Origin of the sequence: Tepidiforma flava (assembly GCF_027594505.1) — a bacterium.
GTDB lineage: Bacteria > Chloroflexota > Dehalococcoidia > Tepidiformales > Tepidiformaceae > Tepidiforma > Tepidiforma flava.
In genome coordinates this window covers 1,270,824-1,384,363 of record NZ_CP115149.1, presented here as the reverse complement: position 1 = coordinate 1,384,363, position 113,540 = coordinate 1,270,824, and the positions used below count along the sequence as shown (strand labels likewise).

The window sequence follows — 113,540 nt, the reverse complement described above, 5'->3', positions numbered from 1 at the left end:
CCACGCGCCGGAGGCGGAGGCGCCGCTCGTCGCGTCTGGCGACCTGGTCGAAGGCCGGCGCGTGATGCACAACGATTTCGTGCTCGTGGGGCCGCCCTCGGACCCGGCGGGCGTGCGGGGCGCGGGGAGCATCGAGGACGCCATGCGGCGCATCGCGGCGGCCGGCACGTTCGTTTCGCGGGGCGACAACTCGGGCACGCACGCGAAGGAGCTGGCGCTCTGGCGGGCGGCGGGCCTCGACCCGGCGGCAGTCCGCCGGGAGGAGACGGGGCAGGGGATGGGCGCAACGCTGAATATCGCCGACCAGCGGCGGGCGTACACGCTCACGGACCGCGCGACCTACCTCGCGCTGCGCAGCCGGCTGGAGCTGACGGTGCTGTTCGCGGGCGACGCGGCGCTCCAGAACGTCTACCACGTCTACGTGGTGAATCCGGAGAAGCACCCGGGCGTGAAGGCCGCGCAGGCGCGGGCGTGGGCAGCCTTCCTCGTCTCGGACGAGGCGCAGCAGGTCATCGCGGCGTTTGGGCGGGACCGGTACGGCGAACCGCTCTTCTTCGCCGACGCCGCCGCGGGGGCCGCGGAGGGCAGCCGGTGAGCGACCTCTGGGCCGGGGTGCTCGAGGCGCTGCGGCTGGTCGCCGCGGGCGACCGCGAAGTGCGGGAGATCGCGCTCCGCACGATCTACGTCTCCGGGACTGCGACGCTGCTGGCGATGCTCGCGGGGGTGCCGGCGGGGTACGCGCTCGCGCGCCTGCGGTTCCCGGGCCGCACGCTCGTGCTGGGAGCGGTGAACACGGGGATGGGGATGCCGCCGGTGGTGGTGGGACTCGTCGTGTGGCTGCTCCTGGTGCGGTCCGGGCCGCTGGGCGGGCTGGAGCTGATCTACACGCGCGAGGCGATGATCCTCGCCCAGTTCCTGATTGCGACGCCGCTAGTCATCGGTTTCACGGCGGCGGCGGTGCAGGCGCTGCCGCCGGAGCTGCCGGAGCTGCTGCAGGTGCTGGGCGCCGGGCGCGCGCGGCGGCTCTGGCTCCTCGCGCGCGAGGCGCGGCTGGGGCTGCTCGCGGCCGTGATGGCCGGCTTCGGCGGCGTCGTTTCGGAAGTCGGGGCATCGATGGCCGTCGGCGGCAACCTGCAGGGGCAGACGCGCGTGCTGACGACCGCCATCGTGACCGAGACGAGCCGGGGGAACACCGAGCGGGCGCTGGCGCTCGGCATCATCCTGCTGGCGCTGGCGTTCGCGGTGAACCTCATCCTGACGCGCCGCAGCAGCGGTCCGGCTGATGGAGGTCCGTTTCGAGGACGTCGAGGTCCGCAAGGGCGGGCGGACGGTGCTGGAGGTGCCGGGGCTGACGCTCGGGCGGGCGGCCGTGACGGCGCTGCTCGGCCCGAACGGGTCGGGGAAGACGACGGCGCTGCGGCTCATGGCGGGGCTCGAACGGCCGGCGCGGGGCCGGGTGCTGCTCGATGGCGAGCCGGCGGAGCGGGCCGCAAGGAAGGCGGCCGCCTACGCCTTCCAGCGCGCGGTCTTCCTGCGGGGGACGGTGCGCGCGAACCTCGATCTGGCGCTCCGCCTGCGCGGGGTGCCGGCGGCCGAGCGGGCGAGGCGCATCGCGCGGGCAGCGGAGGCATGCGGCATCGGCCACCTGCTCGAACGGGACGCGCTGCGGCTTTCGGGCGGCGAGGCGCAGCGGGCGAACCTCGCGCGGGCGCTCGCGCTGGAGGCGGAGCTCGTCCTGCTGGATGAGCCGCTGAGCGGGCTCGACGGCCCCGGCCGGGCGGCGCTGCTGGCCGACCTCCCGGGGATGCTCGCTGCGGCGCGGGCGACGGTCGTCCTCGTCACCCACGACCGCGACGAAGCGCTGCTGCTTGCGCAGGAGCTCGTGCTGCTCATCGGCGGCCGGCCGGCGGCCCACGGCCCCGCCGGCGAGGTGTTCCGGCGGCCGCCGACACGGGAGGCGGCGGCCTTCCTCGGCTATACGCTCCTCGGGAGCGAGGCGATTCGGCCGGGCGCGCCACCGTCGGCCCGGGGAGCGGGAGTTCGCGCTCGCGGTCGAGCGGGTGGTCGACCTCGGGACGCACCTTGCGGCGGAAGGGCGAATCGCTGGCGCCCCGGCGCGGGCGGCGGTCCCGGGTGGGACGCCGGCACCCTCGCCGGGCAGCGAAGCGGCGGTCAGCGCGCCGGCGGCGGCGGTGGTGCGCTACCGCGACGACGGGCGGCTGGCGGAGTAGGCTGGAGCCGGATGTGCACGCAGCTCGTAGTCGATGGGGAGGAGATCCCGACCTCGCCCGGGTCGAAGGTGCCGGTGATGCTGCCGTTCAGCGAGCGGGCGCCGGCGCGCATCCCGCTTTCGAAGACGGCTTTCGCGCGCGAACTGCACCTCTGGCGGATGAAGGGAAGCTTCCGTGCGCGAGCGAGGCGGAGGCGTTCGAGGCCGCGAAGCAGAAGGTGACGACGAAGTACGGCGCGGCGCAGGTGATGTGGTTCCATTCAGGGTTCGCGAAGGGGTACATCGCCGGGGTGTCGCGGTTCGCGGAGCGAAACCCGGATTTCGACCCCTCGCGGAAGGCAAACGAGGAGACGAACCCGTTCTTCCTCTGGTTCGACGCGCCGGAGGGGCTCATCGTGCCGGTCGTGCTGAGCGTGGATACGTACCGGTGGAACCCGAAGAAGCAGGAAGGGCTGCGGGTGGTGGCGAACATCGTGACGCGGGACGCGGGCGTCATCGTTCCGCCGGAGATCCACGGGCGGGAGCCGTACTTCATGCGGGCGGAGGACTGGCTGGGGGATGCGCCGCTGCCGAAGCCGGCTGCGCGGGGCGAAGTGTGAAAATTCGTTGACAGGCGGATCTGCGAACGCGTAGGGTGCGGGCGTATGGATGTTCTCGCGGGCATCCACCGACCGTAACGGCGGCGCCGAAAGGTGCCGCCGTTTGTGCTTCTCGAAGGAGGGGTGAACCATGCAGTCGAGCCTCATCGGCAAGATCGAGAAGGCGAAGGTCTATGCGCAGGAGCGGCACCGGATGCAGGTGGACAACCTGCACGTGGCGTTCCACGGGGAGAACAGCGACCACGAGGTGTCGCTGGTCGACGGGCGGTGGCACTGCAATTGCGACTTCTTCGCGCAGTGGTCGGTGTGCAGCCACACGATGGCGCTGGAGCGGATCCTGGAGGGGATGGTGCCGCGGCAGGAGCTGCCGGAGCTGGCGGGGGCGTAGCCGGCCGGCGGCGCCTCAGGGGAGGCCGAGCCCCTCGAGGTGGGAGGTGTCGTTGACAGCGCCGAGGGTGACGCGGCCGCTGCGCCCGAAGGTGAGCCGCGTGACGCTGGTGTTGGCGACGGCGAACGCCCAGGTGCGGTCGACGGGCATGCCGAGCAGCTCGGCGAGGAGGGCTGCGATGGCGTTGCCGTGGGAGACGACGACGAGCCGGCCGCCCTGGTAGCGGTCGACGAGGTCGCGGAGGGCGGCGGCGGTGCGCTCGCGGAGCTGCTGGACGGTTTCGCCGCCGGGCGCGGCCTGGCGCCGGCCGGTGAAGAATTCGCGCAGGAGGTCGGCCTGCGTCTTCGCGATGTCGCTCGCGGGGAGGCCTTCCCATTCGCCGTAGTGCATCTCGCGGAGGCGGGGTCGGGGACGGGGTCGAGCGGCGAGGGGTGGTGCTCGAGGGCGTGGCGGGCGGTGAGGAGCGCGCGGGTGAGGTCGGAGGCGGCCGCCGCATCGAACTGCTGCCCGCGGAGGCGGAGGCCGAGCGCGCGCGCCGGGCGATGCCGCGCGGCGTCAGGTCAGTCTCGGAGTGGCCGCAGAAGCGGCCTTCGATGTTGCCGTAGGTCTCGGCGTGGCGGATGAGGAGGACGTCGGTGGGCACGAAGGTAAGGATAGGGCGCGCGCGGCTTGCGGGCGTCAGCGGGCGGCGGCGGCCCGCCACTCGGCGGCGGAGGGGACGGCCTTCGTGCCGCGCGCGAGGTCGACGGCGCGGAGGACGGCGGCTTCGACGGCCGCGGCAGTGAGCGCGCCGAGGAGGAGGAGGTCGTCCGGCCGGGCGGGAAGGTCGCCGGCGGAAAGCGCGAACGCGATGTCGCCGTCGCCGCGGGTGTGGGCGGGGACGACGCAGCGGGCGAACCCGTCGTGGGCGTGGACGGCGAGCCGCTGGAGTTCGTGCGGTTCGAGGCGGGCGTTCGTGGCGACGCAGAGGAGCGTGGTGTTCTCGAGGTCGCCCGGGGCCGCGGCGGCGCCGGCGGCCGCGGCAGGCTGGAGGGCGTCCATGGCGGCAGTGCGGCGCTCGAGGGCGGCGGGGATGGAGAGGATTTCGCCGGGTTCGTCGCCGCGCGGGCCGGCGCGGCATTCGCCGGTGGCCGGGTCGCAGATGCTGCCGACGGCGTTGACGACGGCGAGGGCGCCGACCATGAGGCCGCCGGGGGCGGCGAGGCTGGCGGTGCCGAGGCCGCCCTTGAGGGCGCGCCGGGGCCGAGCAGCTTCGCGACCGTGGCGCCGGTGCCGGCCCCGACGGAGCCCTCGGCGACGGCCCCGCGGCGGGCGCGGACGGCGGCGAGGTAGCCTTCCTGCGGGCCGGGGAAGGCGAGCGGGTCGCCGAGGGCGAGGTCGTAGATAACGGCGGCGGAGACGATCGGCACCTTCCGCTTCGCGGTCGGAACGCCGATGTCGTGCTCGGCGCACCAGCGCATCACGCCGTCGGCGGCGGCGAGGCCGAAGGCGCTGCCGCCGGCGAAGAGGACGGCGTGGCAGGTGCGGACGAGGTTGGCGAGGCCGAGGACGTCGGTTTCGCGGGTGCCGGGAGCGCCGCCGCGGGCGTCGACGGCGGCGGCGTGGGCGCCGGGGCAGAGGATGACGGTGCAGCCGGTGGCGGCGCGGCGGTCGGTGTAGTGGCCGACGCGGATGCCGGGGATATCGGTGATGGCGTTGCGGGGGCCGGGGCGCCAGGCGCTCATGCTCAGGAGGGGCCTCCCGGCGGTGCGGCGGCCGGCGACGTAGGAGAGGAGGAAGCCGCGGGCGACGCCGGCGAGGTCGGCGGTGAGGTCGGCGAGGGTGGTGGCGCTCGCCTCATCGGCGCCGAAGGAGGAGGCGAGCGGCTCGCCATCGGCGCTCACGCCGGCGAACCAGATGGTCTCGGCGACTTTGCGTCGGGCGAGGTCGGGGATGAGGAGCATGGGGTTGCCGGTCTCGGCGGCGGCGACGAGCCCGGTCAGGTCGGCGAGGTCCGGCCGGCCGCGGAGGAGGCGCGCCCACTCGAGGGCGTCGTCGCCGATGCTGAGGTGGCGGATGACCTGCTCGGGCGAGAGGACGGCGACATCCTGGACGAACTGCTTCCACTCGGCGGCGCCGGGCAGCGGCTCAAGCAGGCGCCGGGCGACGGGATGGGTGCGGTCGGCGAGGGCGCGGTAGACGGCGACGAGGCGGCGGCAGGCCTCGGCGAGCTCCTGGGCGATGAGGCCGGCGAGGATGGCGCGGTCGCCGGCCTCGGCGAAGACGAGCCGGCTGAGCGCGGCATCGGCCGCGGCTTCGGGCTTCTTCAGGGCGGAGCGGGCGTAGGCCTCGACGAAATCGAGCTCGGCGAGGCCCCCGGGGTAGGCGGCAGCGCGGGGTGCGGTGGACATGGCGGCATCGTAGGACATCGGCCGGGCGGGCGGGAGCGGCGGGCTCACGCCCCGGGGCCGCGGGCGCACATCCGGAGCGTGACTTCCCAGAGCATCCGGCAGTTGAGGGTGAACGCTTCGATGCTGACGCGCTCGTTGTGGCCGTGGACGCCGCGGGCGACCTCGGGCGTGGTGAGGCCGCCGGAGAAGCCGTAGGAGATGATGCCGCGGTTGCGGGTCTCGGCGCTGTCGGTGAAGCCGAGGGTCATGCCGGGGACCACGACGGCGTCTTCGGTGAAGTCGCGGATGACCTCTTCGATGCAGCGGAAGAGTTCGGTGTCGAAGGGGCTGGTATCGGAGGCGCGGACGTGGACGGGTTCGACCCGGACGCGGGGGTCGTCGATGACGCGCTCGAGTTCGGCCTGGAACTCGGCAGGGTCGACGCCGGGGAGGAGGCGGATATCGAGGGTCGCCTCGGCGCGGGCGGGGATGACGTTGTGCTTGATGCCGGCGCGCGCGGTGGTGGTGCTGATGGTGTTGGTGAGCATGGCGCGGATGCGCGGGTCCTCGGCGGCGCGGGCGGCGAGGCCCTCGGGGGTGGGGTCGCCGCGGTAGATGCCGGCGCGGGCGAGGCGGCGGAAGTACTCTTCGAGGACGGGCGCGACGGTGAGCGGCCGCTCCCACTGCTGGATGCGCCAGAGCGCGCGGACGAGCCGGTCGAGCGCGTTGTCGTCGTGGGGGACGGAGCCGTGGCCGGGCATGCCTTCGGCGACGAGGCGGAGCCAGAGGGGGCCTTTTTCGGCGACGGCGATGGAGTAGACGGGCCGTTCGACGCCGAACAGTTCGGTGGTGCCGCCGCCGCCTTCGTTGATGATGTACTCGGCGTCCATGGTTTCCGGGTGTTCGCGGAGGATGAAGCGCATGCCGTATTCGCTGCCGGCCTCCTCATCGGCCTGGGCGAAGAAGACGACGTCGCGGGCGAGCGGGATGCCGAGGCGGCGGAGCGTGAGGAAGGTCATGAGCTGGGCGATGCCGAGGCCCTTCATATCGAGGGCGCCGCGGCCCCAGATGTAGCCGTCGCGGACGATGCCGGCGAAGGGGTCGACATCCCAGAATTCGCGCTCGACTGGGACGACGTCGGTGTGGTTGAGGAGCATGAAGGGCCGCTTCGAGCCGTCGCCGGGGAGGACGGCGCGGAGGGAGACGCGGCCGCCGCCGGCGTCGTAGGTGTCGAAGGGGATGCCTTCGGCCTGGAGGAGGCCGCCGAGGAAGGCGCAGGCGAGGTATTCGTTGCCGGGCGGGTTCGAGGTGTCGATGCGGATGAAGCGGCAGAGGAGGTCGATCGCTTCATCGGCGAAGGCGTCCCAGTCGATCGGCGGGGCGGCTTGTGGCGGCATGGGCGGATGGTAGAGGATCGCGGCACGCGCCGCAGGGCGCGGAGACAGCAGCGAACGAACGAAGGATGGCCCCTGTGGAACGGTATGACGTGATCATCGTCGGCGGCGGCATCGCCGGGAGCGGGCTGGCGACGGTGCTTGCCCGGGCCGGGCGCTCGGTGCTCGTGCTGGAGCGGACGGAGCAGTTCCGGGACGTGGTGCGCGGGGAGTGGATTGCGCCGTGGGGCGTGGTCGAAGCGCGGCGGACGGGCCTGTACGACGTGCTGGCCGGGGTGAGCCAGCATCACCTGCCGTACCACGTGGAGTACGGCGAAGGGATCGACCCGGGGAGGCGGACGCGCAGAAGCTGGACCTCCGGGCGTTCCTGCCGGGGGTGCCGGGGCCGCTCGCAATCGGGCACCCGAACGCCTGCCAGGCGCTGTTCGATGCGGCCGTCGCGGCGGGCGCGACGGCCATCCGCGGGGTGACGCGGTTCGAGGTGCGCACGGGCGCCGCGCCGTCGGTGGCGTGGGAGGCCGGCGGGCAGGCGTTCGAAGCGGCGGCGCGGCTGGTGGTGGGGGCCGACGGTCGGAATTCGCAGGTGCGGAAGCAGCTGGGCATCGAGCTCCACGAGGACGAGCCGCACCACCTCTTCGCGGGCCTGCTGGTGGAGGATGTGCCGGACTGGCCGGCGGAGGTGCAGAGCATGGGGACGGAGGCGAACGTGCAGTACTTCGTCTTCCCGCAGGGGGCGGCCGGCACCGGCTCTACCTGAGCTACGGCTACGACCAGAAGGGGCGGTTCAGCGGTGAAGGAGCGGCGGCGCGGTTCCTCGAGGCGTTCCGGCTGCCCTCGGTGCCGGGCAGCGCGGCGATTGCGGCGGGCACGATCGCGGGGCCGTGCCATTCGGTGCCGAACCAGAGCACGTGGGTCGATTCGCCGGTGCGCGACGGGGCCGTGCTCATCGGCGACGCGGCGGGGTTCAACGACCCGATCGTGGGGCAGGGGCTGAGCATCTCGCTCCGCGACGTGCGCATCGTGGGCGAGCTGCTGCTGGGGAGCGACGACTGGGGGCCGGCGCTGTTCGCGCCGTACGCGGAGGAGCGGGCCGAGCGGATGCGGCGGCTCCGGTTCGCCGCCCGGCTCGATGCAGTGATCCACGCGGAGTTCGGGCCGGAGGCGACGGCGCGGAAGCTGCGGTTCCGCGAGGCGCGGGCGAAGAACCCGCTGCTCGGGCTGGCGGCGGCGGCGGTGATGGTCGGGCCGGAGCTGGTGCCGGCAGAGGCCTTCACGGACGAGGCGTGGGCGGAGCTGATGGCGGTGTAAGCACCGCAGTTGATGAGAAGATTGGAAGGTTGCATGATGCGCGGGTCATGGGCGACCTCCGAATGGCGGCGTGGCGCGCGTTCCTCGAGGCGCACGCCCGGGTGACGACGCTGCTCGAGGAGGACCTGCAGCGCGAGCGGGGCTTTCGCTCGCGTGGTACGACGTGCTGGTGCAGCTGGAGGAGGCGGAGGGGAACCGGCTGCGGATGACCGAGCTGGCGCGGCGGGTGGTGATCAGCAAGAGCGGGCTGACGCGGCTGGTGGACCGCATGGTCGAGGCGGGGCTCGTGACCCGCTGCCCGGACGACGCCGACCGGCGTGGCCGGTGGGTGGAGATGACGCCGGCGGGGTTCGAGCGCCTGCGGGACGCGGCGCCGCGCCACCTGCGCGGGGTGCGCCAGTACTTCACGAGCGAGCTGGACGAGCCGAGCGCCGGGGTGCTCGCCCACGTGCTGGGGCGGATCGCGGCGAAGGCCGCGGCCGAGCTGGCGGCGCGGGAGAGCCGGCGGGGGCGGTAGGCGCATCGCCCGTTGGCGCGGCGGGCCGTACGCTCGTGGCGATGCGGCTGACGGTGGAGGCCGAGGGCGCGCCGGCGCAGCGGTTCGTGCCGCCGGGCAATGGGGCGGCGCTGGCCGCGTTCTGCTCCTTCGCGGCGATGCGGGGCTTCGGCGCCGTCCACCCGCTCATCGTGCTCGCCGAACGGCTGCAGGAATCCGGGGTGCGCATGGGACCGCTGACGATGTTCTACGACGAAGCCGCAGAGGACGCGGAGGACCTGGAGAAGCTGGAGCTCGCCTGGCAGGACCGGGCGGGGCGCGGATGGTGTACCGGCTATGATGCGGCGCCGGCGGGCCGTCATCGCGGCGCGGGAGCGCTGGCCCGGCGTGACCGGGCGGTGGCGCTGGCTCGCCTGGCAGGCGGCCGGCTCCCAGGCCGGGCAGGCGCTGCTGACGCCGGCGCGCGGGCCGGGTGCTCGAGCTGCTGGAGCTCCGGCGCGGGCAGGCGCTACCTCGATATCGGNAGCGCTGGCTGACCGGGCGGTGGCGCTGGCTCGCGCAGGCGGCCGGCTCCCAGGCCGGGCAGGCGCTGCTGACGCCGCGCGCGGGCCGGGTGCTCGAGCTGCTGGAGCTCCGGCCGGGCAGGCGCTACCTCGATATCGGCTGCGGGACGGCCGCCTATGCCCACCTGCTCGCGGCGCGCGCGGGCTGCGACGAGCCGCCGGTCTGCATGGACATCGCGCACGGGCCGGGGCCGGTGGACCTCATCGGCTGGCCGGAGAAGCTCCCCTTCCCGGACGCGGCGTTCGACTGCATCACGAGCTTCTACTTCCTGCGGCGGTTCGACGACGACGTGGTGCACGCCTTTGCGCGGGAGCTGGCGCGGGTGCTGGCGCCGGGCGGGCGGGCGCTCGTGCTGGAGATTGCGCCGGTGGTGAATCCGCTGCTCAACCGGCTGCATGCGAAGCTCGTCTCCGGCGGCTGCCCGGCGGTAGACCTCCGGGGCTGGGGCCGGCTGGCGGCGACCTTCAGCGAGGCGGGGTACGACGCCATCGACCTCGTGAACGCGGGCCCCTTCCTCGTGCCGCCCATCCCCCGGGTCGGGCTGCTGCTGCGGAAGGCGCCGGCCGAAGCGGGCTGAGGCGCCGGGCTACCACCAGAGGATATCGTCGAGGGGGTCATCGTCGGCGCCGTTGGGGGCAGGGTCGCCGTCGGCCGACCAGAGGTCGGTGCCGAGGTACTTCCAGCCGCCGTCGGCGAAGATGACGAGGATGTTGCCGCGCTGGAGCCGGGAGGCGGCGCGCATGGCGGCGTGGAGGACGGCGCCGGAGGAGATGCCGCCGAAGAGGCCCTCGGCGAGCATGGCGCGGCGGGCGTGGGAGAACGCGTGGCGGTTGCCGACGAGGATGCGGCCATCGAGGACGGATTCGTCGAGGATCGGGGGGATGAAACCGTCGTCGAGTGATTTGAGGCCCTGGACGTGGACGCCGAGGCGGGGTTCGACGCCGAGGACCTTGCAGGCGGGGTTCGCCTCCTTGAGGCGGCGGCCGACGCCGGTGATGGTGCCGCCGGTGCCGATGCCGGCGACGAAGACATCGACGCCGCCGACGGCGGCCATGTCGGCGAGGATCTCCGCGGCAGTCCATTCTTCGTGGGCGCGGACGTTCTCGTCGCTGTCGAACTGGCCGAAGTAGTGGGCGCCGGTTTCGGCGGCGATGGCGCGGGCGGCTTCGCGGGCGGACTTGATGCCGGCCTGGCGGGGGACGCGGCGGACGCGCGCGCCGTAGACGGCAAGGAGCTGTTCGATTTCGGGGTAGACGGATTCGGGGACGCAGACTTCGACCGGGTGGCCGAGGAGGCGGCCCCAGAGGGCGAGGGCGACGCCGGTGTTGCCGGTGGAGGCTTCGATGATCGGCTGGCCGGGCGTCAGCTGGCCCGCCGCGCGGGCGGCCTCGAGGATGCGGATGACGATGCGGTCTTTGATGGAGCCGGTCGGGTTCTGGCCTTCGAGCTTGGCGAAGATGCGGACGCCGGGGCGCGGCGCGAGGGATCGGAGCTCGACGATGGGGGTATCGCCGGCGAGGGCGCGGACGGAGTCGTAGCGGGGCACGGTTCGATTATGCAGCGAACGGCCCCGGCGGGCTGGCCGGGACCGCTGCGGTGCGGGCAGGAGCGCGGCGGGCGCTACTCCTCTTCGTAGTATTCGAGGCCGAGGTGGGTGATCTGCTCTTCGCCCATGAGCCAGCGGAGGGTGTTCTTCAGCTTGGTCTGCTGGATGAAGAGGTCGTGCTCGGGGTAGACGCTGGGCGCGTGCTGGGGGCTCTTGAAGTAGAAGCTGAGCCACTCCTGGATGCCCTTCATGCCGGCGCGCTGGGCGAGGTCGAAGAAGAGGGCGAGGTCGAGCACGAGGGGCGCGGCGAGGATGGAATCGCGGCAGAGGAAGTCGATCTTGATCTGCATCGGGTAGCCGAGCCACCCGAAGATGTCGATGTTGTCCCAGCCTTCTTTGTTGTCGCCGCGGGGCGGGTAGTAGTTGATGCGGACCTTGTGGTAGATGTTGCCGTAGAGCTGGGGGTAGAGGTCGGGCTGGAGGATGTATTCGAGGACGCCGAGCTTCGATTCTTCCTTGGTCTTGAAGCTTTCGGGGTCATCGAGGACTTCGCCGTCGCGGTTGCCGAGGATGTTGGTGGAGTACCAGCCGGCGACGCCGAGCATGCGGGCTTTGAGCATGGGGGCGATGACCGTCTTGACGAGGGTCTGGCCGGTCTTGAAGTCCTTGCCGCCGATGGGGACGCCGCGGTCGTTTGCGAGTTTGACGAGGGCGGGGATGTCGACGGTGAGGTTGGGGGCGCCGTTGGCGAAGGGGACGCCCTCCATGAGGGCGGCGTAGCCGTAGATCATGGAGGGGGCGATGGCGTCGGAGTTGGCTTCGAGAGCGGCTTCGAAGGCTTCGAGGTTGGCGTGCTCGGCCGACTGCTCCATGAAGACTTCGGTGGAGGCGCACCAGATCATGACGAGGCGGTCGCAGCCGTTGCGGGCCTTGAAGTCGCGGATGTCCTGGCGGATGGCTTCAGCGAGGGCCATCTTGGTGGGGGCGGATTTGACGTTGGTGCCGTGGAGGCGCTTGACGTAGCGCTGGTCGAAGACGGCAGGCATCGGTTCGATGCCGCGGAGGAAATCGGCGATGGGGTCGAGGTGCTCGTGGCGGTCGAGGACGCCGGCCTTGAGGGCGGCGTCGTAGGCGTTGTCGGGGATCGGGTCCCAGGCGCCGAAGACGAGGTCGTCGAGGCTGGCGAGGGGGACGAACTCTTTGATGAGCGGGGAGCGCTTTTCGGTGCGCTTGCCGAGGCGGATGGTGCCCATCTGGGTGAGGGAGCCGATGGGGAGGGCGCCGCGGGAGCGGGCGTTTTCGACGCCGGCGATGAAGGTGGTGGCGACGGCGCCGAGGCCGACGAGGAGGACGCCGAGTTTGCCGGAGGCGGGCTCGATGGTCCGGGGCTGGGGCTGGACGAAATCTTTGGGTTCCAGGATGACACCTCGCTGGCGGGCGAGCGACATGAGGGCGCCGTGCCATTGGGCCGGGATGCGCCCCGTCTTCGCCCAGTGTTGGACGGTGCTCTGGCGCCTGCCGAGGAGGGCGGCGAGGGCGCTCTGGCCGCCGAACCGGCGGATGATCCGTTCGGCGGGGTTGAGCTGGTCGTCCACGGGAGACAGTGTAACGAAAAATTCGTTACCGGTCGAGGAACGAACGGCCCGGCGAGGCTGGCCGGGTCGGACGTCGCGGCCTGATCAGGGGGTGGACAGGATGCGTATGATCGCGGCGGCGGCAGGGAATGCCGCACCGATGGAGGGACAGGATGGCACTCGCACGGTTCATGGCTTCGACGGCGGGGCGGCTGCTCCGCATCGCCCTGGGCATCGCCCTCATCGTCATCGGGCTGCTGGTCGGCGGCCCGGCGGGCTGGGTGATCGCGGTCATCGGGCTGGTGCCGATCGCTGCCGGCGCGGCGAACGTCTGCCTCATCGGGCCGGTCATCGGGGCGCCGTTCAAGGGGTCGGAGCTGCGGCGGTAGGCGGGCTCAGCGGTCGCTGATGCGGGCGAGGAAGGCGAGGTACTCCTCGCGGCGGCCGGCGAGCGCGGCGAGCAGCAGCCCGAGCAGGACGAAGGGCACGCGCAGCAGGAACCCGGCAGCGTACGCGAGCAGCGGGCCGAGGATGACCCATGCCATGGCATAGAGAACGGCGCCGCTGAGGACGAACCAGCCGAGGCCGCCGAGCCAGATGATGACCATCAGGCAGCCGCCGAGGATGTGGGCGATGCCGGCGATCCAGGCGGCGGCCGCGAGGACGGCGTCGCGCATGCGCTTCCCCCCGGATGACGGGCCGGGCGGCCCGGGATGCGGGCGCAGCATGGCAGGAGGGCGCGACAGCTGACGTCGCGGCGCGCCGGGGCGCAGGTCAGAGGCCGAGCGGTTCGCGGAGGTCGGCGAGGTGGGCGAGGACGCGGTCGGGGAGGGCGGGGGCATCCTCGCCGAGTTCGAGCCGGTCGCGGTGGATCCAGGCGGCGTGGATGCCGGCGCGGCGGGCGCCGCCGATATCGGCGTAGAGGTTGTCGCCGATGTGCCAGGCTTCTTCCGGCCGCGCGCCGGTGCGCTCGAGGGCGTGGGCGAAGACTGCCGGGTCGGGCTTGCCGCGGCCGAATTCGCCTTCGATGACGATGACATCGAAGTGCGCTTCGATGGGGAAGCGGCTGAGCTTCCAGCGCTGCATCTCGGCGGGGCCGTTGGTGAGGAGGCCGAGCCGGAAGCCGGCGTCCCGGAGGCGCTGGAGGGTTTCGAGGCTGTCGTCGAAGAGGCGCATGCGGGCGGCCTGCTCGTCCCAGTAGCGGTCGGCGAGGCGGGGCGCGGCGGCCGGGTCGAGGCCGAGCCGTTCGAGGGCGAGCGCGACGTTGTGGCGGCGGGCGTCGTGGAGGCGGGTGCGCCAGTGTTCGACCGCGGCTTCATCCTTCCAGAAGGTCATGAGCTGCTCGCGGATGGCCTGCTGGAGCGGTTCCGGCTCGATGCCGAGCTCGGGGGCGAAGGCGGCGCAGGTCGATTTCCAGGCTTCCTGCACGCCGCCGGAGGTATCGAGCAGGGTGTCGTCGAGGTCGAAGAAGATGGCGCGGGGGGTCACGATCCCATCGTAGGCGCCGCGCGGGCGGGGTGTCGACGCGGGGCGGGTCAGCCGCCGCTGGCGATGACGGCGGCCTCCCACGCTTCGGGGGCGAAGGGCCGGCCGGCCGGCGGTTCGTGGCGGGCGAAGCGGGCCAGGGCGGCATCGTAGACGTCGGCGATGCGGAGGCCGACGGTGCTCCAGCGGAAGCGCTCGACGCTGGCGCGGGCGGCGCGGCCGAAGTTGGCGCGCAGCTCGGGGTTGGCGAGGAGGACGTCGAGCTTCTCGGTGAACGGTTCGGGGCAGCGCCAGGGGATGAGGTAGCCGGTGACGCCGTCGATGACGGTGGACTGGAGGCCGCCGACGCGGGAGGCGACGACCGGGGTGCCGCAGGCCATGGCTTCGACGGCGACGAGGCCGAAGCTTTCGTAGAAGCTGGGCACGACGCAGACATCGGCGGCGCTGTAGTAGCGGGGGAGTTCGGCGTGGTCGACGGCGCCGGTGAAGCGGACGCGGTCGGCAAGGCCGAGGCGGGCAGCCTGTGCTTCGAGTTCGGCGCGGAGGGGCGCGGCGCGGTCGTCGCCGCCGAGGATGAGGAGGAGGGCGTCGCGGCGTTCGAGCCCGGCGACGGCATCGAGGAGGATTTCGAGGCCTTTGAGCTTCTCGAGGCGGCCGACCCAGAGGAGGACGGGGCGGTCGAGCGGGAGGCCGAGGCTGGCGCGGCATGTTTCGCGCGGGAGGGGCTGGAAGAGGTCGAGGTCGATGCCGCAGGGGACGGTGTGCATGCGGGCCGGGTCGGCGCCGTAGTAGCGTTCGAGGAGCTGGCGTTCGTGGCCGCTGGCGGTGACGATGGCGTCGGCGCGCCGGGCGATGGTGCGCTCGTGGCGGATGCGGAGGGTGGGCTCGGCCTCGCCGAAGCGGGCGCGGTTTTTGACTTCGCCGAGGGTGTGGAACATGACGACGTGGGGCAGGCGGAGGCGGCGGGCGAGGATGGTGCCGGCCCAGCCGGACTGCCAGTAGTGGGAGTGGATGAGGTCGTAGCCGGGGGCGTCGCAGGCGAAGGCGTGGAGGTTGCGGACGAACTCGGGGAGGTGGCCGATGATGGCTTCTTTTTCGATGGGGGCGGGCGGGCCGGCGTCGATGCGGACGAGGCGGAGGCGGGGCGCGATGGGTTCGACGGCGGGCAGGAGGCCGTCGCGGCGGGTGAAGATGTCGACCTCGTAGCCGAGGCTGGCGAGTTCGCGGGAGAGTTCGAGGACGTAGACGTTCATGCCCCCGGTTTCGCGGCCGCCGAGGGGCGCGAGGGGGCTGGTGTGGGCGGAGACCATGGCGATGCGCATGCACGGTCCATTGTGCCGGATCGGGGGCGGGGGCGGGTGGTATGCGTTGCGATGCGAACACCTGTGCGCAACAATGCGCGGGCACAGGAGGCCCAGGATGTCGAATGCCACAGTCCGCGCGCGCCTGTCGGACGGCCTGTTCCCCTCGGAGGTGGCGGCGATCATCGAGGATATCGACGGGCAGCAGATCGGCTTCATCGCCTCGGCTGACCTCGTTGTCGACCGTCACAACGGGAGCGGGCGGGTGACGGTCCGCGTGCTCGAGAAGCGGGGCGACCATGCGCTAATCGAAGTCCCTGGCGACGTCTACGGGGCGGTGCGGTACGCGGTCGTGCCGCTAAGCAGCCTCTCCAGTGAGCAGCCAGGGTGATCCTCAGCGACGCCGCGATCATCGAGGCGCTCCGGGACGGCCGGCTGGTCATCGAGCCACGGCCGGCACTCCCCTCTCCCAACAGCGCGGGGGCGTTCGACCCGACATCAGTGAACCTGCGGCTCGGGCGGGTGCTCCGCGTGCCTGCGAAGGATGTCAGCGTGACGTTCGACCCGACCGTCGGCCGCGTTGCCGCCACGCTGGACCGGCTCTACGACCGGGTGGAGATCGCAGACGAGGGGTTCGTGCTCGACCCGGGCCGGTTCGTGCTGGGGATGACAGAAGAGCAGATTCGTCTCCCGCTTCCGCCTGAGCTTTCGGAGGAGGCGGGGGAGCGGGGCTGCCTCGCGGCGCGGGTGGAGGGGAAGAGTTCGCTTGCCCGTCTCGGGCTGCTCATCCACTTCACAGCGCCGACGATCCACGCCGGCTTTCGCGGCACGATTGCGCTCGAGATGATGAATCTCGGGCCGGCAGGCATTCGCCTCAGGGCCGGGATGCCCATCTGCCAGCTCATCCTCGAGCCGGTCGTGGGGCTTCCCCTCGGCGCCGGAGGCCAGTTCCTCGGCCAGGCGGACCCTGCAGGCCGGCCATAATCTCCGCGGGAGGTACCCATGCAGCCGTTCAGGGTTGGGCTTTGCCAGGTGCCGGCGCACCCGCTGGAGCGCGCCGAGGAGAACTGGGCCGCGATCATGGAGGCGCTCGATGAGGCCGGGCGGCAGGGTGCGCAGCTCGTCGGCCTGCCGGAGTGCTCCTACCCCGCCTACTACGTCCGCGACCAGCGGCCGTACGACCGGCCCGGGGTGCGGCCGTTCGCCGAGGTGACAGCGGCGCTGGCCGGGAAATGCCGCCAGTGGGGCTACTGGCTGGCGGCGGGGCTCGCCGTGCCGCACGACGACGGCAGCCTGACAAACAGCGGGCTCGTCTTCGACCCCGCGGGCGAGGTGCGCGGGCGGTACGACAAGAGCTTCCTCTGGCATTTCGATGCGCGCTGGTTCCGGCGCGGTCAGGCGTTCCCGGTGTGGGATGCGGGGTTCGCGCGGTTCGGCATCCTCATCTGCGCGGATGCGCGCCAGCCAGAGGTGGCGCGGGCGCTGGCGGTCAATGGGGCCGAGGTAATCCTCGACCTCACGGCGTGGGTCTCGTGGGGCCGGACGATGGCGGAGCTTTCGACCACGCAGTGCGAGTACCTCGTGCCGGTGCGGGCGTTCGAGAACGGCGTGTGGATCGCCGCCGCGGACAAGTTCGGCCCGGAGGGCAGCTCGCTGGTGTACGCCGGGCGCTCGTCGGTCTACGACCCCGCCGGGGTGACCCGGTTCTGCGCGCCGGCGGACAGCGGCGCGGTGGTGACGTTCGATATCGAGCCGATGGCGGCCGAGCGGCCGCGCCGGCGGCCTGCGCTCTACGGCCGGCTGGTGGAGCCGACGGCGGGGCTGCCGGCGATGCAGGCGCTGGCGGAGCCGGTGGTGCCGGCGCAGCTCAGCCGGCGGGTGGCGGCGGCGCCGTCGCGGCCGGCGTGGGACGCCGACGGGCTGCTCGCGCTCTACCTCGACCAGCGCGAACAGGACGCGGACCTCATCGTGGCCGGCGGCGCCGCGGCGCCCGCGGGCTGGGAGGCGGCGCTGCCGCGGCTCGAGGCGGCGGTGCGGGAGCGCGGCGGGAGCCTGCTCTTCGGCGCGCGCGAGGATGGAGCGCATCCGCGCGAACTGGCGGTCCTGGTCACGCCGTCGGCGACGATCGTCCACGCGGCCTCGCACGGGCGGGGTATCGAAACGGGCGAATCGCTGCCGCCGGTGGTGGAGACGCCGGCGGGCCGGGTCGGCATCCTCTGCGGCGAGGAGGGGTTCGTGCCGGAGGTGGCGCGCATCCTCATGCTCGAAGGAGCCGAGGTGCTGGCGTGGACGGCGTTCGCGGAGGAGCCGATGACGGAGCGGGTCGCGCGGGCGCGGAGCGACGAGAACCGGGTCTACACCGCCGTTGCGGGGCCGGAGACGGCGATCATCACCGCCCCGAACGGTGCGCCGCTGACCATTGCGCCGTACGGGAGCGGGCTGGCGATGGCCGCGCAGGTGAACCCGGCGATGGCGCGCTGGAAGGACATGGCGCCGGGCACGAACGCGCTCCTCGACCGCATCCCGGGGGCGTACGGGGATTTGGTGAGGGAGTAGGGAGGAGGGAGGAGGGAGAAGGGGAGAAGGGGAGAAGGGGAGAAGGGGAGAAGGGGAGAGAGGGAGCGAGGGAGAAAGGGAACGGGGAGGCGGGAGAGGAAGTGACCTTCAACCTCCAACCTTCAACCTTCAACCTCCAACCTCCAACCTTCAACCTCCAACCTTCAACCTCCAACCTCCAACCTCCAACCTCCAACCTCCAACCTCCAACCTCCAACCTTCAACCTTCAACCTTCAACCTTCAACCTCCAACCTCCTAGTCGAAGCCGGCGGCGATGGCGAGGACGTTGGCGATGTACTGTTCGGTCTCGGCGAAGATGCCGAACTGTTCGATGCTCCACCAGCCCTGGTAGTAGAAGGCGAGCGCGGTTTCGACGTCGTAGCCGGCCTGCCAGAGCATGTGGGCGAAGATGGCGGTGCCGAGCCGGATGTTGTCGGCGGGGTCGGTGCGCCAGTTCACGGCACCGGGCGCGAGGTACTCGAGCCCCCATTCGGCGGTTGCGGGCATGATCTGCATGATCCCGACGGCGCCGGCGGGGCTGACCATCGCCTGGTTCCAGCCGCTTTCGAGCCAGGCGAGCCCGAGGAGGAGGGGCGGCCAGATGCCGTACTCCGCCGCGGCCTGCCGGAGCAGGGCTTCGACCGCGGGCCGCGTCCAGCTCGCCGCCGCCGGGGCGCGGTCCGGCACGGGCAGCGTGAGCAGTTGACCGGCGAAGATGCGGTCGCGGTCGTCGATGCCGTTCGCCTCGGCGATGGCGTGGACGGTGGTCCCGTGGGCGAGCGCGATCGAGGAGAGCGTATCGCCGGGCTGGACGAGGTAGAGCCGTTCGCGCGGCGGGGCGACGGCGCCCCCGGGCGGCGGGACGGCGGGCGATGATTCGGCGATGGTGAGCACCTGGCCGGCGAAGATGAGGTCCGGGTTGGCGATGCCGTTGGCGGCGGCGAGCCGGTCGAGGTCGACGCCGTGGCGGAGGGCGATCGCGGAGAGCGTATCGCCGGGCTGGACTTCGTAGGTGAGGGCGTGGGCGAACGCGGCGGGCGCCGCGGCGACCGCCGCCAGCGCGCCGAGGAGGGCGCGGCGGAGGATGCGCGGCCGGTTCGCCGCCGCCTGCGGGGTGAGCGGCAGCATAGGGCGTTGATATTCGCCCAATCGTTATGACGAACGCAAGGGGTGCGCGGCCGGCGCCTTTACCGGAGTGGGCCGGTCGGCACGGGATTCGCGCGGTCGAGGACGCCCTGGAAGCGCTGCTGGACAGCCTGCCAGATGTACTCCTGCATCGGGAAGATGTAGAAGGTGTCGTTCTTGATGGCGTCGACGACCTGGGCGGCGACTTCGGCCGGGGGGAAGCCCTGGCGGAGGAGCTGCTCGACCATCGCGCGGCCCTGCTGCACCTCCGCGGGGAGCTGCGAGCGGTCGCGGGCGGGGCCGAACTCGGCGGGGCGGTTCCGCTCGGCGTCGAGGATGTTCGTGTTCACCCATCCGGGGCAGAGGACGGAGGCGGAGAGCGGCAGGTTCATGAGTTTGAACTGCTTGTAGAGGCCTTCGGTGAGGCAGACGACGGCGTGCTTCGAAATCGAGTAGGCATCGGCGCCGGTGAGCAGGCCGGCGGCGGAAGCGGTGTTCACGATGTGGCCTTCTTCGCCGCCGGCGATCATGCGGGGGACGAAGGCGCGGATGCCGCGGAGGACGCCGTGGAAGTTGACGCCGAAGACCCAGTCGAAGTCCGCCTGCGGGGCTTCCCAGATGGGGAGGCCGGCGCCGCCGGAGACGCCGGCGTTGTTGCAGAGGATGTGGACGGCGCCGAAGGTGCGGTAGGCGGCCTCGGCGAGGGCTTCGACATCGCTGTCGGACAGGACGCTGGCGCGGACCGCGAGGGTGCGGGCGCCTTTGTCGCGGAGGCCGGCCTCGGCGATGGCGAGCGGCTCGGCTTCGATGTCGGCGAGGACGACGGCGGCCCCTTCTTCGGCGAAACGGGTGGCGAGCGCGAGACCGATGCCGCTCGCGGCGCCGGTGACGACGGCGACTTTGCCCTCGAGGCTCTGCATGGGCGAATCTCCTTCGGGTTTGGCGAAGGACTCTACGGGAGGCGTGCGGGGGCGGCAAGGCGGCGGGGAAGGGACGGGGCGGGAAGGGGGAGATATGACGTGGCGGAGAGGGTGGGATTCGAACCCACGGTACCTTGCGGTACACACGCTTTCCAGGCGTGCCTGATCGTCCACTCCAGCACCTCTCCGCGCGGGCAGGCGGTGGACCCGGCCTTTGATGGTAACAGGTTGCGGCGTGTGCGCCTCGCGTGCGGAGCGGCCTGCGGGGTTCGCCGGCGGTTTACGCGGGGGTTACCCGCTGGTCATTTGCGCCGGGAGCAGGCATGATGCGGAGCATGGCAGGAAAAGCCCCGCTCCTGCTGGCCGCGTTCCTGTTCGGGATCGGCGCGAGCGGCCTCTTCCTCCTCACGTTCGGAGAGCGGGCGGCGTGGGGCCCGTTCCAGCCCCGGGTCGCAGCGCCGCCGCCGCAGCGGGTGATCGTCATCGACGCCGGCACGCCGTTCAGCCCGCCCGCACTCGAGGAGCTGTTCACGAGCGGATTCGGCAGCCGGGCCGAGGCGCTGGCCGCGGCTTCGCCAGCTGCGGCGCCCGGGAGCGGGAGCGATGCTTCGGCAGCAGCCCAGCCGACGGCGACGCCGACGCCGATCCCGCCCATCCGCATCCACGGGGTGGCTGCCGATGACGGCGTCTCGGCGGCCGGCGCGACGCCGACGCCTCCGCCGCCGGTGCGCATCATCAACGTGGCTTCGGGCGCGGGCGAGGAGGTGACCCCCGGGCCCGGCGACGGCGGCGAATAACTGCGCCGGCGAGAGCGCCGCCGCGGTACACTGCGCCGCATGGCCCTCGAGAACGTCCGCGCGCTCGTCTTCGATGTCTTCGGGACGGTGGTCGACTGGCGCTCGTCGGTGATGCGCGAGCTCGCAGCCGCCGGCGCCCGCCACGGCGTGGAGGCGGACTGGGGCGCGTTCGCCGACGCGTGGCGGTACGAGGGGTACCTCGGCGGCATCGCGAAGGTGAACCGCGGCGAGTGGCCGTTCATGACGACGGACGAGCTGCACCGGCGGAAACTCGAGGAGCTGCTGCCGCAGTACGGGCTCGGCGGGCTTTCGGCGGAAGAGCGGGAGGACCTGAACCGGGCGTGGCACCGGCTGGACCCGTGGCCGGACAGCGTGCCGGGCCTCTGGCGGCTGAAGCAGCGGTTCGTGATTTCGACGCTCTCGAACGGGAACGTGGCGCTGCTGGTGGCGATGGCGAAGCGCGCCGGCCTGCCGTGGGACTGCGTGCTGGGGGCGGACGTGCTGGGGGCCTTCAAGCCGAAGCCGGAAGCGTACCTCGCGGGGGCGCGGGTGCTCGGGCTCGAACCGGGGCAGGTGATGCTGGTGGCGGCGCACAAGGTGGACCTGCGGGCGGCGCAGGCGGCAGGCCTGCGGGCGGCGTTCATCCCGCGGCCGAAGGAGGCCGGCCCCAACGTGCAGCCGGACCTCGCGCCGGACCCGGCGTTCGATATCAACGCGGCGGACTTCCTCGAGCTCGCGCGGATGCTGGGGGTGTAGGAAGGAGGAGGGAGAAGGGGAGAGAGGGAGAAAGGGAGAAGGGGAGAGGGGGAGAAGGGGAGAGGGGGAGAAGGGGAGAAGGGGAGAGGGGGAGAAGGGGAACGCGGAGGCGGGAACCGGGAAGTGGCGTGACCTCCAACCGTAGTCGCGGGGCTCCGTCCCCGCGGGGCGCCATGCGCCCAACGGATGTCCCGGGGTCCGGGAGGCGGGAGGCGGGAGGCGGGAGGCGGGAGGCGGGAGGCGGGAGGCGGGAGGCGGGAGGGAGTGTGCGCCGGAGCGCGCAGCAGTCAACCTTCAACCTCCAACCTTCAACCTCCAACCGGGGCGGCGAGGCGAGGGGAGGGCCCGGGACGGGCTACGGGAGCCAGCGGGGGACGTCGCCGCCGGCCGGGAGCGGGGTCCGCTGGCCGGTTTCGAGGTCGAGGACGATCGTGGTGAACTGCTGGGCGGTCTGCACCGTGTAGACGATGGCGCGGCCGCCGGGGGCGAGGTCCCAGTGGAGGACGAGGTCGGTGCCGGCGGCGAGGGCGATGGCGCGCACCTGCCGCCCATCGCGGACTGATTCGAACACGAGGTCGGTGCCGGTGCGCTGGGGGCCGATGACGCGGCGGAGAGTGGCGACGACGTCGCTGTCGATGAAGCGGGGCGCGGAGCGGATTTCGCCCTCGCGGCCGAGGGTGAGGTCGACGGCGCCGTCGAGGCTCACGACGCGGACGGGCTGGGGCGGGAGGGCGCCGCTGGCCGAGCGCGGCACGCTTTCGAAGGCGACGATGCGGGAATCGGGCGACCACGCCGCCGCGCCGCCGCGCGGCTGGCCGAGGTCGCGCCGCTCGCCGGTGGCGAGATTGACGACGATGAGCCGGGCATCGCTCGGCGAAACGTAGGCGAGGTGCTGGCCATCGGGCGACCAGCCGGGGTAGAGCGAGGGCAGCCCGTCGGGGTCGAGCGTGGTGACGAATTCGCCGCTGAGGCGGACGAGCCATGCGCGCGGCACGCCTTCGCCCCCGCCGGGCAGCTCATCGCGGCGGACGACGGCGAGGGTGGCGCCATCGGGCGACCAGGCGACGCCGCCGATGTTGATGGCGGGGTCGAAGACGAGCGACCGGCCGGCGCCGTCGCTGACCTGCACGAGCGCGAGGCTGCCGCGGCCGCCGGCATCGGCGGCGACGACAGCGACCTGTGCGCCATCCGGCGAAACGGCGTAGTCGATGATGCGGGGCGCGCGGGCGAGGATGCGCGGCTCCTGGCCATCGCGGAGTTCGACGAGCCGCTCTTCGGCCCGGCCGGGGGCGACCTGGATGACGGCGACGCCGGGTTCGCGGACGGCGAAGCGGTGTTCGAACGGCTCGCGCAGGGGTTCGCCGGCGCGCCCGAGGCTGCCGGGGGCGAGCCGGACGGTGTACTGCCCGGGTTCGAGGACGGCGCCGGGCAGGAAGACGAGCGTCCGGCCGCGCCAGCGGATGGCGCCTTCGAGGGGCGGCTCGAAGCTGAGCGCGGCCTCGACGGCCTCGCGGGAGGGTTCGCGGTCGAAGGTGAGGGTGATTTCGCGCAGGGTGACGGGCGCGGGGACGGCGGCGTCGGGCTGGGCGAGGACGACGGCGATGCGGCGCTGGTCGCCGAGGAGGAATACGGCGGCGAGCGCGCCGAGGACGATGGCCGTCACGGCGCCGAGGGCAGCGAGGGCGGGGCGTTCGTCACGGATAAATGTACGGATTTTGCGGCGCCTCGATGGGAGTTACGCTGGCGGCGAGCACGACCGGCTCGCCATCGGGGTCGATGCCGACGCGGCCTTCGACGCGGACCCACTGGTCGTTCGCGAGCGCGCTGGCCTCCTTCCAGGCGACGGGCAGGGTGAACCCCTGCGCATCGGCGATGCAGCAGGCGACGACGAAGCGGGCGACGCGGAGGCGGTCGGGCGGGTCGCTGTCTTTGCGGAAGACGAAGCCGATGACGTCGACCGGCTGGCCGGCGATGGCGGCCGGGTCGGCGGTTTCGAATTCGTAGGCCCACTGGTAGATGTTGCGGCGGGCCGGGTCGGCGGCGCTGGCGGAGGCGCCGAACTGGCGGGCGGCCGTCGCCGCGAGGTCGAGGTTCGTCGAGGCGAGCGGGCGGGGGGTGTAGACGGCGCCGAGCACGAGCGGGAGACCGATGAAGGCCGCGGCGAGGGCACCGGCGGCGGTGGGACGGGCGCCGTCGCGCCGGCCGCGCCGGAGGGCATCGGCGAGGGTCCACGCCCCGAGCAGGAGGAGGCCGGCGGCGGTGGCCCAGAGCACGGGGACGTACCAGCCCTGGACGAGGTTGCGGACGCTGCCGTCGGCGAGCCGCCAGGCGATGAGGAGGCCGAGGGCCGCCGCCGCGCCGCCGAAGGCGAGCCGCCTCACCATGCCCGCAGCTCCGCGATGGCAGCGCCAGCGAAGGCGACCTGCGCGCAAATGACGACCAGCAGGACGACGGCCGGGCCGGAGAAGAGGCGCAGGTACATCGGGATCGATTTCAGGTTGACGAGCGGGCCGAAGACGAGGAAGCCGAGCGCCGGTCCGAGCCCGATCGCGCCGCCCAGGCCGGCGACCACGAAGGCATCGACGCTCGAGCAGATGCTGAGGAGGAAGGCGAGGAACATCATCGCGGCGATGGAGAGGAAGACGCCGCGGGCGGAGAGGAACTCCTCCTGGTCGGCGAAGACCTGGATGGCGGCGGCGAGGGCGGCGCCGACGACGAGGAACTGGAAGAGCTCGAAAAACTCTTCCAGGATGCGCGGCGCCCAGGTCCCGGGGCCGGACGCCGCATGGCCTTCGCCGCCGGGTTCTCCGGGCGCGGCCTCGAGCGGCAGGGCGATATCGCGCCGCAGTCGGGAGACGACGATGGCGACCGCCACGGCGGCGAGGACCGTCAGCAGCAGGCGGAGGATGACGAGCTCGGCGCTGCGGAAGGCGAGCCAGGTGGTAACGATGACGATCGGGTTGATGACCGGGGCGGCGACGAGGAAGGCGAGGGCGAATTCGCGGCGGCCGGCGAGCGCGAGCCGGTGGGCGAGCGGCCGGTTGCCGCAATCGCACATGGGGAGGACGAGGCCGGCCGAGGCGCCGGCCGCCACAGCGGCGGCGGGGTTGCGGAGCGCGGCCGTCGCGAGGACGCGCTCGACGAGCGGCCCGGCGACGACGGAGATGACGACGCCAGCGAGGAGGAAGGGGGTGGCCTCGAAGAGGAGCGCGAGGAAGATGTTGGCGAAGTCGCTCACGGGGACATGGTAGCGGGAAGCGGGAACCGGGAAGCGGGAGGAGGGAGGAGGGAGGAGGGAGGAGGGAGCAGGGAGGGAGAATAACCTCCAACCTCTAACCTCCAACCTCTAACCTCCAACCTCTAACCTCCAACCTCTAACCTCTAACCTCCAACCTCTAACCTCCAACCTCTAACCTCCAACCTCTAACCTCCAACCTCTAACCTCCAACCTCTAACCTCCAACCTCTAACCTCCAACCTCTAACCTCCAACCTCTAACCTCCAACCTCTAACCTCCAACCTCCAACCTCCAACCTCCAACCTCTAACCTCCAACCTCTAACCTCCAACCTCCAACCTCCCCGCCCCCTTGGCGCGCTTCGCCGCCTGGGCTAGAGTCCGCGGCATGCCGACGGCTGCGGGTTCGCCGGGGGCGGCTGCAACCTACGAGACCGACGTGCTGGTGGTCGGCGGGGGCATCGCGGGCCTCTCGGCGGCGCTCGCCGCGCGGCAGGCGGGCGCGCGGGTGATCCTCATCGAGAAGGCGCCGCGGGAGCACCGCGGCGGCAACACCCGCTTCGCGGATGCGCAGATGCGGTTCCCCCATGAGCCGGACGAGTTCGGACACCGCGGCTACACGGCCGACGAGATGTTCGACGACCTGATGCGGATTTCGCGCGGCCGGGCGAACCCTGAGCTGGTGCGGACGCTCTGCGAGAACGCAGCGGATGCGGCGGAGTGGCTGACGGGCTTCGGGCTGGAGTGGGAGCCGGGCTACCCGCACACGGCGGGCTACCGGCGGAGTCCGAAGGCCGGCGGGCAGGGGCTGATCGACCTGCTCTACCGGCGGCTGGACGGGCTCGGCGGCATCGTCAGCTACGAAACGGCGGCGCTCGACCTGCTGCTGCACCCCTCGGGCGCCGTCGCGGGCGTGCGCGCGCGGGGTCCGGAGGGCGTCATCGACCTGGAAGCGCGGGGCGGGACGGTGCTGGCCTGCGGCGGCTTCCAAGCGAACGTGGAGATGCGGGTGCGGTACCTGGGCCGCTTCGCCGACGGGCTCATCCTCCGCGGGAGCCGGTACAACACGGGCGAAGGGCTGCTGATGGCGATCGCGGCCGGGGCGCGGCCGGCCGGGCAGTGGGGCGATTACCACTCGGCGGTCCTCGATGCGCGCTCGCCCCGCATCGAATGCGGCGTCACGGCGCTCTACAACTACCAGATGGGCATCTTTGTCGACCGCGAGGGCCGGCGGTTCCTCGACGAGGGCGAGGATTTCCGCGACCACACGTACGTGAAGTTTTCGAAACAGATCGTGGAGCAGGCGGGCGGCGAGGCGTGGTGCATCTTCGACCAGAAGGCGTACGGCCGGGAGGAGTTCGCCCGCGCGTGGCGGCCGGTGGGCCCGCCGCTCGAATCGCCGACGCTGGAAGGGCTGGCCCGGCAGATGGGCGTGCCGGCGGAGAACTTCCTCGAGACGGTGGCGGCCTTCAACGCGGCGGTGCAGCCCGGCGAGTACGACCTCGACCGGCTGGACGGGAAGCGGACGGCCGGCATTTGGCCGCCGAAGAGCAATTGGGCGCTGCCGATCGATGCGCCGCCGTACCTCGCCATCCCGGTGACGGGCGGGATCACGTTCACCTTCGGCGGGCTGGCGTGCGACACCTCGGCGCGGGTGCTGGATACGCGGGGCCAGCCGATGCCCGGCCTCTACGCGGCCGGCGAGCCGATGGGCGAGCTCTTCTACTACAACTACCCGGGGGCGTCGTCGGTCATCCGCGGCTGCGTTTTCGGGCGGATTGCGGGCGGGCACGCGGCGGCGCGCGCGGCGGGCAGCTGAGCCGCACCTGTTGCCGCCGGGCAGGCGGCCGATATTCGAAGCATGAAGCACCTGTGGACGTGGGCGTTCTGCGCGCCGGCCCTGCTGCTGGCGGCGGCCTGCCTCGCGGCGGGCTGGCAGGGGGCGTTCGAACCCCCGCTGGCGTGGACGGGCGCGGCGTTCTTCGCCGTCATCGCCGAGGTCGCCTCGCGGCTCGCCCGGCGCGCGCGGCGGCGCGAGCAGAAGAAGCAGGCGGCGATCGAGGCGCTCGCGGCGACGGCCCTCCTGCGCGAACAGCTGCGTTCGGCCCACCAGCACCGCCGCGCGGCCTGAGGAGCGGGGCCGCACCTTTCCTGCGGAGTCCCGGGCGGCTACGCTACGCGGCGATGACGAAGCCGGGGTGGACGTTCCTCACCAACCACGGGCACGTGCTCCTCTGCATCGCGAACGACCCCGGCATCCGGCTGCGCGACGTGGCGGAGCGGGTCGGGATTACGGAGCGGGCGGCGCAGCGGATCGTGGCGGACCTCGTCGAGGCGGGGTACATCACCCGGAAGCGGGTCGGGCGGCGGAACGTCTACGAGATTCACCCGGAGCGGCCGCTGCGCCACCCGGTGGAGCAGGCGCATTCGGTCGGCGAGCTGTTCCGCCTGATCGAGCCCCGGGAGTAGGGGAAGCGGGAGGCGGGAAGCGGGAAGCGGGAGGCGGGAGAAGGGAGGCGGGAGTAGGGAGGGAGAATAACCTCCAACCTCCAACCTCCAACCTCCAACCTTCAACCTCCAACCTCCAACCTCCAACCTCCAACCTCCAACCTTCAACCTTCAACCTCCCCCCGACGGCCGCGCACCGGCTTCTGCTACGGTAGGAGGAGGAGGTGATTGCGATGACGGCAACGGTCGAACAGCTGGCATTCGGGCTGCGGAAGGAGACGGGCCTGCCGTTCCACCAGGCGGTGGAGGCAGTCCGCGAGGCGCTCAAGGCGCAGGGCTTCGGCGTGCTGACGGAGATCGACGTGCAGGCGACGCTGAAGGCGAAGCTSGGSGCGRRSMTGCSGCGSCKRCSYSRYYYYYGGKKYSKSSRRSCSSSCGSKGRCGMWSCGGSSGKKGMCGSCGCMRSSCRGMSGKCSGSSKSCKGSYSCSGKKYMRYRKSSKGSYKCGMRACMSKSGSCGCGGCAKCKYKKYGSMRRSGWYSGMSSCRKYGGSKKCGATGRGCAKCSKRSRGSRMYSGSWKSTKSSMGRGSKRKSSWMGGCSGCGCGSGMGRMGMTCKWGSYSGMRSKGKCSSMGCKSRMRWMGSWGSYKAGKYSGCGGYCGSCSMCKKCKRKSCGCYGSCYMYSSRSSMSSRGSGKSRCCKSSSSCKKSMSGAKGYTGRSYGSSMCKMSKKWGMMKYSGCMGSKGRSSSKGCTKCAGCSCTGSSCGRKCKKSKGSRGCGKYKYYCGCATTTCGCGGTAGACCTTCTTCTTCGTAGCTGAGACAGCAGAGGAGGCGGCCGCAGAGGCCGGAGATCTTCTGGGGATTGAGCGGGAGCTCCTGCTCGCTTGGCCATGCGGATGGAGATGGAGGGGAAGGTCTCGAGCCAGCTGGCGCAGCAGAGTTCGCGGCCGCAGATGCCGTAGCCGCCGGCAAGGCGGGCGCGGTCGCGGGCGCCCATCTGGTGCATTTCGATTTTGACGTGGAACTGCTGAGCGGCGCGGCGGGCGAATTCGCGGTAATCGAGGCGCTCTTCGCTGGTGAAGGAGAACGTCAGCCGCTTTCCGTCGAGGGTGAAGGAGGCGGCGTCGATGCGGGCGGGAAACCCGGTCTCCTCGCCGAGGCGGCGCGCCTCGGGGAGGAGTTCCTGTGCCCTCCGGTGGAGTTCATCGGCCCGGCGGAGGTCGGCCTCGGTCGCGAGGCGGAGGATCGGCTTGAGCTCGTCGCGGGGGAGCTCATCGACGACGACCTGGTCGGGTGCGATGGACGACGCGCGCGACTTCGGGGCCGCGCACGGTTTCGACGACGACGTATTCGCCCGGTTCGAGGCGAAGGCCGGCCGCGTGGAAATAGAAGATCTTGCCGGCGTTTCGGAAGAGCTCCCGCACGCCGGCGACGCGCGGTAATCGTTCAGGCATGGGCCGGGAGTTCTTCCTCGGTGCTGGAAACCAGTGTACCGCGCGGGAAGCGGAGGAGCATGAGGTCGAACGCGGGGCGGGCCTGGACGCTGGCGAGGAGGTGCTCGCGGACGTCGGCGATGGCGCGGAGGGCTTCGAGGGCGCCGGCGATGGCGGGCCGGTCGCCGCGGGCCGCGGCGGCGCGGAGGCCGGCCTCCCAGTAGGCTTCCCAGCATTCGAGTTCGAAGCGGACGGGCGGCCTGGTCGCCGCGCCAGCGCTCGGCGAGCGGAGCGGGCGTAATCGAAGCGGGCGGGCAGGCCGGCAGCAGCGACCTCGGCGCAGCGTTCGAGGATGCGGCCGCGGGCGCCGAGGAGGTCGGGTTCGGCGACGAAGGCGAGGGCGCGGCCCGGGCGGCCGCGGGCAGCGGCGGCAGCCTCGGCCGCGGCGCGCGGGTTCGACCCCGCGCTGGAGGAGCCCTGCTTCGATTTCGCCGCGGGGCACGGGCCGGACGTCGATGCGGCGGCAGCGTGGAGATGATCGTCTCCAGCAGCCGCTCGGTAAGCGCGGCGGTGAGGAGGCAGAAGACGGTGTGGCCCGGGGGCTCTTCGAGCGTCTTCAGGAGGGCGGGCGCGGCGTAGAGCGCCAGCCGGTCCGCCGGGTCGATGATGATGACGCGGGTGCGGGCTTCGAACGGGTAGCGGGCGACGAGGTCGGTGATGCCGCGGACCTGGCAGATGCGGATGTCGGCGGAGTCGGGGTGGGCCGGGTGGGATTCGCCGTCGCGCGGCTTGCAGAGGGCATCGCCGGGCCCGACGGTGATGACATCGGGATGGGCGCCTTCGGCGATGAGGCGGCAGGGCCGGCAGGCGCCGCACGGCTCGCCCGGGGCTGCCGCGGACGCCGCGGGCGGGAGGTCGTCGCCGAAAAGGGAGGCGCCGGCGGGCGGCGCGGGGTGGAGGGCTTCGCAGTTGAGGAGCATGGCGAGGTAGCGCGCCAGCAGCGCTCTGCCGGTGCTTTCGGGGCCGGCGAAGAGGAGGGCGTGCGGCGGCTCGGGGGAGGCGGCGAGGGCCGCGAGCTCGCGGCGGAGGGCGGCGTGGCCGATGAGCGGCTCCACACTGGCAGCGGTACCGCGGCCGGGTGGCGGGCGGAACCGGCCCCCGCGGACGCGGCAGCGGCGGCCGGCGCGGCAGCCGGGGGCAGCCGGCGAGGTTTGCGCAGAAAGTTCACCATAACTTTTTCAGGGATGATGCGTTGTAAACAGCGAACCCCGCCGAATGTCTTATCGGAGGGTTCCTCCCCGGCAGCGTCCCGCAGGGGATGTCCCGCCCGGCGCGGGCGCTGCTCCCCAGGATGTGCGCGCGGGTCAGCCCGGACCTGCGAGGTGATGCGGTGCGCGGGCGCGGCGGAGCGCCCGGAAGATGCTGCGGCGCGAAAGGCCGAACATGGCGGCGGACGTCATCGATGGGCAGGCCGTCGCCGAGCGCACGGCGTCGGCAATGGCGGCGTCCCGGCTGGAGCGGAGCGATGGCGGCGAGGCCGCCGGGTTCGTCGTACCGGCACTTCGGGAGCGGGCAGCTGAGGCACGACGGCGCGAGATCGCACCCGGTATCGCGGTAGTCGGCGTGTGCTCAGGCAGCGCGTCGCAGCGCGGCGGGGCGGGGAAGCGGCTCCAGACATCTCGGGCCCCTCCTGGGCGAAATCTGTGCCGCCGAGCGTAGAACGGATGTTCGCATCTGCCAATGGCGCGCTGGCGCCCGGCCGCAAGTCGTCAACAGGTGCCGCGGAGTGCCAGGCGGGGCTCCGCGGTGGGCCGCGGATGGGCGAGGTTCGACCCGTGACGACGGGAAGCGAGAAGACGAACCGGCGCCGGCCGCGCCGGGGGCCGCGGGAGCGCTGACCCGCTGGCGGCGGCGTGGAACGTGATCGATGCGCTCTGGCGGGAGGAATGCGAGCGCGCCGCGGGCGCAGGCGATCATCGCGGCGCGAAATGCGGCTGGTGGTGGCGGCGGGGGAGGCGCCGCTCGAGGCCGACCGCGCGGCTGCGGGAATGGCGGAGGTGCTGGGCCTCGCGATGCACGGGCTGCGACGCCGCGGGACGCGGAGGAGGCGGCGCTGGCGGAGGAGCTGTTCGGCCGGCGGTACTGGGAGGAGGGGGATGCCGGCGCTGCCGTCGCCGGCGGGGGATGGCGCGCCGCCCGGCGGCGGAGGTGGAGGTTGAAGGTTGAAGGTTGGAGGTGGGAGGTTGGAGGTGGGAGGTTGGAGGTTGTCCCCGGTTCCCGCCTCCCGTCTCCCGGTTCCCGCCTCCCGGTTCCCGCTTCCCGGGGCGTCCGCTACTCCCCGAGGGGGATGCGGCGGCCTTCCTCCCAGGAGCGGTGGGCGGCATCGACGACGCGCATGTAGGCGACGCCGTCGGTGAAGTTCGTGAGCCGCACGGGCGCCGCCGTCGCGGATGGAGGCGATGAAGTCGGCTTCGACCTGCCAGCCGCGGTCCGTGCCGGGGTCGGGTTCGATGGGATGGCCGTGCGGCTGTCCGAAGGGCACGAGTTCGGCGGTATCGCCCGGGTGCCAGCGGAGGACGGCCTTCGTGCCGCTGGATGGCGATGCCGTTCGCCTCGGCGCCGGCGGCCATCGTGCTCAGGTGGTAGACGATGCGGGCGCCGCGGGCGAGTTCGCCGCTGACGACGTAGGTATCGGGGACGGTGACGGGCGCTGCAGCTGCCCGGTTTCGGGGTCGCGCCGTTCGGCGGGATGAGGATGGCGCCGTCGGCGGTGACGCTGCCGGCGTGGCGGCCGAGCCACCGTTCGATGATTTCGACGTAGATGCCGAACGTCTGCACGTTGCGCCCGGAGTAATCGCGCCGCTTGCCGCCAGTGGAGGGGCGCGTGCGGATCGAGCCCCTGCCCGTTGAGGACGCGGACGGTGACTTCGCGGACTTCGCCGACGGCGCCCTCGGCGATGAGCCGGGTGATGGTCGGCCCGAGCCGGAAATCGAAGGGCGCGGGCACCAGCTGGGCGACGAGTTCGGGATGGCGCTGGCTGGCGGCGAGCATGTCGAGCGCCTCGGGCAGGTCCATCGCCATGCGGGCTTCGCAGAGGACGTGCTTGCCGGCGTCGAGCGCCATGATGGTGTAGTCGCGGATGGCGGTAGGGCCAGGTGCCGATGCAGACGGCGTCGATTTCGGGGTCGCCGCAGAGGGCTTCGGGGGATTCGAAGACGCGCGGGATGCCGAACTGGTCGGCGACGGCGGCGGGAGCTCTCGGGCGTGCGGTTGACGACGCCCACGATCTCCACGCCGGGGATGGCGCCGGAAGCCGGGGATGTGCTGGGCGGCGGTGTTCGCGCCACGCGCCGATGAGGCCGATGTCGGATGGTCATGGGGGGAGTATAGGAGGTGGGAGTTGGGAGTTGGGAGTTGGGAGTTGGGAGTTGGGAGTTGGGAGGTGGGAGGTGGGAGGGAAGCGGACGAGGAGGGAGGAGGGAGACGGGAGACGAGAGACGGGAGACGGGAGACGGGAGAAGGGAGGCNGGAAGCGGGAGGAGGGAGGAGGGAGACGGGAGACGAGAGACGGGAGACGGGAGACGGGAGAAGGGAGGCGGGAGGGAGAATAACCTCCAACCTATAACCTCCAACCTCCAACCTCCAACCTCCAACCTCCAACCTCCAACCTCCAACCTCCAACCTCCAACCTCCAACCTCCAACCTCCAACCTCCAACCTCCAACCTCCAACCTCCAACCTCCAACCTCCAACCTCCAACCTCCAACCTCCAACCTCCAACCTCCAACCTCCAACCTCCAACCTCCAACCTCCAACCTCCAACCTCCAACCTCCAACCTCCAACCTCCAACCTCCAACCTCCAACCTCCAACCTCCAACCTCCAACCTCCAACCTCCAACCTCCAACCTCCAACCTCCAACCTCCAACCTCCAACCTCCAACCTCCAACCTCCAACCTCCAACCTCCAACCTCCAACCTCCAACCTCCAACCTCCAACCTCCAACCTCCAACCTCCAACCTCCAACCTCCAACCTCCAACCTCCAACCTCCAACCTCCAACCTCCAACCTCCAACCTCCAACCTCCAACCTCCAACCTCCAACCTCCAACCTCCAACCTCCAACCTCCAACCTCCGACCTCCAACCTCCAACCTTCAACCTCCAACCTCCAACCTCCAACCTCCAACCTCCCCCCAACGGCCGCGGCCCCGGGACGGGTGCCCGGGGCCGCGGGGTGGGTGGTGCTGGCGCCGGCCTCAGCCGGCAGGAGCGTTACCGGTTGGTGCGCCGGCCGAGGGCGAGGAACCCGAGACCGAGGCTGAGGCTGACCAGGCCGGCGAGCACGAGCAGCAGGCTCATGCCGCCTTCGCCCTGCCCGAACCCGAAGCCCGTCGCCGGGGCCAGCGGCGTCGGCGACTGGCCCGGACCCGGCGTCCGCTCACCCGCCACCTGCGTCACCGGCGTGTTCGTCGGCGTCGGGGTGGGGGTATTCGTCGGCGTCGCCGTCGGCGTCGGCGTGTTCGTCGGCGTGGCCGTCGGCGTCGTCGGCGTGGCCGTCGGCGGGGTCGGCGTCACCGTGGGCGGCGGCGGCACGCAGCGCGGGTCGTTCGGGTCCACGCACGGCGGGTTGAAGTCCCGGATGTTCAGGAACGTCAGCGTCACCACCTGCCCGCCCTGCGTCGGCTGCGCCGTCTGCGAGACGAACTGCGGCGTCCAACCGGACTGCACCGTCTCCGTCACCGTGTAGCTGCACCCGATCGCCGGCGGCAGGTCGGTGAATTCGACGACGCCCTGCTGGTTCGTCGTGCCCTGCTGCTGCGTGATCCCGCAGCCCGTCAGCGTGAACTGCCAGCCCGCGCCGGGCGAAGTGAAGCCGATGACGCTCAGCGTCTTCTGGACGCGGATGGTCACGCGCGGCTGGTTGTAGAAGTTGACCGTCGCGGTCTCATTCAGGTTGACCGTGATGCCCGTGCGGCAGAGGCCCGCCTGGTTGATGGTGTTGTACTTCGAGCCGACGTTCTGCCAGCCCGGCTGGAGCGTCTCGCAGACGGTGTAGGTGCCGTCCGGGATGCCGAGGAAGAAGGCCTGGCCGGCGCCGTCGGTCGTCGCCGTGAAGGTCTGACCGTTCGCCGTCCCGGCCGTGCCGGTGATGGTGATCGTCCACCCGCTGAGCGGCGTGGTGCCGGAGAAGTTCGCGAACGGGTCGCTGAACTTGTTGACGACGAGGTTCGCCGCCGAGAGGACCGACCCGCAGCCGATGTTGCCGAAGACCACGTAGGTCGTCTGGCCGGCCTGGACCGGGACGCTGAGCGAACCGTTGGAGACGATCGGGGCCGCGTTCACGGCGCCAGCGCCGGGCAGCGAGCCGCCGACCTGGACGAGGCCGCGGGTCTCCCAGTCGCTGGAGGTGGTGCCGGCGGTGCACGCGCGCCGGCCCTCGGTCTCAGCGATGGAGTAGGTGCCGACAGGCACGTTCAGGATGGTCGTGCTCGCCGTGCCGACGGAATTCGTCGTCCCGGTCGTCGAGAGCGAGACCGGCAGCGAAGGCACCGTGCCGGTGAAGTTCCACGACTGGGCCGTCGCCGGCGGGACGTTCTCGTACTTGACGATGACGACGGTGCCCATCGGCCGGTTGCAGACGTAAACGTCCTTCGTTTCACCTGGCCCGACATTTACGTAGAAGCCGGGGACGTCGTCGACCGACAGGGCAGTCACAGCACTATCGGGGTTGCAGGCGGCCTGCGCCGAGAAGCCGATGCCCACGAGCTCATAACCGACCTCCGATTCTTCGGTGACGGTATAGCCACCTGCGGGCACTTCAATGGCCTGCTGGCCCCCGACGGCGAGCGGGCCCCAGGTGACGTCTTCGGCCTGGCTCGTCAGCGAGCCCGAGAAGGTCGCGCCGTCGGGCGTGAAGCCCTCGGGGTAGACCTTATGGACGATGATGGTGCCCTTGCGCTGGGCGTTCGTGAACGTGCAGGTCACGTCGCTGGCGGCAGCGGCGACGCCGCCGGTCTGGAGCGTGACCTGGGCGGTGCCGGCCTGGAGGTTGACGGTCGCCTGGACGGGGTTGCCCTGCGCGTCCTGGCAGACCACGGACTGGAGCAGCCAGCTCGCCGGGGCGGTCTCGGTGATGGTGTAGGTCACGCCGCCGGAGGCCGAGCTGGCGGGCAGCGTCACGGCCTGTGTGTCAGTCACCGTGCCCGTGTTCGGGTCGGTGTCGAGCGAGAAGCTCGCCGGGCTGACGCCGGTGTTCGGCTGGACCGTGAAGGAGAACTGGTCGGACGACTGGATGGTCGTGCCGTCGGCGGCCTTCGTCACCTTCTTCACGGTGAGCTTCGGCGGCGTGATCTTGACGTTGTAGGCGATGCAGTGGATTTCGCCCTGCTCCTGGAGCGCGGACGGGTCGATCCACTCCCAGTTGTCGTCGTTCAGGTGATCGGTGTAGCACTTCAGCGCGCCGAAGGCGTAGCCGGCCTGGTAGACCTCCTCGACGTAGACGCCGAGGGTGTTGCCCTGCTGCTGCATGTGCTGGATGACATCGTCGTCCAGCGCGACCGACTGCGAGCCAGTCACGGTGACCGTCTGCAGGAGGGTGCCGCCGAAGCCGTTGGACCGGTTGCTGGTCCAGAGGTTGAAGGTCCACGGGGTGGTGGCGAGGGCGCAGTTGCCGCGGTTGTCGTTGTTCGGCGTGACGGGCGCGCTGTCATTCGACGGGCCCTTGGGGCCGAGGAGGCCGTTGAGGCCGCCGCCGCCGAAGACGTTCTTGCCGGTGTCGTCCTGGCCGCCGGGGCCTTCGTTCCGCGGCACGTCGCCGAAGGTATCGCAGATGTACTTGGAGAAGGTGACGTTCTTCACGACCTTCTCTTTGTTGTAGAAGGTCACCTTGTTCGGGCCGCCCGGGCTGGCAGGGGGCTGCAGCTGGGCGCTGTTGCCCGAGGACTGGCTGCCGTCATTGATGGCGTACTTTGGGTAGCCGGCGGCGTGGTTCCAGCCAGTGGGCGCGCCCGTTTCGATGACGGTGACCGTGGCGTTGGCCGGGACGGTGACCTCCTTGCAGACTTCCCCGTCGCCGCCCTCGTCCACGGTGAGCGTGACGTACTGGGCCTCCGAGCCGTAGCCGTAAGTCACCTCAAAGGTGAACGACTGGTTGGTCTTGCGGATGCCGTCGTTGTTGTTCTCGACGACCTTGCAGACCTTGACCTTGCGGGTGCACAGCTCGGGATTGCCCTGGAGGGTGATGCTGGAGCTGGCCTCGCCGATCTTGCCCACGAGCTCCCCGTTGGACATGTAGAGGTAGGCCGTGTTGGTGAAGACCTGGTTCTCGCAGGTGCGCTGCGGGGCCGGGCTGGGCTTCACGGTGAAGGTGAAGCTGGAGCCGGCGGGCATGGTGCACTGGACGCCGGTCGTTCCGGTGAGCTCCTGCTGGAAGCTGCTGCCGGACGGGATGGTGCAGCTGGCGCCGACGGTGTAGTTCGGGCCGCTGGTGACGGTGACGTTGGCGTCCTTGATCCAGACGGTGCGCGTGGTGCCGTTCGTGCCGTTGGGGTTGGTGACAGTGACGACCCAGGCGACGTTGGCGGGATCCGAGACTTCGTTGTCCTGGAAGCTCTGGCTGGCCTCCTTGCGGATGGACGGGAGGCCGCACTGCGAGGTGTCGGCGGGGATGGTGTACTCGGTGTCGTTGCTGTTGCCGGCGGTGCCGATGAGGACCGGGTTTCCGCCAGTCGGCGGGACCAGGTAGACCGTCGCGGTGTTCCGGATGGTCTGCTCGCGGCAGGTCGTGGTGATCTGCTTCTTGACCTTGACCTCGAGCGTGCTGTTCGCGTTGACCGAGCAGGTGATTTCGTTGTCCGAGAAGTCGCTATCGGAGCAGGTGCCGCCGGTGACGGAGACGAATGTCACGTCGACGTCGTTGATCTTCACCGTCTGGGCGATGTTCTCGGGGTTGTTGACGATGATCTCCCAGTAGGCGTATCCGCCGGTGTAGCCCTCGGTGGCCTTCTGCTTATCGATGGTCGGCACCTGGGCCGTCTTCGTGTTCATCACGCAGACGACCTTCGTCTCATTCGCATTGACCTGGACGTTGGTCAGCGGATTGCCGGCGGTGTAGCTGGTCTTTTCTGCGGGGCAGGTGGGCTGGCCCTGCTGGTTGAGCGAGCCGGCGGCCCAGCCGTACGGCGTCCAGCCGTTCTGGGTGCCGGTTTCGCTGAGGGTGTAGGTGCCGGCCGGGATGTTGCTGATGGTGGAGAAGGCGCCGAAGGTGATGGCGCCCCAGTTGTGGACAGCGGCGTTGCCCTGGTTGGTGGCCGTGCCGGAGAACTGGGAGCCGTCCGCGGCGGGCACCCCGGCGGTGGGATCCTTCACCTTGCCGACGATGAGGGTGCCGGACTGCGGCTTGTTGTAGGCGCAGATGTGGTAGACGCCCGTCTGATCGCCCGGGGTGTCGACAAAATATTCGTACGGAATCTTCAGGTCGACGCTGGTGTAGGCGGTGCCTTCGTTTTGGCCCTGCCCGAACTTGTCACCGTCTTCCCAGGTCGCCGGGAGCTGGTTGCACTGCGGGTTGCCGCTGCTGTGGTTCTCCGGCAGGAACCAGCCGTAGAACTGCAGGCCGCCGGTGTTGGTTTCGGTGATCCAGACGGTCTGAGGCGCGAAGCCGACGCTGGGGGTGAGGTGGCCGAACGAGCCGCTGATGGCCGCGCCCTTCACGCCGTTATTGTCGAGGTAGAGGGTGTACTCGTACGTGCCCTGCCCCTTGCCGACGTTCTGCCAGTCCTGCCCCTGCCCCTGGGACGGGGTGTACTTGTGGACCTGGATCTTGACCGTGCGCGGCGTGTAGGTGTTGAGGAAGCAGACCGTTACCGAGTCGCCGCTATCGAGGTTATTGAGGTCGCCGCCGTCAGCGGTTCGGCCATTCTTCCAGTCGCTGTCCTTGACCTTGCTGCAGTCCACGGACGAACCGCTCTTGATGTAGTGCTTGGTGGCCCAGCCGATTCCGGGGTCGGTTTCTGTAACCCGGAAGTCGTCGTTGTCGCCGCCGCTGCCGCCGTTATCGACGGTGACCTTGACCGACGAGGAGCCGCCGCCGGTGATGCCGGTCACCGTAGCGACGTCCTGTTTGAGGCCGAGGTCTCTCACAGTAAAGTCAAAGGTCGCCCCCGAGGGTGCCCCCTGGCCGGCGACGACCTTCTTGATAATGATCGTCGCGCAGTTCGAGGGCTGAGTTGGCGCCGTAATCGTGCCGCGGTCGTTCGGGTCGGGAGTGATGCTGTCGGCGTGGGAGTAGCTCCACGTGTTGTTGTTGCCCTGGTAGTACAGCAGGATGCGGCCAGAGAAGGAGCCGGCGGGCCAATTGCCGCTGCGGTTAAAAATCACGGCGTAGGGCGAAGTCGAGTCATTCGGGTCTATTCGTTCATTGTCGACGCCGTACCAGTACCACACGTTGGTGAGATTGGTAATGGCGCCCGTGCCGCTGTTCGGAAGCGTGCGGCCGTCGATCTGACCGCCCGAATACTGGAGCACGCCGCCGGACGTCCCGCTGCCGGTGGCGAAGCCGGAGCTCCAGCTGCCCTGGTACGACTGGCCGCCGATCACGACGTTGTCCATCACGACCAGCACTTTGCTGCTGCCGCCAACGTAATTCGCCGTGGCGGTCCAGCCGGAGCACGTGGCGTTGGTGCTGTAGGTGTTGTGGTGCGCGAAGGCGCCGGTGATGATGCTGAGCGCGCCGATGGACGCGATGATGACGGCGAGCAGGGCGGCGGTGATGAGGGCGCCCTGCCGCCTTCGGCTTTTGCCATAGAGTGCGAGAGTCATAGTTCCTCCGTCCTCGCTGAGCCGGCTGTCCCTGGCCGGCGGTCGTGTGGTCGAGCGCTGATTCCTCCCCGGCGCTTCGTGACCCCCACTTCGGATTGCTGCTGGTTCGTTCGGGCCTCCTGGTGATGTTGCGCCGCTCACGCCCCGGGTGAATGCGGACGGGTTCCCTGGCTGTTCCTGCGCCGCCACCGGGCTGCGACGCCGGCGTCACTCTTCCCCACGGTAGGGGAATGGATAGTGAACACCACGGGGAGAATACGGGAAACCCCTGATGCGTGTCAGTAGGAAATTTGTTAGAGGGCGGGGCTTCGCGGTGGCGCTGCGCGGTGGCGCTGCGCGGTGGCGGGCTGCGCGCTGGCGCTTCGCGGTGGCGCTTCGCGGTGGCGGGCTGCGCCCGGTGGCGCTGCGCGGTGGCGCTGCCCGGTAGCGCTTCGCGCGGGATGGTACAGGCCAGCGGGACGCCGAAGGCGGCCTGCCACCAGCGGCGAAGCCGCTGCCATCGCGACAGCGCTTCGCGGTGGCGGGCTGCGCCCGGTGGCGCTGGCGCACGGGCGCTGCGCGGTGGCGGGCTGCGCCCGGTGGCGCTGGCGCACGGGCGCTTCGCGGTGGCGGGCTGCGCCCGGTGGCGCTTCGCGCGGGATGGTACAGGCCAGCGGGACGCCGAAGGCGGCCTGCCACCAGCGGCGAAGCCGCTGCCCTCGGCGGCGAAGCCGCTGCCACCGGCGGCGAAGCCGCAGCCCTTGCACGGCAGCGCCGTCCGGCGGAGGATGCGCGGGTGCCGCTTCCGTACCGGCAGCTGGAGGTGTGGCAGCGGGCCCACCAGATTGCGCAGGATGTGATGGCGCTGGCCGAGCGGCCGGAGCTGCGGCGGCGGCCGGAGCTGCGGAGCCAGCTGCTGCGGGCGGCATGGTCGGTGCCGGCAAATATCGCAGAGGGGCGGGGACGGAGAACACGCCGCGATTTCGCCAGTTTCGTGGGCGTCGCGCGGGGTTCGCTGTTCGAGCTGGACTACTGGCTCCTGGTCTGCCACGAGTGCAACGCCTTCGAGCCGGGCGAATATCCGGAACTGAGTGAACGCGTCGAGCGGTTGAGCGCGAAGCTCGCGGCGCTCATCGAGTCGCTCAAGAGCGAGTAGGGGGCGGTGCGCGGTGGCGCTGGCGCGCGGGCGCTGCGCGGTGGCGGGCTGCGCCCGGTGGCGCTGCGCGGTGGCGCTGTGCGGTGGCGGGCTGCGCCCGGTGGCGCTGGCGCGGTGGTTGGTTTCAGCCAGCGGGACGCCGAAGGCGGCCTGCCACCGGCGGCGAAGCCGCGGCCCTCGGCGGCGTCAGCCGCGGCCACCAGCGGCGTCAGCCGCTGCCCTCGGCGGCGAAGCCGCGGCCAGCGCGCAGCGCGCTATGCGCGGCGCCCGCGGGCGGTGCGGGGCGAGGGGAGGTTCGCGGCGGCGTGGAGGGCGAGGGCGAGGGCGGCGACGCAGTCGTCGTGGCGGCCGGGGGGCGCGGCCCAGTGGAGGATGCCGCCGATGCGGAGGCTCCGCCGGCAGGCGCGGAGTTCGTCCCAGCAGGCGCGGAGGTCCGGGTCGCCGGTGTCGCCGGCGGGCAGGCTGAGCCGGCCGGTCTCGGCGGCGGCGATGAGCTCCCAGCCGAGGGCGCTCTTCGTCTGCACGGTGAAGCTGACGGGGAGGAGGGCGCGGCCGAGGCGGGGTTCGAGCGCGGCGGCGAGCGGCTGGCCGAGGCCGGTGGCATCGATGGCGAGCCGTTCGAGGCCCCAGCGGGCGGCGATGCTGGCGACGCGCGGGGCGAAGCCGGCGAGGTCGCCGGCCTGCCACCGTTCGAGGGCGACAATCTCGAGCCGCTGGCCGGGTTCGATGCGGCCGATGGCGAGGACGGTGGCATCGGCGCCTTCGCCGGCGGGGTCGAGCCCGGCGACGTACCGTTCGCCGTGGCGGGGGCTTTCGAGCAGGGTGTGGCTGCCGCGGAGGCGTTCGAGGGCTTCGGCGCTGAGGAGGCTGGCGCTGGCGCGCGAGGCGAGGAGTTCGTACTGGCTGAGGTAGAGGGGGTTCTGGGCGCCGAGGCGCTGGCGTTCGCGTTCGACGTACTGGCCGTAGATGGGCACTTCGCGGGCGACCTCCTGCCAGGTGACGGTGTAGTGGAGGGGGACGCCGGCGGCGGTGCGGCCGGCGTTGCGGGCGATGGCGCGTTCGAGGAGGGATTCGCCGTCCCACGGGGTGCCGAAGAGGAGGGCGGGGGCGCCGGTGGAGGCGGCCATGGGGCGGAACTGGCGGTCGAACCAGTCGGGGTCGATGTCCTGGGCTTCATCGGCGAAGAGGGCGATGCTGGCGGTGTGGCCGGCGACCTGGGCCTGGCCGGAGGCGGAGAGGAAGACGGCCACGGCGTTGCCGCAGCGGATGCGGTGGTCGTCGAAGCGCGGCTGGAGGCGGGCGCGGCGGGCGAGCGGTTCGAGGACGGCGCGGGTGCGTTCGAGGCTGATGGCGGCCTGGGGGTGGAACGTGGGCGCGCAGAGGACGATGCTGCCGCCGCGGCGGGCGTGGGCGAGGAGGAGCGCGGTGACGAGGGCGGCGGCGAGCTGGTTCTTGCCGGACTGGCGGGGCATGAGGAGGGTGAACTGCTCGTGCCGGGCGTGGAGGAGCCCGCGGCAGAGGGGGTGGAAGACGCGGCGCTGGTAGGCGCGGAGGAGGGGGAGGGGCATGGTCCGAAGGTGCCGCGGATTGCACGCACGGCGGAGCGCGAAATGGCACTCCAGCGGGGCGTTTCCGCACCGATAGTGAAGGAAAGAGGCGGAGCGATCGCTCCGCGGGAGGGGAGCGCGTGCGAACGGGGCTGCTGCAGGCGATGGCGCGCCGGGCCGGGCGGTGGCCGCTGCTGCCGGCAGCGGTGATGGTGCTCGGGCTGGCGGGCACGGCGCTGCTGACGGCGCAGCTCCGGGCGGACGGCGCCCGGGATGACCGCGCGCGGCTGGAGGGCGAAGCGCGGCAGGCCGCCGGGCGGCTGGAGGCGAAGCTGGCGGCGTACGAAGACGTGCTGCTGGCGGGCGCCTCGCTCTTCGGGGCCTCGCGGGAGGTGGATGCGGCGGAGTGGCGGGGCTTCATCGAAGGGATGCGGGTGCAGCAGCGGTACCCGGGCTTCCGGTCGATCGGGTTCGCGGCGGTGGTGCCGGAGCGCGAGCTGGATGCGTTCGCGGCGACGCTGGGGCCCGGGGGCAGCCCGGTGGAGGTCCACCACGTGCCGGGGTTCGCGCCGGCCCCGGGAGGGGCGGCGTGGGTGGTGCAGTTCGTCGAGCCGCTGGAGCCGAACCGGACGTCGCTGGGGCTGCGCTTCGATGGCGCTCCGGCGCAGCGGGAGGCGGCGCTGACGGCCGCGGCCTCGGGCGCGATGCAGATGACGTCGACCGTGAAGCTCGTGCGCGACGGCGCGCCGGGGTTCATCCTCTTCGTGCCGGTGTACGGGGAGCGGCCGGTGCCGCTGGAGCCGGAGCGCCGGGCGGCGGCGACCGTCGGCTGGGTGTTCGCCGTGTTTTCGCAGGACGAGTTCTACCGGGGCGCGCTGGGGTCGCTCGCGCCGGAGGTGGAGATTGCCGTCTTCGATGACGGGACGGCGGGCGGCGGGCCGCTGTTCGCGACGGGCGGCCCGGCGGGCAGGGAATCGGAGGTGCGGCGGGTGGTGCTGGGCGGCCGGGTGATGCGGCTGGAGGTGCGGCCCGGGGCGGCGTTTCCCCGCGCGAATGCGGCGCTGGCGGATGTGACGGCCGGGGCCGGGGTGCTGCTGGCGCTGCTCGGCGCGGCGATTGCGTGGCTGCTGCAGACGTGGAAGCGGCGGGCCGAGGGGCTGGCCGAGCGGCGGACGCAGGAGCTGGCGGAGGCGCTGGCGTTCCAGAACGCGCTGGTCGACGGGACGGGCCTGGCGATTATCGCGACGGACGGCCGGGGGCGGATTACGCGGGTGAACCCGGCGGCGGAGGCGCTGCTGGGCCGGCCGGCGGCGGAGCTGCTCGCCCTGGCGACGATCGAGGAGCTGGAGTCCGAGGGCACCGGCCGCGGCTTCCGGGGGCTCGTCGAACTGCTCCCGCCGGGAGGAAACGTCCAGCGGGAGTGGCGCTACCGGCGGCCGGACGGGCGCTACCTGCAGGTGTGGGTGGCGATCTCGGCGCTGCCCGCAGCCGAAGGAGACCGGCCGGCGGGGTTCGTCTTCATTGGGCGCGATGTGACGGCGGAGCGGGCAGCCGAGCGGGACCGCGACCGGCTGTTCGAGTATTCGCTGGACATGCTGGCGATCGTCACGGCGAAGGGCCGGTTCAAGCGGGTGAGCCCGGCCTGGGAGCGGACGCTGGGCTGGAAGCCGGAGGAGCTGCTCGGCCAGAGCCTCTGGCACTTCGTCCACCCGGAGGAGCGGGGGGCGCAGATCGCGCGGGCGCAGGCGGTGCTGGAGGGCCGCGACGCGCACGACCTGCGGGGGCGGTTCCGGCACGCGGACGGGAGCTGGCGGTGGGTCTCGTTCAATGCCTCGGCAGTGACGGAGGACGAGAGCTACATCGTGGCGCGGGACATCACCGACATCGTGCGGGCCGAGGAAGAGATGGCGGAGGCGATGGAAGTGCTCCGGGCGAACGCGCTGGCGCTGGAGGAGCAGGCGCAGGAGCTGGACCGGCTGCGGGTGGAGGCGGAGTACCTCGCGAACCACGACGCGCTGACGGGGGCGCTCAACCGGCGGGCGTGGTTCCACCAGGCGGCCGTCCACACGCCGACGGCGATCGCCATCTTCGACATCGACTACTTCAAACAGATCAACGACACGTACGGGCACCCGGCGGGCGACGTGGTGCTGCGGGAGGTGGCCCGCCGGCTGGAGGCGGCGGTGGGGGAGGCGGGGGTCGTCGGCCGCATCGGCGGGGAGGAGTTCGCCGTGTTCTTCACCGTGCCGGCAGGGGAAGCGCGGGAGGCGGCCCTGCGCTGCATCGGGGAGGTGTCGCGCGAGCCGGTGGCGGTGAGCCGGGAGCAGCAGCTGCGGGTGACGGTGAGCGGCGGGTTCGCGCCGTGGCAGGAGGCGCCGGAGGACCGGCCGCTGGATGCGCTCTCCGCCACCTACGAGGCGGCCGACCGGGCGCTCTACCGCGCGAAGGAGGCGGGCCGCCACCGGCTTGCAGCCTGAGCGGCGCCGCCTCCCCCGGGGGCCGAAGCGCCGGGCTACGGCCGGACGCCGACCAGCTTCGCGAGCTTGACTGCGTTGAAGAGCGCCAGGCCGGCGTACCACTTCACGCGGATGCGGCTCGCGTCCTTCGTCTCCAGGCTGCCAACCCGTTCGACAGCGAGGCCGCCGGGCGCCGTGAGGCCCGCGAGGCCGCCTTCGCCGAACTGCATGGCGTAGATGGTGCTGCAGTCGTCGCTGGTGCCGACGGACTGGTCGTCGGCGATGTAGTCGCAAATGCCGATGGGGATGCCGTCGTAGTACTGGACCATGCGGCCGAACTCGTCGCGGTCGGCTTCGAGGAAGCCGCCGGAGGCGCGGGCGATCTCGTTGAGCGTGCGGCGGGAGCGCCGGCTCATGAGGAGGAGGTCGGGCTTGCCGCCGCGGACCCGGTCGATGAGCTCGTCGAGCTTCGCGAGGGTGAGGGTGGCGCCGTTCGGGCCCATGGAGACGGCCTGGCCGGGGTCGCAGAGGCGGTCGATGCCGTCGAAGCTGCGCGGGTCGGCGGTCGCGTCGCCGTTGACGAAGGTGTCATCGAAGAGAGCCTGGACGGCCTTCGCCTTGAGCTGGACGATGGCGGCCTCGAGGTCCTGGAGGTTCGAGCGGGTGGCCTTGAGGAAGTTATCGATGTCGGCGTCGCCGCCGAGGATCTTCAGGGTGGCGGTGGCCTGGGTGAAGGTGGGGGTGCTCTCGTCCCAGTCCTCGCCGACGTCGTAGAAGCTGGCGGCGGGCGGGAGGTTTTCGCGGTTGTAGGTGAGGCCGTTGCCGACGATTTCGATGAACGGCAGGCGCTGGAGGACGGGGCTTTCCTGCGCGATCGTCTCGATGACGCCGGCGAGGAGGGTGTCGTTGCTGAGCTTCGAGGCTTCGATGAGGGTGAGCGCCACGGCTGGCTGACCTCCGGTGTATGGATTCCGCGGTCAGCGTGGCGAAGCGGCGCGGCAGCTCCGAGGGGGCCGTGTCACCCGCGGGGGTTCAGCTTGCGGCGGCGAGGCCCGGCGCATCGTGAGCGCCGTGCCCGCGCTCCGGGTGCGGGAGCTCGGGGTGGTCGATGCTCTGGATGGCGCACTTCGTGTGCTCGAAGACGTTTTCGGGGCCGAGGAGGTCGATGATGCCGAACCGCTCGAGGACGGGGCGGACTTCCGGCTGGATGGCGGTGAGGATGATGCGGCCGCCGTGGCGCTTCCGGTGCTCGATGATGCCTTCGAGCGTGAGGAGCCCGGTCGTATCGATGTGGTGGACGTCCTTCATCCGGAGGATGAGCGGGCGGTGGGCGTCGCCCTGCAGCTGGTATTCGAAGGAGGCGGCGCTGTGGAAGGAGAGGAGGCCCTGGGCGGTGAAGAAATCGATGTCGGGACGGGACTTGATGAGGGCGCCGAGCTCGTCGGAGACCTGCGCGATGCGGCCGTTCGCATCGGGCAGCATGGCGGCAGCGGCAGGCACGCTCACGAGGCGGCGGATGAGCAGGATGGTCGAAGCGAAAACGCCGAAGCCGATGGCGTAGGTGAGGTCGAAGAAGAGCGTGATGAGGATGGTGGCGACGAGGACGAGGACGTCCTCGCGCGGGGCGCGGCGGATGATGCGGGCCACCTCGGGCACCTCGGCGATCTTCCATGCCGTGATGAGCAGGACGGCCGCGAGGGTGGCCATCGGGATGTGGCCCGCCAGCGGACCGAGCGCGAGCGTGAGCACGAGGACGGTGACCGAGTGGAAGACCCCGGCGAGGCGGGAGGTGGCGCCGGCGCGGATGCTCGCGGCCGTCCGGGCGATGGCCGCGGTGGCGGGGATGCCGCCGAACAGCGGGCTCACGAGGTTGGCGATGCCCTGCCCGCGCAGCTCGCGGTCCGGGTCGTGGCGGATGCGCTGGCCCGCCATGCCATCCGCGACGACCGCGGACAGGAGCGATTCGACGCCGCCGAGGATGGCGACGGCGATTGCGGGCTGGAGGAGGTCGATGATGAGGCCGGCATCGAAGAAGCCGAGCGACGGCCGCGGGAATTCGCGCGGGAGGTCGCCGTACTTGCTGGCCACGGTCGGGGTATCGATGCCGAGCGCCCACGTCGCGGCAGTCACGGCGACGACGGCGACGAGCGGGGCCGGCAGGCGGCGGTCGACGCGCGGCCAGGCGACCAGGATGGCGAGCGAGACCAGGCCGACGAGCGGCGTGGTGAGGCCGACGGTCGAGAGGTGCCGGATGGTGTCGAGCGTGCGCTCGTGGAAGTGTTCGAGCGCGGGGTCCGTGCCGGTCACGCCGAGAAAGGCGTTGAGCTGGCCGAAAGCGATGGAAAGCGCGATGCCGGCGGTGAAGCCGACGATGACGGTGCCCGGCATGTAGCGGACGAGCCGCCCGAAGCGGAGTGCGCCCATGGCGAGCAGGATGACGCCCGCCATGAGGCCGACCATCGGCAGGGCGCCGGGCCCGTGCACGAGGACGACATGGCTGAGGAGCGGCACGAGCGCAGCGGTGGGCCCGGTGATGTTGTAGCGGGAGCCGCCGAAGATGGCGGCGGCGGCGCCGGCGAAGACGGCGGTGTAGAGCCCGGCCACCGGCGGCACGCCGACCGCGACGGCGAGGGCGATGCTGAGGGGGAGGGCGATGATGCCGGCGACCATCCCGGCGACGAGGTTCGCCCGGAGGTCGGCGGCGGAGGGCAGGGCAGGCAGCGAGGGGCGCTCGAACGGGCGCGCAGTGCGCAGGGACACGCAATCGGCTCCAGCGGGTCGCTTCCGTGGCCTGCGGGGTGAGCTGACGGGTTCGGGCGGAAGCGCCCGTCCTCCCGGCGGGAGGATTCACCCCGGGAACGTGGTTCCCCCGCTCCGCATTCGCGGATTCGGCCCGCTGCCGCTCGCGCGACAGCGTCGTACCGGGAGCTTCGGCCCATTGTCCATTACGGTCTATGGCAGGCCAAATGACGAATACCGTTGCGCACGGTCTGATTCGCGACACCGCCGTCGCATGCCGCGGATGACCGCGGCCGGAACCGGAGCGAAAATGACCGCGAACCGCCCATGAGCAGGACACGGGAAGCGCCGGCGCCCGGCTGGCTGCCGGTCGGCGAAGAGCCGCAGCCGGCCGGCTCGATCACGGATTGCGTCATCCTCCGGAACGAGGGCATCTCGGCCGTCGCGCTGGCGAGCGGCGATATCGACGCCGGGGCCCACGAGGCGACGGGGCTCTACCGGTGCGACATGCGCCATCTCTCCCGGCTGCGGCTCACGCTGGGGGGCGTCCCGCCCATCCTGCTCGATGCGAGCCAGTCGGGGGCCGTCTTCTCGGCGGTGTTCACGAACCCGGCGATGGCGGACCCGGGCGGCCGGGTCGTCCCGGCGCGGGCGCTGCTCATCCGGCGGCGGCGCGTGCTCGGCCGGGGCCTCGCCGAGAGCCTGACCATTTCGAACTACCACCCGGAGCCGCAGACCTTCGACGTGCGGGTGGACCTCGATGCCGATTTCCGGGACATCTTCGAAGTGCGCGGGTTCGAGCGCCGCTCGCCGCGGCCGGCCGTCGAGGTGCAGGCGGCGCGGGGCGCACTCCGCTACCGGTACGCCGGCGCCGACGGCCAGGTGCGGACGACAGCGGTCCGGTTCGACCCGGCGCCGGCGCGGCTGGGCCCGGGCGGCGCCGTCTACCGGCTGACCCTCGCGCCGCGGGAGACCGTCGTCCTCGACCTTCGCGTGAGCGCCGGCGATGCGCCGGCCGAGCGCCAGCCGCTGCCGCAGATCATCGCCCGGGTGCAGCGCGAGGAGCGGCAGTTCCTCGAGCGGGCCACCCGGTTCCAGTCGGATTACGAACCGCTGAACGATGCGGTCGAGCGGGCGCTGCTGGACATCCGGGCGCTGCGGACATCGGTCGACGGGACGGAGTTCATCGCGGCGGGGGTGCCGTGGTTCGATACGCTGTTCGGGCGCGACAGCCTCATCACGGGAATGTTCCTCGCGCCGTGGGCGCCGGAGCTGCTGCGCGGCGCGCTGGAGGTGCTCGCGCGCCACCAGGCGGTGAAGCGCGACCCGGCGAGCGACGCCGCGCCGGGGAAGATTCCCCATGAGCTGCGCTGGGGCGAGCTCGCGAACCTGGGCGAGGTGCCATTCGGGCGGTACTACGGCAGCGTGGACGCGACGCCGCTCTTCCTCGCGGCCGCGGAGGAGTACTTGGCCTGGACCGGCGACCGGGCAGCGCTCGACGGGCTGTGGCCGGCCCTGCGCGCAGCGGCCGGGTGGTGCCTGGCCGAGCTCGAGCGGTACGGCGGCGTCATCGCCTACGCGCGGGAATCGGCCGGCGGGCTCGAAAACCAGGGCTGGAAAGATTCGCACGACGCCATCCGCTGGCCGGACGGCCGGCTCGCCGAGCCGCCGATCGCGCTCGTCGAGGTGCAGGCGTACGCGCTCGCGGGCCTGCGGGCGTTCGCGCGGCTGGCCGCGCTGCGGGGCGAGCCGGCCGCCGAGGCGGAGGCAGCTGCGGAGCGGCTCGCGGGCATCATCGAGGAGCGGTTCGGCGACGACAGCCTCGGCTACGCGCTCTGTCTCGAACGGGCGCGCGTGCCGGTGCCGACGCCGGCTTCGAACGCGGGCCACCTGCTCTGGCTCGGCGAGCCGCGCCCGGCGCGGGCGGCGGCCTTCGCCGACCGGGCGTTCCAGTCGGACCTGTTCAGCGGCTGGGGCGTGCGGACGCTGGCGTCGTCGGTCGCGGGCTACAACCCGCTCGGCTACCACACCGGCTCCGTCTGGCCGCACGACAACGCGATCCTGCTCGCCGGGCTGCGGCGGCAGGGGTTCGACGACCTCGCGCGGGCGCTCGGCGATGACTTCATCGAGGCCGCGCTCGCCTTTCCCGCCTCCCGCATCCCCGAGCTGTACTGCGGCGACCCGCGCGAGCTCCGGCTCGTGCCGACGCCGTACCCGGTGGCCTCCCGTCCGCAGGCGTGGTCGGCGGCGAGCCTTCCGTTCGTGCTCACGACGCTGCTCGGCTTCCGGCCGGCCGGGCCGCGGGCGCTGGCGGTTACGCGGCCGATCCTGCCGGCGATGGTCGAATGGGTGCGGCTCCGGAATCTCCGCTTCGGCCGCGCGGCGATCGACCTCGCCTTCCGGCGCGGCGCCGCCGGCGTGGCCGTCGAAGTCGAAGACATCCGTGGCGAGGCGGCGGTAGTGCTCACGGACCGCTGGCCGGGCTGAGGCCGCGCAAGCGCCCCGGGGGCCGGCCCGGAGGCGATATTGACGTCCCGCAGATACCGTTCGCAGAATGGGCGCAAGGGCCGGCGCGGGAGCGGAGCGCGCGGCGGAGTGCATTCGAACCTCGAGGAGTGCGAGATGGAGACGATGCGGATCGCCATCGTTGCGCCGCCGTGGTTCGCCGTCCCGCCGACGGGTTACGGCGGCATCGAATGGGTCGTGAGCTACCTCGCGGACGGGCTGGCCCGGCGGGGCCACGAGGTGACGCTGTTCGCGGCCGGCGGGTCTCGAACGGAGGCGCGGCTCGTGGCCACCTTCGCGGAGCCGCCTTCAGCGCTGCTCGGCAACCCGGCCGTCGAAGCGCAGCACGTGCTCGCCGCCTACGAGCGCTGGCGGGAGTTCGACATCATCCACGACCACACCTTCCTCGGCCCGATCACCGGCGCGGCGCTGCCGGTGCCGGTGGTGCACACGCTCCACGGGCCGGTGACGCCGGAGAACCGCGGCATGATCGCGCAGCTCGCGCGGCGGCTGCACCTCGTGGCGATCAGCCATCACCAGCGGTCGACGCTGCCGGCCGGGGTGCAGGCGGCCGTCATCCACAACGGCATCGACCCGGCGGCGTTCCCCTTCAGCGACCGGCCGGGGGAGTACCTCCTCTTCTGCGGCCGGATCAACCCGGAGAAGGGGCCCGCGCAGGCGATCGAGATCGCGCGCCGCGCCGGGCTGCCGCTGCTCATGGTGGTGAAGATCAACGAGCAGCTGGAGAAGGAGTACTGGGAGGCCGAGGTGCGGCCCCGCCTCCGCGGGCTGGACGTGGAGGTGAAGCAGCAGCCGCCGACGGAGGAGAAGCTGCGGGCCTACCGCGACGCGCTGGCCACGCTCTTCCCCATCCAGTGGCCGGAGCCGTTCGGCCTCGTGATGATCGAGTCGATGGCGACGGGCACGCCGGTCATCGCCTTCCGGAACGGGTCGGTGCCGGAAGTCATCCAGGACGGGGTGACGGGCATCATCTGCGCGGACATCGACGCGGCGGCGGAGGCGGCCTGGCGGGCGAAGGAGCTCGACCGGCGGGAGTGCCGCCGGCGGGTGGAGCGCCACTTCAGCGCGGCGCTCAACGTCCTCCGGCACGAGCAGCTGTACCGCGCCATCCTCGCCGAGGGCGCCCGGCGGGACGCGGCGGCCCAGCTGCCGCTGGCGCTCGACGGGCTGGCCGGGCAGGCGGACGGGGCCGGCGCAGGCCGGGGCTGAGCCGGCGCGCTAGCCGGCGAGCGGGTCGATCGGGGCGCGGTAGGCAGCCTGCGCGCCCTCGAACGTGCCGCCCTGCGCGAGCAGCCCGGCCGCCCCGCCCTGCCGCTCCAGCAGCTCGAGACCGAACCGCCCGTATTCATCGCGCACCCACTTTTCGAAGAAGTAGCGGTCAGCGCGCCTGCCGGCCTGCGGCATCGCGGACCGAGCGGTGGGCCGCGAGGTCGTCGAGCACGTCATCGAGCCCTTCGCCGGAGATGGCGCTGGTGCGGAAGATGGGCGGGGGCGCGGCTTCGCCCGGCCGGGCGAAATCGATGCTGGCGCGGAGCGCGTGGTAGCTGCGCCGGGCGGCCGCGCCGACGTCGCATTTGTTGAGGATGAAGGCGTGGGGCACCTCCATGATGCCCGCCTTCATGAACTGGACCTGGTCGCCGCCGAGCGGCTGGAGGACGAGGTAGACGCGGTCGGCGAGCCGTTCGATTTCGACTTCGCTCTGCCCGATGCCGACGGTTTCGACGAAGACGTAGTCGAAGAGCCGTTCGAGGAGCCGGACGACGGGGTAGGTGGCGCGCCCCATGCCGCCGAGTTCGCGGTCGGAGGGCTGCGAGCGGAAGAAGAGCCGGCGTTCGCCCACCGGGAAGTGGACGCGGGTGCGGTCGCCGAGGATGGAGCCGCCCGAGCGGTGGGAGGAAGGGTCGATGGCGAGGACGGCGACTGCGGCAGCGGCTTCGCGGGCGGCGAGGCGGGCAGCGAGCTGGCCGACGAGGGTGGATTTGCCGCTGCCGGGGGTGCCGGTGAAGCCGGCGACCATGGCGCGGGGGGCGGCGCCGTGCGCTTCGAGGGCGGCGATGGCCGCCGCCTTCTCGGCGACGGCCCCGGGCCGCGTATCTTCGAACAGCCGGACGAGCCGGGCGAGGGGCCACTTATCGAGGGCGATGGCGCCCTCGACGAGCTGGTCGAGCTCGCTCACCGGGCGCCGGCGCCGGCCTGCGCTTCGACGACGTCCATGATCCGGCTCATCACATCGGCGAGGTCGAAGTCGGCCGGGGTGAAGATCTGGCGGGCGCCGAGGGCGCGGAGCGCCTCGTGGTCGTCCTTCGGGATGATGCCGCCGACGATGACGGGGATGGCGTCGCCGGCGCCGGCCGCGCGGAGCCCTTCGATGACCTGCCGGGTGAGGTCGAGGTGGGAGCCGGAGAGGATGGAGAGGCCGATGACGTCGGCCGCTTCTTCGATGGCGCTCTGGACGATCTCCTCCGGGGTGAGCCGGATGCCGGAGTAGACGACATCGAAGCCGCAGTGGCGGGCCGCGACGGCGATGACCTCGGCGCCGTTCGAATGCCCATCGAGCCCCGGCTTGCCGACGACGATGCGGGGCCGGTGGCCGGTGCGGCGGACGAACTCCTCGGCGCGGCGGCGCACCTCGGCGACGCGGTCGCTGTCGACGTAGAGGCGCTGGCCTTCGACGCCGGTGGGCGGGCGGTATTCGCCGAAGACGCGGCGGAGGGTATCGGCCCATTCGCCGGTGGTGACGCGGGCGAGGGCGCATTCGATGGACGGCTCCATCATGTTCTTGCCGGTGCGGGCCGCCTCTTCGAGGGCCGCGAGGGCCGCCTGCACGCGGGCCGGGTCGCGATTCGCCTTCACGGCGGCGAGGGCCTCGAGCGTGCGGCGCGTCTCGGCTTCGTCGACTTTGAAGATGCCGCCGTCTTCGCCGGTGAGGAGCGGCGACGGCAGGCCCTCCGTCCAGCGGTTGACGCCGACGATGACGAGTTCGCCGGAGTTGATCTTGCTGACGCGCTCGGACATGGAGCGGACGAGCTGGGATTTGAGGTAGCCGGATTCGACGGCGGCGCGGATGCCGCCCATGGCTTCGATGCGGGCGATCTCTTCGCGGGCCTGCCGCTTCAGCTCCTCGGTCTTGGATTCGATGACGACGGAGCCGTCGAAGATGTCGGGGTATTCGAGCAGGTCGGTCTCGTAGGCGAGGATCTGCTGGAGGCGGAGCGACCACTGCTGGTCCCACGGGCGGGGGAGGGAGAGCGCTTCGTTCCAGGCGGGGAGCTGGAGGGCGCGGCAGCGGGCTTTGCGGGAGAGGGTGACGCCGAGCGCTTCGATGAGGATGCGCCAGGCGTTGTTCTCCGGCTGCTGCTCGGTGAGGCCGAGGGAGTTGACCTGGACGCCGTAGCGGAAGAGCCGCTGTTTCGGGTCCTGGACGCCGTAGCGGTCGCGGGTGATCTCGTCCCAGAGCTCGACGAACGCCCGCATCTTGCACATCTCTTCGATGAAGCGGATGCCGGAGTTCACGAAGAACGAGATGCGGCCGACGACATCGGGGAAGCGCTCGGGGGGCACGGCGCCGCGCTCGCGGATGGTATCGAGGACGCCGATGGCGTTGGCGAGGGCGAAGGCGAGCTCCTGCGCGGGGGTGGCGCCGGCCTCCTGCAGGTGGTAGCTGCAGATGTTGGAGGCGTTCCACTTCGGGAGGTTGTCGAGGCAGTACTCGTACATCTCCGCGATGAGGCGGAGGCTGGCCTCGGGCGGGAAGATGTAGGTGCCGCGGGCGAGGTACTCCTTGATGATGTCGTTCTGGGTGGTGCCCTGGAGCTTGCGGACGTCCTCGCCGCGCTCGCGGGCGACGCCGATGTAGAGGGCGAGCAGCCACATCGCCGTCGCGTTGATGGTCATCGACGTGTTCATCTCGGCGAGGGGGATGCCCTCGAAGAGCTGGTGCATGTCGTCGATGGTGTTGATGGGCACGCCGACCTTGCCGACTTCCGGGAGAGCGAGGGGGTGGTCGGAGGAGTAGCCCGTCTGGGTCGGAAGGTCGAAGGCGACGGAGAGGCCGGTCTGGCCGGCGGCGAGGTTCTTCCGGTAGAGCGCGTTGGAGGCGGCGGCGCTGGAGTGGCCGGCGTAGGTGCGGAAGATCCACGGCCGGTCGGTGGTGGGATTGCCGTCGGCATCGTAGAGGCGGTGGGGCAGGCGCTGCGGCGGGGCCTGCCCGGGGTCGGTTGGTGAGGTCACGCCACCCCTCCGGGTTGGGGATTCGGGGCGCCGCCGGCGGCCTGCGGGGGCGGTGCTGCCGGGGCGGATGTGCGATTTATGGTACAGGGTTCGGCGGGAAGGGCCGAACGGCGCGTTTGGCCATCGGAGAATTGCGATAGGCGGGGAGCGCCGGGGAAACTGCGCGGGGCGGGGGAGCGCTCCCCCGCCCCGCGGGCGGCTGCGATGCGGGCGAAGCCGGGGGTTAGCCGAGCTTCTTGATCTCCTCGATGAGCGCCGGGACGACCTTCTTGTAGTCGTCGATGATGGCGTACTTCGCGGCCTTCACCATGTTGGCGTCGGGGTCCTTGTTGATGGCCACGATGTTCTTGGAGCCGGCCATGCCGGCCATGTGCTGGCTGGCGCCGGAGATGGCGACGGCGATGTAGAGGTTCGGGGAGACGACCTTGCCGGTGAGGCCGACCTGCTGGCTGGGCGGATACCAGCCGAGGTCGCAGGCGGCGCGGCTGGCGCCGGTGGCGCCCTTCAGCAGGGCGGCCAGCTCTTCGAGCATCTTGAAGCCGGAGGGGTCGCCCAGGCCGCGGCCGCCGGAGACGACGACCGGGGCATCTTCGAGGCGGATGCCGGTGCTCTCCGCCTTCTGGACGCCGAGGACTTTGACGCGGGCTTCGCCGGCGACGTCGATGGTGCTGACGCTGCCGCTGCGGGAGGCGTCGGGCGCGAGCGCATCGAACGACTTCGCCTTCACGGTGGCGATGGCGGGCGCGTTCTTGAAGGAGACCTCGGCGCGGGCGTTGCCGCCGTAGCAGGCGCGGGTGGCGATGAGCTTGCCGCCGGCGTACTTCAGGTCGACGGTCTCCATGGAGACGGCGGTGCCGAGGGCGAAGGCGAGCATCGGGCCGAGGTCGCGCCCGAGGGCCGTCTGGCCCATGAGGACGATATCGGCGCCGGACTGCTGGAGGGCGGCCTGCACGGCCGGGAGGTAGACCTCAGCGAGCGCGCCCTGGAGCGCGGGGTTGGTATCGACGATGGCGGCATCGGCGCCGAGGGCGATGAGCTCCTTGCCGAGCGCTTCGCTGCCGGCGATGAAGGCGGTGACGCTGCCGGCGCCTTCGCCGGCGAGCTTGCGGGCCGCGCCGAGGAGCTCGCCGGAGATGGGGGCCAGCGCCCCCTCGTTGGCTTCTGCGATGACCAGGATTCCTGCCATGGTGCGGTGCTCCTCCTTAGATCAGCTTCGCGGCCCGGAGCTTCTGGGCGAGGTTGCGGGCCTTCTCTTCGGGCGTATCGCCTTCGATGATCTCGACGTTGCTCTCGACCTTCGGGACGTAGAGCGCTTCGAGGACGAGGGCGCGGTTCTCCTTGCCCATCTCGCCGGCGATGCCGAGGTCGTTCGCGCCCCAGACCTGCACGGTCTTCTTGGCAGCGAGCATGATCTGGCGGAGCTGCGGGTAGCGGGGTTCGCCGAACTCGTTGGAGACGGAGACGACGGCGGGCAGCGGCGTTTCGACCGTCTGGAAGCCGTCTTCGAGGACGCGCTCGACCTTGAGGCCGGCGCCGTTCTTCTCGATCGCCTTGGCGACGGTGACGCAGGGCACGCCGAGGATCTGGGCGATGCCGAGCGGGACGACGCCCATGTCCCAGTCGGCGGCGGCGCGGCCGGTGAGGACGAGGTCGGCGCCGCCGAGCTTCTGGATGGCGGCGGCGAGGGCCTTCGCGGTCTGGAAGTTATCGATGTCCTCGAACTCGGGCCCGGTGATGAGGACGCCCTCATCGGCGCCCATGGCGAGGGCGTGCTTGATGGCGTCGCGGGCGGAATCGGGGCCGAGGCTGATGACGGTGACCTTGCCGCTGCCGGCGGCTTCCTTCAGCCGGAGGGCGGCCTCGGTGGCCTGCGGGTCGTACGGGTTGACGACCGGCGCGATGCCCTGGGCGGGGATCACCTTCTTGGCGGCTTCATCGACTTTGAACGATGCGGCCGGCGTCTCGGGGTCGGGGATTTGCTTGACACAGACGACGATGTTCACGCGGCGTTCCTTGCCTCCTGCGCGTTGCCGGTCCTCGTGCGGGGGTGCGGGCCGGGGCGATTCCTGCAGTGAATTGGGGCAAACCCGCAGCAATGTACCACACCGGGGAAGATTGTGAAATATCGCACCAATGCTGGCCGGGCAGCCAGCTGGCGGGCGGCGGCGGGCGGCCGGGAAACATGAACGTCATGGCCCGGCAATGTGTTCGAAACGCGGATGAAATCGGCGGGAAACTGCCCGTTCCTACCGTTGCGCACATCCGGCGGCTGCGGCCCGCGGGGCCCCGGGCTGCATGCGCCGGCATCTCAGCGGTGCCGCCTGGCACCGGAACGAACGGGGGTTCATCCGCATGGAGAGGCGCACCTGGCTGCGCAGACTGCACCGGCCGCTCGGGATCCTGGGCGGCGCCATCCTCGCCATGGCCGCCATCTCGGCCGCGGCCGCGCAGGAGCCTTCGACGGAAGAGACGGTGGCCGACCTGGTCTCCGCGCTCGATACGACCTGGCTCCTCGTGGCCGGTTTCCTCGTGTTCTTCATGCAGGCCGGCTTCGCGATGCTCACCGGCGGCTTCGTCCGCTCGAAGAACACCGCGAACATCCTCATGAAGAACATGATCGACGCCTGCGTCGGCGGCCTGCTCTTCTGGGCCGTCGGCTACGGCTTCGCCTACGGCACCTCCAGCTCGGCGAACGGGTTCATCGGCTGGGGCGACTTCTTCTTCAACACGTACGAGGGCTTCGCCGGCTGGTTCTTCCAGTTCGCCTTCGCGGCGGCGGCGGCCACCATCGTCGCCGGCTCGCTGGCTGAGCGGCTGAAGTTCAGCGCGTATCTCGTCTACACGGTCGTCATCACCGGCTTCATCTACCCGGTGGTGGTCCACTGGGCGTGGGATGCGAACGGCTGGCTGACGGCCTTCAAGGAAGACCCGGCCGACCTGTTCCTCGCGAACGGCTACATCGACTTCGCCGGCTCCGGCGTGGTCCACATGGTGGGCGGCTGGGCCGGCCTGGTGGGCGCGGCGCTTTTGGGGCCGCGGCTCGGGAAGTACGGCCCGGGCAAGCAGGTGAACGCCATCCCGGGCCACAACATCAGCATCGCCACGCTCGGCATGTTCATCCTCTGGTTCGGCTGGTACGGGTTCAACCCGGGCTCGACGCTGGCGCTCTCCGGCGGCGGCGCGGCCCTGGCGGCGAAGGTGGCGGTCAATACGACGCTGGCAGCCTGCGCCGGCGGCGTGGCGGCGGTCCTCTATTCGAAAATCCTGACTACCCGCTACGACCCGGGCCTGCTCATCAACGGCATCCTCGCCGGCCTCGTCTCGATCACCGCGCCCTGCGCCACGGTCGACCCGTGGGCGGCCGTGATCATCGGCGCTGTCGGTTCGCTCGTGATGTACGGCGCGGTGCTGCTGCTCGATGTGATCCGGATCGATGACCCGGTGGGCGCGTTCCCGGTGCACGGCGCCAGCGGCCTCTGGGGCGTCATCGCGGTCGGCCTCTTCTCGACGCAGGCCGGCATCGAGGGCGCCGGCTATGCTGAGCCGTCGAAGTACGGCCTGCTCGTCGGCGGCGGCTTCGAGCAGCTCGCGGCGCAGCTGGCGGGCGCGGCCTCGATCATCGCCTGGGTGGTGGTGACGGCGTTCATCCTCTTCTTCGGCATCAAGATGACGATCGGCCTCCGCGTCCCGCCGGAGGAGGAAGAGAAGGGGCTCGACCTGCTGGAGCACGGCCTCGATTCGTACCCGGACTTCGGGCCGACGGGCCAGGGCGTCTTCAGCCCGGGCGCCTAGCGAGCTCGCCAACGGGATAGACTCTCCCCGGGGCCGGCCGGCCCGGTCCCGGGGACCACGAGAGAAGGAAGGCAGATGTCATGAAGCGCATCGATGCGATCATCCGCCCCTCGCGCCTGCCCTTCGTGCGCGAGGCGCTCGAGGAGCTCGGCTACGGCGGCATGACCGTGGCCGAGGTGAAGGGCCACGGCAAGCAGCGCGGCATCACCGAGCAGTGGCGCGGCCGCGAGTACAAGGTGGAGTACCTCTCCAAGGCCTGGGTGCTCGTGGTGGTGAACGACCAGGACCTCCAGAAGGTGGTGAACGCCATCGTGGAGAACGCCCGGACCGGCGAAATCGGCGACGGCAAGATCTTCATCTCCGACGTCATCGACGTCATCCGGGTGCGGACGAACGAGCGGGGCTCCGCCGCCGTCTGACCGGGCGAGCCGGAGACAGCTCGAGGGGGCCGCGCAGGCTGCGCGGCCCCCTTTTTTGGCGCCCGCCGGGAAATGCGCCCGTAACATCCGCGCAAATCGGCCGAAACGGCTGACGGCCACAATCGGGCCAATGCAGGCCCAAACGACGCGGATGCGGGGCGGGGAGGTTGCCACGTGCCGGCGCTGACGCTCGAGCCCTTCCGGCGGCGGGTCGAACAGCTGCGGGACGCCTGGGCGGAGCGGCGCGCGCTGCGGGGCATCGCCGGCGCGCACGACCGCGCGTCGCAGGCGGCGCTGCTGCGGACGCTCCACGGCTGGGCGGTCGAGGCGGCGGCCGACATCCGCGCGGTCTACGGCGCCGGGCTGCCCGTGCAGGTGAGCCCGCTGCCGCCGGGCGACGAGGCGGGCGCCTTCACCGTCAGCGTGGCGAGGGATTACACGCTGACCTTCGCGCTGGTCGAGCGGCGGCGGATGGGCGGGCCCCGCTGGCACATCGCGGTGACGCTGAGCACGGCCGGCCCGCGGGGGGCGGCGGTGGCCGCCGGGCCGGAGCGGCGGAACGGGCAGTGGACGCGGGCGCGGCTGGAGGACCTGCTGCTCTCGCTGCTGGGCGCCTACGAACGGGACCGCTCGGAGGGACAGGGGCCGGCGGCCTAGCTGCCCTGCGCGCGGTCGAGGATTTCCGCCACGCAGCGGAGGCCGGATTCGACGGCGCCCTGGATCCAGCCGTGGGCGAGGGAGGCGTGCTCGCCGGCGAAGTGGAGCCGGCCCTCCGGCGCGATGATGTGCCGGTAGAGGTGGGTCTGCTGGCCGGGCTCGAAGAGCGCGTACGCGCCGCCCGCAAACTCGTCCTGGTGCCACACCTTGCTGGCGCCGAGTTCGAACTCCTGCCGGACGGCCGGGTGGATGACTTCGACGTTTTCGATCGCCTGGGCGAGCCGCTCATCGGGCGCGAGCGTGCCCCAGCGGCGGGCGTCTTCGGCCCAGGTGTAGCTGGCGAGGAGGATGCCGCGGCCGCCCGGCGCGCCGCCCGCGGGGTAGTAGATCGTCCGCACCGGCAGGTCGGTCACGGAGCCGCCGCCGGCGATGCCCTCATCCTCCTCCCAGAAGCGGCGGCGGCACTGGAAGAAGATCTTCGTGGCCGCGTCGTAGGAAAGGGTGCGGATGGCGCGCTGCTTGCCGCGGCTGAGCGCGGGCGTGATCTCGATGTGCCGGAGGAGCGAGAACGGGATAGTGATGACGGCGCGGTCGGCGGTGAACGTGTGCTCGCCCGCGACGGTCCGGCAGCGCACCTGCACGCCCGCCTGCGACTGGTGGATGGCGATGACGCGCATGCCGTAGCGGACGGCGTCGCCGAGCGCGGCGAGGAAGGCGCGGGGGAGGCGGTCCATGCCGCCGGGGATGGTGACGACGTCGGTGAACCAGCGGCCGGCCTCTTCGCGCAGCACCTCGAGGAAGGCGCTGTTCATGAACGGCTCCATGTGGGTGAGGAGCCCCCAGAGCTCGATGGCGCCCTGCGACCAGCCGCGCGATTCGAGGAATTCGGCGAGGGAGTACTGGTCGTATTCGCTGGCCACCTCCTCCCAGCCGAGCGCGCCGTGCCGCTCGATGGTGGCGAGCAGGGGGGCGATTTCGCGCTCCCAGCGCTGGCCGATGGGGATGTCGGCCTCGCCGGGCTGGAGTTCGAAATCGCCGGCGTGGCAGGCCGAATCGAACTCGCCCCGGCGGATGCGCTCGCCGCCGAACGCGACGTAGGTTTGCGGGTTCTCCATCACGAAGGGCACGGTTTCGAGGCCGAACCGGTCGACGTAGCGGAGGACGAGGTCGTGCGCGCGGGGGATGCGCATGGCGCCGGCTTCGCCGTAGAGGCCGTCGGAGAAGGGTTCGCGAAGGGTCTGGATGCGGCCGCCGACGCGCGGCTGGGCTTCGAGGATGGTGACGGCGAAGCCGCGGCGGCGGAGTTCGAAGGCGGCGGCGAGCCCGGCCATGCCGGCGCCGAGGACGAGGACGTGCTCGCTGCCGACAGCCGCGGGGGCCGGCTCGCCGGCGAGGTCGCGGAGCCGTTCGGGCGGGATGCTCATGCGGCGCGCAGGCTACCACAGGGGCGGATGGGCGGGGGAGGGGGCAGCTCAGCCGCGGCCCATGAGGCGGCGGGCGATGCGCTCGGCAGCCGCGCGGTCGCCGGGCGGCAGCTCGCCGTCCAGCACCATGGCGCCGAGCTGCCGCTTGATGACGCCGATCCACGGCCCCGGCGGCCGGTCGAACAGCCGCACGAGGTCGTCGCCGCTGAGCGGGCTCTCGGCCCGGATCGCCTCGGCCTCCTCCTGCTCGGCGCGGAGGCAGGCGGCTTCGAGGGCATCGTGGTAGGCGGTGTCGTCGTAGGTGTGGCTGGCGTTGTCGGCGCGCTTCAGGGCGAGGAGGTCGCGCCAGCGGCCGCCAAGCTTCGCCATGAACCGGCGGACGGCGCGGCGGTCGGCCGGGTCGGGCCGCTCCATATGGCGGCGGACGAGGAGGACGACGACGTGGGCATCGGCGCGGCCGAAGCGGAGCCGCTCGAGCAGCGCTTCCGCCAGCTCGGCGCCGACGACCTCGTGGCGGTAGAAGCCCCACTCGCCGTTCGGCTTGGTGTGGCGGACGGCAGGCTTGCCGAGGTCGTGGAGGAGGGCGGCCCAGCGGCGGATGCGCAGGGTCTCCGGGCCGGCGGCGATGGCCTCGACGGTGGCGAGGGTGTGGCCCCAGACGTCGAAGCGGTGGAAGCGGTTCTGTTCGCAGCCGGGCATGCCGGCGAGCTCGGGGAGCGCGAAGGGGAGCGCGCCGGTCTCCCGGAGCGCTTCGAGGCCGGCGGCCGGGGCGCGGCCCTGCAGCAGCTTGTCGAGTTCGGCGGTGATGCGCTCCTGCGAGAGGCTGGCGATGAGGTGGGCCGTCTCGCGCATGCCGGCTGCGGTGGCGGGGTCGAGCCGGAAGCCGAGCTGGCTGACGAAGCGGACGCCGCGGAGGATGCGGAGGGGGTCTTCGCGGAAGCGGGCGGCGGGCTCGCCGACGGCGCGGATGACGCCCGCGCGGAGGTCGGCCTCGCCGCCGAAGAGGTCGAGCCATTCGCCGGTGTGGGCGTTCTCGGCGAAGGCGGTGATGGTGAAATCACGCCGGGCGAGGTCTTCTTCGATGCTGCGGCCGAAGGTGACCTCCGGCCAGCGGCTGCCGGGGGCGTAGCTGTCGCCGCGGAAGGTGGTGATTTCGACCCATTCGCCTTCGAGCAGGACGCCGATGGTGCCGAACCGCTTGCCGACGGTGGTCACACGGGCGCCGAGGCCCCGGGCGATCTCTTCGATTTCGTCGGGGAGGGCGTCGGTGGCGTAATCGATGTCGTGCGATGCGATGCCGAGGAGGCGGTCGCGGAGTGCGCCGCCGACGAGCCAGAGCTGGCGGCCGCGGGCGCGGAAGGCCTCGCGGAGGGCGGCGTGGGTGGGCTCCATGGTTCCGATTGTCTGGCCGCCGTCGCGGGCCTGTCGAACTTCTCTCTGTGACCGGATTCGGGGAGAACCCTGAGTGCCGCCCAGCGGCGGGGCGCGGTACAGTGGGGCAGCTGGCCGCCCCGGGCTCCGGCGCGCCGGCTGAGGGGACGACCCCCGGGAGCCCCGGCAGGTTTCGCGTGGATGAGACGCCGCTCAGCGGCTCGCCCGCCGAGATGACGCGCCGGTACCTGGCGCTCGCGGCGGAATACGAACAGTTCCGCTTCCACATGCCGGATGCGCTGCTGGAGATGGAACTGCCCTCGATGCGCGTCACCTACCTGAACGCCATCGCCCGCGCGCTCCTCGGCTACACCGTCGAGGATATGCTCGGCGGCATCTACGGCTGGCAGCTGCTGGAGCAGGAGAGCCTGGAGCGGGCGATTGCGCTGAGCGAGGAGAGCCTCGCCCGGCAGGTGCGCAAAGGGCTGCCCTACGAGCGCCGGCCCGGCCAGTACATCGGCCGCTACACCGTCATCCGGAAGGACGGCGTCCGCATGCCCGTCGAGGCGCAGGGCGCGTTCATCGTCGACGAGCGCGGCGTGCCCACGGGCGCGCGGTTCATCTTCCGCGACATCACCGAGCGGGTGGTGCGGGAGCGGGAGCGCGCCCGGCTGGCGGCCATCGTCGAATCGGCGGAGGACGCCATCATCAGCCGCGACCTCGAGGGCCGCATCCTCAGCTGGAACCGGGGGGCGGAGCGGCTCTACGGCTGGACCGCCGCGGAGATGGTCGGCCGCACCGCCGACGTGGTCGCACCGCCCGGCGGCGAGTCCGAGGTGGCGGAACTCCTGGAGCGGGTGAAGCAGGGCGAACACCTCCACCTGACCACCCGCCGCCGCCGGCGCGACGGCACCGTCTTCGATGTCGAACTTTCGCTCTTCCCGGTGCGCGACGAGCAGGGCAGGGTGACCGCGATCGGCGGCATCGCGCGGGATATCTCGGAGCCGCTGCGCGTCGCGCAGGAGCTCGAGCGGACGAACCGGCTGCTCGCCGCGCTCACCCGGGCGCAATCGGACTTCATCCGCGAGGGGGAGCCCTCCGGCGTGTTCCAGGCGCTCCTCGACCTCCTGCTGGAGCTGACAGAGAGCGAGTACGGCTTCATCGGCGAGGTGATGCGGAAGCGCGACGGGAGCCCGTACCTGCGGCTGCAGGCGCTCGTCTTCCCCGGGACCGAGCAGGCGCAGGCCTTCATGGCCGACTACATGCCGGGCGATTTCGCCTTCGGCAACCTGGATACGCTCTTCGGCCACACGCTGCGGACGGGCGAACCGGTGGTTGCGAACGACCCGCAGCGCGACCCGCGCGCCGGCGGGACGCCGCCCGGGCACCCCGAGCTGCGCAGCTACCTGGGCGTGCCGATCGCGAGCCGCGGCGAGCTGGTGGGCATGGTCGGCCTCGCGAACCGGCCCGGCGGCTACTCCGAAACCGCAGTCGAGTTCCTCCGGCCGCTGGTGACCACCTGCGCGACGCTCATCGAGGCGCTCCGCTCCGAACGGCAGCGGGAGGAGGAGCGCCGCCGGCTCGAGCTGGCGCTCGAACGCTCCGAGATCACGCTCTGGGAATGGGACGTCGCGGCGGACACCATCACGGCCTTTGCGGGCGACCGGGAGGGACTCCAGCCGTCGAACCCGACGACGGCGGGCTGGCTCGAACGGGTCCACCCGGAGGACCGCGCAGCCGTGGAGCACGCCTTCCGCGCGCACGCCGCCGGCGAGACGGACCACATCGAGGTGGAGCACCGCTACCTGATGCCCGGCGGCGCCTGGACGTGGACGCTCTCGCGCGGGCGCATCGTCGACCGGGGCCCGCGCGGCGAGCCGCTCCGGGCGGTGGGCACCTTCCTGAACATCACGTCGCGGAAAGAGGCGGAGCTGGACCGGGCGCGGCTGGAGCTGCAGATGCGGCAGGCGCAGAAGCTGGAGAGCCTCGGGGTGCTGGCGGGCGGCATCGCGCACGATTTCAACAACCTGCTCACAGCGGTGCTCGGCAACCTCTTCCTGCTGCGGCAGGCGCTGCCGGGCGACCCGGCGCTCCGGGAGCTGGTCGACGATGCCAGCCACGCGGCCGAGCGCGGCGCCGACCTGGTGCGGCGGCTGCTCGCCTTCGGCCGGCCGGACATCGAGCAGCCGGCGGTCGTGGACCTCGATGCGCTGATCGCCGATGCGGCGGCGCTCGCCCGGCCGATGGTGGAGCCGACCGTCCGGCTGGTGGTCCGCCGCTCTCGGGAGCCGGGCCGGGTGAAGGGCTCGGCCTCGGCGCTCGAGCAGGTGCTGGTCAACCTGTTCGTGAACGCGCGGGATGCGATGCCGGGGGGCGGCACGATTACCGTCACGCGGAGCGTGACCGAACTCGGCAGCCGACGCCGGTGGGCGCCGCCGGAGCTGCCGCGCGGCCGCTACCACGTCATCGCCGTGCGGGATACGGGCACGGGCATCCCGGCGGACCTCCTCGAGAAGATCTTCGACCCGTTCTTCACGACGAAGCCGATGGGGAAGGGTTCGGGGCTCGGGCTGCCGACGGCGCTGGCGATCGCGCGGGCGCACGGCGGTTGGCTCTCGGCGGAGAGTTCGCCGGGCCGGGGGAGCACGTTCCGGCTCCTGCTGCCGGCGCTCGAAGGCCGGGCCGCGGGCTGAACCTGCCGCCGCCGGCTGCTACAGTTCGGCCATGCGCGTCGGCCTCATCTCCGATACCCACATCCCGGAGGCGCGGTACGAGCTCTGGCCGCAGGTGTTCGACGCCTTCCGCGGCGTCGACTGCATCCTCCACGCGGGCGACATCCACGACCTCGTGGTGATCGACCAGCTGCACGACATCGCGCCGACGTGGGCGGCCCGCGGCAACGGCGAGGACGGCTCGGGCGGCCGGCCGATCCAGCCGGACCACCCCCGGCTGCGCGAATCGTGGCTGCTGGACCTCGACGGGCTGAAAGTCGGCCTCGTGCACGATGTCCCCATCCCGGAATACCCGCCTCACCTGACGCTGGAGCGCGCGCTGAAGCGGTACTTCGGCACGACGGACCTCGACGTGCTGGTGTACGGCGATACGCACGTGGAGGCGATCAACACCATCAACGGCATCCTCTGCGTGAACCCCGGGTCGCCGACGTACCCGCACAACCTCGAGACGCAGTACGGCACGATCGGCTTCCTCGAAATCAGCGGCGGGAAGGCCGAGGCGACGATCTGGCAGATTACGGACGACGGCATCGCGCCGTTCGACTGGAACCGCTGGAAGCGGCCGTGGTAGCCGCAGCGGTCATTCGACCGGGGCGCTCTTCGCGAGGATGACGGGCACCGGCGAGAGGCGCGCGACGCCGAGGGCAGTGCTGCCGGCGATGAGGTGACGGCGGGCGCTGTGGCCGTGGGTGGCGCTTGCGACGGCGTCGGCGCCGAGCTCGCGCGCGGCCTCGATGATGGCCGTATCGATGCCCGCCCCGGGCGGCACGACGGGGATGTGGTAGGCGGTCTCGAGGCCGGCGGGGAGCCGCGGCCGGAGCGCTTCGAGGGCGGGCAGGGTGCGCAGCTTCGCCTCGGCCTCCGTTTCGAGCGCGCGCATCACGGCGACCTCGAGCAGGGTGACCCGAACCCTGCCGGGCTGGAGGAGCGGCGCGAGCGCGGGGAAGATGCTGCGGGCATCGGGCGAGCCGTCGCTGGTGATGAGGAGGTGGTAGGGGCCTTCGCGGGCCGGCGCCGGCGGGCAGCCCGTGAGCGTCATCACCGGCACGCCGGCGGAGCCGACGACGCCCATGGCGACGCTCCCGAAGACGGCGTGGCGGATGGCGCCGGTCCCGCGCGAGGCCATCGCGATGAGCGAGGCGCCGAGGTCGGCGGCCGCCCGGCGGATCGCCTTCGGGACGTCTTCGCCCCAGCGCCGTTCAACGACGAGCGGCTCGCCGGGAACGCCGTGCGCGGCGAGGGCGGCGCGCAGCTCCTCCTCCCAGCGGGCGCGGACCTCGGCGACGGCCGCTCCGAGCCGCTCGGCGACGACGCCCGCGGCGTCGGAGCGGGGGTCGAGGACGCGGGCGAGGCGGAGGTCGGCGCCGACGGCGGCGGCCAGCCGCGCGGCGTGGGGCAGGATGCAGAGCGACCGCTCGGAGCCGTCGGTGGTGACGAGGATGTTCATGGTCCGCCCATTGTAGATGGCGGCCGGGAGTTGGGAGGTGGCGGGATGCCGCGGGCTGTCCGCCCGCGGCGGGGGATGGCTCGCCGCCTTCGGCGGCATCGCCGCGGGATGCCGGCGCTCCGCGCCGGCGGCGGGAGGCGGGGGAGTTGGGAGTTGGGAGTTGGGAGTTGGGAGTTGGGAGTTGGGAGTTGGGAGTTGGGAAGGAGCGTACGCGGGGTCGTGGAGCCGTCAACCTCCAACCTCCAACCTCCAACCTCCAACCCGGGACGGCGCGGCGCGAGAAAGGGCACGACCCGTCGTCGCGGTACGCCATGCGCCCAGGGGATGTTTCGGGAACCGGGAGGGCGCTTGAAGTCGATGGTCCGGGTGGGCCTCACCGGCCCTCCGCGGGGACGGAGCCCCGCGGCTACGGAGTCGGGAGCGTGGAGTTGGGAGTGAGCAGATGGCGGGTGCCGGGCCGGACAACCTCCAGCCTTCAGCCCCCAATCTTCAGCCTCCAACCTCCAACCCGGGACGNGTGGAGTTGGGAGTGAGCAGATGGCGGGTGCGCGGGCCGGACAACCTCCAGCCTTCAGCCCCCAATCTTCAGCCTCCAACCTCCAACCCGGGACGGCGAGGCGGGGGGAAGGGCACAACCCGTCCCCGCGGGGCGCCATGCGCCCAACGGATGCCGCGGGAAGCGGGAGGGCGCTTGATGTCGATGGTCCGGGTGGGCCTCGCCGGCCCTCCACGGGGACGGAGCCCCGCGGCTACGGAGTTGGGAGCGTGGCGTTGGGAGTGAGCATATGGCAGGTGCCGGGCCGGACAACCTCCAGCCTCCCCCCTCTCTCCCTCTCTCCCTCTCTCCCTCTCTCCCTACCTCCCGACGCGGACGGGTTCGCGCGGCAGCTCGCCGCGGAGGAGCGGAGCGAAGAGAGGCGGCGAACTCGGCGGGCACGAGGCGCTCGGGCCAGCCGAGCAGCTCCTCGAGCGTGAACCAGCGGTAGCGCTGCAGAAACGACCGCTCCTCCTCGAGGTGGCGGGAGGTGTCGACCTCGAACGCGGGGCAGCGGACGAGGTAGTAGCTTTCGCGCTGGCGGATGAGCCGGTCGCCCCAGCGGAACGACTGGTCGCGCACCCAGACGCAGGGGCCGACGTCGGCAGCGGCGAGGCCCGTCTCCTCGAACAGCTCCCGGCGGAGGGCGATCGAGCTCGGTCTCGCCCGGTTCGAGGCGGCGCCGCCCGGCGTGATCCAGAAGACGCGGGCGGGGTCGCCGGGCGCGTGGATGCGGAAGAGGAGCGTGCGGCCGCGGTCGTCGAGGATGACGGCGCGGGCCGCCAGCCGCGGGGGGAGGTCGTCCATGCCACCAGCGTAGCGGCGAACGGGGAACGGGGAACGGGCGGAAGCCGCGGGCTGGCGGGAAACGGGAGGCGGGAAGCGGGAAGCGGGAAGCGGGAGGCGGGAGGCGGGAACCGGGAACCGGGAAGCGGGAGGCGGGAACCGGGAGGGAGAACAACCTCCAACCTCCAACCTCCAACCTCCAACCTCCAACCTCCAACCTCTAACCTCTTCTCCCTCTTCCCTCCTCTCTCCCCACCTACCCCGTGGCGGCGCGAGGCCGCAGAATGGGCGCCATGACCCGGGGCCGGCTCGTCGCGATCCTTGCGCTCTTGCTGGTGGCGCTCGGCGTTTCGCTCAGCGCGTGCGGCGGCGATTCGGCCGGGACGGCGGCGACGCCGACGCCAGCAGCGGCAGCGACCGAACCTCCTGCGGCGAGCCCGACCCCGACGCCGGCGGCTGCCCCGTCACCGGCCGCCCGGGGCACACCGGGCTGCGGCCGGGCGCTCCCGGCCGACCTGAAGCCGGGCGAAACGACTAGCCGCGTCCTCCAGTCGGCAAACCGCACGCGCACCTACCTCGTCTACACACCGCCGGCAGCCGGCCCGGCGAGCGCGCCGATGGCGCTCGTCCTGAACTTCCACGGGCTCGGCAGCACCGGCGCCCAGCAGCACGTCTACGGCGGCTGGGTGCCTATCGCCCAGCGCGAAGGCTTCGTCGTCGTCAGCCCGAACGGCGTCGACAACTCGTGGCTCATCGCCGCGGGGCTCGACGACCTCCAGTTCGTGCGCGACCTCGTCGCGGCGCTCGGCAACGAGCTCTGCCTCGACCCGGCGCGCGTCTACGCGACGGGGATGTCGAACGGGGGCTTCATGTCGACGACGCTGGCCTGCCGGGCCAGCGACCTCATCGCCGCGATCGCGCCGGTGGCCGGGCAATCGCCGCCGGGGCCGGGCTGCAGCGATCGCCCGGTGCCGATGATCTCGTTCCACGGCACGGCGGACGGCGTGGTGCCATACGAAGCGGGCACGATCAACGCGGGGGCAGTTTCCGGCAGCCCGTTCCCGGGCGTCCCGGCCGTGCAGGCGGAGTGGGCGAAGCACAACGGCTGCGACGGCAGCGCGCCGGCGGAAACGAAGGTCGCCGACGACGTGACGAAGGTGGAGTACCGGGGCTGCGCGGCGCCGGTCGTCCACTACCGGGTCGAAGGCGGCGGCCACACGTGGCCGGGCGCGCCGGCGGTGCCGCGGCTCGGGCCGACGGCGACGTCGATCAGCGCGAGCGAGCTGGCGTGGGCGTTCTTCCAGGCGCACCCGCTGCGGTAGCAGCCCTCACCCGTAGACTGCGCGGCCGCCGGCCCCGGCATCCCCGCGGGCCTGGCGGAGGTCCTCCGCGGCGCGGGCGGCGAGCGCGACGGCATCGCCCGAGACGGTGATCATCCGGTAGCCTGCGGCGGCGTGCTTCGCCGCGAGAGCTGCGTTCGCGTGGATGCCGGCGGTGATGCCGCGCTCCCGGCAGGCCGCGGCGATGCGCAGGCGGGCTTCTTCGAACGCGCCGTCGTTGTCCATCCGCGGCGGCAGGCCGAGCGTGATGCTCAGGTCGGCCGGGCCGACGTAGACGGCGTCGATGCCGGGCACGGCGAGGATCTCATCGAGCCGGTCGAGCGCCTGCCGGGTTTCGATCATCGGGATGCAGGCGATTTCGCGGTTCGCCCCGGCGAAGTAGTCGGCGCCGGCGTAGTAGGCGGCGCGCGTCGGGCCGTAGCTGCGGAAGCCTTCGGGGTAGTAGCGGCAGGCGCCGACGGCGGCGCGCGCCTCCTCCGGCGAGTTGACCATCGGGATGATGACGCCCATCGCGCCGGCATCGAGCACCTTGCCGATGATGCCCGGTTCGTTCCAGGGCACGCGCACGAAGGGGATGGTCGGCGTGCCGCCGATGACCTGGAGCATGGCGACCGCGGCCGGGTAGTCGATGACGCCGTGCTGCATATCGATGCAGAGCCAATCGAAACCCTGGTGGGCCATCACCTCGGCGGTGAAGGTGTTGGCGATGGAGAGCCAGCCGCCGAAGGTGACCTCGCCGGCTGCCCACCGCTGCTTCACGGTGTTGATGCGCACGGTTCCGAGCCTCCCGGGGTTCAGGGCCGCGCCTGGAGCACGGCGGGGTTGACGCAGGCGGGCGGCGTGCGCCCGGTGAGCACGGCGACGAGGTTGCGCACGGCGAGGTCGCGCATGGCGGCCCGCGTCTCGACCGTCGCCGAGCCGATGTGCGGCAGGACGATGACGTTCTCCATCGCGAGCAGCGGCTCATCGGCGGCGGGCGGCTCGGGGTCGAGGACGTCGAGGGCCGCGCCGGCGATCTGCCGGCTGGCGAGCGCCTCGCGAAGGGCGGCCTGGTCGACCACCGGGCCGCGCGCGGTGTTGATGAGCCACGCGGTCGGCTTCATGCGCGCGAGCTCGGCGGCGCCGATGAGGTGGTGCGTCGAGGGGTCGAGGTTGACGTGGAGCGAGACGACATCGGCCAGTTCGAGCAGCTCGGCCAGCGGGACGGGCCGGCAGTCTTCGAGCCCCTCGACGGGGGCCGTGACGAGGTCGTGGTAGATGACTTCCATGCCGAAGGCGCGGGCGCGGAGGGCGACGGCCTGCCCGATGCGGCCGAAGCCGACGATGCCGAGCGTCTTGCCGGCCGGGTCCCAGCCGAGCGCGGGCGGCGGTTCGCGCCGCGCCCAGCCCCCGCCGCGGGCGTAGGCGGCGTTTTCGAACAGGCGGCGGGCGATGGCGAGGATGAGCGCCATCGTCAGGTCGGCCACGGCCCCGCTGAGGACACCGGGGGTGGTGCAGACGGCGATGCCGCGCGCGGTGGCCGCCTCGAGGTCGACGTTGTTGTAGCCGACCCCGAAGTTGGCGATGACGCGGAGGTTGGGCGCGAGGGCGAGCCGGGCTCCATCCATCGGGAAGAGGGCGCTGCAGAGGATGCCCTCGGCGCGCGGCAGGGCGGCATCGACGGCGGCCGGGTCCGGCCCGGTCACGATCGGCGTGACGGAGCGGCGCAGGTCTTCGAGGAGCCCGGCGGGCAGGTCGATGGCGATGACGGCAGCCGGCTTCGACATCGGCGAGAAGGCTACTCCGCCGCCGTGAACGCCGCCAGCCTGCGGTTACTTGCGGGTCAGGTCGAGGACGAGCGTTTCGGGCCGGGGGAAGTCGAGGTCGGCGTAGAGGGCGACGAGTTTCGCATCCTGCGGCACTTCGAAGGTGACCCAGCCCCGGACCTGCCGGCCCTGTGCGAGGTCGGTCATCTTCAGGGCGGGCTCGCGCCCGGCGATGGCGTAGTCGTAGACGAACCCATCCTCGTCCTGCACGGTGAAATCGAAGCCGGAGACGGAGACCTTGCCGCGGGCGGCTTCGATGGTGATGTCGAAGGCGACGTACCGCTTGCCGTCGCCGGGGGCGAAGACGGTGTCGCGCACCGGGTCCTCGACAGCGCGGACGGTGACGCGGGCGCTGCCGGCGTCGACGGTCTCGCCGAGCTTCGGGCCGGAGCCGGGCGGCGGGACGGTGGGGGCCGCGGAGCTGCCGCCGTCTGCGTCACCATCGAAGAGGCCGCCGCCCCCGCCGAGGCCGCTGCAGTCGGCCACGACCCATTTGCCGTCCTCCCATTTCCACGGCTCGAATTCGCCGGCGCCCTCGCCGAAGCCTTCGAGGGCCTTCGGCGGCTTCATGGTGATGCTGACTTCGCCGCCGTCCTCGGTGAAGTTGCGGACTTCGACCTTCGTGATTTCGAAGTCTTTGAACTTCACGCCGGCGAAGGCTTCGAGGAACATCACGCCGAGCTTCGTGGTGGATTCGAACTCGCTGAAGGGCACCTGCTCGCGGCACTCCTTCGAGAAGGCGTCGTAGGCCTTGCGGTAGTCGCCCTTGATCATCGCCTCGGCGGCCTGGCGGGCTGCCGTTTCGAGGCCATTTTCGGTGCGGGGCTGGCTGCCGCCCCCGCCGCAGGCGACGGCGAGGATGACGGCGAGCGCGCCGAGCAGCGCGAGGAGGACGGGGCGGGGTCGGGTCACAGGAGGGCTCCGGCGGGCGGGATTGGGGCGCAGCATAGCACCCATCGCCAGTTTCGGCCGGGACGGCGAACGCCGGACGCTGCCTGCGCAGGCAGCGGCAAGGGGGGAGAAAGGAGTGGTCGGGGTGACAGGATTTGAACCTGTGGCCTCTGCGACCCGAACGCAGCGCTCTTCCAGGCTGAGCTACACCCCGCGCTCTCGAGTGAGCATAGCAGCGATGGGGGGAACGGGGAACGGGGGAGTCGGGAGGCGGGAGTTGGGAGTTGGGAGTTGGGAGTTGGGAGGGAGCATGCGGCGGAACTCGGCGCCGTCAATCTTTTCCCGTAGCCGCGGGGCTCCGTCCCCGCGGGGCGCCATGCGCCCAACGGGAGTGGCGGGAGACGGGAAGCGGGTGAAAGTCGGAAGTTCGGGTGGGCCTCGCCGGCCCTCCGCGGGGACGGAGCCCCGCGGCTACGGGGTTGGGAGGCGGGAGACGGGAGGCGGGAACCGGGAAGCGGGAGACGGGAGGCCGGAGGGAAACATCAACCTCCAACCTCCAACCTCAACCTCAACCTCAACCTCCAACCTCCAACCTCCAACCTCTGCTCCCTCCTCCCTACTCCCTCCTCCCTACTCCCTTCTCCCCGTTCCCGCTTCCCGCCTCCCGGTGTACCTTGCGGGGCACGAGATTCGAGGGGCGTTCGGCCCCGTGGAGGTTGGACCCGTGAAATTCGAGGACGTGAAGAAGGTCGGCTGCCTCGGCGGCGGCATCATGGGCGGCGGCATCGCGCAGGTGGTGGCGCAGGCGGGCTACGAGGTGGTGGTCCGCGATATCAGCGACGAGGCGATCGCGAAGACGCGCTACGCCATCGAGGACGGCAAATGGGGGATGAAGCGCGCCGTGGAGCGCGGCAAGCTCGGCTTCGACGACGCGCTGGCGGCGATGGCCCGCATCAGCTACAGCACGGACCTGGCCGCCCTCGCCGACTGCGACGTCATCATCGAGGCGATCCCGGAGAAGCTGGACCTGAAGCAGCAGGTCTTCGCCGAGCTCGACCGGCTGGCGAAGCCGGAAGCGATCTTCGCGACGAACACGAGCGGCTTCTGCATCCAGGACGTGGCGCGGGATGTTTCGGACGCCCGGAAGGAGCGGTTCATCGGCATGCACTTTTCGAACCCGGTCACCGTCATGCGGATGTGCGAAGTGGTCTGGACGCCGCAGAACAGCGAGGAGGTCATCGCGACCGCGCGGAAGCTGGCCGAGGCTGCCGGCAAGGAGGTCTCGATGGTGAAGGACACGCCGGGAACGTACGGGTTCATCCTCAACCGGGTGTTCGCCGCGGCCTACCGGGAGGCGCGCGCCATCGTCGAGGCCGGCATCGCCACGCCGGAGGATGTCGACAGGGCGATGATCACGGGGCGCAACTGGCCCTCCGGCTTCTTCGGCGGCCGGGGCGGCATCGGCAAGGAATGGTGACGCGCCTCACCTGACGGCGGGGACGCCGAGCTCTGCGAGCAGCGTCCGGACCCGGCCTTCGATGTCGGCGACGATCCCTTCGACGACGTCGCGCGGCTGGCCGGCCGGGTCCGGCACGTCCCAGTCGAGGTACCGCTTGCCGGGGTAGATAGGGCAGGCATCGCCGCAGCCCATCGTGATGACGACGTCCGCGGCGCGCACAAGTTCGTCGGCGAGCGGTTTCGGGAACTCCTGCGAGAGGTCGATGCCGCGCTCGGCGAGGACGGCGACGACCGCCGGGTTGATCTCGTCGGCCGGGTCGGAGCCGGCGGAGCGGACGGCGACGGCGCCGCCGCTGAGCTGCGCCGTGAGCGCGGCCGCGATCTGCGAGCGGCCGGCGTTATGGACGCAGACGTAGAGGACTTCGGGCCGGTCCTTGGCGACGAGGCCCTCCGCCTGGGCGAGGGCGCGGAGCCGTTCGCGGGTGTACCGGTGCACGAAGACGGGCACGAAGTCGAGCAGCCGGGCGCGGCCGCGGATGGCATCGAACGATTCGTTGACGTACCGCTCGATGGTCTCGACGGAGAAGATGCCGGCGAATTCGCGGGCGAGCGACTCGGATTCGCGGCGGATGCGGAGGCGGAGTTCGCCTTCCTCGGCGGGGGTGAGCGAGAGGGCAGCCATAGGTCAGCTCCTTTCGGGTGGTGGCGGCGGCGCGCCGGGGCGGAGAAGTTCGTACGCGAAGGCGGCGAGCACGGCCCCGAGGCCGGGCCCGAGCCAGTAGACCCAGTGCGCATCCCACGCGCCGGAGGCGACGGCCGGCCCGAAGCTGCGCGCCGGGTTCATCGAGGCGTTGGCGACAGGGCCCCAGCCGGTGGCGGCCATGGCGACATAGCCGCCGATGGCAATCGCGGCGAACGCGCCCTGCGCCCGCGCGTCGGTGGCGACGGAGAAGACGATCAGCGCGAGGAAGAAGGTGAGGACGATTTCGGAGGCGAGCGCGGCATCGGCGCCGCCGAGGCGGGGGAGGCTGGCGCCGGCATCGGCGTAGTCGCCGACGATGGCCACGACGGCGAGGCCGGCGAGCGCCGCGCCGGCGAGCTGGGCGGCGATGTAGCCCGCCGCGCGGGCGGGGCGGATGCGGCGCGTGGCGGCGAAGGCGGCCGTGATGGCCGGGTTGATGTGGCAGCCGGAGACGTGGCCGAGCGCGAAGATCATCGCCATCACGATGAACCCAAAGCTCAGGCCGATGCCGACGCCGCCAACCGCGCCGCCGGACGCGGCATCGACGGCCATGGAGCCCGGCCCGGCGAACACGAGCGCGAACGTGCCGAGGAACTCTGCCAGGTAGGGCGCAGCCTGTTCGCGGGACACGCGGAGGAACTCTCCACCGGGGCGGTTAACGGGAGATTAGCAGCAGACCGCTGAGCGGCGCCTGCCGTAGCATGGGCGGGGTGATCGGGCGCGACGACCTCATCAAGTACGTCGTGAACGTGCAGGCGCGCACGTTCGAGGCGTTCGAGCGGCTGCGCGACGAGCAGCTCGGGTGGCGGCCCGCGCCGGGCGAGTTCTCGGTCGCGGAGCTGGCGCTGCACATCGTCGCGGCGCGGCGGATGAACCTGCTGGCCATCGAAACGGGCGCGCCGCGCTACCCGGGGCACGAACCGCCGGCCGGGCTCACGGCGGACCGGCTGCGGGAGCTCTGCCTCCGGTCGGGGAAGAAGACGGTGGCCGTGCTGGCCCGGGCGGACCTGGAGCGGACGATCGGCAACCTCGCGGGCGACCCGTTCCCGGCGTGGAAGCGGGTGCTCGGCGGGCTGGTGGAGCACGAGGTGCACCACCGGAGCCAGCTCTGTTCGTACCTCGCGGCGCTGGGGGCGGAGCCCCCGGCGCTCTTCGGCCTGCGGGTGGAGGAGCTGCCGCGGTAGAGGCAGGAGGCTGTCGTCAGCCGCCGGTGTGGCGCGCGATGAACGCGCCGGCGGCCTTCACCGCCGCGTGCGCCTCGGGCAGCATCCCGAAGATTTGGAAGACGTGGAACATCTCCAGGTACGGCTCGAAGGCGGTCGGCACGCCGGCTTCGACCGCCCGGACGGCGAGGCGGACGGCATCGTCGTAGAGCGATTCTTCGGTGCCGACCTGGATGAGGAGGGGCGGGAGGCCGCGGAGATCGCCGTGGATGGGCGAGGCGAGCGGCTGGCGCGCATCCTGCCCGGCGAGGTACCAGTCGGCCATCTGCTGCAGGCCGGGCCGGTGGACCATCGGGTCGCGGGCGTCGCGCTCGTCCATCGAGCGGCCTTCGAGGGCGAGGTCCGTCCACGGCGAGAAGGTGACGGCGCAGGCGGGCAGCGGCGCGCCGGCATCGCGCAGGGCGAGGAGGGTGGCGATGGTCAGCCCGCCGCCGGCCGAATCGCCGGCGATGGCGATGCGCCCGGGTTCGATCCCCTGCCCGAGCAGCCAGCGGTAGGCTGCCACCGCGTCGTCGACGGCCGCCGGGAAGGGGTGCTCGGGCGCGAGCCGGTAGTCGATAGCGAACCCGGCGGCGCCGGAGGCGGCCGAGAGCCGGGAGACGAGCCCGCGGTGGGTGGCGATGGAGCCGATGACGTAGCCGCCGCCGTGGAGGTAGAGGATGGCGCGGGTGCGGGAGGCGCCGGGCGCGACCGACCACTCGGCCGGCACGCCGCCGGCATCGGCGGATTCGAGCGCGGTGCCGGGTTCGGCGCCGCCGAGCGCGGCCATCCCCTCCATGTTCGCCCGCATCTGGGCGACGTCGGGGGTTTCGAGGGGCGGGGGCGCCGCGCGGAACATCGCGGCGAGCTGCTGGGCTTCGGCGCTGGGCATCGGAATTCCTCCGCAGGGAAAGCGTGCCGGCGCCGCGCCCGGGCCGCGGCTTAGCGGCGGAGCTTCGGCGTCAGCCAGCCGGCAGCATACCCGAGGACGGCCGCGACGATCAGGGCCCAGGCAAGCCGCGTCTCCGTCTTGGCGAAGAGGAACCGGACCTGCACGGTCAGCCAGTTCTCGGCGATGAAGACCACGAGAGCGAGCAGGACGACGGCGAAGATGATGAGGCGCATGCGCCACTTGGCTTCGGTGCGCTGGGCCTGGGTCACGGCGAACCTCCTGGTGAGACTGAAAACGGCCGGGCCGTATTGTAGGGGCACGCCGCGCACCAAATCGCAACCGTTCAGGAGCGTCGAACGGGGCTGCGGGTGCCGGTGGCGCCCGCGGTGCGGCGGGCGTAGGCCAGCGTCAGGGCAGCAGCGGCCGCGGCCAGCGCGGCGGAGACGGTGAACGCCGCGGGCGCGCCCCAGCGGCCGACGACGAAGCCGCCCAGCGCCGGGCCGAGCGCGAGCGCCAGCCCGCTGAGCGCGACGGAAAGGCCGATGAGCGTGCCCCGGTGGCTTTCGGGGGCGAGGTCCATCACCGCCGCGTTCCACGCGGGAACGGTGAGGACGTTGCCCGCGACGACGAGGGTGGCGGCGGCCATGGCGACGGGGAGGCTGGCCGTGGCGGCGAGGACGAGCAGCCCGGCGACGAGGCAGAGCTGCCCGGCGGCGAAGGGCTTCCAGCGCCCGAACCGGTCGGCGAGGTCGCCGGCCGGGATGTAGAGCAGCGCGCCGACGGCCACGGCGGGAATTAGCGCGATGGTGAGCCGGGAGAACGAGATGCCGATCACGCGTTCGCCATAGGGGCGGATGGCGGGCACGAGCATGGCAAGAGCGATGCTCGCGAGCAGGATGAGGGCCGCGAGCGCGGCGACTCTGCGGTCGAGCACGCTCCGGAGGGAGGGCCGGCCGGGGGCATCGACCCGGCGGAAGAGGGAGCCGCCGCGGTAACTGGGGATGCCGAGCAGCACCGCCGCGAAGGCGAGCGCCACCGCCCCGGCCGCGCTGCCGAAGAGCGCGCCGGCGGGCGCGTGGTCGACGAGGAAGGCGCCGCCGAGCGCGCCGAGGCCGAAGCCGCCGAGCTGGGCGAGGTTGAGGAAGCCGATGACCTTGCCGCGTCGGTCGATGGGGTAGAGGTCGGCCGCGATGGCGTAGGTCGCGGGCCAGAGGAAGGCGGTCGCTGCGCCGAGCAGGGCGGCGAAGACGAGGTAGGCGTGCTCCTGCCGGACGGCGGCCATGAGGCCAATCGACGGGAACATGAGGAGGAAGCCGAGGAGGAGCCCGGCGCGGCGCTCGAGGCGGTCGGCGATGGCGCCGGTCGGCGTTTCGAGGAGGAAGCGGGCGGCGCCGTAGCTGGCGAGGAGGTAGCCGCCCCAGGCGTCGGACGCGCCGAGCCGGCGCGGCACCCATTCCTGGAACGTGGCGAACAGGAGGATGCCGAGGGCCGCCTGCACGAGCAGGATGGCCAGCGCCAGCGGCAGCGGGTAGCGCCCGAAGCCGGGCGGGAGGCCGCCATCCATCTTCTCGAGGGTACGGCCCGCGGCGGGAATGGACGACCGCCGCGCCGCTCAGGGGATGCCGGCTTCGGCCTTGAGCGCGGACAGGATGGTCCGCGCCGCCCGCTCGCCGCCGTCGCGGACGAGGTGCACGCCGTCCGGGTGCCGCATCTCCTTCACCTGGCCGTCGTCGTCGCGGAGGTAGGCGTCGTAGCCGCCGCCGGGCGCCTGGAAGAGCGGCCAGAGGTCGATGAACTGGACCCACGGGCGCTTCGCGGCCTCTTCGCGGTAGATGGCGTTCAGCTCGGCCATCCGCTGGGAGAACTCGGCGCTGCGCATGATTGGCTGGCCGACCCAGAGGACGAGGCGGTTGCCGCCGCCGAGGAGGTCCATGACGCCGGCGACGCGGCGGCGGTATTCGGCGGTCCAGCCGGGGTCGCCGGGCTGGAAGATCTGGCCGTCGGGCGTTTTGATGCCCTGCGAATCGTTGGCGCCGAACATCACGATGAAGACGTCGTAGCGGCCGGACTGGACGAGCTGGTTGAAGTGGCCGGGCCAGTCGAAGAAATCGGGCCGCGTGAGGCCGCTGGAGAGCTGGGGGTCGTGGGTGGCGGCGATGACGCCGGTCTCGGCGGCCTGCCGCACGAACGCTTCGCCGAGCACTTTGACCATCGAATCGCCGCCGATCCAGACGCGGAGGGGGTCGGCGGCGGTCGGGGTGCGGAGCTTCGGGCGAGGGTCGGGCGTCGGCGTCGGGGAGGCGGCGGGGGTGCCGCGGCCGGGCGTCGGCGTCCGCCCGGGGAGGGCCGTCGCATCGCCGCCGGGCTGCCCGGGTTCGTCCCCGGGCGCGGCCGGCAGTTCGAACAGGCCGCGCTGCTCGCGGCCGAGGGCGCGGTCGAGCAGGTTGCGCGGCTCATCGAGGAAGAAGAGGCGGCTGACCGTCGCAAACGGCTTCCAGACGGCGAGCCAGAAGTCGCGCTCCCGGCCGTAGGGCATCGATTCGGCGCCCTGTTCGAGGGCGGGGGCGTTGAGCAGGACGGCGAGGAGGAGGCCGCCGACCATGACGCCGAAGACGCGGCGGGGCCGGGCGCCGAGCCGCTGGCGGGGGCCGGGTCGGGTCGCGTCAGCCATCGGGCGGGGTCACCTCCGGGGCTCAGAACTGGAAGTAGATGAACGGCGCGACGCCCTCCGGCCCGAGGGCATCGATGAGCACGAGCGCCACGGCCAGCATAGCCGCCTGCGCGGCAGGGGCGAGTTCAGAGTAGGTCACCTCGAACCGCCGGAAGAGGTCGCGCGGGAGGAACTGAGCGGCAATAGCGCCGGCGATGACGGCGATGAGGAGCGGCGTGGCGGCGGGCGAGGGCTCGCCCCAGGCGGTGGCGATGCGGGTGATGACATGCCAGGCGGCCCCGAACGTCTCGGCGCGGAAGAAGATCCAGGCGAAGCAGACGACGTGGAAGGTGATGAACCAGCCGGCCGCCTTCGCCGCCGTCCCGCGGAGCCAGCGGTTTCGCGCCCGGACTTCCCGCTCGATGACGAGGCCGGCGCCGTGGATGGCGCCCCAGGCGACGAACGTCCAGGCCGCGCCGTGCCAGAGGCCGCCGAGGAGCATCGTGAGGAAGAGGTTCCGGTAGGTGAACCATTTGCTGCCCCGGCTGCCGCCGAGCGGGATGTAGAGGTAATCGCGCAGCCAGCGGCTGAGCGTCATGTGCCAGCGCCGCCAGAAATCCTGCAGCGACCACGCGCGGTACGGCTGGTCGAAGTTCTGGGGGAACTGGATGCCGAGGAGGAGCGCGCAGCCGATGGCGATATCGGTGTAGCCGCTGAAGTCGGCGAAGATTTGGACGGCGTAGGCGTAGACGCCGAGCAGGTTTTCGAGCGCGCTGTGGGTGCCCGGGCTGGCGAAGACGGGGTCGGCGATTTCACCGGCGAGATAGGTGGAGATGACGACCTTCTTGAAGAGGCCGGCGACGATGAGCGTGAACGCCGGCGCGGCGTCGATCACGCGGTCGCGGAAGGGCGCGCGAATCTGCGGGGCGAATTCGGTCACGCGGACGATGGGGCCGGCGACGAGGTGGGGGAAGAACGACAGGTAGAGCGCGAAATCGAGCGGCGAAAGGGGCTCGCACTGCCCGCGGGCGATATCGACGAGGTAGCTGATGGCGTGGAAGGTGAAGAACGAGATGGCGACCGGGAGCGTGATCTGCAGGAGCGGCAGCGGGAGGTCGACGCCGAAGCGCTCGATGAGGCCGGCGACGTCCTTCACGAAGAAGCCGTAGTACTTGAACCAGCCGAGGGTGGCGAGGTTGGCGGCGATGCCGAAGCCGAGGAACCAGCGGCCGAAGCGGTCGAGCCCCTCCGGGCCGCGCATCCGGGCGAGATCGCGGCCGACAGCCCAGTTGAAGGCCGTGGAGCCGATGAGGAGGAGGACGAACTTCGGCTCCCAAAAGCCGTAGAAGAACCAGCTGGCGAGGACGAGGAAGACGCGCCACCAGAGGTGCCACGGCCGAATCAGCCAGGCGACGGCGAAGACGGCGACGAAGAAGATGGCGAAATCGACGGTCGGGAAGAGCATGGTCGCGGCCGGCGGGGGCGCCGCCCCCCGCCCCGCATTGTCGCGGGCTGGCGCGAAGCGGGCGACTGCGGGAACTTTACCCCGGGTCCGCGCGTTGCCGGATTCGAAGCCCCTGCGAGGTCGCGGAGTTGGAAGAGCTGCCCGGCGCCGACGCGGCACCCGAACCGGAGGAGCGGGCGGGGCGGCGGTGGCGCGCGCGCCGCTGGCACGGGGCGCTGCTCGTGCTCGCAGGGGTGCTCGGCGGCTGCGCCGGGATCGTCTTTTCGCTCGCCGATGACCCGGCGGCGGAGGCCCCGGCCGGCGCTGCTGCTGCCGAAGCCCCCGTGCGGTACGTCTTCGTCGCCGGGCTGGCGTACGACGGCACGCCCGAGCCGCCGCCGACGCCCACCCCGACCCCGACCCCGACCCCGGCGCGGCTCCGCACGGCGGAGGGCGTCCGGCTCTGGTCCGACGGCGACTCGACCTCCTACTTCATGACGGTCGCGCTCTTCGCCGAGTGGTCGGCGCTGGGCGGCATCCCCGTCCGCGGGGCGGACTACAAGATCAGCTCGGGATTGATGCGGCCGGATTTCTTCGACTGGCCGGCATACCTCGCGGCGGAGATGGCGCGGTACGACCCGGACGTGGTGGTCTTCATGGTCGGCGCCAACGACGCGAACCAGGTGCGCTCGGCGGAGGAGTACGGCGCGCGGGTCGGCGCGGTCATGGACCTGCTCTACCGGCCGGGGCGGACGGTGGTGTGGGTGGGGCAGCCGAACATGGGCCGGGCCGACCTCGCGGCGAGCGTGCCGCGCATCAACGCCGTGTTCGAAGCGCAGGCGGCGGCCCGGCCGTGGGTGCTGTATCTCGATACCTGGACGCTGACCTCGGCGGCGGACGGCAGCTACGCCGCGGCGCTGCCGGACGAGCAGGGGACGCTGCAGGTCATCCGGGTGAGCGACGGGGTGCACTTCACGCCGGCCGGCGGGCGGCGGCTGGCGCTGGCCGTCATCGCGGCCCTGTTCGAACCCGGCCGCTGAGCGCCGGGAGCCCGCCCGCCCGGGGGTATAATCGAAGGCATGAGCCTGCTGCCATCTCCCGGGACGCACGTCATCGACGAGACCGACCAGCAGCTCGAACCGCCGTACCACCTCGTGCTGCTGGACGACGACGAGCACACGTACGCGTACGTCATCCGGATGTGCGCGGAGATCTTCGGCTACGGGCCGGAGAAGGGGTACGCCATCGCCTGCGTGGTGGACAGCCAGGGCCGGGCCGTGCTGATGACGGGCAGCCACGATGAGGTCCGCGCGAAGCAGGAGCTGGTGCACGCCTACGGGCCGGACCCGCTGATGCCGAATTCGCGCGGGAGCATGTCGGCCGTCATCGAGCCGGCGTACCAGGGCACGGGAAGTTAACGTTCGGCGCCGCGCAGGCGCCCTGCGGGTGCGGTACACTGGAAGCAGGTTGCGCAGGGTTTTCGCACTGCCGTTGCCATCGAGCATTCGCATCATCACGTGCCCCTCGGTTGCCGTCCGTGAGCCGCGCCCTGCGCCGGGGGCTGGTTCCGCATGACGGTTTCGCCGCGTTCGTCCGCGCCCCGCACCGTCGGGGTGCTCGCGCTGCAGGGGGATTTCCGGGAGCACCGGGAGATGCTGGAAGGGATGGGCCACCGGGCGATCGAAGTCCGGAAGCCGGCCCAGCTCGAGGGGCTCGATGCGCTCATCATCCCGGGCGGGGAGAGCACGACGATCGCCCGGCTGATCCTCTCGAACGGGTTCCAGGAGCCGCTGCGGGCCTTCTGCGCGAGCGGCCGGCCGACGTGGGGCACCTGCGCCGGCGCCATCCTGCTCGCGAAGGAGGTGGACCGGCTCGACCGGCCCGGCATCGAAACGATGCACATCCGCGTGCGGCGGAACGCCTTCGGCCGGCAGGTCGACAGCTTCGAAGAGGACCTCGCCATCGAAGGGCTGGAAGGCGGGCCGTTCCGGGCTGTCTTCATCCGCGCGCCGGTCATCGAGCGGGTCGACCCGCCAGCGCGGGCGATCGCGCGGCTGGCCGACGGCACGGTGGTCGCCGCCCGGCAGGGCAACCTGCTGGCCACGAGCTTCCACCCGGAGCTGACGCACGACACGCGGCTGCACGCCTACTTCCTCACCATCGGCGCGCCGCCGGGGGCTGCCAAATGAGCGACCATTTCGCCGAGGCCCTGAGCCCGATCGATGCGGCGACGCTCTGGCCGCAGCTCCACCGGCTGGATACGGAGGTGGTGGCGCTGCGCGGCGGGCAGAACCTGCTCGTCTCCAGCGGGCTGGCGGCGACGGGCATCACGCGGCTGCCGAAAGTGCCGCGGACGGCGGTCGTCGGGCTGCGGCGCGGCCTCAGCTACCGCGGGGTGGCGGTGGCCCGCCAGCTGGCGGGCGGCGCCGGCTGGGATGTCGCCTCCCTCCGCATCGGCCGGCCGAAGGACGACGACGCAGTGACGGCCCTTTTGCAGGGGCTGGCGCGGGAGGTGGCCCTGCGCGGCGGGCGGGTGCTCTATCTCCGGTACGCGGAGGGGTCGCCCCACGCGGGCGCCCTGCGGCGGGCCGGCTTCTACGCCTACCGGCTGGAGCGGCTGTACGCGCTGCGGAGCAGCCGGGCAGCGCCGGGGCCGGAGAACCCGTTCCGGCCGGCCGTGCGGGCCGACCGCGCGGGCATCTTCCGGCTGTACTGCCGGGCCGTGCCGGAGCCGGTCCGGCGGAACGAAGCGCCCGGCCAGCAGGAGTTCCGGGCCGTGCTCGATTCGTTCGATTGCGAGCAGGAGTTCGTGGCCGATGGAGAGGGCGGGCTCATCGGCTGGGCCGGGATCGGCGAGCGGGAGGCGCACCTCCTGCTCGCGGAAGGGGGCGCGCTCGTGGATGCGGCGCTCGACACGGTCGAAGCGCACGCGCCGCGCCACGGCGCGCTCGTGGTGGCCGAACACCAGCCCGGCATCGAAGCGGCCGCGCAGGAGCGCGGCTACCCGGCCCTCGGAGTGCGGCTCATGTGCGCGCGCCGCCTCGCGCGGGCCGAGACCCTCAAGGAGGTCGTGGCGGTCCCGGCGGAATCCTTCCCCGTGCCGCAATGAGTCGTGAGCCAGTCATCTTCTGCATCCGCACCGCTGCCCCCTGAGCAGATCGTCACCGACGACCTCGACCTGCTGCTCGATGCGCTCCCGCCGCACATCTCCGGCCCGCTGCGCGAGGCGGAGCGCCGCGCCGACCTGCTCGAAGTCGTGATGGACCTCGGCCGGCTGCCGGAAGCCCGCTACCCGGGCCGCGAAATCGTCCTCAGCCGCGAAGAGGTCACCGAGGCCGACCTCCAGTGGGTCATCGCCCGCATCGGCGACTTCGGCGACGACAACCGCGCCGGCATCGAACGGACGCTCCACCGGATCAGCTGCATCCGCAACCGGCGCGGCAAAGTCATCGGCCTCACCTGCCGCGTCGGCCGCGCCGTCTACGGCACGATCCGCGTCATCGAAGACCTCGTGCTGAGCGGGAAGAACATCCTCCTCCTCGGCCGGCCGGGCGTCGGCAAGACGACGATGCTGCGCGAAGTCGCGCGCGTGCTCGCCGACGATGCGAACAAGCGCGTCATCATCGTCGACACGTCGAACGAAATCGGCGGCGACGGCGATGTGCCCCACCCGGCGATCGGCGGCTCCCGGCGGATGCAGGTCGCCACGCCGTCGATGCAGCACGCGGTGATGATCGAGGCGGTGGAGAACCACATGCCGGAAGTCATCGTCATCGACGAGATCGGCACGGAGCTGGAAGCGCAGGCGGCGCGCACCATCGCCGAGCGCGGCGTGCAGCTCGTCGGCACCGCCCACGGCACCTCGCTCGAAAACCTGATGCTGAACCCGACGCTCGCCGACCTCATCGGCGGCATCCAGTCGGTGACGCTGGGCGACGAAGAGGCGCGCCGGCGCGGCACGCAGAAGTCGATCCTCGAACGGAAAGCGCCGCCGACGTTCGACATCGTGGTCGAAATCGAGAGCTGGCGGCGGGTGGCCATCCACAAGAACGTCGCCGAGACGGTCGACGCCATCCTCCGGGGCTACCGGGCGAAGCCGGAGACGCGGCAGCTCGGCCCCGGCGGCCGGATCGAAATCGTGGACGACGCGGAGCGCGAAGGCGGCGAGTTCGGCATGGGCGCCGGCGCGCCGGCGCGGTCCGGCCGGCCGCCGACCTGGGAGATCGGCCACCGGCGGAACGGCGGCCACGTGCGGGAGTTCCGGGAGCCGCGCGAACCGCGGGGGTTCGAGCCCGCCGCGCCCGAGCCGGCGGAGTTCGACGGCGACGAGCCGCCGCAGTTCGCCGCCGCCGCGCCCCGGCCGGCCTCCCGCGTCACCCGGCTCTTCCCCTTCGGCATCCCGCGCGCGCGGCTCGAACAGGCGGCCCGCTCCGTCGATGCGAACGTCGAACTGGTCGATGACCCGGCCGATGCCGACGCGGTCATCACGCTCCGCAACTACTACCGGAGCAAGCCGCCCGCCCTGCGCGAGGCGGAGGAGCTGAACCTGCCGCTCTACGTGGTGAAGAGCAGCGGGCTCTACCAGCTCGAGCAGGCGCTCCTCCAGCTGCGGGGCGACCGGGGGAGCGGCGGCGGGCGCGGCCCGAAGCGCGACCCGATGGTCGACGTCTTCCGCGAGACGGAGGAGGCGATCGCGAAGGTCCTCGAAGAGGGCCGCCCGGTGGAGCTGCCGCCGGCGAACAGCTACATCCGCCGGGTGCAGCACCAGCTGGCGACGCGCTACAACCTCGAGAGCCGCAGCTCGGGCAAGGAGCCGATGCGCCGCGTGAAGATCCTGCCGCTCGGCAGCGGGACGCCGTTCGAGCGGTGAGCAGCGGCCGCTTCATCGTCTTCGAAGGGGGCGAAGGCTCCGGCAAGAGCACGGCCGCGGCGGCGGTCGCGGCCCGGCTGGAGGCGGCCGGCCGGCGCGTCGTCCTCACCCGGGAGCCGGGCGGCACGCCGGCGGGCGAAGTCATCCGCGGCCTGCTCCACGAGCGGCTGAGCCCCTGGGCCGAGCTGTTCGCCTTCCTCACCGCCCGCGCCGAGCTCGTCGCGGCGGTCATCCGGCCGGCGCTCGAACGGGGCGACACGGTCCTCTGCGACCGGTTCGCGCCGAGCACCTTCGCCTACCAGGTGCACGCGCGGGGGCTGGACCCCGTCATCGTCCGCACGGCGAACCGGGCGGCCACGGGCGGGCTCGAGCCGGACCTCGTGGTCTACCTCGATATCGACCCGGCGGCAGGGCTGGCGCGGAAGGCGGCCGAAAGCGCCGCGGTGGCGACGGGGCTGGAGGGGCTGGAGTTCCACCGGAAGGTGCGGGAGGGCTACCTGCTGCAGGCGCGCGACGACGCCGGCCGCTGGGCGGTGATCGATGCCGCGCTGCCGGCCGAGCGGGTAGCCGAGCTGGCGGCGGAGCGGGTGCTGCGGCTGCTGGGGTAAGGGGCGGCTTGCGCGCATCCTGCGGCCGTCCGAAGCTGGCGGCGGCAAGGCCCGCCTTCCCGAACTGTCGCCCGGGGGGCGCGCGTTCCGGTTGCCCTGCCGGATAGGCGGCGGGCCGCTTCCCCATCCTCCCGCTGGCGGCGCCGCCCGGCATCCGGTAGCATCGCGGCCCGCGATGGCGAGCTGGTTCGAAACGGCCCGGTTCGGGATGTTCATCCACTGGGGGCATTCCTCGCAGCAGGGCGTCGAACTCTCGTGGCCGATGGCCGGCGGCAATGCCGCCCTGCCCACCGCCAGCATGTCCGTCGCCGCCTATCAGGCCTCCGCGGCGACGTTCGACCCCCGCCAGCGCGACTTCCCCGCGCTCGCCCGCCTCGCGAAGCGCTGCGGCATGCAGTACGCCGTCTTCACCGCCAAGCACCACGACGGCTACGCGATGTTCCACACGAAGACGTCGGAGTTCGGGGTCGCCGCATCGCCCGTCGGCGCCGACCTCGTCCGCGAGTACGTGGAGGCGTTCCGGGCCGAGGGGCTCCGGGTCGGGCTTTACTTTTCGCTCTGCGACTGGCGCCACCCGGACTACCCGGCGCTGACCGATGACGACCGGCCGTACCGGTTCGGGCGCGGCCGCCAGCCGACCCCGGAGGGGTGGGAGCGCTTCCTGCGGGACATGTTCGAACAGGTGCGGGAGCTGCTGACGAACTACGGGCCGATCGACCTCCTCTGGTTCGACGGCGGCTGGGAGCGGACGCCCGAGCAGTGGCGGGCGAACGAGCTGGAGGCGCTCATCCGGGAGCTGCAGCCCGGCATCCTCATCAACGACCGGCTGCCGGGCGCGGGCGACTTCGAAACGCCGGAGCAGTTCGTGCCGCCGCAGCCGCCGGGCCGGCCGTGGGAGACGTGCATGACGCTCAATGAGAGCTGGGGCTATGTCCCGTCGGATACGCGGTGGAAATCGCCCCGGCAGGTGGTCCACACGCTCTGCGAAGTGGCGGGCCGGGGCGGCAACCTGCTGCTGAACGTGAGCCCGATGGGCGACGGCCGCCTGCCGCAGGAGCAGATCGCCATCCTCGAGGAGGTGGCGGGGTGGATGGGACGCCACGGCGAAGCCATCACCGGCACGGAGCCGGGGCTCGCGCCGTGGCAGGTCTACGGTCCATCGACGAAGCGGGGCAGCGTGACGTACGTCTTCCTCCTGAAGCGCCCGTACGAGTCAGTGACGCTGCGCGGCGTGCCGGTGGACCATGCCGCGCGGGCGTGGTGCGTCGGCACCGGCGAGGAGCTCCGCACGAGCAGCCGCTGCGCCATCGCCGACCGGCTCTTCGGGCGCGACCCGCTGGGCGAGCTGACCATCGAGGTGCCGCCCGCGGCTATTGACCCGCTAGCGACCGTGCTGGCGGTCGAGTGGCGGTGAGGGCCGTCGCGCCAGCAGGAAGAACACTGAGCCGGAGAGCGCGATGAGCGCGAGGACATCGAAGCCGAGCCGGTAGTTGCCGGTCCGGTCGTAGAGCGCGCCGGCGATGAGCGGCCCGAAGACCGTGCCGGTGATGATGACCATCGCGGAGACGCCCATGATCTTGCCGAAGGCGGCCCGGCCGAAGTAGTCGGCGCGGATGGCGGACATCTGCGGGCCGCGCCAGCCCCACGCGAGGCCGTGGATGACGACGAAGGCGGCGACCATCCACGTCGCGACCGCGTGCGAGAGGATGAGCAGCCCGGTGCAGTGCATCGCCATGCAGGTCACGAGGAAGGCGCGCTTGTTCACCCGGTCGCCGATGAAGCCGCCGGTGAGGTTCCCGACCATGAACGTGAAGGTGAGCGCGAGCACCACGGCCGAGGCCTGCCCGAGCGTGTAGCCGAGCGCCTCGCGCAGGTGCGAGACGAGGTGGACGGCCATGGAGCTGACTACGAACAGGGCAGACGCATGGCCGAAGGCGATGAGCCAGAACGCCGGCGTGCGGAGCGCCTCGCCGAGGGTGAAATCGCGGGAGGCGGGCGCCGGCGGCGGGTCGGCGGGGTCGCGGACGGGGCGGGCCGGCGGCTCGCCGTCCGGTTCGAGGCCGAGGTCGCGCGGGTGGTGGCGGTAGAGCTGGGCCAGCGGCAGGCCCGCGGCGATGATGAGCACGCCGGAGAGGAAGGCCGTCGTCCGCCAGCCGAAGGATTCGAGCGCGAGGACGGTGAGCGGCACGCACATCCCGCCGATGGCGAACCCGGCTGAGGTGAGCGAGATGGCCGTCGCGCGGCGGCGTTCGAACCAGTGGACGGCGGCGAAGGTGGCGGTGAAGTAGCCGGACATGCTGGCGCCGACGGACATCACGAGGAAGGCGCCGTAGAACTGGAGCGGGTCCTGCACGCGGCTGAAGAGCATGAAGCCGATGCCGAGGAGGACGACGCCGATGGAGGCGATGGTGCGGGGGCCGAAGCGGTCGAGCAGGGTGCCGTGGACGGGGCCGAGGATGCCGCTTTCGGCCTCGCGGAGGCTGGAAGCGGCGGAGAGCAGGGTCTTGCTCCAGCCGAACTCCTCGCGGAGGAGGACGACGTAGGCGCCGTAGGCCTGGCCGAGGAGGGCGGCCTGCAGGGCCTGGAGGGCGCCGCCGACGGCGACGATCCACCAGCCGTAGAAGACGCGGGCCGGGCGGCGGACCCGGCGGCCCGCGAGAGCGCCGGGCGCGGCATCGGCCACGCGGCTCCTCCGGTCCCGGGCAGGGGTGAGGTGGAGTCTACGCGAGCAGGCGGTTAGCCGCCGGGGCGGCCCCGGCGGGCCTGCGCAACGCCGACGCAGCGCGGCCCCGGCAGGGGGCCGGGGCCGCGCCAGGGGAGGGAGACGGCGAGCGTTAGTTCTGGGGGCTCACCTGGCCGGGGAGGTCGTCGTTCGTCTCGCCGTCTTCGTGCTGATCGACGGTCCCGTTGTCGTCGTTCGTCTCGCCGTCTTCGTGCTGATCGACGGTCCCGTTGTCGTCGTTGGTCTCGCCGTCTTCGTGCTGGTCGCCGCACTCGTCCTGGATGTTGTCGGTGTCCGGTGCGCCGGGCTGTTCGTTGTCGTCGACGGTGTCCTGGGCGCACGCCTGGTCGTTGGAGGCGGCGCGGCTTTGCGTGGCGGCGAGGGTGGTGGCGCTCCCGGCGATGGCCAGCAGGGCCAGCAGGGCGACGCCAAGGTAGAGGCGGCGGGAGAAGATGCTCGAGAGGCTCATGCGGTGGTCCTTTCCCGGACGGCGGGTTTCGCGTGGTGCCGTCCCTGCATCGATGGTCGCGGAGCTGCCTGACGGGAAGATGACGGCGGGAAAGGGAGCGTTACGCGGAGCCCGGGGCCGGCAGTTCGATGACGAAGGACGCGCCGCCGCGGGGGCCGCGGGGGATGGCCCGCAGGGTGCCGCCGTGTGCGCGCGCAGCCGAGGCGACGATGGCGAGACCGAGCCCGTCCCCGGGAGATGCCGGGCCGGCGGCGCTGGCGAACGGGCGCACGAGTTCATCCGGGGGTGCGGGCAGCCCCGGGCCGTCGTCGGCGACGGTGATGCGAAGGACGCCGTCAGCGCGCACCGCGCTCACCCACGCCGACGCGCCGGGGCCGGCGTGGCGGTCGACGTTTTCCAGCAGGTTCCGCACCGCGCGCTCGAGCGCCACGGGGTCGAGGGCGACGTGGACTTCCGCCGAGGGGTCGACGTCGAGGTGCAGCCGTTCGGCCGGGTGGCCGTCAGTAATCCAGCGGGCGGCGACCTCGCGAAGGAGAGCCCCGGGGTTGACCGGCTCGGGCCGCACCTCCCCGTGCTGGAGCCGGTTCAGGTCGATCAGGCGATTCGCGAGGTGCGTGAGCGCGGCGGCGCGCTCGCGGACTGTAGCGAGCGCCTCGCGGTACTCCGCCGCGGGCCGGTCGCCCCGGAGCGCGACGTCCGCGGTCGCGAGGATGCCGGCGATCGGGGTGCGGAGGTCGTGCGCGGCCCTTGCGATGAAGTCGCGCTCCCGTTCGGAGGCCGCGGCGAGGCGGCCCAGCATCTCGTTGAGGGTTTCGGCGAGGGCGCGGAGCTCGTCGTCCGCGGCCGGCACAGGCAGGCGATGGGGCTGCTGTCCGCCGCTTTCGGGGTCGATGCGGCGGGCGGCGGCGACCATGGCGCCGACGGGCGCGAGCGCCTGCCGGCCGATGAGATAGGCGCCGAGTGCGAGGGCGAGCGCTGCCGCCGGGATGGCGGCTGCGAAGGCGAGGCGGAGCGCTGCGAGCGGCTCATCGAGCCGGGAGGCTTCGATGCCGACGACGAGGACGAGGCCCGGGTCGGCGGCGAGGGGCCGCGCGAGCAGCACTTGCTGTTCGCCGCCGGGCTCTGCGGCGCGGCCGCTCGCATCGGCGCCGCGGGCTGCCGCCGATCGGACGAGGTCCGCCTCAGCTGCCGAGGGAGGCGCCGCCGGCGACCCATCGGCGAGCAGCTCGCCGGTGGCGCGGTAGAGGCGGAGGACCGATTCGCCGCGGGCCAGTTCGCCCCCCGGGTCGGCAACCCGCAGGGTCGGGGGCGAAGCGCTGCGGTCGACGAGCGATTCGCTGGCGGCGGCGCGCAGGGAGAGGAGCCGATCCGTCTCGCGCTGGAGCTGCCGTTCGAAGAGGAGGTAGGTGAGGCCCGCGGCGAGGATGAGCAGGGCGGACCCGAGCATGAGGATGCCGAGCGCGATGCGCGCCCGAACGGGGAGGCGCAGCAGCAGCCTAGCGGAGAACGTAGCCGACTCCCCGGATGGTCTCGATGTGGTGATGGCCGGCGGGCTCGGCGAGGCGCCGGCGGAGGTGGTAGACCGCGGCCTCGAGCGCGTTCGATTCGAGGTCCTCGGCATCGGGCCACGCGGCGAGTTCCAGCCGTTCGCGGGCCATGACGATGCCCGGGTGCCGCAGGAGCGCCTCGAGCAGGCGGAACTCGCGCGGCGGGAGCACGATGGGCTGCCCGGCATGGCGCACTTCGCGGCGGGCCGGGTCCAGCTCGAGGTCTTCGTAGCGGAGCAGCGCGGGGACGGCCGGCGGCCGGCGGATGAGCGCCCGCACTCGCGCGAGCAGCTCGGCGAATGCGAACGGCTTCACGAGGTAATCGGTGCCGCCGAGTTCGAAGCCCCGGACCCGGTCCGCCACGGCGTCGCGCGCGGTGAGGAAGAGGACCGGTGTGGCGACGGCGCCCTCCGCAAGGCGCAGGTCGCGCGCGATATCGAAGCCGCTCACGCCCGGGAGGTTGACATCGAGGATGGCCGCATCGTAGCCGCCGGTTCGCAGCGCCTCGCGCGCCTCCTCGCCGTCCGCGACGTGGTCGACGATGAAGCCCTCCTCGCTCAGCCCGCGGCGGACGGCGTCGGCGACAGCCCGGTCATCTTCGACGAGCAGGATTCGCATCCAGCGCAGATGATAATCCCGGGCTCAGCCGCCGGGGCGGCCCCGGCGGGCCTGGGCAACGCCGATCCCGGCGAACGCGACGGCCATGGCGAGCAGCAGCAGGCCGGCCAGCCAGTAGCCCCAGGTGGCGGGTGCGCCGCTGCCGGCATCAGTCTCGGGCGGCGGGGGCGGCGTCTCGCCTTCATCGCCATCGTTCGCGGCCGGCGCCGCTGCCGCGCTGCCGTCGGCCGGCGCGGGGGCGAGGCGGGCCGAGCGGGTGGGCGTCGCCTCCGTGCGGGGCGCGGGCGTCGGCCCGGCCTGCTGGCCGGGCGGCGGCGGGCCGTCGCCGCAGGTAGCCCCGGCAGCGGGCACGGCCAGGTTCAGCAGGTAGGCGTTGACGATATCGTCGACGCAGGCGCTGCCCTGGGCGTAGATGGTGTGCCCTTCGCCGCGGTAGGTGAGGAGGACGCCGCTTTCGAGCTGTTCGCTGAGCGCTTTCCCCCATTCGTACGGGGTCGCCGGGTCGTTGGTGGTGGCGATGACGAGGATCGGCGGCGCGCCGGCGGCGCGCGGCACGCCGAGGGGGTCCGGCTCGGCGGCCCAGTAGGCGCAGACGAGGCCGCTGGTGGCCGCCGCCCGGCCGAACGTGGGCGCCAGCTTCGCGAACCGGTCGGCCATGGAGCGGTAGGCGAGCGGGTCGCGCGGGCAGGCGGCATCGACCGAGTTGACGGCGTAGTTCGCTTCGATGAGGTTCGGGTAGGTGCCGTCCGGGTTGCGCTGGAGGTAGAAGTCGGTCAGCTCGACGAGCCCGGTGCCGTCGCCGGCGAGGGCCCGGGTGAGCGCCCCGGTGAGCTGGTTCCAGGTGAACTTGCTGTAGAGGGCGGCGATGATGCCCAGCTGGACTTCGCCGGGGCCGGCGGGCCGGTCCGCGCCGGGCGCCGGGATGGGCGCCTGCTCGGCCATGGCGATGACGCGGTCGATGGCGGCGCGCGGGTCGCCGTCGCGGGCGAGGGCGCACCGCTTCGCCGCGCAATCGGCGAGGTAGGCCTGGAGGGCGCACTCGAAGCCGATCATCTGGGTGACGGCGACGGTTTCGTAGTCGAGCGACTGGTCGGTGCCGCCATCGAGGACGAAGGCGCGAACCCGGCCGGGGAACATGTCGGCGTAGACGGCGCCGATGGTGGTGCCGTAGGAGTAGCCGACGTAGGTGAGCTGCTCTTCGCCGAGCACCTGGCGGAGGGCGTCCATATCGCGCGCGACGTTCTTCGTGCCGACGTAGGGGAGGAGGCGGCCGGCCGCCGCCGCGCAGTCGTCGGCGAAGGCCTTCGAGACGCGCTCGGCGGCGCGCCATTCGGCGTCGGTCTCCGGGTCGGGATCGAGGGCGACGAGCTCCTGCAGCCGTTCGTGGCAGAGGATGGGAGTGCTTTCGCCGACGCCGCGGGGGTCGAAGGCGACGAGGTCGAACCGGTCGCGGATGGCGGCGGGGGCGATGGCCTGCCAGGTTTTCATGAAGTCGATGGCGGAGCCGCCGGGGCCGCCGGGGTTGGCCATGAGGACGCCGATGCGCTGGCCGGGGTTGCGGGCGGGGTAGCGGATGACGCTGAGCTCGATGGTGCCGGCGCCGGGGTTGGCCCAGTCGAGCGGAACCTCGAGGGTTGCGCATTCGGCGCGGCCGCCGCAGGGCGACCACTGGAGGGCGGCGCTGCCGGGGGTTGCGCCGGCCCCGGCTGCCGGACTCTCGCGGTCGGAGCAGGCGGCGGCGAAGACGGCGATGGCGGCGGCGAGAGCGAGGATGGGGGTGCGCATACAGGGGAGAAGGTACCAGCAGAAAGGGAAAGGAAAGAGCGAGGGCGGGCTGCGGGGCGGGTGGCGGCTCTTGAACTGCGCATCCGCGTTTGCTATTTAGTCGCCCCACGGGAGCCGTTAACGTGCAGTTGTGGCTCGGTAAACAGCCTGAGGAGCCGTGGCGGGGAGCATGGGCGCTCGACTGGCACACGGTCGACCATGAGGGCCCGGGCTATCGACGGTCTGAGCTCGGTGAACTCCTGTATGCGTTGAAGTACGACGGAAACCGGAGCGCGGCAGCACCCATCGCGGAGAGGCTCGCGGCGTTCGTCACCAGCCTCGGAGTTTTCCCAAGCCTGACCGCCATCATCCCGGTCCCGCCGAGCGACCGGACACGTGCGGAACAGCCCGTCGACATCCTTGCCCGGGAGCTTGAGGCGCTGACGGGACGCCCGGCGGACCGGGAGTGGCTGGTCCGGGTGCGGGCAGGAGCGCCATTGAAGGACATCGAGTCTCCGGAGGAGCGCGAGGAGGCGCTCCGCGGCGCCTTTGCAGTGACCGACCTGGACCGTTACCGCGGCAAGCGCTTGCTCCTCCTTGACGACATCTTCCGCTCGGGCGCGACGCTGCGGGAGTGTACCCGGACGATGCTGAAGGATGACGCCTGCTCGGCGGTCTATGCTGTGACCATCACGAGAACGAGGGTTCGGCGTTGACAGAATCGCGCCTCGTCGCGGCGCCTGCGACGTACTCCAAGGACGACCCCGGCTACCCAGAGCGACTTCGACGGCGTCTCACGAGGCCGGCGCTTCTCCACGTCCTGGGGGACCTGGACCTGCTGAGCGCGACCCCTGCGCTCGCCGTGGCCGGCTCGCGGGCCGCGCCCGCCCGCTCGCTCGAAGACGCGGCCCAGCTCGGGGCGGAGTGCGCCCGGCGCGGCTGGCTGGTCATTTCCGGCGGCGCCCGCGGTGTCGACACATCGGCAGTCGAGGGTGCGCTCGCTGCCGGTGGCCGGGCGGTAGTCGTCCTCGCGGAGGGGATCGAGACCGGGAAGGGCCGTGCACTGCTGCGTCGTTTCGCCGGCCACCGCTTTGCCGTCGTCTCCCAGTTCGCTCCGCGCGCCGGGTGGAAATCGTGGCAGGCCATGGCGCGCAACGGACTCATCCTCGCGTTTTCCGATGCCCTCGTCGCTGTCGCCTTTGGGGAGGGTGGGGAGCGCCCGGATTCTCCCGGCACACTCTCGAAGCAGGCGCTCAGTGGCACCCTCGATGCGGTTATCAAGGCGACCGGCTTCGCCGGGAAACCGGGCTGGGAGGACTTCGCGGGAGCCTGGTCGCTGAGCCCAATTCCCCGGTCCGAACGGCAACCGGTCGACGGAGGCGCCGTACATTCCGCCACCTCCCCGGCCGCAGCCATCGCTGAAATCGCGGCGCGCCTCGTAGCAGCCGCGCCTGCGAATTCGCTCCCGGCGACCCGCACCGGGGGGGAGGTCGACGAGCCTACGCAGCCGCCCCTGTTCGTCGTGGAACGATAACGATAAGGAGCGGCTTCCGCCCGGCGAAAATCGCCCTTCGGCTGCGTCGTCCCCCTGCCGATACCCATGACACAGGAGGATGCAGCGGTGACGGCGCAGGAACCGCGGGAGGGCAGGCGCGCGCTGGTGCTCGGCGGCGGCGGCACGCTCGGGGTGGTGCAGGCCGCCTACATCCAGGCCGCGTTCGAACTCGGCTTCCGGCCCGACCTCGTCATCGGCACGAGCGTCGGCGCGCTCAACGGCGCCTGGGTGGCGATGTACCCGGACGACCCGCAGGGGCTGCTCGATGTATGGCGGGGGCTCGGCCGCATCCGTGTGCTCCGCTGGAACCCGCTCCACCTCGCCGCGCGCGTTACCCGCAACCCCCGCGCCCTGCGCGACAACGACATCGTCCGCGGGCTCATCGATGCCCACGTGCGCGACCTCCGGTTCGAAGACGCGCGGCTCGAGCTGGCCGTCGTGGCGACGAACCTGACGCGCGGCCGGAAGCACCTCTTCCGCGAGGGGCCGCTCGCGCCCGCCATCGCGGCATCGACCGCCATCCCCGGCGTCTTCGAACCGGTCGAACTGGGCGGCGACCTCTACGTCGACGGCTGCATCACGGCGTCGGTCGACATCGCGAGCGCGCTGGCGCTGGGAGCCACCGAGGTGCTGGCGATCGACCTGACGCCGCCGGCGGGCGCCGCGGCGCCGCCGAAGACGGCGCTGGGCGTGCTCGCGCAGTCGTTTCGGATCCTCAGCCGGGCCACGACAGAGGCGATGGAGGCGATCGGGCGGTCGGCCGCGGCGGTGCAGGTCGTGCGGCCCGACCTCAGCGGGCTTTCGCCGTGGCGGCTCGACGTCGCGGAGCCGCTCATCCAGGAGCAGCTCGCGCAGGCGCGCTGCCGCCTCACCCGCGTCATCGACCCCTGGGGCAGGGTGGCAGGAAGCGGGAGTCGGGAAGCGGGAAGCGGGAACCGGGACGCGGGAGGCGGGAACCGGGAGACCGAAGGCCGCAAGCACGCGGCGTAGAGCGGGAGACGGGAACCGGGAGGCGGGAAGCGGGAGCCGGGAACCGGGAACCGGGAGCCGGGAACCGGGAGACCGAAGGCCGAAAGTACGCGGCGTAGGGCGGGAACCGGGAGGCGGGAACCGGGAAGCGGGAGGCCAACCTCCAACCTTCAACCTCCCGCCTCCAACCTCCCGCCTCCAACCTTCCTCCCCCCGCGCCGGCGCGGAGCGCCGGCATCCCGCGGCGATGCCGCCGAAGGCGGCGAGCCATCCCCCGCCGCGGGCGGCCAGCCCGCGGCATCCCGCGCTATACTCTCCAAACTCCCAACTCCCAACTTCCATGTCCACGCCGACCATCGAACTCGACCCCGTCGTGCTCGAGAAGGTGCTCCCGCCCTACCGGGTCATCCTCCACAACGACGACGTGAACACCATGGACCACGTGGTGCGCGCGCTGCAGCGGTCCGTGCCGTCGCTGACGCGGGAGGAGGCGACGGCCATCATGCTCGAGGCGCACCACCACGGCCGGGCCGTCGTCATCGAATGCCCGAAAGAAGCGGCCGAGCACTACCGCGCGCGGCTCGAATCGTTCGGGCTCACGGCGACCATCGAACCGGCGGGCCGGGACGGTTGACTTTCCCCTTTCGCGCGCGAGGGTAGGCTTGGGATATCGGTGACCGACGCGACCTGTCATTACTGCGAACGCCCGGCGACCGCCGATTGCCCGACCTGCGGCCGGCTCTACTGCGAGGAGCACGGCGCGGAGGTTTGCCTGCGCTGCATGGCGCCGGAGGCGGCCGTGCCCTCGGCACGGGTGTTCCGCGGCTCGCTGGCGCTGCTCGCGCTGGCTACGCTGGTGACCGCCTTCCTCCTCATCCGGCCGCCGGCGACCGAGAGCCGCGGCCCGCTCGTGCGCGAACTGCCGAGCCCGACGCCGGCGGTCACCGCGACCGCGACCCCGACACCCCGCGGCGGCGCCCCGAGCCCGACCGCGGCAGCCGGCGGCGCGACCCGGCCGCCTTCGACCCCCCCGACGCCGGCGACGGCCCAGCCCGGTTCGCCCACGCCGACACCCGCAGGCGCGACCCCGACGCCGGCGGCGCGCACCTACGTCGTCAAGTCCGGCGACACGCTCTTCCAGATCGCGCTCGATAACGGCACGACGGTCGATGCCATCCTCGCCGTGAACCCCGGCCTGGACCCGGACACCCTGTCGGTCGGCATGGAGATTCTCCTGCCGTGAGGTACGACGACGACCCCGAACTCCAGCGGGAGCTGAAAACGCGGGCGGTCCGCGCGGGCATCCTGCGCTCAGCCATCCTCTGGGTGCCGGTCGCGCTGGTGACGGTCAGCGCCTTCCTCTTCTTCTTCATCGACCGGGTGTTCGCCGGGGGCGACCGGGGCTCGACGTGGTTCCTCGTCGTGGTGCTGGGCCTGCTGGCGCTCCTGTTCGGCTTCCAGGCGGTGCAATCGACGCTGGACCTGTTCACGAAGCCGCGCGTGCGGCGGGGGCGGATCACCCGGATGTGGTCGCGCCGCGATTCGATCGTGATGAAGACCTACTACGTGCGCGTGGACCGGCAGATCCTGCGGGCGGATGCGCACGCGGTGGCGGGCATCCGGGAGGGCGACTGGGTGGAGGTGACGTACTACCCGCACTCGGCGGTGCTGGTCTGGGCGGATGTGGTGCCGGCGCCGCCGGCGGGGGAGCAGGAGAAAGACGGCCGGGGCCGCGGCGGGCCGGAGGGCGGGGCCGGGGGGCCGATTCAGCGGCGGTAGTGTGAAGTTTTTGCAGGGCCGGGGCCGGCGCGTCAGGAGATGACGCCGCGCAATTCCATGATGCGCGTCATTTCACGCCGGAGTTGTCGTCGTGCGCCACGCCCCTGTGTTGCTCCTCATCCTTGCCGCGATTGCCGGGGTCGCGGCGCTCGCTGTCGCCGGCCCGTCCGAATCGGGGGCGGCCGACGACCCCTTCGCGCCGGTTCACCGTTCACTGGAGTCTCCCGACCCCGATGCGGAGCATCGAGCCGTCGCCTACCTCGCGGACCTTGCCGGCGAAGTTCCCGATGCGAGGGGTGCAACGGTGTTTCCCCCGGACGAGCGCATCGCCATCGCCAACGTGACGGCACCGTTCTACCGCAGCATCGTGTTCATCGTGTTCTTCGACCCGCAGGGCTATATCGATGGCCACTGCAGCGGCACGCTCGTTACGAACAATCTCGTTCTGACTGCCGCTCACTGCATCTACCAGCAGGGTTGGATGGTCGAATCCGCCGTGGTCTTCGCCGGCGCAACCTCAGCCGGGCCGCTGCTCGGAAGAGGCATCCCGGTCGACGCCATCGTGCCCCGGGGATGGACGACCGGCCGCGGCTCCCTGCCGCCGGGCACAGCCGGCCCGCCGTCGCCCTACGACGTTGGTCTGCTCGCCATCGGTTCCCGCACCTGGAGTGCGTCGTCTGTCTCTCCGTTCCCGCAGGTGGGGTACTACGATGACCGCATCATGGCGCGAGCGGGGAGCTACCTCTACACGGCCGGCTTCCCCGGCGACAAACCGTTCGGCACGATGTGGGAGACCTCGACGTACGAATTCGGGTTCGACGACACCTGGCTGTGGAGCAGAGCCGACATCTACTTCGGCCAGAGCGGTTCGCCCATCCTCCTGATTTCGGGAACGAACCGCCTCATCATCAGCGTGGTGTCCGTCGGCAACGCGGATTGGAACCTTTCGCCCCGGTTCTCCACGACGCTCCTGCTGGCGATGGAAAACTGGGCGAGGGATCTCGGCGAGTCACTGATCACCCACGCGATAGCCGACACCTCTCCGACGCCCACCCCGACCCGCACCGCCACCCCCACTCCCACGCCGACGCCGACGCGGACGGTGCCGCCCACCTTCACGCCAACAGCCACGCCGACCCGCACGGCGACCGTGCCGCCGACGCCCACGCCGCGGCCTTCGCCCGTGCCCATCCGCATCCCGCAGCTGGCGCGCGACTAGGGACGGCGGCGACCCGGTAGAATGCGGGCCGCGCGGTGCCGCGGCCCGCCCACGCGCCCGGCCGCATCGCGACACCCCTTCGCGGAGCGTCCCTGCGTGCTGCGCCGCCCTGCTTCGTTCTCTTTCGCTGCCCTCCTCCTCGCCGCCGCCGGCGCGGTCCTGCTCGCCGCCAGCCAGGCCGGCGTCGCCGCTCCCGCGGGCGCCGACCCCGCCCCGGGGACCGCCGGCCGCGGCGGCAAGGTCTACCGCAGCGACGGCATCGCCCCGGCCGCGCCGGCTCCCCCGGCCGACCCCGCAGCCGGCCCTGCTGCCGTCATCGGCACCGACAACCGCATTCGCGTCTTCAACACGACGGATTTCCCGTGGTCCGCGGTCGTCTACCTCGAGCTGTACGACGCTTTCGGCGAGGTGATGGGCACCTGCACCGGCACCTTCATCTCGCCCGACGCCATCCTCACCGCCGCCCACTGCCTCTACGGTGAGGAGGGCTGGACGGAAGACATCCGCGTGGTGCCGGCAAAGAACGGCAGCGCCGAACCGTTCGGCTGGGAGTGGGCGACGAGCTGGTGGGTGCCCGACCCGTGGTACTTCGACCCCGGCAACGACCTGTTCGACTGGGGCGTCATCTACGTCGACGGCGAACCCGGCTGGGATACCGGCTGGTGGACGATCGCCCTGCTCTCGACCGCCACGCTTTCGCTCCCGGATATCGAACCCGCCATCATCGGCTACCCGGGCGACAAACCGGACGGCACGATGTGGTTCCACTACCGGCCCGCCTTCCTCGATGTGGACGCCTTCACGCTCTACCACGACATCGACACCGCGCCGGGCCAGAGCGGCTCGGCCGTGGTGCTGACGAACACGACGAACCGCATCCACCTGCTCGGCTACATCGTCGGCATCCACGTCCGCGGCGTCGCCGCCGGCGGCTACAACGAGGCGACCCGCATCGACCGCGAAGTGCTGAACGACCTGGTCACCGCCTGCCTCGAGATGGGCTGCAGCTTCGAGTGGGAGGAGGAGCCGGCGGGCGCGACGCCGACGCCGACCCCGACGCGCACGCCGACCGCGACGGCGACGCCCACCCCCACGCCCACCCCGCCGGCTCCGCCGCCGGGGGGCGGCTTCCGGCTCCGCATCCCGCTCCTCGCGCGGGACTGAGCGGCTACAATCAGCGCCCGATGAGCGAGGACCGGCCCGCGGCGCCCTACCGCACGATGCGGGAGTGGGCCGGCGATGAGCGCCCCCGCGAGCGGCTGCTCGAGCACGGGCCGGGCACGCTCGCCGATGCGGAGCTGCTGGCGATCCTCCTCCGCACCGGGCGGAAGGGCGAAAACGTGGTCGACCTCGCCCGGCGGCTGCTGGAGACGCTCGGCGGGCTGCGCGGCCTCACCCGGGCCGACCCGGCGGCGCTGCGGCGGCTCGAGGGGCTCGGCCCCGCGAAGGCGGCCGAACTCGCCGCCGCCATCGAACTCGGCCGGCGGGTGCACGCCCTCGACCCCGGCGAGCAGCCGGCGCTCCTCCGGCCGGAAGCCGTGTTCGACCTGCTCGGGCCGCGCCTCCTCGGGAAGACGCGCGAGGAGTTCTACGCCCTGCCGCTCGATACGAAAGGGCGGCTGCTCGGCGGCATCGCGCCCGTCAACGGGGGCAGCGTGAACGCCGTCAGCATCCGCCCGGCCGAGACGTTCCGGCAGGCGATCGTGCTGGAGGCGAGCTCCGTCATCCTCGCCCACAACCACCCCTCCGGCGACCCGCGGCCGAGCCCGCAGGACGTCGCCCTCACCCGCGAGCTGATCCGCGCGGGCGAGCTGCTCGACATCGCCGTGCTCGACCACGTCGTCATCGGCGCGAAGGGGTTCGTGTCGCTCCGGCGCGAAGGGCTGGCGTTCGAACGATAGCCCGGCGGGGCCGCGCGGCGGCCTAGAAGCCCCAGTCCTCCCGGGCGATGCCGAGCGAGGTGTACAGGCTGGGGGGCAGCGGAATTTCGCCGTTTTCGCGCTCGTACTCCTTCAGCTGCGCGCGGAGGAGCATGGCGAGCACCTTGGCGTGTTCGAGGCTCATGCGGAGGTGGCAGAGGTCCCGCGGCACGGCGCCGTGGGGGCCCGTGGGGTGGGGCGGGTTGAGGCCGAAGGTGAGCGCCACGCCGTACACCCCGGTGCTGATCTGGACGGCATCGACGTAGAACTCGGGCACGGGCTGGTCAGGGTCGCTCACGCTGGGCCTCCTCGGGGATATCGGCGACAGGGTACGATGGCGGCCGCTTCCGACCCATAGCCCTGCGCTATCGGCAGGCAGCCTGCTATCCACTGGCACAGGGTTGTCGGCCGCGCGTACAATGGGGCGAACGTGTTCCCGGGCCCTTTCCCCGCGGGCCCCGGCACTCCACGCACCCCGGGTTTTCGAAGGGATTCACACATGGAAGATGTCGTCATCACCAGCGGTGTGCGCACCGCCATCGGCCGGTTCCAGGGTTCGCTGGCCGATGTCCCGGCCTCGGACCTCGGCGCCCACGTCATCCGCGAAGCGGTGAACCGGGCCGGCATCGCGCCCGATGCCGTCGACCACGTGGTCATGGGCATCGTCGGGCAGGTCGCCGAGGATGCCTACCTCTCCCGCCACGCGGCGGTGAAGGCGGGCCTGCCGATTGGCACCCCGGCGATGAACGTGAACCGGATTTGCGGCTCCGGCCTCGAAGCGATCAACACCGCCTCCCGCCTCATCCAGAGCGGCGATGCGGAGGTGGTCGTCGCCGGCGGCGCGGAGAACATGACCCGCATGCCGTTCTACCTGCGGAAGGCGCGGACGGGCTACCGCCTCGGGCATGACAGCATCGAAGACGGCATCATCCACATGCTGAGCGACCCCTTCAAGGGCTACCACATGGGGATCACGGCGGAGAACCTGGCCGAGCGGTTCGAAGTGAGCCGCGAGGCGCAGGATGCGTTCGCCGCCGAGAGCCAGCGGCGCGCCCTCGCGGCCATCGAAGCCGGCCGCTTCAAGGAGCAGATCGCCCCGATCACCATCCGCGTCGGCAAGGAAGAGAAGGTCTTCGATACCGATGAGCACCCGCGCGCGACGACCGTGGAGGCGCTCGCGAAGCTGCGGCCGGCCTTCAAGGAGGGCGGCGTGGTGACGGCCGGCAACGCCAGCGGCATCAACGACGGCGCCGCCGCGCTCGTCCTGATGAGCGCGAGCAAGGCGAAAGAGCTGGGCGCGACGCCGCGGCTCCGCATCGTCGCCCGCGCCGAGGCCGGCGTGGACCCGGCGATCATGGGCAGCGGCCCCATCCCGGCCATCCGGAAGGTGCTCGAAAAAGCCCAGATGACGCTCGACCAGATCGACTGCATCGAGCTGAACGAGGCGTTCGCCAGCGTCTCCTGCGCCTGCGCGAGCGAACTCTGCCTCGACCCGGAGAAGGTGAACCCGAACGGCGGCGCCATCGCGCTCGGCCATCCGATCGGCGCGACCGGCGCCATCCTGACTGTGAAGCTGATGTACGAGCTGGAGCGGACGGGCGGCCGCTACGGCATCGTCAGCCTCTGCATCGGCGGCGGCCAGGGCATCGCGACCATCTTCGAGCGGGTGAACTAAGCGCCCGTTCCTGTGCGAACGCGCCGCGGGGGCAGCCGGCCGGCTGCCCCCGTTCGTGTTGCGTTTCGGTCGCCGCGCGGGCGGCTCCTATCCTGCGGCCTGGCCGCCGGCCCGCTTCGGCGCCTCCTGGCTGTGAACCACCTTCGCGCAGCGGTCCTGGATGGCGGCCAGGCCCGCGGCGCGGGCGCGTTCGATGCCTGCATCGTTCGTGATCCCTTCCTGGAGCCAGACGCACTTCGCGCCCGCCGCGATCGCCTCGTCGATCACCTCATCGGTATCGGCCGGGCGGACGAAGACGTCGACGACGTCGACCGGGCCGGGGACGTCGCGGAGGGAGGCGTAGGCCTTTTCGCCGAGGATTTCGTCGGCGGGGAAGCGGCCGCGGTGGACGGGGATGATGCGGTAGCCGGCTTCTTGCAAGTACTTCGCGACGCGGTAGGCGGGCCGGTCTTCGCGGCTGTCGAGGCCGACGACGGCGATGGTGGCCGCGCCCATCAGGACATCGATGGCGGCCTGGTCAGCGGTGCTTGCCACGGGATCTCCTCCTCGAACCGGCGCGTTCGCCGGCGGTTCGTTCGATGGGCTGGCCGGTGTCGGTATCGATTTCGACCAGCTCCCAGCCTGCGGGCAGGTCGATGCGGGCGCCGGTCATGGCGGCGATCGCCTGGCCGACGGCGAGGGTGCGGTCCATGCCGTCCTCCTGGCCGTAGGCGGGCACGGGCACGTTGCAGATGGTGAGCCGCTTGCCGCTCTTCTTCACGAGGACGAGCGAGAACTGGCGGAGGTCGTCCGGCAGGTCGTGCCAGCGGTCCGGCTGGTCGCCTTCGATGCAGACTTCGAGGTGGTCGATCTTGGCGAAGGGGACGAGCTCTTTCGTGCCGATGCCCATGCCGAGGTAGCCCTGCTGCCAGGTGGCCGAGCCTTTGCGGCGGTCGACGACGACATCGGCGCCGACGAGCGCGCCGACGAGGCCCATGACGGAGACGGGGACGAGGATGATGAGGAGCAGGAGGAGGGCGACGAGCAGCCAGAAGGGGAGCGCCGGGCCGCGGTCGACCATGAACCAGCCGGCGGCGAAGGAGAGCAGGAAACCGAGGAGCGGGAGGACGATGGTGCCGCGGGCGCTTTTGATCTCGATCCGGTCGTCGCCGATGACGGCCATGGAGCGGTGGAGCAGCACCGTCAGCTTGCCGTCGCGGCGCCGGTCGACGACGTGGCCGGGGAGGTTGGTGACCATCCAGTTCGATCGTCAGGCCGCGGGGGCCGGGCGGTCAATCGGGGGGCTTGCGGAGGGCGGCCGCGGAGCCGTACGCTCCGGCCGCCCCGAACGACTGCTGGAGGTGACGACCATGACGCGATGGGTCGCGCCCCTGACCGGGGCGCTCGTGATCGCTGCGTTGCTGGCTGCGGGGATGCCGGCACGGGCGCAGGCGCCGGGCCCGGCGCTGCCGGAGCCGGCGGCGACGCTGCAGGCCGCGCTCCACTGCCCGCCGAACCTCGGCCGCAGCCCGCTCGGGCCGGTGCTCCTCGTGCCCGGGACGGGGCTCAGCGGCCCTGAAAATTGGGACTGGAGCTACCGGCCGGCGCTCGAGGCCGAGGGCTTCGCCGTCTGCACGGTCGATATGGCGGAGTACGGCATGGGCGACATCCAGGTTTCGGCGGGGCGCATCGTCCATGCCGTGCGCACGATGCACGCGGCGACCGGGCAAAAGGTAGCGCTCATCGGCTACAGCCAGGGCGGGCTCGATATCCGCTGGGCGCTGAAGTACTGGCCGGACATCCGGCCGATGGTGTCGGACGTCATCGGGCTCGCCCCGGCGCACCACGGCGCAGACAGCGCCGCCGCCATCTGCCAGGCCGCGGGGGCGTGCGCGGCGAGCATCTGGCAGATGGTGCCGGGCTCGCGGCTCATCCGCGCAGTCAACGCCGGCGGCGAAACCGTCGCGGGCATCGACTACACGAACATCTATTCGCGGGACGATGGCGTGGTCGTTCCGCCGGCGGACCGCTCATCCCTGAAGCCGGCGCCGGGGGCGAGCGCGGCGAACATCGAGGTGCAATCGCTCTGCCCGGCAAGCCGGCTGGCGCACATCGGCTTCCCGGCCGACGGCGCGGTGTATGCGCTCGTGCGCGACGCGCTCCTGCGGCCGGGCGCGGGCGACGCGGCGCGGGTCTCCAGCAGCGTCTGCGGGACGTTCGTGCCGGGCGTGACGGCAGCCACTGCGGAGGCGAAGGCCGCGGAGCTGACGAACCTCGCGACGGCGCGGATCTTCGCTGCGCCGCCGCTCACCGCCGAGCCGCCGCTGGCCGCCTACGCGGCGGGCGATGCGCCTGCTCCGACGCCGCGGCCGCCGGCCGCCGGGGAGGGCGCGCCGCCAGCCCGGGACGGGATGCCGGGGAGCGCGCTCGCCGTCCTCGCCGTGCTGGCAGGCGCGCTGCTCGCCGCGGGCGGGCTTGCCGGCAGGCGGCGGCGTCAGCGTCCTTCGAGCATGTAATCCGGCGGGAGTTCGCGCGTCGCCAGCCCCTCCCGGGCGGCGGCGAGCGCGACGGCCCGGGCCACCCGCCGGTGGACTGCCCGGTCGAGCGGCGCCGGCAGCAGCTGGCCGGGCGGCGCGCTGGCGACGATTGCCTCGGCCGCCGCGCGGAAGACGGCGGGCTCGAAGCGCCGGATGCCGCTGTCCAGCCCGCCCCGGCAGAGGCCGGGGAAGGCGAGCATGTTGTTCGTCGCACGCCCATCGGTGGCCAGCGCAGCGCCCGCAGCCATGGCGGCATCCCGCTCGATTTCCGGGACCGGGTTCGAAAGCGCGAGGATGACCTGCCCCGGCCGCACCATCTCGGGCGCGATGAGGCCGGGCCGCCCCGTCGTCGCCACGACGAGGTCGCAGGTCGCCATGATGGCGGCGAGGTCGGACGGCTCGCCGCCCGCGCTGCGGAACCGTTCGAGGGCGCCGGCATCGAGGTCGGCGCCGAACACCGGCCGGCCGAGGTAGTCCATCAGGGCCCGGGCGATGGCGCTGCCAGCCGCGCCGAGGCCGATGCAGCCGACCCGGCAGCGGGCGAGGTCCAGCCCGCCCAGCCCCGCTGCGCCGATGACGGCGGCGAGCACGACGGCGGCCGTCCCGTGCTGGTCATCGTGGAAGACCGGGACACCCGCCGCGCGCAGACCGGCTTCGACCTCGAAGCAGCGCGGCGCGGCGATGTCCTCCAGCAGCACGAGCCCGAAGCCGTGCGAGAGCGTGGCGACGGCGCGGACCAGCTCGCCCGGCTGCACCGCCGGCGCCGCGAGCGGCACGCAGTTCACCTCGACGAGGTCAGCGAGGATCGCGGCCTTGCCTTCGAGCACCGGCAGGGCCGCGAGCGGGCCGAGGTTGCCGAGCCCGAGGATGGCCGTCCCGTCGGAGACGATGGCGACGGTGCTCGCCCGCATCGTGTAGTGGTCGGCCAGCCCGGGCTCCTCCGCGATGCGGCGCGCCACTTCGCCCACGCCGGGGGTGTAGACGCGGCGGAGGTCGGCTTCGCTGGCGATCGGCTGCCGGGAGCGGATGACGAGCTTCCCGCCGACGTGGAGGTCGAGGACGTCGTCGCGGATTTCGAGGACGTGGGCTTCGCCGGTGGCGTCGATCGCGCGGGCGGCAGCAGCGATCTCGGCGGCCTCGGCAAAGCCGACTTCGATATCGCGCACCCGGCTGAGGGGGCCCATGAAGACGGTCCGCAGGTCGCCGACGGAGGCGCCGTGCTCGGCGAGGATGGCGAGCACGCGGGCGAGCACCCCGACATGGTTGCTCGTGCGGATGCGGAAGGTGCGGAGGACCATCGGGCGGGGTTCGACGGAATCCGGCATCGGCACCACGGCAAACGGGGATTCCCCAAGTGTCCGCCGGGCAGGACTTCTGCGCGAGCTAGGCCGGTTTCCGGAGGACGGCGAGGAGGAGGTTGAGCCGCCCATCGATGAGGGCGGCCTCCGCGTTGCGCACCCGCTCGGGGAAATCGGCCCCGGCGGTGAGCGCGAGCGAGAGCGGCCGGCCCGGCGGGAACACCGCCGGCGGCGGCGGGGGCACGACCTCCCACCGCTCGGCCCGGAAGCCGGCCGCCTCGAGGCCCTGCCGCGTCGATTCCTCGCCGAGCAGATGGCTGATGGCCGCCTCGCGCGCCCACGGCAGCGGGAAGGCGAGCGGCGCCGGGTTCGGCCCCCGGATGATGTCGAAGCAGGCGAACCGGCCGCCCGGCCGGAGCACGCGGAACGCCTCCGCCCAAAACCGGGCGCGGTCGGCGATGTTCATCACCACGTGCTGGGTGATGACGGCGTCGAAGCTCGCATCTTCGAACGGGAGCGCGAGGCAGGTGCCTTCGATGAACTCGCACCGGTCCGCGAGGCCGCAGGCCTCGGCGAGGATGCGCGCCGAGCGGATGAACTCCGGCGAAAGGTCGATGCCAGTGACGCGGCAGCCGACCTCTGCAGCGATCATCCGCGCCGGGCCGCCGAGCCCGCAGCCGAGGTCGAGCACCCGCTCGCCGGGCTGGAGGCCGGCCGCCGCCGCGAGGTCACGCGTGGCGCGGTGGCCGTACGAATGGAACTGGTCGGCCGGGGCGAGCGTCTCGGGCGACGGTTCGAGCCCGGCGTTCCGGAGCGCCGCAAGCATCCGCTCGGCGAGCTGCTCCCCGTGGTAGTGGGAGCGGACCTGCTCATCGTCACCGGGCATCGCGCTGCTCCTTCCATGCTGCGAGGCGGCCGAGGGCGAAGGCAGCGCGCTCCACGCTGGGGAAGACGGCGATGCCCTTCGCAACGAAGTCGTCGCGCACCTCATCGACGAGGGCGCGGTGCTCCCGGTTGCGGGTCTCCGTCGGGCCGAGGACGACGGCGACCGGCTTCGCGCTGCCGGCGGCGATGGCGGCGAGCCGGCCGCAGGCGTGCTTGAGCCGCTCGGCGGCGTCGGGCCGGCCGAAGAACCAGTCCTCGCCGACGTTGGCGATGGCGAGGTCGTAGTGGTCGCCTTCGAGCATGAGCTCGAGCAGGCCGTTCGAGGAGAGGCCGGAGCCGGCGAGGATCGACTGGTCGACCGGGTTGCCGACCCAGTCGGCGAGCATCGGGGCGCGCTCGCGGACCCGTTCGCGGACCGCACCCGGCAGCGGCACGACGTCGAAGCCGTTCTCCTCGGCGGCATCGGCCGACTGGACGGAGCGGCCCCCGCCGCCGCCGACGATGGCGATGCGGCGGCCGGCCGGCGCGCCGAGCAGGGCAGCCCCGACCATGAGGTCGAGCAGCTGCTCCTGGTTGCGGGCTTCGATGGCGCCGGCCTGCCGGAGGACGGTGCTCCAGAGCTCGGCCTGGCCGGCGAGGGCGGCGGTGTGGGAGGCGGCGGAGCGGGCGCCGGCGCGCGTCCGGCCCGCCTTGTGGATGATCACCGGTTTGCGGGCGGCGGCGGCGCGGAGCCCTTCGAAGAAGCCGCGGCCGTCCGGCACACCCTCCACGTAGGCGCCGACGACGGCCGTCTCCGGGTCGTCGGCGAGGTAGCGGAGCAGTTCGCCGGGCGTGATATCGAGGCCGTTGCCGTAGTTCACGACTTTGCCGAACGCGAGGCCCCGCGCGTTGCCGCGGGTGATCACTTCGACGGCGTTGTTGCCGGACTGGCTGAGGAAGGCGACGCCGCCCCGGTCCGCCGGCAGGTCGGGCCGAAAGGAGAGGCCGCCCGCCGGGTGGTAGAGCCCCATGCCGTTGGGGCCGAGGATGCGGACGCCGAGCTCTGCCGCGCGGCGGGCGATCTCCTGTTCGAGCCGCGCGGCTTCCGCATCGCCGGTTTCGCTGAAGCGGCCGGTGAAGAGGTGGAGGAAGCGCACGCCCTTCTCGCCGCACTGCTCCACGAGGTCGGGCACGGCGGGCGCAGGCACGCAGGAGATGACGAGGTCGACCTGCCCCGGCACCGCGCGGAGGGCGGGGTAGGCCTTCAGGCCGGCGACTTCGTCGGCCTTCGGGTTGATGGGGTAGATGGGGCCGGTGAAGCCCTGCCGCTTGATCGCTTCGAGGTAGTCATGGCCGGGGCTGTCGACGTTCGTCGAAGCGCCGGCGACGGCGACGGCGCGGGGGCGGAAGAGGAGGTCGAGGTCGGGCGTGCGGTCGAAGCGGCTCACGCGGGGATTGTACGGGAGGGGCGGCTTGCGGGGTTGCAGCGGGCTGCGGGCGGGGTAGAGTCCGCACCACCTGCTGCACACGACTTCGACGAACGGGGGTTCGAACCGCCCATGCCGCTGCCGCCGCCCATCGACCAGTACGCGCTCCTGCGGGGGCTTCGCTTCCACTACCGCGAATGGCCGAGCCCCGGAAAGCCGGCGCTCGTGCTGCTCCACGGCTTTACGGGCCATGCCCGCTCGTGGGACACCTTCGCGGCGGCGATGCAGCCGGGCTGGCACGTCTACGCGCTCGACCAGCGGGGCCACGGCGAAAGCGCGTGGAGCGATGATTCCTCCGCCGACGCCATGGTGGAGGACGTGCGCGCCTTCGTCCGCTGCCTCGGGCTCGAGCGGTTCGCGCTCCTCGGCCTCTCGATGGGCGGCCGGAACGCCTACCTCTACGCCGCCCGCTACCCGGGAGGGGTGGAGCGGCTCGTCATCGTCGATATCGGGCCGGAGATCCACGGCGCGGGGGCGGCCCGCATCCAGGCCGGCGTGCGCGCGCCGGATGTCTTCGCGACGCCGGAGGAGGCCATCGAGCGGGCGCTGCAGGCGAACCCGAACGCCGACCCCGCCGAGGCGCGCCACCGGACGCTCCACAACCTCCTCCGGCTGGAGGACGGGACGTGGACGTTCCGCTACGACCGGGCGTACCGGGACGGGAGCCGGCCGATCAGCCGGCCGGACCCGGAAGCTTCGTGGCGGGAGCTGGCGAACATCCAGGCGCCGACGCTGCTGGTGCGCGGCGAGCGGAGCGACGTGCTCGCGCCCGGGGTGGCCGAGCGGATGGCCGCGGTCATCCCGGATTGCCGGCTGGTGACGGTGCCCGGGGCCGGGCATTCGATTCCGCTGGAGCGCCCGCTGGGCTTCATCGCCGCGGTCGCGCCGTTCCTCGCCGGGGCATAAGGCGAACGGCGTTTCTGGAAATCCGGAGCATCAGTTCGACCGGCGTGTATACTGGGAGGGCGCTTCCCTCGAGCGCGCCCCCGCTTCCCCTGCCCCCGCATCCATCCCCGAGGAGTTGCCGTCCTGGACGACAGCGGTCTCTACGTCACCCTCGCTGCCGCCCTTGCGGCTGCCGGCATCGGCGCGCTCGGCGCGAGCCTCCTGCGCCAGTCGGTCATCCTCGGCTACCTCGTGGCCGGGATGGCGATCGGGCCGCACACGCCCGGCTTCGTGGCCGATATCCCGACGGTCGAGGACCTCGCCGATATCGGCGTCGTGCTGCTGATGTTCGCCATCGGCCTGCAGCTCTCCTTCCGGGATGTGCGGCGGGTGGGCGGCATCGCGCTGCTGGGCGGCGGCGCGCAGGTCGTCATCACCCTCGGGGCGGTCACGGGCCTCGGCATGCTCGCGGGGCTGGGGTGGCTGCCGGCGCTCTTCCTCGGCGCGGTCGTCTCGAACTCCTCCAGCACGGTGCTCTCGAAGGTGCTCGCCGACCGGGGCGAAATCGAATCGCTCCATGCGCGGGTGGCGCTGGCGTGGTCCACCGTGCAGGACTTCAGCACCATCATCCTCGTCGTCATCCTGACGGTGCTGGCGGAGGACGGCAGCACGGCCTCGCTCGCGGGCGACCTCCTGCGGGCGGTCGGGCTGGCCGTGCTCTACCTTGCGATCGTCATCCCGGCCGGCTTCGTGCTGCTGCCGCGCTTCTTCGACCTCGTCGCCCGGCTGGGCAGCACGGAGGTGTTCACGCTCTCGGCGGTAGTCGTCGCGCTCGGCATCTCGCTGCTGGCGCAGCTGTTCGGCGTTTCGATCGCGCTCGGCGCGTTCGTCGGCGGCATCCTCGTCAACCGGTCCGACCTCTCGCACGAGGTGCTGGGGCAGCTGAACCCGCTGCGCGACATCTTCGCGGGGCTGTTCTTCGTCTCGGTCGGCATGCTCATCGACCCGCGCGTGCTGCTGGATGCGCCGGCGCTGCTGCTGCTCTCGGTGGCGGCGATCGTCGTGCTCAAGGGCTGGCTTTCGGTCGGCATCACGCTCGCCTTCCGCTACCCGGGGCGGACGGCGGTGCTGACCGGCGCGGTGCTGGCGCAGTCGGCGGAGTTCAGCTTCCTGCTGGCCCGGCTGGGCACCGATACGGGCGCGATTTCGAGCGAGCTCTTCGGGGTGATGCTGGCGGCCGCCGCTGCCTCGATGGTGCTCTCGCCGGCGGTGCTGGCAGCCGCCGACCCGCTCGGGCGGGCGCTCGACCGGCGGCTGCGCGGCCGGGCGCGGCCCCCCGGCGAGGCGCCGGACCCCGGCCTCGCCAACCACGCCATCCTCGCCGGGTACGGCCGCGTGGGCCGCGTCGTCCACCGCGCCATCCGCGACCAGGCGATCCCGGTCGTCGTCATCGAGCAGGACGCCGAGACGGTCGCCGCGCTCCGGCGCGACGGCGTCACGGTGTTCCAGGGCAGCGCATCGAACCCGGTGCTGCTCGAACGGGCCGGCATCCGCACCGCGCGGGCGCTCGTCGTCGCCATCCCGGACCCGCTGAGCGCGCGGCGGATCGTCACCTTCGCGCGGGGCGCGAACCCGGCCATCGACATCGTGGTGCGGACGCACAGCGAGAGCGAGCGGGCCTTCCTCGAAGAGCACGGCGCGGATGAGGCGGTGCTGGGCGAGCTGGAGCTGGCGCTGGAGATGAGCCGCCACACGCTGAAGGCGTTCCGCGTCGCGGAGCCGGCGGTGGCGGCGATCCTCGCCCGGATGCGATCACGCGCCGGCTGAGGGCGCGGGCTCCGGTTCGAGCGCCGGGCGCCGGGCGAAGCGCGAGCGGGCGCGGTCGAGCTCGGCGAGCAGGAGGAAGCCGGCGACGAGGAGGGCCATCGCCGCGAGGGTCACCCGCGCGCCGGCGTAGGTCGTCCCGATGCCGAGCGCGAGGAGCGGCAGCGAAATCGCCGTCTCGGTGATGGTGAGCTGCACGGCGAAGACGCGGCCGTGCTGGCCCGGCGGGGCCGTTTCGGTGAGCGCCACCCGCCCGGCGATGAGCAGGCCGGAGAGCGACGCGCCGAGGAGGAAGGCGACCGGGATGGCGACCGCGAAGGTGGTGTTCATCTGCGCTTCGAGCCGGGCCACGGGCGGAATGTGGCTGTACTGGGCCACCGCCGTGATGCCGTAATCGAGCGCGGCCAGCGCGGCCAGCGCCGCGACGAGCCCGAGCAGCGAAAGCCGCAGCACCTCGTGGGCGCGGGCAAGCGTCAGCTCGCGGCTGCACCACCAGAGCCCGGCGAGGATGCCGAGGATGCCCGGCACGAACAGGAAGGCGATCGCCTCCCAGCCGAGGCCGAGGTCGCGCTCGAGGTAAAACGGGAGCGCGACGACGATGCCCTTCGAGACGACCATCTTGAGGCCGAGGGCGATGACGGCGTAACGCGCGATGGATTCGCGGCCGAAGAACCGCATCGTCGCGCCGAAGGAGAGTGCGGCGCGGGCGCTGCCAGCGGCAAACGCCCGCGCCAGCGGAGCGACACGCACGGCCAGCACCACGGTCAGGAGGAAGAGGAGGGACAAACCGACTGCGGCGCCGATGACCATGGCCGTGGGACCGCCGAGGAAGTAGAGCGCGGGGGCGAGCACGAGCATCCCGGCGCCCTGCCCCGCGTACTGGAGCGCGGCGAACCACGAGTGCACCCGGCCGACGTGCGCGTCCTGCAAGGGGCGAACGAGGGCGAGCTCGGCCGGGGTGAAGACCTGCGACCCGGTGGAGTAGAGGAAGGCGAGCACCCACGCGCTGGTGCCGCCATCGAGCCACCAGATGCCTGCCGCCACCGGCAGCAGCCGGAGCAGCGCGCCGGCGGCGTAGCCCCGCCCCGGCCCGAGCCGGTCGGCGAGCGAGCCGCCCGGCAGCCCGAGCACGATCGACGGGATGAGCATCGCGATGAACAGGCTCGAGAGGTCGAGCGCGGGCTTCGAACTGGTGCCCGCGACGAGGAAGAGCGCGGCGAGCCAGATGTTCTGGGACGTTTGCGCGGTGAAGCGCGCGGCGTAGGTGAGCGTGCGTTCGAAGCGGAGCGATGGCGCGGCGGCGGACACCCGTGTTCCCCCGGAGACGGTCTCGTGGCAGCGCCGCCGGGCGGCGGGCCGCCGGGTTCCTCGAGAGACCGGGCCTTCAGGTGCCGCGTCTCTCCCAAGAGCCTGCGAGGTTAGCTGCCGGGTTCGGCATTGGGAGTTGCCTACGCGCTCGCGCGCGATTCACCCCGAGTGGTTGGGTCCCCCGCTCCCCGCGTGCGCGGGGATTCGGCTTCGCACACTATACGGCACGCGTGAGCGTTCCGTGTTCACACCGTTAACGTGCCGCGAACGACCGCGCCGCGCGCTCAGCTCACCCGCTGCACGCCGAAGACGGTGCGGCTGCCGTCCAGGTCTTCCTCGGCGCGGACAGCGCCGGCTGGCGGCTCGCCGGCGGTCAGTTCGATGGCGAGCGTCTCCCCGCTGATGTAGGCGCGGTGGCTGACGACCACCCGCTCGACCTCGGCGTCGCCGGCAACCCAGGCGCGGATCCGGTCGGCCAGCTCGAAACCGGCTTCGCGGCGGAGGTCCTGCAGCCGGCGGACGATTTCGCGGGCGAGCCCTTCATCGGCGAGCTCAGGCGTGATCGCCGTGGCGACGGCGACGGTGTAGCCGGCCTCCTGCGCGGCGGCGTACCCCTCCCGGTCCTGCGCCTGCAGCAGGATGTCGCCCGGCTCCAGCTCGATGCCGGCCACGGCCACCCCGCGCCCGCGGCGGACGGCGGCGGCGACCTCGGCCGGGTCGAGCGCGGCGAGCCCCTGCCGGATGGCGCCAACCGCCTGGCCGTGCTTCGGGCCGAGGACGGGGAGGTTCGGCTTCACGTCGTAGGCCACCACCTCCGTCTCGTCGTCGATGAGGCGGAGCGCCTTCGCATTCAGCTCTTCGAGCACGAGGTGCCGGTTCCGCTCGACGACGGCGGCCTCGGCCGCATCGCGCAGCTTCACGACGACTTCGGCGACGGGCTGGCGGACCTTGATGGCGGCCTTCGCGCGGGCGGCCCGGCCGAGCGAGCAGAGCCGCTTGATGAGCTGGGTCTCCGCGTTCAGGCGGTCGTCGATGCGGCTGGCGTCCGCCTCCGGCCAGGCGGCGAGGTGGACGCTCTCCGGCGCGGCCGGGTCGACGGAGCGGACGAGGTTCTGCCACAGCTCCTCGGCGACGAACGGGGTGAACGGCGCGAGCAGCTTCGCGAGCGTGACGAGCGCCGTGTAGAGCGTCTCGTAGGCGCTCTGCTTGTCGGCGTCGCCTTCGGTGGCGCCCCGCCAGAAGCGGCGGCGGGAGCGGCGGACGTACCAGTTGGAGAGGTCGTCGACGAAGGCTTCGATGGCGCGGGCGGCATCCGTCGGGTCGTACTCCTCGAGCTCGGCGGTGACCTTCGCGACGAGGGCGTTCAGCTCGCTGAGCAGCCAGCGGTCGATCTCGGCCGCCGGTTCGAGGCGGCCGCCGGCCGGCCGGAAGCCGTCGATGTTGGCGTAGCTGACGAAGAAGCTGTAGGTGTTCCAGAGGGTGAGGAGGAAACGCCGGAGCCCCTCCTCGACGAGGCCGGCGCTGAAGCGGCGGGGCATGCCGGCGGGGCTGGCGGCGTACATGTACCAGCGGGTCGCATCGGCGCCGTGCTTCTCGATCACCGTCCACGGGTCGACGGTGTTGCCCCGGCTCTTCGACATCTTGTTGCCTTTTTCGTCGTTGATGTGGCCCAGGCAGATGACGTTCTTGTAGGCGATGCCGTCCGGGATGGCGCCGGCGGCCTTCAGCAGGGTGGCCTCGGCGTGGAGGGTGTAGAACCAGCCGCGCGTCTGGTCGATCGCCTCGCAGATGAAATCGGCCGGGAAGTGGCGGCGGAATTCCGCCTCGTGTTCGAAGGGGAAGTGCCACTGGGCATACGGCATCGCGCCGCTGTCGAACCACGCGTCGGCGACTTCGGGGACGCGCCGGGCGGTGCCGCCGCAGGCCGCGCAGCGGATGGTGACAGCATCGACGTACGGCCGGTGGAGGTCGTCGAGCGCTTCGGCGGCGGCGCGGTCCTCGGCGCGCTCGATGAGCTCGGCCTTCGAGCCGATGCAGGCGGCTTCGCCGCAGGCCTCGCAGCGCCAGAAGGGGAGCGGCGTGCCCCAGTACCGTTCGCGGCTGACGGCCCAGTCGATGTTGTTCGCCAGCCAGTTGCCGAAGCGGCCGTGCTTGATGTGCTCGGGATACCAGTTGATCCGCTCGTTGCCGGCGAGCAGCTGGTCGCGGAGGGCCGTGGTGCGGAGGTACCAGCTCGGCTTGGCGTAGTAGAGGAGCGGCGTGCCGCAGCGCCAGCAGAAGGGGTAGGTGTGCCGGATGGTGCCCTTCTTCAGCAGCAGCCCGCGCTCTTCGAGGTTGCGCTCCACGTCGCGGTCGGCCTGCTTGGCGAACTTGCCGGCGCCGGGCAGCCCCTCGGCCATGATGCCGCGGAGATCGATCGGCTGGGCGAAGAGCAGCCGGTAGTGCTTGCCTTCCTCGAAGTCCTCGCCGCCGAAGGCCGGGGCGATGTGGACGATGCCGGAGCCGTCCTCGAGCGAGACGTAGTCGGCGGCGATGACGCGGCGAAGGCCGTCCGTCGCTTCGCCGGCGGCGAGCGGCCGCAACCGGCCGTCGTCGTCGAACCGCATCACCGGGTGGCCGAGCAGCTCGGGCCGGTAGAGCGGCTCGTAGGCGAGGCCGACGAGCTGCCCGCCGCGGAGGCGGGCGGCCGGCTGCGGTTCGCCGCCGAGCACCTTCGGCGCGAGCGCCTCCGCGAGGATGACGGCTTCGCCCTCCAGCTCGTAGACGCCGTAGTCGGCGTCAGCCTTCACGGCGAGGGCCACGTTGCCCGGCAGCGTCCACGGCGTCGTCGTCCAGGCGACGAGCGCGAGCGGCCCGGCGGTCCGGTAGCCGGCGGCGGCGAGCGCATCGCCGGGGATGCGGAACTTCACGAAGACGGAGGGGTCGGGCACGTCGTCCTGGTAGCCGAGGGCGACTTCGTGGTCAGAGAGGCTGGTGCCGCAGCGGGGGCAGTGGGGCGTGGAGCGGTAGTCCTGGTACACCAGCCCGGCATCCCAGAGCTGCTTGAAGATCCACCAGCAGGTTTCGATGTAGCCGT

At 72.1% G+C, this 113,540-nt stretch carries 102 protein-coding genes, 2 tRNA genes, 9 pseudogenes and 2 riboswitches (2 of these 115 cut by a window edge); of the genes and pseudogenes, 52 read left to right on the top strand and 61 right to left on the bottom strand.

The features are described from left to right. From O0235_RS07855 to O0235_RS07840, 5 genes and pseudogenes are all read left to right on the top strand, one after another. A protein-coding gene (locus O0235_RS07855; RefSeq protein WP_270057991.1) for an ABC transporter substrate-binding protein crosses the window boundary here: on the top strand, positions 1-595 show its 3' portion. Its footprint begins 278 nt before the window's first position; the window shows 595 of its 873 coding nt (coding positions 279-873); its start codon lies beyond the left edge, outside the window; the stop codon is at positions 593-595. Then, a pseudogene (locus tag O0235_RS15795) lies at positions 592-1,245 on the top strand (ABC transporter permease); the annotation flags it as partial. The gene O0235_RS07855 and the pseudogene O0235_RS15795, both read left to right, overlap by 4 nt. Positions 1,246-1,282: 37 nt before the next feature. Continuing rightward, positions 1,283-2,452: an ATP-binding cassette domain-containing protein gene (locus O0235_RS07850; RefSeq protein WP_270057990.1), complete on the top strand. Its 1,170-nt coding sequence runs from the start codon at positions 1,283-1,285 to the stop codon at positions 2,450-2,452. Continuing rightward, positions 2,449-2,829 carry a hypothetical protein gene (locus O0235_RS07845; RefSeq protein WP_270057989.1) on the top strand — a complete coding sequence of 127 codons (381 nt, stop codon included), beginning with the start codon at positions 2,449-2,451 and terminating at the stop codon, positions 2,827-2,829. Before O0235_RS07850 ends, O0235_RS07845 begins: the two co-directional genes overlap by 4 nt. A 130-nt stretch (positions 2,830-2,959) precedes the next feature. Then, positions 2,960-3,217: a hypothetical protein gene (locus tag O0235_RS07840; protein WP_270057988.1), complete on the top strand. Its 258-nt coding sequence runs from the start codon at positions 2,960-2,962 to the stop codon at positions 3,215-3,217. 15 nt (positions 3,218-3,232) lie between these two features. On the opposite strand, the pseudogene O0235_RS07835 reads toward O0235_RS07840, so the two are convergent. The 5 genes and pseudogenes from O0235_RS07835 to O0235_RS07825 form a co-directional block, all read right to left on the bottom strand. Beyond that, positions 3,233-3,628, bottom strand: a pseudogene (locus O0235_RS07835) (histidine phosphatase family protein); the annotation flags it as partial. A gap of 77 nt (positions 3,629-3,705) precedes the next feature. Further along, positions 3,706-3,860, bottom strand: a pseudogene (locus tag O0235_RS15790) (histidine phosphatase family protein); the annotation flags it as partial. A gap of 35 nt (positions 3,861-3,895) precedes the next feature. Next, the gene (locus O0235_RS15785) at positions 3,896-4,399 is read right to left on the bottom strand and encodes a P1 family peptidase (protein ID WP_373324430.1); all 504 of its coding nucleotides are present in this window, start codon (positions 4,397-4,399) and stop codon (positions 3,896-3,898) included. A gap of 134 nt (positions 4,400-4,533) precedes the next feature. After that, positions 4,534-4,941 (bottom strand): annotated as a pseudogene (locus O0235_RS15780) (P1 family peptidase); the annotation flags it as partial. A gap of 710 nt (positions 4,942-5,651) precedes the next feature. Then, positions 5,652-6,983 carry a M20/M25/M40 family metallo-hydrolase gene (locus O0235_RS07825; protein WP_270057986.1) on the bottom strand — a complete coding sequence of 444 codons (1,332 nt, stop codon included), beginning with the start codon at positions 6,981-6,983 and terminating at the stop codon, positions 5,652-5,654. 74 nt (positions 6,984-7,057) lie between these two features. On the opposite strand from O0235_RS07825, the gene O0235_RS07820 reads away from it, so the two are divergent. The 5 genes from O0235_RS07820 to O0235_RS07800 all read left to right on the top strand — a co-directional run bounded on the left by O0235_RS07820 (position 7,058) and on the right by O0235_RS07800 (position 9,925). Beyond that, positions 7,058-7,450 carry an FAD-dependent oxidoreductase gene (locus O0235_RS07820; protein ID WP_270057985.1) on the top strand — a complete coding sequence of 131 codons (393 nt, stop codon included), beginning with the start codon at positions 7,058-7,060 and terminating at the stop codon, positions 7,448-7,450. Beyond that, positions 7,357-7,737, top strand: a complete 381-nt coding sequence (locus O0235_RS07815) for an FAD-dependent monooxygenase (RefSeq protein WP_270057984.1) — start codon at positions 7,357-7,359, stop codon at positions 7,735-7,737. The genes O0235_RS07820 and O0235_RS07815 overlap by 94 nt, the downstream gene beginning before the upstream one ends. An 80-nt stretch (positions 7,738-7,817) precedes the next feature. Further along, positions 7,818-8,288, top strand: coding sequence for an FAD-dependent oxidoreductase (locus O0235_RS07810; protein ID WP_373324396.1), 471 nt, complete (start codon positions 7,818-7,820; stop codon positions 8,286-8,288). 169 nt (positions 8,289-8,457) lie between these two features. Next, positions 8,458-8,805: a MarR family winged helix-turn-helix transcriptional regulator gene (locus O0235_RS07805; protein ID WP_373324395.1), complete on the top strand. Its 348-nt coding sequence runs from the start codon at positions 8,458-8,460 to the stop codon at positions 8,803-8,805. Positions 8,806-9,256: 451 nt separating this feature from the next. Then, a complete protein-coding gene (locus O0235_RS07800) occupies positions 9,257-9,925 on the top strand; it encodes a class I SAM-dependent methyltransferase (protein WP_270057982.1) in 669 nt (222 codons plus the stop codon). 9 nt (positions 9,926-9,934) lie between these two features. Here O0235_RS07800 and O0235_RS07795 read toward each other — a convergent pair whose 3' ends face one another. Further along, the gene (locus O0235_RS07795; protein WP_270057981.1) at positions 9,935-10,894 is read right to left on the bottom strand and encodes a PLP-dependent cysteine synthase family protein; all 960 of its coding nucleotides are present in this window, start codon (positions 10,892-10,894) and stop codon (positions 9,935-9,937) included. Positions 10,895-10,968: 74 nt separating this feature from the next. Continuing rightward, positions 10,969-12,489 carry an inositol-3-phosphate synthase gene (locus O0235_RS07790; protein ID WP_270057980.1) on the bottom strand — a complete coding sequence of 507 codons (1,521 nt, stop codon included), beginning with the start codon at positions 12,487-12,489 and terminating at the stop codon, positions 10,969-10,971. A 152-nt stretch (positions 12,490-12,641) separates the two neighbouring features. Between O0235_RS07790 and O0235_RS07785 the strand changes: the two genes are divergently transcribed. Further along, positions 12,642-12,857: a YgaP family membrane protein gene (locus tag O0235_RS07785; protein ID WP_270057979.1), complete on the top strand. Its 216-nt coding sequence runs from the start codon at positions 12,642-12,644 to the stop codon at positions 12,855-12,857. Positions 12,858-12,863: 6 nt separating this feature from the next. On the opposite strand, the gene O0235_RS07780 is transcribed toward O0235_RS07785, so the two are convergent. The 3 genes from O0235_RS07780 to O0235_RS07770 all read right to left on the bottom strand — a co-directional run bounded on the left by O0235_RS07780 (position 12,864) and on the right by O0235_RS07770 (position 15,275). Next, complete coding sequence (locus O0235_RS07780; protein ID WP_270057978.1) at positions 12,864-13,145, bottom strand: hypothetical protein; 282 nt, start codon at positions 13,143-13,145, stop codon at positions 12,864-12,866. A gap of 97 nt (positions 13,146-13,242) precedes the next feature. Next, complete coding sequence (locus tag O0235_RS07775) at positions 13,243-13,956, bottom strand: HAD family hydrolase (RefSeq protein WP_270057977.1); 714 nt, start codon at positions 13,954-13,956, stop codon at positions 13,243-13,245. 47 nt (positions 13,957-14,003) lie between these two features. Continuing rightward, positions 14,004-15,275, bottom strand: coding sequence for a glycosyltransferase (locus O0235_RS07770; RefSeq protein WP_270057976.1), 1,272 nt, complete (start codon positions 15,273-15,275; stop codon positions 14,004-14,006). A gap of 97 nt (positions 15,276-15,372) precedes the next feature. Here O0235_RS07770 and O0235_RS07765 point away from each other — a divergent pair, with 97 nt between their 5' ends. From O0235_RS07765 to O0235_RS07755, 3 genes are read left to right on the top strand one after another with little or no spacing between them, the layout of a single operon-like run. Further along, positions 15,373-15,645 (top strand): hypothetical protein, encoded by a 273-nt coding sequence (locus O0235_RS07765; protein ID WP_270057975.1) that lies wholly within the window; start codon positions 15,373-15,375, stop codon positions 15,643-15,645. Then, positions 15,642-16,238, top strand: coding sequence for a dCTP deaminase (gene dcd / locus O0235_RS07760; protein ID WP_270057974.1), 597 nt, complete (start codon positions 15,642-15,644; stop codon positions 16,236-16,238). Before O0235_RS07765 ends, dcd begins: the two co-directional genes overlap by 4 nt. A gap of 18 nt (positions 16,239-16,256) precedes the next feature. Beyond that, positions 16,257-17,810 (top strand): carbon-nitrogen hydrolase family protein, encoded by a 1,554-nt coding sequence (locus O0235_RS07755; RefSeq protein ID WP_270057973.1) that lies wholly within the window; start codon positions 16,257-16,259, stop codon positions 17,808-17,810. Between the two features lie 256 nt (positions 17,811-18,066). Here the strand turns inward: O0235_RS07755 and O0235_RS07750 are convergent, their stop codons facing one another. From O0235_RS07750 to O0235_RS07740, 3 genes are all read right to left on the bottom strand, one after another. Then, the gene (locus tag O0235_RS07750) at positions 18,067-18,939 is read right to left on the bottom strand and encodes a lytic transglycosylase domain-containing protein (protein WP_270057972.1); all 873 of its coding nucleotides are present in this window, start codon (positions 18,937-18,939) and stop codon (positions 18,067-18,069) included. A 59-nt stretch (positions 18,940-18,998) separates the two neighbouring features. Beyond that, complete coding sequence (locus tag O0235_RS07745; protein ID WP_270057971.1) at positions 18,999-19,856, bottom strand: SDR family NAD(P)-dependent oxidoreductase; 858 nt, start codon at positions 19,854-19,856, stop codon at positions 18,999-19,001. A 100-nt stretch (positions 19,857-19,956) separates the two neighbouring features. Then, a tRNA-Ser gene (locus O0235_RS07740) sits at positions 19,957-20,044 on the bottom strand. Positions 20,045-20,191: 147 nt separating this feature from the next. On the opposite strand from O0235_RS07740, the gene O0235_RS07735 reads away from it, so the two are divergent. Together O0235_RS07735 and O0235_RS07730 are read left to right on the top strand one after the other, a co-directional pair. Continuing rightward, positions 20,192-20,653 carry a hypothetical protein gene (locus O0235_RS07735; RefSeq protein WP_270057970.1) on the top strand — a complete coding sequence of 154 codons (462 nt, stop codon included), beginning with the start codon at positions 20,192-20,194 and terminating at the stop codon, positions 20,651-20,653. Positions 20,654-20,692: 39 nt separating this feature from the next. Further along, positions 20,693-21,409 (top strand): haloacid dehalogenase type II, encoded by a 717-nt coding sequence (locus tag O0235_RS07730; RefSeq protein WP_270057969.1) that lies wholly within the window; start codon positions 20,693-20,695, stop codon positions 21,407-21,409. A gap of 355 nt (positions 21,410-21,764) precedes the next feature. Here the strand turns inward: O0235_RS07730 and O0235_RS07725 are convergent, their stop codons facing one another. Genes O0235_RS07725 through O0235_RS07715 form a run of 3 tightly spaced genes read right to left on the bottom strand, consistent with a single transcriptional unit; the run spans position 21,765 to position 24,647 of the window. Beyond that, a complete protein-coding gene (locus O0235_RS07725) occupies positions 21,765-23,072 on the bottom strand; it encodes a TolB family protein (protein ID WP_270057968.1) in 1,308 nt (435 codons plus the stop codon). 31 nt (positions 23,073-23,103) lie between these two features. After that, a complete protein-coding gene (locus O0235_RS07720; RefSeq protein ID WP_270057967.1) occupies positions 23,104-23,793 on the bottom strand; it encodes a TIGR03943 family putative permease subunit in 690 nt (229 codons plus the stop codon). Beyond that, the gene (locus O0235_RS07715) at positions 23,787-24,647 is read right to left on the bottom strand and encodes a permease (RefSeq protein WP_270057966.1); all 861 of its coding nucleotides are present in this window, start codon (positions 24,645-24,647) and stop codon (positions 23,787-23,789) included. Before O0235_RS07715 ends, O0235_RS07720 begins: the two co-directional genes overlap by 7 nt. 385 nt (positions 24,648-25,032) lie before the next feature. Here O0235_RS07715 and tcuA point away from each other — a divergent pair, with 385 nt between their 5' ends. From tcuA to O0235_RS16260, 4 genes and pseudogenes are all read left to right on the top strand, one after another. After that, positions 25,033-26,463 carry an FAD-dependent tricarballylate dehydrogenase TcuA gene (tcuA, locus tag O0235_RS07710; RefSeq protein WP_270057965.1) on the top strand — a complete coding sequence of 477 codons (1,431 nt, stop codon included), beginning with the start codon at positions 25,033-25,035 and terminating at the stop codon, positions 26,461-26,463. Between the two features lie 42 nt (positions 26,464-26,505). Continuing rightward, entirely contained in the window at positions 26,506-26,775 is a 270-nt protein-coding gene (locus O0235_RS07705) for a hypothetical protein (protein WP_270057964.1), read from the top strand. A gap of 53 nt (positions 26,776-26,828) precedes the next feature. Continuing rightward, positions 26,829-27,113, top strand: coding sequence for a helix-turn-helix transcriptional regulator (locus O0235_RS07700; RefSeq protein ID WP_270057963.1), 285 nt, complete (start codon positions 26,829-26,831; stop codon positions 27,111-27,113). A gap of 212 nt (positions 27,114-27,325) precedes the next feature. Then, a pseudogene (locus tag O0235_RS16260) lies at positions 27,326-27,907 on the top strand (DUF302 domain-containing protein). Between the two features lie 23 nt (positions 27,908-27,930). On the opposite strand, the pseudogene O0235_RS16255 reads toward O0235_RS16260, so the two are convergent. The 8 genes and pseudogenes from O0235_RS16255 to O0235_RS07680 form a co-directional block, all read right to left on the bottom strand. Further along, positions 27,931-28,065: pseudogene (locus O0235_RS16255) on the bottom strand (hypothetical protein); the annotation flags it as partial. Then, a pseudogene (gene ricT, locus O0235_RS16250) lies at positions 28,034-28,339 on the bottom strand (regulatory iron-sulfur-containing complex subunit RicT); the annotation flags it as partial. The pseudogenes O0235_RS16255 and ricT, both read right to left, overlap by 32 nt. A 25-nt stretch (positions 28,340-28,364) precedes the next feature. Continuing rightward, the gene (locus O0235_RS07695) at positions 28,365-28,547 is read right to left on the bottom strand and encodes a hypothetical protein (RefSeq protein ID WP_270057962.1); all 183 of its coding nucleotides are present in this window, start codon (positions 28,545-28,547) and stop codon (positions 28,365-28,367) included. Continuing rightward, positions 28,540-29,028, bottom strand: coding sequence for a hypothetical protein (locus tag O0235_RS07690; RefSeq protein ID WP_270057961.1), 489 nt, complete (start codon positions 29,026-29,028; stop codon positions 28,540-28,542). Before O0235_RS07690 ends, O0235_RS07695 begins: the two co-directional genes overlap by 8 nt. A 40-nt stretch (positions 29,029-29,068) precedes the next feature. Next, positions 29,069-29,506: pseudogene (locus tag O0235_RS15770) on the bottom strand (DNA polymerase III delta subunit-related protein); the annotation flags it as partial. 2,205 nt (positions 29,507-31,711) lie between these two features. Then, positions 31,712-31,882, bottom strand: a pseudogene (locus O0235_RS15765) (hypothetical protein); the annotation flags it as partial. 264 nt (positions 31,883-32,146) lie between these two features. Continuing rightward, the gene (locus O0235_RS07685) at positions 32,147-32,677 is read right to left on the bottom strand and encodes a hypothetical protein (RefSeq protein WP_270057960.1); all 531 of its coding nucleotides are present in this window, start codon (positions 32,675-32,677) and stop codon (positions 32,147-32,149) included. Between the two features lie 121 nt (positions 32,678-32,798). Then, positions 32,799-38,345: a prealbumin-like fold domain-containing protein gene (locus O0235_RS07680; protein ID WP_270057959.1), complete on the bottom strand. Its 5,547-nt coding sequence runs from the start codon at positions 38,343-38,345 to the stop codon at positions 32,799-32,801. Positions 38,346-39,120: 775 nt separating this feature from the next. On the opposite strand from O0235_RS07680, the gene O0235_RS07675 reads away from it, so the two are divergent. After that, entirely contained in the window at positions 39,121-39,480 is a 360-nt protein-coding gene (locus O0235_RS07675; RefSeq protein WP_270057958.1) for a four helix bundle protein, read from the top strand. Between the two features lie 254 nt (positions 39,481-39,734). Here the strand turns inward: O0235_RS07675 and O0235_RS07670 are convergent, their stop codons facing one another. Beyond that, positions 39,735-41,048: a phage terminase large subunit family protein gene (locus tag O0235_RS07670; RefSeq protein WP_270057957.1), complete on the bottom strand. Its 1,314-nt coding sequence runs from the start codon at positions 41,046-41,048 to the stop codon at positions 39,735-39,737. Between the two features lie 119 nt (positions 41,049-41,167). Between O0235_RS07670 and O0235_RS07665 the strand changes: the two genes are divergently transcribed. Then, complete coding sequence (locus O0235_RS07665) at positions 41,168-43,504, top strand: sensor domain-containing diguanylate cyclase (RefSeq protein ID WP_270057956.1); 2,337 nt, start codon at positions 41,168-41,170, stop codon at positions 43,502-43,504. A 35-nt stretch (positions 43,505-43,539) separates the two neighbouring features. Here the strand turns inward: O0235_RS07665 and O0235_RS07660 are convergent, their stop codons facing one another. Both O0235_RS07660 and O0235_RS07655 read right to left on the bottom strand, forming a co-directional pair. Then, positions 43,540-44,427, bottom strand: coding sequence for a major capsid protein (locus tag O0235_RS07660; protein ID WP_270057955.1), 888 nt, complete (start codon positions 44,425-44,427; stop codon positions 43,540-43,542). Positions 44,428-44,515: 88 nt separating this feature from the next. Next, entirely contained in the window at positions 44,516-46,243 is a 1,728-nt protein-coding gene (locus tag O0235_RS07655; protein WP_270057954.1) for a SulP family inorganic anion transporter, read from the bottom strand. Between the two features lie 27 nt (positions 46,244-46,270). Further along, positions 46,271-46,377, bottom strand: a riboswitch (cyclic di-AMP (ydaO/yuaA leader). 172 nt (positions 46,378-46,549) lie between these two features. On the opposite strand from O0235_RS07655, the gene O0235_RS07650 reads away from it, so the two are divergent. Both O0235_RS07650 and O0235_RS07645 read left to right on the top strand, forming a co-directional pair. Further along, positions 46,550-48,709, top strand: a complete 2,160-nt coding sequence (locus O0235_RS07650) for an amylo-alpha-1,6-glucosidase (RefSeq protein ID WP_270057953.1) — start codon at positions 46,550-46,552, stop codon at positions 48,707-48,709. A gap of 135 nt (positions 48,710-48,844) precedes the next feature. Continuing rightward, the gene (locus O0235_RS07645) at positions 48,845-49,957 is read left to right on the top strand and encodes a glycosyltransferase family 4 protein (RefSeq protein WP_270057952.1); all 1,113 of its coding nucleotides are present in this window, start codon (positions 48,845-48,847) and stop codon (positions 49,955-49,957) included. Positions 49,958-49,966: 9 nt separating this feature from the next. Here O0235_RS07645 and O0235_RS07640 read toward each other — a convergent pair whose 3' ends face one another. The 5 genes from O0235_RS07640 to O0235_RS07620 form a co-directional block, all read right to left on the bottom strand. Next, a complete protein-coding gene (locus O0235_RS07640; RefSeq protein ID WP_270057951.1) occupies positions 49,967-50,152 on the bottom strand; it encodes a hypothetical protein in 186 nt (61 codons plus the stop codon). After that, a complete protein-coding gene (locus O0235_RS07635; protein ID WP_270057950.1) occupies positions 50,127-50,924 on the bottom strand; it encodes a P-loop NTPase family protein in 798 nt (265 codons plus the stop codon). The genes O0235_RS07640 and O0235_RS07635 overlap by 26 nt, the downstream gene beginning before the upstream one ends. Then, entirely contained in the window at positions 50,921-52,936 is a 2,016-nt protein-coding gene (locus O0235_RS07630) for a methylmalonyl-CoA mutase family protein (protein WP_506005453.1), read from the bottom strand. Before O0235_RS07630 ends, O0235_RS07635 begins: the two co-directional genes overlap by 4 nt. Before the next feature lie 265 nt (positions 52,937-53,201). Then, on the bottom strand, positions 53,202-54,164 hold the full coding sequence (locus O0235_RS07625; RefSeq protein ID WP_270057948.1) for an electron transfer flavoprotein subunit alpha/FixB family protein: 963 nt from the start codon (positions 54,162-54,164) through the stop codon (positions 53,202-53,204). A gap of 16 nt (positions 54,165-54,180) precedes the next feature. Further along, a complete protein-coding gene (locus tag O0235_RS07620) occupies positions 54,181-54,981 on the bottom strand; it encodes an electron transfer flavoprotein subunit beta/FixA family protein (RefSeq protein WP_270057947.1) in 801 nt (266 codons plus the stop codon). Between the two features lie 349 nt (positions 54,982-55,330). On the opposite strand from O0235_RS07620, the gene O0235_RS07615 reads away from it, so the two are divergent. From O0235_RS07615 to O0235_RS07605, 3 genes are all read left to right on the top strand, one after another. After that, positions 55,331-56,770 (top strand): ammonium transporter, encoded by a 1,440-nt coding sequence (locus tag O0235_RS07615; RefSeq protein ID WP_270057946.1) that lies wholly within the window; start codon positions 55,331-55,333, stop codon positions 56,768-56,770. 80 nt (positions 56,771-56,850) lie between these two features. Further along, a complete protein-coding gene (locus O0235_RS07610) occupies positions 56,851-57,189 on the top strand; it encodes a P-II family nitrogen regulator (protein ID WP_270057945.1) in 339 nt (112 codons plus the stop codon). A gap of 174 nt (positions 57,190-57,363) precedes the next feature. Then, positions 57,364-57,846 carry a hypothetical protein gene (locus O0235_RS07605; RefSeq protein WP_270057944.1) on the top strand — a complete coding sequence of 161 codons (483 nt, stop codon included), beginning with the start codon at positions 57,364-57,366 and terminating at the stop codon, positions 57,844-57,846. Here O0235_RS07605 and O0235_RS07600 read toward each other — a convergent pair. Beyond that, positions 57,843-59,270 (bottom strand): flavin monoamine oxidase family protein, encoded by a 1,428-nt coding sequence (locus O0235_RS07600; protein ID WP_270057943.1) that lies wholly within the window; start codon positions 59,268-59,270, stop codon positions 57,843-57,845. The two genes, O0235_RS07605 and O0235_RS07600, sit on opposite strands and share 4 nt — an antisense overlap. 48 nt (positions 59,271-59,318) lie before the next feature. After that, on the bottom strand, positions 59,319-60,662 hold the full coding sequence (locus O0235_RS07595; protein WP_270057942.1) for a CCA tRNA nucleotidyltransferase: 1,344 nt from the start codon (positions 60,660-60,662) through the stop codon (positions 59,319-59,321). Between the two features lie 176 nt (positions 60,663-60,838). On the opposite strand from O0235_RS07595, the gene O0235_RS07590 reads away from it, so the two are divergent. Then, positions 60,839-63,334 carry a PAS domain S-box protein gene (locus tag O0235_RS07590; RefSeq protein ID WP_270057941.1) on the top strand — a complete coding sequence of 832 codons (2,496 nt, stop codon included), beginning with the start codon at positions 60,839-60,841 and terminating at the stop codon, positions 63,332-63,334. 31 nt (positions 63,335-63,365) lie between these two features. Beyond that, positions 63,366-63,947, top strand: coding sequence for a YfcE family phosphodiesterase (locus O0235_RS07585; RefSeq protein WP_270057940.1), 582 nt, complete (start codon positions 63,366-63,368; stop codon positions 63,945-63,947). 9 nt (positions 63,948-63,956) lie between these two features. Here the strand turns inward: O0235_RS07585 and O0235_RS07580 are convergent, their stop codons facing one another. The 3 genes from O0235_RS07580 to O0235_RS07570 form a co-directional block, all read right to left on the bottom strand. After that, positions 63,957-64,823, bottom strand: a complete 867-nt coding sequence (locus tag O0235_RS07580; protein WP_270057939.1) for a universal stress protein — start codon at positions 64,821-64,823, stop codon at positions 63,957-63,959. Then, entirely contained in the window at positions 64,820-65,113 is a 294-nt protein-coding gene (locus tag O0235_RS07575) for a hypothetical protein (RefSeq protein ID WP_270057938.1), read from the bottom strand. The genes O0235_RS07580 and O0235_RS07575 overlap by 4 nt, the downstream gene beginning before the upstream one ends. A gap of 281 nt (positions 65,114-65,394) precedes the next feature. After that, entirely contained in the window at positions 65,395-66,165 is a 771-nt protein-coding gene (locus O0235_RS07570) for an NUDIX hydrolase (RefSeq protein WP_270057937.1), read from the bottom strand. A 272-nt stretch (positions 66,166-66,437) separates the two neighbouring features. Here O0235_RS07570 and O0235_RS07565 point away from each other — a divergent pair, with 272 nt between their 5' ends. Continuing rightward, complete coding sequence (locus O0235_RS07565) at positions 66,438-67,466, top strand: CE1 family esterase (RefSeq protein ID WP_270057936.1); 1,029 nt, start codon at positions 66,438-66,440, stop codon at positions 67,464-67,466. Positions 67,467-67,472: 6 nt separating this feature from the next. Here O0235_RS07565 and O0235_RS07560 read toward each other — a convergent pair whose 3' ends face one another. From O0235_RS07560 to O0235_RS07545, 4 genes are all read right to left on the bottom strand, one after another. Then, positions 67,473-68,258, bottom strand: a complete 786-nt coding sequence (locus tag O0235_RS07560) for an HpcH/HpaI aldolase family protein (protein ID WP_270057935.1) — start codon at positions 68,256-68,258, stop codon at positions 67,473-67,475. Between the two features lie 20 nt (positions 68,259-68,278). Next, on the bottom strand, positions 68,279-69,250 hold the full coding sequence (locus O0235_RS07555; RefSeq protein WP_270057934.1) for a 2-hydroxyacid dehydrogenase: 972 nt from the start codon (positions 69,248-69,250) through the stop codon (positions 68,279-68,281). Positions 69,251-69,295: 45 nt separating this feature from the next. Next, positions 69,296-70,201, bottom strand: a complete 906-nt coding sequence (locus tag O0235_RS07550) for a DUF4352 domain-containing protein (RefSeq protein ID WP_270057933.1) — start codon at positions 70,199-70,201, stop codon at positions 69,296-69,298. A gap of 116 nt (positions 70,202-70,317) precedes the next feature. Beyond that, a tRNA-Pro gene (locus tag O0235_RS07545) sits at positions 70,318-70,394 on the bottom strand. Between the two features lie 510 nt (positions 70,395-70,904). Here O0235_RS07545 and O0235_RS07540 point away from each other — a divergent pair. Further along, the gene (locus O0235_RS07540; RefSeq protein ID WP_270057932.1) at positions 70,905-71,657 is read left to right on the top strand and encodes a 3-hydroxyacyl-CoA dehydrogenase family protein; all 753 of its coding nucleotides are present in this window, start codon (positions 70,905-70,907) and stop codon (positions 71,655-71,657) included. A gap of 6 nt (positions 71,658-71,663) precedes the next feature. Here the strand turns inward: O0235_RS07540 and O0235_RS07535 are convergent, their stop codons facing one another. Beyond that, positions 71,664-72,320 (bottom strand): arsenate-mycothiol transferase ArsC, encoded by a 657-nt coding sequence (locus tag O0235_RS07535; protein WP_270057931.1) that lies wholly within the window; start codon positions 72,318-72,320, stop codon positions 71,664-71,666. 3 nt (positions 72,321-72,323) lie between these two features. Continuing rightward, positions 72,324-73,010, bottom strand: a complete 687-nt coding sequence (locus O0235_RS07530) for an MIP/aquaporin family protein (protein ID WP_270057930.1) — start codon at positions 73,008-73,010, stop codon at positions 72,324-72,326. An 80-nt stretch (positions 73,011-73,090) separates the two neighbouring features. Here O0235_RS07530 and O0235_RS07525 point away from each other — a divergent pair, with 80 nt between their 5' ends. Further along, positions 73,091-73,564 (top strand): DinB family protein, encoded by a 474-nt coding sequence (locus O0235_RS07525; RefSeq protein ID WP_270057929.1) that lies wholly within the window; start codon positions 73,091-73,093, stop codon positions 73,562-73,564. A gap of 16 nt (positions 73,565-73,580) precedes the next feature. Here the strand turns inward: O0235_RS07525 and O0235_RS07520 are convergent, their stop codons facing one another. The 5 genes from O0235_RS07520 to O0235_RS07500 all read right to left on the bottom strand — a co-directional run bounded on the left by O0235_RS07520 (position 73,581) and on the right by O0235_RS07500 (position 78,589). Continuing rightward, entirely contained in the window at positions 73,581-74,474 is an 894-nt protein-coding gene (locus O0235_RS07520) for an alpha/beta hydrolase (RefSeq protein ID WP_270057928.1), read from the bottom strand. A 50-nt stretch (positions 74,475-74,524) separates the two neighbouring features. Next, positions 74,525-74,743, bottom strand: a complete 219-nt coding sequence (locus tag O0235_RS07515; protein ID WP_270057927.1) for a LapA family protein — start codon at positions 74,741-74,743, stop codon at positions 74,525-74,527. Between the two features lie 74 nt (positions 74,744-74,817). Next, on the bottom strand, positions 74,818-76,038 hold the full coding sequence (locus O0235_RS07510; protein WP_270057926.1) for an MFS transporter: 1,221 nt from the start codon (positions 76,036-76,038) through the stop codon (positions 74,818-74,820). A gap of 48 nt (positions 76,039-76,086) precedes the next feature. Further along, the gene (locus O0235_RS07505) at positions 76,087-77,145 is read right to left on the bottom strand and encodes an SGNH/GDSL hydrolase family protein (RefSeq protein WP_270057925.1); all 1,059 of its coding nucleotides are present in this window, start codon (positions 77,143-77,145) and stop codon (positions 76,087-76,089) included. 22 nt (positions 77,146-77,167) lie between these two features. Further along, positions 77,168-78,589 carry an MBOAT family O-acyltransferase gene (locus O0235_RS07500; protein ID WP_270057924.1) on the bottom strand — a complete coding sequence of 474 codons (1,422 nt, stop codon included), beginning with the start codon at positions 78,587-78,589 and terminating at the stop codon, positions 77,168-77,170. Between the two features lie 128 nt (positions 78,590-78,717). Between O0235_RS07500 and O0235_RS07495 the strand changes: the two genes are divergently transcribed. The 7 genes from O0235_RS07495 (at position 78,718) to O0235_RS07465 (ending at position 85,460) form a co-directional block, all read left to right on the top strand. Continuing rightward, on the top strand, positions 78,718-79,608 hold the full coding sequence (locus tag O0235_RS07495; protein WP_270057923.1) for a DUF459 domain-containing protein: 891 nt from the start codon (positions 78,718-78,720) through the stop codon (positions 79,606-79,608). Between the two features lie 39 nt (positions 79,609-79,647). Continuing rightward, the gene (locus O0235_RS07490) at positions 79,648-79,986 is read left to right on the top strand and encodes an ATP-dependent Clp protease adaptor ClpS (RefSeq protein WP_270057922.1); all 339 of its coding nucleotides are present in this window, start codon (positions 79,648-79,650) and stop codon (positions 79,984-79,986) included. A gap of 153 nt (positions 79,987-80,139) precedes the next feature. Next, a complete protein-coding gene (pdxT, locus tag O0235_RS07485; RefSeq protein ID WP_270057921.1) occupies positions 80,140-80,757 on the top strand; it encodes a pyridoxal 5'-phosphate synthase glutaminase subunit PdxT in 618 nt (205 codons plus the stop codon). Next, a complete protein-coding gene (locus tag O0235_RS07480) occupies positions 80,754-81,677 on the top strand; it encodes a hypothetical protein (RefSeq protein ID WP_270057920.1) in 924 nt (307 codons plus the stop codon). Before pdxT ends, O0235_RS07480 begins: the two co-directional genes overlap by 4 nt. A 3-nt stretch (positions 81,678-81,680) precedes the next feature. Then, on the top strand, positions 81,681-83,438 hold the full coding sequence (locus tag O0235_RS07475; RefSeq protein ID WP_270057919.1) for a R3H domain-containing nucleic acid-binding protein: 1,758 nt from the start codon (positions 81,681-81,683) through the stop codon (positions 83,436-83,438). Then, positions 83,435-84,046, top strand: a complete 612-nt coding sequence (tmk, locus tag O0235_RS07470) for a dTMP kinase (RefSeq protein WP_270057918.1) — start codon at positions 83,435-83,437, stop codon at positions 84,044-84,046. The genes O0235_RS07475 and tmk overlap by 4 nt, the downstream gene beginning before the upstream one ends. A 175-nt stretch (positions 84,047-84,221) precedes the next feature. Further along, a complete protein-coding gene (locus tag O0235_RS07465) occupies positions 84,222-85,460 on the top strand; it encodes an alpha-L-fucosidase (RefSeq protein ID WP_270057917.1) in 1,239 nt (412 codons plus the stop codon). On the opposite strand, the gene O0235_RS07460 is transcribed toward O0235_RS07465, so the two are convergent. The 5 genes from O0235_RS07460 to O0235_RS07440 all read right to left on the bottom strand — a co-directional run bounded on the left by O0235_RS07460 (position 85,428) and on the right by O0235_RS07440 (position 91,187). Beyond that, on the bottom strand, positions 85,428-86,729 hold the full coding sequence (locus O0235_RS07460) for an MFS transporter (protein WP_270057916.1): 1,302 nt from the start codon (positions 86,727-86,729) through the stop codon (positions 85,428-85,430). The two genes, O0235_RS07465 and O0235_RS07460, sit on opposite strands and share 33 nt — an antisense overlap. Positions 86,730-86,880: 151 nt before the next feature. Beyond that, positions 86,881-87,237 carry a hypothetical protein gene (locus O0235_RS07455; protein WP_270057915.1) on the bottom strand — a complete coding sequence of 119 codons (357 nt, stop codon included), beginning with the start codon at positions 87,235-87,237 and terminating at the stop codon, positions 86,881-86,883. 100 nt (positions 87,238-87,337) lie between these two features. Further along, complete coding sequence (locus O0235_RS07450) at positions 87,338-88,684, bottom strand: sensor histidine kinase (protein WP_270057914.1); 1,347 nt, start codon at positions 88,682-88,684, stop codon at positions 87,338-87,340. A 49-nt stretch (positions 88,685-88,733) separates the two neighbouring features. After that, entirely contained in the window at positions 88,734-89,402 is a 669-nt protein-coding gene (locus tag O0235_RS07445; protein WP_270057913.1) for a response regulator transcription factor, read from the bottom strand. Positions 89,403-89,426: 24 nt separating this feature from the next. Beyond that, positions 89,427-91,187 (bottom strand): alpha/beta hydrolase, encoded by a 1,761-nt coding sequence (locus O0235_RS07440; RefSeq protein WP_270057912.1) that lies wholly within the window; start codon positions 91,185-91,187, stop codon positions 89,427-89,429. A gap of 122 nt (positions 91,188-91,309) precedes the next feature. Here O0235_RS07440 and O0235_RS07435 point away from each other — a divergent pair, with 122 nt between their 5' ends. From O0235_RS07435 to radC, 9 genes are all read left to right on the top strand, one after another. Beyond that, on the top strand, positions 91,310-91,882 hold the full coding sequence (locus O0235_RS07435; protein ID WP_270057911.1) for a ComF family protein: 573 nt from the start codon (positions 91,310-91,312) through the stop codon (positions 91,880-91,882). Continuing rightward, positions 91,879-92,700 (top strand): DNA-processing protein DprA, encoded by an 822-nt coding sequence (locus tag O0235_RS07430; protein ID WP_270057910.1) that lies wholly within the window; start codon positions 91,879-91,881, stop codon positions 92,698-92,700. The genes O0235_RS07435 and O0235_RS07430 overlap by 4 nt, the downstream gene beginning before the upstream one ends. Positions 92,701-92,787: 87 nt before the next feature. After that, positions 92,788-93,711 (top strand): patatin-like phospholipase family protein, encoded by a 924-nt coding sequence (locus O0235_RS07425; protein ID WP_270057909.1) that lies wholly within the window; start codon positions 92,788-92,790, stop codon positions 93,709-93,711. A gap of 319 nt (positions 93,712-94,030) precedes the next feature. Beyond that, the gene (locus tag O0235_RS07420) at positions 94,031-94,324 is read left to right on the top strand and encodes an ATP-dependent Clp protease adaptor ClpS (protein ID WP_270057908.1); all 294 of its coding nucleotides are present in this window, start codon (positions 94,031-94,033) and stop codon (positions 94,322-94,324) included. 39 nt (positions 94,325-94,363) lie between these two features. After that, positions 94,364-94,933: a LysM peptidoglycan-binding domain-containing protein gene (locus O0235_RS07415; RefSeq protein ID WP_270057907.1), complete on the top strand. Its 570-nt coding sequence runs from the start codon at positions 94,364-94,366 to the stop codon at positions 94,931-94,933. Further along, positions 94,930-95,469, top strand: coding sequence for a hypothetical protein (locus tag O0235_RS07410; protein WP_270057906.1), 540 nt, complete (start codon positions 94,930-94,932; stop codon positions 95,467-95,469). Before O0235_RS07415 ends, O0235_RS07410 begins: the two co-directional genes overlap by 4 nt. 91 nt (positions 95,470-95,560) lie before the next feature. Further along, on the top strand, positions 95,561-96,688 hold the full coding sequence (locus tag O0235_RS07405) for a trypsin-like serine peptidase (protein ID WP_270057905.1): 1,128 nt from the start codon (positions 95,561-95,563) through the stop codon (positions 96,686-96,688). 96 nt (positions 96,689-96,784) lie between these two features. After that, the gene (locus O0235_RS07400; RefSeq protein ID WP_270057904.1) at positions 96,785-97,852 is read left to right on the top strand and encodes a trypsin-like serine peptidase; all 1,068 of its coding nucleotides are present in this window, start codon (positions 96,785-96,787) and stop codon (positions 97,850-97,852) included. Positions 97,853-97,872: 20 nt separating this feature from the next. Further along, on the top strand, positions 97,873-98,589 hold the full coding sequence (gene radC / locus O0235_RS07395) for a RadC family protein (protein WP_270057903.1): 717 nt from the start codon (positions 97,873-97,875) through the stop codon (positions 98,587-98,589). Positions 98,590-98,611: 22 nt separating this feature from the next. On the opposite strand, the gene O0235_RS07390 is transcribed toward radC, so the two are convergent. Further along, a complete protein-coding gene (locus tag O0235_RS07390) occupies positions 98,612-98,905 on the bottom strand; it encodes a hypothetical protein (RefSeq protein WP_270057902.1) in 294 nt (97 codons plus the stop codon). Positions 98,906-99,106: 201 nt separating this feature from the next. Here O0235_RS07390 and O0235_RS07385 point away from each other — a divergent pair, with 201 nt between their 5' ends. Further along, entirely contained in the window at positions 99,107-100,282 is a 1,176-nt protein-coding gene (locus tag O0235_RS07385) for a thiolase family protein (RefSeq protein ID WP_270057901.1), read from the top strand. A gap of 87 nt (positions 100,283-100,369) precedes the next feature. Here O0235_RS07385 and O0235_RS07380 read toward each other — a convergent pair whose 3' ends face one another. Both O0235_RS07380 and O0235_RS07375 read right to left on the bottom strand, forming a co-directional pair. Further along, positions 100,370-100,816: a CoA-binding protein gene (locus O0235_RS07380; protein ID WP_270057900.1), complete on the bottom strand. Its 447-nt coding sequence runs from the start codon at positions 100,814-100,816 to the stop codon at positions 100,370-100,372. Further along, a complete protein-coding gene (locus O0235_RS07375; RefSeq protein ID WP_270057899.1) occupies positions 100,800-101,519 on the bottom strand; it encodes a hypothetical protein in 720 nt (239 codons plus the stop codon). Before O0235_RS07375 ends, O0235_RS07380 begins: the two co-directional genes overlap by 17 nt. A 112-nt stretch (positions 101,520-101,631) precedes the next feature. Between O0235_RS07375 and O0235_RS07370 the strand changes: the two genes are divergently transcribed. Further along, positions 101,632-102,777, top strand: coding sequence for an esterase/lipase family protein (locus tag O0235_RS07370; protein WP_270057898.1), 1,146 nt, complete (start codon positions 101,632-101,634; stop codon positions 102,775-102,777). On the opposite strand, the gene O0235_RS07365 is transcribed toward O0235_RS07370, so the two are convergent. The 3 genes from O0235_RS07365 to O0235_RS07355 are packed head-to-tail and all read right to left on the bottom strand — an operon-like array spanning position 102,756 to position 106,408. Next, positions 102,756-104,123, bottom strand: a complete 1,368-nt coding sequence (locus O0235_RS07365) for a hypothetical protein (protein WP_270057897.1) — start codon at positions 104,121-104,123, stop codon at positions 102,756-102,758. The genes O0235_RS07370 and O0235_RS07365 overlap by 22 nt on opposite strands. Before the next feature lie 58 nt (positions 104,124-104,181). Further along, positions 104,182-104,982: a class I SAM-dependent methyltransferase gene (locus tag O0235_RS07360; RefSeq protein ID WP_270057896.1), complete on the bottom strand. Its 801-nt coding sequence runs from the start codon at positions 104,980-104,982 to the stop codon at positions 104,182-104,184. Beyond that, positions 104,972-106,408 (bottom strand): CoA-binding protein, encoded by a 1,437-nt coding sequence (locus tag O0235_RS07355; protein ID WP_270057895.1) that lies wholly within the window; start codon positions 106,406-106,408, stop codon positions 104,972-104,974. Before O0235_RS07355 ends, O0235_RS07360 begins: the two co-directional genes overlap by 11 nt. 111 nt (positions 106,409-106,519) lie before the next feature. Between O0235_RS07355 and O0235_RS07350 the strand changes: the two genes are divergently transcribed. Together O0235_RS07350 and O0235_RS07345 are read left to right on the top strand one after the other, a co-directional pair. Then, a complete protein-coding gene (locus O0235_RS07350; protein WP_270057894.1) occupies positions 106,520-107,353 on the top strand; it encodes an alpha/beta fold hydrolase in 834 nt (277 codons plus the stop codon). A 48-nt stretch (positions 107,354-107,401) separates the two neighbouring features. Continuing rightward, positions 107,402-109,159, top strand: coding sequence for a cation:proton antiporter (locus tag O0235_RS07345; RefSeq protein WP_308445676.1), 1,758 nt, complete (start codon positions 107,402-107,404; stop codon positions 109,157-109,159). On the opposite strand, the gene O0235_RS07340 is transcribed toward O0235_RS07345, so the two are convergent. Together O0235_RS07340 and ileS are read right to left on the bottom strand one after the other, a co-directional pair. Beyond that, positions 109,145-110,464 (bottom strand): MFS transporter, encoded by a 1,320-nt coding sequence (locus O0235_RS07340; protein WP_270057893.1) that lies wholly within the window; start codon positions 110,462-110,464, stop codon positions 109,145-109,147. The two genes, O0235_RS07345 and O0235_RS07340, sit on opposite strands and share 15 nt — an antisense overlap. 84 nt (positions 110,465-110,548) lie before the next feature. Beyond that, positions 110,549-110,684, bottom strand: a riboswitch (cyclic di-AMP (ydaO/yuaA leader). Positions 110,685-110,748: 64 nt separating this feature from the next. After that, positions 110,749-113,540: the 3' portion of an isoleucine--tRNA ligase gene (gene ileS / locus O0235_RS07335; protein ID WP_270057892.1), read on the bottom strand. It continues 457 nt past the right edge of the window; 2,792 of the gene's 3,249 nt are visible here — the last part of the coding sequence; its start codon lies off the right edge, out of view; it ends in the stop codon at positions 110,749-110,751.

Coding starts and splice junctions, on each gene's coding strand:
- O0235_RS07850 (WP_270057990.1), top strand. CDS start 1,283: ATGGAGGTCCGTTTCGAGGACGTCGAGGTCCGCAAGGGCGGGCGGACG.
- O0235_RS07840 (WP_270057988.1), top strand. CDS start 2,960: ATGCAGTCGAGCCTCATCGGCAAGATCGAGAAGGCGAAGGTCTATGCG.
- O0235_RS15785 (WP_373324430.1), bottom strand. CDS start 4,399: ATGGTCGGCGCCCTCGCCGTCGTCAACGCCGTCGGCAGCATCTGCGAC.
- O0235_RS07825 (WP_270057986.1), bottom strand. CDS start 6,983: ATGCCGCCACAAGCCGCCCCGCCGATCGACTGGGACGCCTTCGCCGAT.
- O0235_RS07785 (WP_270057979.1), top strand. CDS start 12,642: ATGGCACTCGCACGGTTCATGGCTTCGACGGCGGGGCGGCTGCTCCGC.
- O0235_RS07780 (WP_270057978.1), bottom strand. CDS start 13,145: ATGCGCGACGCCGTCCTCGCGGCCGCCGCCTGGATCGCCGGCATCGCC.
- O0235_RS07770 (WP_270057976.1), bottom strand. CDS start 15,275: ATGCGCATCGCCATGGTCTCCGCCCACACCAGCCCCCTCGCGCCCCTC.
- O0235_RS07765 (WP_270057975.1), top strand. CDS start 15,373: ATGTCGAATGCCACAGTCCGCGCGCGCCTGTCGGACGGCCTGTTCCCC.
- O0235_RS07755 (WP_270057973.1), top strand. CDS start 16,257: ATGCAGCCGTTCAGGGTTGGGCTTTGCCAGGTGCCGGCGCACCCGCTG.
- O0235_RS07750 (WP_270057972.1), bottom strand. CDS start 18,939: ATGCTGCCGCTCACCCCGCAGGCGGCGGCGAACCGGCCGCGCATCCTC.
- O0235_RS07745 (WP_270057971.1), bottom strand. CDS start 19,856: ATGCAGAGCCTCGAGGGCAAAGTCGCCGTCGTCACCGGCGCCGCGAGC.
- O0235_RS07735 (WP_270057970.1), top strand. CDS start 20,192: ATGGCAGGAAAAGCCCCGCTCCTGCTGGCCGCGTTCCTGTTCGGGATC.
- O0235_RS07730 (WP_270057969.1), top strand. CDS start 20,693: ATGGCCCTCGAGAACGTCCGCGCGCTCGTCTTCGATGTCTTCGGGACG.
- O0235_RS07720 (WP_270057967.1), bottom strand. CDS start 23,793: ATGGTGAGGCGGCTCGCCTTCGGCGGCGCGGCGGCGGCCCTCGGCCTC.
- tcuA (WP_270057965.1), top strand. CDS start 25,033: ATGCCGACGGCTGCGGGTTCGCCGGGGGCGGCTGCAACCTACGAGACC.
- O0235_RS07705 (WP_270057964.1), top strand. CDS start 26,506: ATGAAGCACCTGTGGACGTGGGCGTTCTGCGCGCCGGCCCTGCTGCTG.
- O0235_RS07700 (WP_270057963.1), top strand. CDS start 26,829: ATGACGAAGCCGGGGTGGACGTTCCTCACCAACCACGGGCACGTGCTC.
- O0235_RS07695 (WP_270057962.1), bottom strand. CDS start 28,547: ATGCCTGAACGATTACCGCGCGTCGCCGGCGTGCGGGAGCTCTTCCGA.
- O0235_RS07680 (WP_270057959.1), bottom strand. CDS start 38,345: ATGACTCTCGCACTCTATGGCAAAAGCCGAAGGCGGCAGGGCGCCCTC.
- O0235_RS07670 (WP_270057957.1), bottom strand. CDS start 41,048: ATGCCCCTCCCCCTCCTCCGCGCCTACCAGCGCCGCGTCTTCCACCCC.
- O0235_RS07650 (WP_270057953.1), top strand. CDS start 46,550: ATGAGCAGGACACGGGAAGCGCCGGCGCCCGGCTGGCTGCCGGTCGGC.
- O0235_RS07645 (WP_270057952.1), top strand. CDS start 48,845: ATGGAGACGATGCGGATCGCCATCGTTGCGCCGCCGTGGTTCGCCGTC.
- O0235_RS07640 (WP_270057951.1), bottom strand. CDS start 50,152: ATGCCGCAGGCCGGCAGGCGCGCTGACCGCTACTTCTTCGAAAAGTGG.
- O0235_RS07625 (WP_270057948.1), bottom strand. CDS start 54,164: ATGGCAGGAATCCTGGTCATCGCAGAAGCCAACGAGGGGGCGCTGGCC.
- O0235_RS07615 (WP_270057946.1), top strand. CDS start 55,331: ATGGAGAGGCGCACCTGGCTGCGCAGACTGCACCGGCCGCTCGGGATC.
- O0235_RS07610 (WP_270057945.1), top strand. CDS start 56,851: ATGAAGCGCATCGATGCGATCATCCGCCCCTCGCGCCTGCCCTTCGTG.
- O0235_RS07600 (WP_270057943.1), bottom strand. CDS start 59,270: ATGAGCATCCCGCCCGAACGGCTCCGCGACCTCGCCGGCGAGCCGGCC.
- O0235_RS07595 (WP_270057942.1), bottom strand. CDS start 60,662: ATGGAGCCCACCCACGCCGCCCTCCGCGAGGCCTTCCGCGCCCGCGGC.
- O0235_RS07585 (WP_270057940.1), top strand. CDS start 63,366: ATGCGCGTCGGCCTCATCTCCGATACCCACATCCCGGAGGCGCGGTAC.
- O0235_RS07580 (WP_270057939.1), bottom strand. CDS start 64,823: ATGAACATCCTCGTCACCACCGACGGCTCCGAGCGGTCGCTCTGCATC.
- O0235_RS07570 (WP_270057937.1), bottom strand. CDS start 66,165: ATGGACGACCTCCCCCCGCGGCTGGCGGCCCGCGCCGTCATCCTCGAC.
- O0235_RS07565 (WP_270057936.1), top strand. CDS start 66,438: ATGACCCGGGGCCGGCTCGTCGCGATCCTTGCGCTCTTGCTGGTGGCG.
- O0235_RS07555 (WP_270057934.1), bottom strand. CDS start 69,250: ATGTCGAAGCCGGCTGCCGTCATCGCCATCGACCTGCCCGCCGGGCTC.
- O0235_RS07535 (WP_270057931.1), bottom strand. CDS start 72,320: ATGGCTGCCCTCTCGCTCACCCCCGCCGAGGAAGGCGAACTCCGCCTC.
- O0235_RS07520 (WP_270057928.1), bottom strand. CDS start 74,474: ATGCCCAGCGCCGAAGCCCAGCAGCTCGCCGCGATGTTCCGCGCGGCG.
- O0235_RS07510 (WP_270057926.1), bottom strand. CDS start 76,038: ATGGATGGCGGCCTCCCGCCCGGCTTCGGGCGCTACCCGCTGCCGCTG.
- O0235_RS07505 (WP_270057925.1), bottom strand. CDS start 77,145: ATGGCTGACGCGACCCGACCCGGCCCCCGCCAGCGGCTCGGCGCCCGG.
- O0235_RS07500 (WP_270057924.1), bottom strand. CDS start 78,589: ATGCTCTTCCCGACCGTCGATTTCGCCATCTTCTTCGTCGCCGTCTTC.
- O0235_RS07490 (WP_270057922.1), top strand. CDS start 79,648: ATGAGCCTGCTGCCATCTCCCGGGACGCACGTCATCGACGAGACCGAC.
- pdxT (WP_270057921.1), top strand. CDS start 80,140: ATGACGGTTTCGCCGCGTTCGTCCGCGCCCCGCACCGTCGGGGTGCTC.
- O0235_RS07480 (WP_270057920.1), top strand. CDS start 80,754: ATGAGCGACCATTTCGCCGAGGCCCTGAGCCCGATCGATGCGGCGACG.
- O0235_RS07465 (WP_270057917.1), top strand. CDS start 84,222: ATGGCGAGCTGGTTCGAAACGGCCCGGTTCGGGATGTTCATCCACTGG.
- O0235_RS07455 (WP_270057915.1), bottom strand. CDS start 87,237: ATGAGCCTCTCGAGCATCTTCTCCCGCCGCCTCTACCTTGGCGTCGCC.
- O0235_RS07450 (WP_270057914.1), bottom strand. CDS start 88,684: ATGCTCGGGTCCGCCCTGCTCATCCTCGCCGCGGGCCTCACCTACCTC.
- O0235_RS07445 (WP_270057913.1), bottom strand. CDS start 89,402: ATGCGAATCCTGCTCGTCGAAGATGACCGGGCTGTCGCCGACGCCGTC.
- O0235_RS07440 (WP_270057912.1), bottom strand. CDS start 91,187: ATGCGCACCCCCATCCTCGCTCTCGCCGCCGCCATCGCCGTCTTCGCC.
- O0235_RS07420 (WP_270057908.1), top strand. CDS start 94,031: ATGTCCACGCCGACCATCGAACTCGACCCCGTCGTGCTCGAGAAGGTG.
- radC (WP_270057903.1), top strand. CDS start 97,873: ATGAGCGAGGACCGGCCCGCGGCGCCCTACCGCACGATGCGGGAGTGG.
- O0235_RS07385 (WP_270057901.1), top strand. CDS start 99,107: ATGGAAGATGTCGTCATCACCAGCGGTGTGCGCACCGCCATCGGCCGG.
- O0235_RS07375 (WP_270057899.1), bottom strand. CDS start 101,519: ATGGTCACCAACCTCCCCGGCCACGTCGTCGACCGGCGCCGCGACGGC.
- O0235_RS07370 (WP_270057898.1), top strand. CDS start 101,632: ATGACGCGATGGGTCGCGCCCCTGACCGGGGCGCTCGTGATCGCTGCG.
- O0235_RS07365 (WP_270057897.1), bottom strand. CDS start 104,123: ATGCCGGATTCCGTCGAACCCCGCCCGATGGTCCTCCGCACCTTCCGC.
- O0235_RS07360 (WP_270057896.1), bottom strand. CDS start 104,982: ATGCCCGGTGACGATGAGCAGGTCCGCTCCCACTACCACGGGGAGCAG.
- O0235_RS07350 (WP_270057894.1), top strand. CDS start 106,520: ATGCCGCTGCCGCCGCCCATCGACCAGTACGCGCTCCTGCGGGGGCTT.